57 protein-coding genes (1 of these 57 only partly in view) are annotated in these 82,310 nt (G+C 46.4%); 43 read left to right on the plus strand and 14 right to left on the minus strand.

Annotation, left to right across the window (positions count from 1 at the left end; genetic code table 11):
* The 5 genes from AC0YNT_RS27580 to AC0YNT_RS27600 all read right to left on the minus strand — a co-directional run.
* On the minus strand, positions 1-149 hold the 5' portion of the coding sequence (locus AC0YNT_RS27580) for an aldo/keto reductase (protein ID WP_475807499.1). 760 nt of this gene lie to the left of the window's left edge; 149 of the gene's 909 nt are visible here — the first part of the coding sequence; it begins with the start codon at positions 147-149; its stop codon lies beyond the left edge, outside the window.
* A gap of 155 nt (positions 150-304) precedes the next feature.
* Positions 305-1,210, minus strand: coding sequence for an RraA family protein (locus AC0YNT_RS27585; protein WP_475807500.1), 906 nt, complete (start codon positions 1,208-1,210; stop codon positions 305-307).
* A 33-nt stretch (positions 1,211-1,243) separates the two neighbouring features.
* The gene (locus AC0YNT_RS27590) at positions 1,244-2,629 is read right to left on the minus strand and encodes a mandelate racemase/muconate lactonizing enzyme family protein (RefSeq protein WP_475807501.1); all 1,386 of its coding nucleotides are present in this window, start codon (positions 2,627-2,629) and stop codon (positions 1,244-1,246) included.
* Positions 2,630-2,676: 47 nt separating this feature from the next.
* Positions 2,677-3,420, minus strand: a complete 744-nt coding sequence (locus AC0YNT_RS27595; RefSeq protein WP_475807502.1) for an SDR family NAD(P)-dependent oxidoreductase — start codon at positions 3,418-3,420, stop codon at positions 2,677-2,679.
* Complete coding sequence (locus AC0YNT_RS27600) at positions 3,417-4,214, minus strand: SDR family NAD(P)-dependent oxidoreductase (RefSeq protein ID WP_475807503.1); 798 nt, start codon at positions 4,212-4,214, stop codon at positions 3,417-3,419. Before AC0YNT_RS27600 ends, AC0YNT_RS27595 begins: the two co-directional genes overlap by 4 nt.
* A 249-nt stretch (positions 4,215-4,463) precedes the next feature.
* Here AC0YNT_RS27600 and AC0YNT_RS27605 point away from each other — a divergent pair, with 249 nt between their 5' ends.
* The 8 genes from AC0YNT_RS27605 (at position 4,464) to AC0YNT_RS27640 (ending at position 12,421) form a co-directional block, all read left to right on the plus strand.
* Complete coding sequence (locus AC0YNT_RS27605; protein WP_475807504.1) at positions 4,464-5,117, plus strand: GntR family transcriptional regulator; 654 nt, start codon at positions 4,464-4,466, stop codon at positions 5,115-5,117.
* Positions 5,118-5,169: 52 nt separating this feature from the next.
* The gene (locus AC0YNT_RS27610; protein ID WP_475807505.1) at positions 5,170-6,309 is read left to right on the plus strand and encodes a helix-turn-helix domain-containing protein; all 1,140 of its coding nucleotides are present in this window, start codon (positions 5,170-5,172) and stop codon (positions 6,307-6,309) included.
* A 57-nt stretch (positions 6,310-6,366) separates the two neighbouring features.
* Positions 6,367-7,359 carry a mannonate dehydratase gene (locus AC0YNT_RS27615; RefSeq protein WP_475807506.1) on the plus strand — a complete coding sequence of 331 codons (993 nt, stop codon included), beginning with the start codon at positions 6,367-6,369 and terminating at the stop codon, positions 7,357-7,359.
* A 187-nt stretch (positions 7,360-7,546) separates the two neighbouring features.
* Positions 7,547-8,500, plus strand: a complete 954-nt coding sequence (locus AC0YNT_RS27620) for a carbohydrate ABC transporter permease (RefSeq protein ID WP_475807507.1) — start codon at positions 7,547-7,549, stop codon at positions 8,498-8,500.
* A 62-nt stretch (positions 8,501-8,562) separates the two neighbouring features.
* Complete coding sequence (locus AC0YNT_RS27625; protein ID WP_475807554.1) at positions 8,563-9,333, plus strand: carbohydrate ABC transporter permease; 771 nt, start codon at positions 8,563-8,565, stop codon at positions 9,331-9,333.
* Between the two features lie 49 nt (positions 9,334-9,382).
* Complete coding sequence (locus AC0YNT_RS27630; RefSeq protein ID WP_475807508.1) at positions 9,383-10,714, plus strand: ABC transporter substrate-binding protein; 1,332 nt, start codon at positions 9,383-9,385, stop codon at positions 10,712-10,714.
* 111 nt (positions 10,715-10,825) lie between these two features.
* Complete coding sequence (locus AC0YNT_RS27635) at positions 10,826-11,434, plus strand: hypothetical protein (protein WP_475807509.1); 609 nt, start codon at positions 10,826-10,828, stop codon at positions 11,432-11,434.
* Positions 11,435-11,542: 108 nt separating this feature from the next.
* Positions 11,543-12,421, plus strand: a complete 879-nt coding sequence (locus AC0YNT_RS27640; protein ID WP_475807510.1) for a nicotianamine synthase family protein — start codon at positions 11,543-11,545, stop codon at positions 12,419-12,421.
* 413 nt (positions 12,422-12,834) lie between these two features.
* On the opposite strand, the gene AC0YNT_RS27645 is transcribed toward AC0YNT_RS27640, so the two are convergent.
* From AC0YNT_RS27645 to AC0YNT_RS27655, 3 genes are all read right to left on the minus strand, one after another.
* Positions 12,835-13,683, minus strand: coding sequence for a carbohydrate ABC transporter permease (locus AC0YNT_RS27645; RefSeq protein ID WP_475807511.1), 849 nt, complete (start codon positions 13,681-13,683; stop codon positions 12,835-12,837).
* Positions 13,684-13,703: 20 nt separating this feature from the next.
* The gene (locus AC0YNT_RS27650) at positions 13,704-14,591 is read right to left on the minus strand and encodes a carbohydrate ABC transporter permease (protein ID WP_475807512.1); all 888 of its coding nucleotides are present in this window, start codon (positions 14,589-14,591) and stop codon (positions 13,704-13,706) included.
* An 87-nt stretch (positions 14,592-14,678) separates the two neighbouring features.
* The gene (locus AC0YNT_RS27655) at positions 14,679-15,926 is read right to left on the minus strand and encodes a sugar ABC transporter substrate-binding protein (protein WP_475807513.1); all 1,248 of its coding nucleotides are present in this window, start codon (positions 15,924-15,926) and stop codon (positions 14,679-14,681) included.
* A 506-nt stretch (positions 15,927-16,432) separates the two neighbouring features.
* On the opposite strand from AC0YNT_RS27655, the gene AC0YNT_RS27660 reads away from it, so the two are divergent.
* The 3 genes from AC0YNT_RS27660 to AC0YNT_RS27670 all read left to right on the plus strand — a co-directional run bounded on the left by AC0YNT_RS27660 (position 16,433) and on the right by AC0YNT_RS27670 (position 23,061).
* Positions 16,433-18,589 carry a glycoside hydrolase family 3 N-terminal domain-containing protein gene (locus tag AC0YNT_RS27660; protein WP_475807514.1) on the plus strand — a complete coding sequence of 719 codons (2,157 nt, stop codon included), beginning with the start codon at positions 16,433-16,435 and terminating at the stop codon, positions 18,587-18,589.
* Positions 18,590-18,633: 44 nt separating this feature from the next.
* Positions 18,634-21,999 carry a GH36-type glycosyl hydrolase domain-containing protein gene (locus tag AC0YNT_RS27665; protein WP_475807555.1) on the plus strand — a complete coding sequence of 1,122 codons (3,366 nt, stop codon included), beginning with the start codon at positions 18,634-18,636 and terminating at the stop codon, positions 21,997-21,999.
* A 78-nt stretch (positions 22,000-22,077) separates the two neighbouring features.
* Positions 22,078-23,061, plus strand: coding sequence for a LacI family DNA-binding transcriptional regulator (locus AC0YNT_RS27670; protein WP_475807515.1), 984 nt, complete (start codon positions 22,078-22,080; stop codon positions 23,059-23,061).
* A 68-nt stretch (positions 23,062-23,129) separates the two neighbouring features.
* Here the strand turns inward: AC0YNT_RS27670 and AC0YNT_RS27675 are convergent, their stop codons facing one another.
* The gene (locus tag AC0YNT_RS27675; protein ID WP_475807516.1) at positions 23,130-24,206 is read right to left on the minus strand and encodes a LacI family DNA-binding transcriptional regulator; all 1,077 of its coding nucleotides are present in this window, start codon (positions 24,204-24,206) and stop codon (positions 23,130-23,132) included.
* A 449-nt stretch (positions 24,207-24,655) separates the two neighbouring features.
* Here AC0YNT_RS27675 and AC0YNT_RS27680 point away from each other — a divergent pair, with 449 nt between their 5' ends.
* The 3 genes from AC0YNT_RS27680 to AC0YNT_RS27690 are packed head-to-tail and all read left to right on the plus strand — an operon-like array spanning position 24,656 to position 30,965.
* Entirely contained in the window at positions 24,656-27,202 is a 2,547-nt protein-coding gene (locus tag AC0YNT_RS27680) for a glycoside hydrolase family 38 C-terminal domain-containing protein (RefSeq protein ID WP_475807517.1), read from the plus strand.
* A gap of 37 nt (positions 27,203-27,239) precedes the next feature.
* Entirely contained in the window at positions 27,240-30,290 is a 3,051-nt protein-coding gene (locus AC0YNT_RS27685) for an alpha-mannosidase (protein WP_475807518.1), read from the plus strand.
* 3 nt (positions 30,291-30,293) lie between these two features.
* Complete coding sequence (locus tag AC0YNT_RS27690; RefSeq protein WP_475807556.1) at positions 30,294-30,965, plus strand: SGNH/GDSL hydrolase family protein; 672 nt, start codon at positions 30,294-30,296, stop codon at positions 30,963-30,965.
* Positions 30,966-31,032: 67 nt separating this feature from the next.
* Here AC0YNT_RS27690 and AC0YNT_RS27695 read toward each other — a convergent pair whose 3' ends face one another.
* Both AC0YNT_RS27695 and AC0YNT_RS27700 read right to left on the minus strand, forming a co-directional pair.
* Positions 31,033-32,115: a Gfo/Idh/MocA family protein gene (locus tag AC0YNT_RS27695; RefSeq protein ID WP_475807519.1), complete on the minus strand. Its 1,083-nt coding sequence runs from the start codon at positions 32,113-32,115 to the stop codon at positions 31,033-31,035.
* A 36-nt stretch (positions 32,116-32,151) separates the two neighbouring features.
* Complete coding sequence (locus AC0YNT_RS27700; protein WP_475807520.1) at positions 32,152-33,102, minus strand: MTP-1 family protein; 951 nt, start codon at positions 33,100-33,102, stop codon at positions 32,152-32,154.
* Between the two features lie 144 nt (positions 33,103-33,246).
* Here AC0YNT_RS27700 and AC0YNT_RS27705 point away from each other — a divergent pair, with 144 nt between their 5' ends.
* The 28 genes from AC0YNT_RS27705 to AC0YNT_RS27840 all read left to right on the plus strand — a co-directional run bounded on the left by AC0YNT_RS27705 (position 33,247) and on the right by AC0YNT_RS27840 (position 73,735).
* Positions 33,247-34,104 (plus strand): helix-turn-helix domain-containing protein, encoded by an 858-nt coding sequence (locus AC0YNT_RS27705; RefSeq protein ID WP_475807521.1) that lies wholly within the window; start codon positions 33,247-33,249, stop codon positions 34,102-34,104.
* Between the two features lie 443 nt (positions 34,105-34,547).
* Positions 34,548-35,462, plus strand: a complete 915-nt coding sequence (locus tag AC0YNT_RS27710) for an ABC transporter permease (protein WP_475807522.1) — start codon at positions 34,548-34,550, stop codon at positions 35,460-35,462.
* A gap of 13 nt (positions 35,463-35,475) precedes the next feature.
* Positions 35,476-36,372, plus strand: a complete 897-nt coding sequence (locus AC0YNT_RS27715; protein WP_167276867.1) for a carbohydrate ABC transporter permease — start codon at positions 35,476-35,478, stop codon at positions 36,370-36,372.
* Positions 36,373-36,487: 115 nt separating this feature from the next.
* Positions 36,488-38,131: an extracellular solute-binding protein gene (locus AC0YNT_RS27720; RefSeq protein WP_475807523.1), complete on the plus strand. Its 1,644-nt coding sequence runs from the start codon at positions 36,488-36,490 to the stop codon at positions 38,129-38,131.
* A 35-nt stretch (positions 38,132-38,166) separates the two neighbouring features.
* On the plus strand, positions 38,167-38,931 hold the full coding sequence (locus AC0YNT_RS27725) for a sugar phosphate isomerase/epimerase family protein (RefSeq protein WP_475807524.1): 765 nt from the start codon (positions 38,167-38,169) through the stop codon (positions 38,929-38,931).
* Positions 38,932-39,177: 246 nt separating this feature from the next.
* Entirely contained in the window at positions 39,178-41,169 is a 1,992-nt protein-coding gene (locus AC0YNT_RS27730; protein WP_475807525.1) for a discoidin domain-containing protein, read from the plus strand.
* 26 nt (positions 41,170-41,195) lie between these two features.
* Positions 41,196-43,238 carry a discoidin domain-containing protein gene (locus AC0YNT_RS27735; protein WP_475807526.1) on the plus strand — a complete coding sequence of 681 codons (2,043 nt, stop codon included), beginning with the start codon at positions 41,196-41,198 and terminating at the stop codon, positions 43,236-43,238.
* Between the two features lie 485 nt (positions 43,239-43,723).
* Positions 43,724-44,176, plus strand: a complete 453-nt coding sequence (lspA, locus tag AC0YNT_RS27740) for a signal peptidase II (RefSeq protein WP_475807527.1) — start codon at positions 43,724-43,726, stop codon at positions 44,174-44,176.
* 192 nt (positions 44,177-44,368) lie between these two features.
* Entirely contained in the window at positions 44,369-46,390 is a 2,022-nt protein-coding gene (locus tag AC0YNT_RS27745) for a beta-galactosidase (protein WP_475807528.1), read from the plus strand.
* 148 nt (positions 46,391-46,538) lie between these two features.
* On the plus strand, positions 46,539-47,114 hold the full coding sequence (locus AC0YNT_RS27750) for a LysE family translocator (RefSeq protein ID WP_475807529.1): 576 nt from the start codon (positions 46,539-46,541) through the stop codon (positions 47,112-47,114).
* Between the two features lie 25 nt (positions 47,115-47,139).
* Positions 47,140-47,919 (plus strand): AraC family ligand binding domain-containing protein, encoded by a 780-nt coding sequence (locus tag AC0YNT_RS27755; RefSeq protein WP_475807530.1) that lies wholly within the window; start codon positions 47,140-47,142, stop codon positions 47,917-47,919.
* 417 nt (positions 47,920-48,336) lie between these two features.
* Positions 48,337-49,977 (plus strand): type 2 periplasmic-binding domain-containing protein, encoded by a 1,641-nt coding sequence (locus tag AC0YNT_RS27760; RefSeq protein ID WP_475807531.1) that lies wholly within the window; start codon positions 48,337-48,339, stop codon positions 49,975-49,977.
* A 27-nt stretch (positions 49,978-50,004) separates the two neighbouring features.
* Positions 50,005-50,967, plus strand: coding sequence for an ABC transporter permease (locus AC0YNT_RS27765; RefSeq protein ID WP_475807532.1), 963 nt, complete (start codon positions 50,005-50,007; stop codon positions 50,965-50,967).
* A 13-nt stretch (positions 50,968-50,980) separates the two neighbouring features.
* A complete protein-coding gene (locus AC0YNT_RS27770) occupies positions 50,981-51,856 on the plus strand; it encodes a carbohydrate ABC transporter permease (RefSeq protein WP_475807533.1) in 876 nt (291 codons plus the stop codon).
* A 6-nt stretch (positions 51,857-51,862) separates the two neighbouring features.
* Entirely contained in the window at positions 51,863-53,251 is a 1,389-nt protein-coding gene (locus AC0YNT_RS27775) for a hypothetical protein (protein WP_475807534.1), read from the plus strand.
* Between the two features lie 12 nt (positions 53,252-53,263).
* The gene (locus tag AC0YNT_RS27780) at positions 53,264-54,115 is read left to right on the plus strand and encodes an NAD-dependent epimerase/dehydratase family protein (protein ID WP_475807535.1); all 852 of its coding nucleotides are present in this window, start codon (positions 53,264-53,266) and stop codon (positions 54,113-54,115) included.
* Positions 54,112-54,840, plus strand: coding sequence for an SDR family NAD(P)-dependent oxidoreductase (locus AC0YNT_RS27785; protein WP_475807536.1), 729 nt, complete (start codon positions 54,112-54,114; stop codon positions 54,838-54,840). The genes AC0YNT_RS27780 and AC0YNT_RS27785 overlap by 4 nt, the downstream gene beginning before the upstream one ends.
* Before the next feature lie 20 nt (positions 54,841-54,860).
* Positions 54,861-55,643, plus strand: a complete 783-nt coding sequence (locus AC0YNT_RS27790) for an alpha/beta hydrolase (RefSeq protein ID WP_475807537.1) — start codon at positions 54,861-54,863, stop codon at positions 55,641-55,643.
* A gap of 21 nt (positions 55,644-55,664) precedes the next feature.
* Positions 55,665-56,294: a ThuA domain-containing protein gene (locus tag AC0YNT_RS27795; protein WP_475807538.1), complete on the plus strand. Its 630-nt coding sequence runs from the start codon at positions 55,665-55,667 to the stop codon at positions 56,292-56,294.
* 172 nt (positions 56,295-56,466) lie between these two features.
* Positions 56,467-57,858 (plus strand): glycosyl hydrolase, encoded by a 1,392-nt coding sequence (locus tag AC0YNT_RS27800; protein WP_475807539.1) that lies wholly within the window; start codon positions 56,467-56,469, stop codon positions 57,856-57,858.
* A 394-nt stretch (positions 57,859-58,252) separates the two neighbouring features.
* Positions 58,253-63,895: an S-layer homology domain-containing protein gene (locus tag AC0YNT_RS27805; protein WP_475807540.1), complete on the plus strand. Its 5,643-nt coding sequence runs from the start codon at positions 58,253-58,255 to the stop codon at positions 63,893-63,895.
* Between the two features lie 144 nt (positions 63,896-64,039).
* Positions 64,040-65,119: a LacI family DNA-binding transcriptional regulator gene (locus tag AC0YNT_RS27810; RefSeq protein WP_475807541.1), complete on the plus strand. Its 1,080-nt coding sequence runs from the start codon at positions 64,040-64,042 to the stop codon at positions 65,117-65,119.
* 235 nt (positions 65,120-65,354) lie between these two features.
* Positions 65,355-66,659 carry an ABC transporter substrate-binding protein gene (locus tag AC0YNT_RS27815; RefSeq protein ID WP_475807542.1) on the plus strand — a complete coding sequence of 435 codons (1,305 nt, stop codon included), beginning with the start codon at positions 65,355-65,357 and terminating at the stop codon, positions 66,657-66,659.
* Positions 66,660-66,748: 89 nt separating this feature from the next.
* Entirely contained in the window at positions 66,749-67,633 is an 885-nt protein-coding gene (locus AC0YNT_RS27820) for a carbohydrate ABC transporter permease (RefSeq protein ID WP_475807543.1), read from the plus strand.
* A gap of 2 nt (positions 67,634-67,635) precedes the next feature.
* The gene (locus tag AC0YNT_RS27825) at positions 67,636-68,460 is read left to right on the plus strand and encodes a carbohydrate ABC transporter permease (RefSeq protein WP_475807544.1); all 825 of its coding nucleotides are present in this window, start codon (positions 67,636-67,638) and stop codon (positions 68,458-68,460) included.
* A 42-nt stretch (positions 68,461-68,502) separates the two neighbouring features.
* Positions 68,503-69,792: a glycoside hydrolase 5 family protein gene (locus tag AC0YNT_RS27830; RefSeq protein ID WP_475807545.1), complete on the plus strand. Its 1,290-nt coding sequence runs from the start codon at positions 68,503-68,505 to the stop codon at positions 69,790-69,792.
* Positions 69,793-69,914: 122 nt separating this feature from the next.
* Positions 69,915-70,955, plus strand: coding sequence for a LacI family DNA-binding transcriptional regulator (locus tag AC0YNT_RS27835; RefSeq protein WP_475807546.1), 1,041 nt, complete (start codon positions 69,915-69,917; stop codon positions 70,953-70,955).
* Positions 70,956-71,101: 146 nt separating this feature from the next.
* Positions 71,102-73,735, plus strand: a complete 2,634-nt coding sequence (locus AC0YNT_RS27840; protein WP_475807547.1) for a glycoside hydrolase family 2 protein — start codon at positions 71,102-71,104, stop codon at positions 73,733-73,735.
* Here AC0YNT_RS27840 and AC0YNT_RS27845 read toward each other — a convergent pair.
* On the minus strand, positions 73,686-74,543 hold the full coding sequence (locus tag AC0YNT_RS27845) for a helix-turn-helix transcriptional regulator (protein WP_475807548.1): 858 nt from the start codon (positions 74,541-74,543) through the stop codon (positions 73,686-73,688). The two genes, AC0YNT_RS27840 and AC0YNT_RS27845, sit on opposite strands and share 50 nt — an antisense overlap.
* Positions 74,544-74,692: 149 nt before the next feature.
* Between AC0YNT_RS27845 and AC0YNT_RS27850 the strand changes: the two genes are divergently transcribed.
* Positions 74,693-75,730, plus strand: coding sequence for a glycoside hydrolase family 88/105 protein (locus AC0YNT_RS27850; protein WP_475807549.1), 1,038 nt, complete (start codon positions 74,693-74,695; stop codon positions 75,728-75,730).
* 70 nt (positions 75,731-75,800) lie between these two features.
* Here AC0YNT_RS27850 and AC0YNT_RS27855 read toward each other — a convergent pair whose 3' ends face one another.
* Both AC0YNT_RS27855 and AC0YNT_RS27860 read right to left on the minus strand, forming a co-directional pair.
* A complete protein-coding gene (locus AC0YNT_RS27855; RefSeq protein ID WP_475807550.1) occupies positions 75,801-80,930 on the minus strand; it encodes a DUF7948 domain-containing protein in 5,130 nt (1,709 codons plus the stop codon).
* A gap of 205 nt (positions 80,931-81,135) precedes the next feature.
* Entirely contained in the window at positions 81,136-82,188 is a 1,053-nt protein-coding gene (locus tag AC0YNT_RS27860; RefSeq protein ID WP_475807551.1) for a Gfo/Idh/MocA family protein, read from the minus strand.
* Positions 82,189-82,310 lie beyond the last annotated feature (122 nt).

An 82,310-nucleotide genomic window follows, 5' to 3' on the forward strand; every position in this document is an offset into this window, starting at 1 on the left:
CCTGCGTCGAGTACGGCATGCAGGATACGTCCCGCATCAGCATCCTCAACTGGTCTTCCGCTCCATACACGCGGGCCGCGAATTTCCATGGCGCCGTAGCTCAGCTTCGTCACTTGTAATCCGGTGCGGCCTAATATCGCTTTGTCCATCGTTGATGCTCCTTTTTACCTCTATTCTATCTTACCACTAAAGAATTTGTAAGTTTCTAATCCGAAGGTTGCGGAAATCTTAAAATTCTTTATGGCGATAAAACCAACCTTTAAACGCGGTCGCTCTTCTTCGAAAGGCCTCGATCAAGGTTTTCTCACAATCGGACATCGCTTGAGGGACCGTTGTTCTCGTTGCGGCGCGCTTCTTCCAGTTCTTTCTCCCATGTCAAATGCTGATAAGCTGCGGCGGCTTTGTCGGATTCGAACCATTGCATGAAGTCTTGCCACATAGCCGTCGTCCAGGCAGCATCGATTTGCGCCGTTGTATAAGTTCTGCTGTTCAAGCGGGCAAAGCCAAACACGTCGCGGACCTGCGACTTCTCCGCATGGGTTGCCGTTAATTCTGCCAAATGGGCCGGGATAAAGATGACTCCTGCCGGCGTGCCAAGAACGATGTCGCCCGGGAGGCAGACGGCTCGACCAATACGGGCGGGAACGTTCATGCCAACCATCGTGACGTCGGCGATCGCAGTTGGATCGCTGCCTCTATAGTAAACATTAATATTTTCGATTTGCTCAATTTGCTGATTATCTCGTATGCCGCCCCAAATGACGGCGCCTCCGGTCTTCGTGCGAGTAGATATAGCAGTGGAGAGGTTGCCTCCAACGTAGGTGCCTTGATAGATTTTATCAAACATATCGATGACGACAACATCCTCTTCATCCAACGAATCAATAACCCATTGGTTGAAAAAGCCTCTGCGATCCTCTTGCTCATGACCGTAATTCAGCAGTGTGTCATGCAAATCCGGGCGCTTAGGCACCATAACGGCTGTAACCGCGCGGCCGACCATGATTTTGTTCGGATGAATGATCTTGAAATCACCCTCGAACTGATAATGATACCCTCTCGACCAGAGTGGTCCCCATGCTTCCTCAAGCGTAATTCTGCTTAATCGACCGAGCACGCTGGACGGCACTTTGGGGCGGCCATCCGGGAAGCGCTCTCCTTGCCACAGCGGCGATAGCTGGATTGTATCCTCGGCATTATTAAATTTCATATCGAACACCTCGCTTTTATCTTTTGTATTGCTTTAGCTCCAAAGCCGGTCGTTAGACCAAAAGCCGTTCCATTCGTCGGTAGGAAGCCATAGTCCGGGAATTTCCGGGTGCAGATGCTGTGCGATAACCTCGTCGTTAAGCTCCTCGATGCCAAGGCCAGGCGCATCAGGCACATGGATGAATCCGCTTTGGACCAGCGGCTTTGGCAGCTTGCTGACAATCAGATCGTCCCACCATTCAACATCGACAGAATGGTATTCAAGCGCCAGGAAGTTTTCCGTGGCGGCTGCGGCATGTACGGCTGCGAGGCAGGCGATAGGGCTCTCCGCCATATGGATGGCCATCGCAACGCCGTATTCCTGGGCCATGTCACCGATTTTTTTCGTTTCTAGTATACCGCCGGTCGTCAGCACGTCAGGATGGATGACGGATACGCCTCCGGATTCTAAGAGGGGCCTAAAGTTCTCCTTGAGATAGATGTCCTCTCCGGTGCAGATTGGAGTTGTCACCATGCTAGCGAGCTGGGCATATTGATTCGTGTATTGCCACGGAATCATATCTTCCATCCAAGCCAGATTGTATTTTTCAATTCTGCGGCCTAGCTTAATGCAGTCCTGCAAGCCGATGTGTCCGAAATGGTCTACTGCGAGAGGTACCTCGTAGCCAATGACCATGCGAACGTCGGCTACGTATTGCTCCAACATGTCGAGACCTTTCTCGGTAACATGAATGCCGGTAAATGGATGCGCGATGTTATAAATATCGTAGTGACGATTACGTATTTCCCGCAGTTCATGCTCCGTGAAATTCGAATGCTTGCGGGAATACCAAGATTTGGACAGTGCTTTCTTTTCCTCGAGAAAGCCAAGCGGGGCGTTTAATGTTCCGGGCTCATTAATAATCTGATTGATGCCAAGATCCATCTTCAAGAAGGTGTACCCTTGTTCCATCCTTTTTTGCAGCGCTAAGCCCATTGCTTTCCCCGTATCCTTGCCGTCGACGTCGGTGTCACAGTACATGCGGATTCGGTCGCGGAATTTGCCGCCAAGCATTTGATAGATTGGCATGCCGTAGGCTTTGCCGGCAATATCCCATAAGGCGATCTCAATGCCGCTCACGCCGCCGCCTTGCCGGGAATGTCCGCCGAATTGCTTAATTCTGCGGAACAGCTTGTCGATATTGCACGGATTTTCGCCTAGAAGTCTGCTTTTGAGCTGAAGGGCAAACATTCTGTCGGCACCGTCTCGTACTTCACCGAAACCAACGATGCCTTGGTTCGTGAACACCTTGATCAAGCTGCAGTGCATGGGAGCACCTGCAATATCGGCAAAACGAATATCGGTGATACGAAGCTCCGAAGGTTTGGAGTAGGTGTTGACGTAAGCTAACGTGCTTTCATAGCTTTCCTGTTGAGTCACGGGCATGGCTCCTTTAAGAGATATAGGTATTGGACATTATTAATCAGTTACATTAACATGCCTGCACCATCCACACGGATGGTCGAGCCTGTCATAAACGAAGTTTCATCTGAGGCAATGTAGCAGGCTAGTGATGCGACATCCGCAGGCAGTCCGACACGGCCAATAGGGAATTTTTTAGGATTGGGATTACGATGTGATTGCCTGGACTTGCCGACGTCAATCGCGCCGGGCGCAATCGTATTGACCGTAATGCCATAACGCGCAAGCTCGATAGCGCTTTCCCTGCCTAGCATTTTGATGCCGCCTTTCGACATGCAGTAGACTGCATCGAAATCGGTAGGTCTTTTGCCATGGACGGAGGAGATATTAATGATGCGTCCGAAATTCTGTTTCTTCATATAAGGGATAACCGCCTGCATGCATTGCCAGTACCCTTTAAGATTGATGTTCATGACGCGGTCATATTGTTCTTCTGTATATTCGAACCAATGGATGTTAAGCTGCAGTGCAGCATTGTTGATTAGAATATCGATACCGCCAAGCTCAGCCGCACTAGTATCGACCATACGGAAGATATGTTCCCGATCAGCGACATCTGCTTGCACGGTCATACACAAGCCGCCGAACTCCTCGATTTGATGCTGCGTATCTTTGGCTCCTGCCTCGCTAGCATTGTAGTGAATGGCAACCTTCGCGCCTCGCTTTGCAAGCTCTATCGCAATACCTTTACCGATGCCCGTTCCCGCACCGGTGACGAGTGCCGATTTTCCTAATAAGCTTTGGTTCATTGCGATCGCGTCTCCCCCTCGGCGGGCTTGTTCATACGGTAATCCATATAATGCAGGAGGAAGCCGCCGTCCAGTCGAATATCTGCACCGTTCAAATAGCCAGCTTCCTCTCCGGTAAGGAAGAAGGCAAGCTCGGCCAAATCGGTGGCCGTTCCAAGCAACGCACCTGGCACCTTGTAACGGTAATCGTCGTAAAGTCCCGAAAGTTCACTTTGAAAAGTAACGTCCGAACCTTCGATAGGGCCCATCTCAATAACATTGACACGGATGCCGAATCGACCGAGAAACAATGCCGCTTCATGGGCAAGCATCTTCACCGCGCCTTGTGAGGTGCTGTAAGTGAAGGACGCTCCGGTTGGCTTCTCGTTGTGAATGGAGCTGACGAAGATGATGCTGCCACCGCCTCTAGCTGCCATCCGTCTGCCTAACGCTTGGGTACAGAAGAAGGCGGATTTGGCATTTCTTTGCATGATCTCGACAAATTCTGACTCCTCACAGCTTTCGACATGGGCAGGTCTTATGGCACAGCAATTGTGAATCATAACATCAACAGGGCCAAGCAGCTTCTCAGCCTGATCGAGCATAGTCGATAAGTCACGGCTGCTGCATAGATCTGCATGGGTAACGAGTACCTTAGAGCCTGCAGCTGTGCAGGAAACGAGCACGTCTTCCCATTCCTTGTCGTCTTGAAGACTGTTCAGAATCAGATCCGTACCACCCTGGATAAATCGTGCGATAAGGCCCTTGCCAGACCAGCTGTCGGCATCCGCGATGAAGACCACGTTCCTGGGCAAACCGTGTACACCTCCTCATAAATCTGGATTCCCTTCGGTTCCCGTTTCTCGTTACATGATCATCTTACCGAGCGATTGAAGCGAAAAGCGATGCCGTAAAATTATGATTTTGTTTGTTTTTTTACGGTTGATGCGACTGAAAAAAAGCTGATCATTTTCATCTTGACATTCCCGCTTGAAGCGACTAGCATCAGGTTATCGATTATCGATAATCCTAAAAAATCCCAAATCCAAGGGTGGTGATAACAAGTGTCCATTGAAACAGCCAGTTCAGAGCAAAATCCAATCTCTCTTAGTGAGCATGTCTATATCACCTTAAAGAGGCAGATTATGAAGGGTGAACTGCTGCCCGGACACCGTATGATCGTTCTTGATATAGCCAAAAAATTCAGCGTCAGCCAAGCGCCCGTCAGAGAAGCATTGGAGAGGCTGAAGCAGGAAGGTCTTATTGTCGGCAAAATGAATAAAGGCTCAGCCGTTTCTGAGATAACGGCCCAGGAAATACGAGACATATACTCGCTGCGCCAAATGGTCGAAGGCCACGCGCTTCGTGCAACGATGAAGGTGCTGGATGAGAAGGATATTACTTACCTTGAAGGCGTCATTGCCGGTATGCGGGAAGCAATCGATCAAGAGGATCCGTACCGTCTGGTTGAGCTGGATATGCTCTTCCACGGTTACTTTTACTTGCGGAGCGGGAATGAACTGCTGTACAACATATGGAACAGCATTAAAACAAAGATTATGCGCTTTATCACCGTAACGAATCAAGATCACCCAGGCTATTCTCTTTCTGATTCACACACCGCAATTTTGGATCTTATCAAATCGGGTGACGTCGATCTTACGGAAACGCTGCTGCTACAGGGATTGGATTTCTATAAAAATTACACCGGAGAATAGCACGGGAGCCATATTGACTTATCCATCCTTTCTCAAGAGAGGAGTGCCGATTATGAAGCAAGTGGAATTGGTTCGTGCTCGAACGCTGAACGATCTGTTTCCCGGCATCGCCGGAGATATGAAGAGGAGCCTGGAAGAGAACGGTCTTCATGCTTTTTACGCTTACCCGGCTATAGCTTTGTTTAGCATTAGTACCCCAAAGGTGGATTTATGGTCCCGAAGATACGTTGTCGATGAACTGTATACTGTCATCAAGCGTTATGCGCCTGGCAACACGGCTATTCTTCCTGATGACAAGGGACATATCGGAATCATTTTCTCGTGGGACGATCGTGAATCCCTATCAGAGTTGTACAGCAGCATTTGCAACCAAGAGCATAGCTTCTCCCCTCAATTGATCTCACTTGGCATTAGCAATCCTTATCCGCAGCTATCTGATCTGCATCACGGTTACGAACAAGCCCTCCTCGCAATGAAATACCAATTCTACCAAGACCAATCACAGCCGATTTACTTCAGCAGCATTACTGAGTATGCAAGCGACGCCGAATATCCTGAACATATGGAGGATGAGCTCCTGCATCTTCTGACTAGCGACTCGATCACTGAATCTAGTACAATTCGTCAAGCGGTGGATGGCTTCTACGAAACGTTAACTCGGAATGGTCCGCTGCCAGTCAATAAAGTCGTTGATGCTACACTTCAGCTTCTGGTCAGCCTGCAGCTTCGGGTCAAATCCGCACTTGGTCAACCACATCTATGCAGTACGCCAGATATTACGGCACTCATGCAGCTGCACACGCTGGAAGAAATGAAAGACGCGGTTTGCGAGGCGTTAAAAGGGATGGGGGGAGCGTCTTATACCTCCGACTGCCTCAATCGCAACTTAATTAAGAAAGCGGTTACATTGATGGAGGAAGAGTACGATAAGGTATCCCTGCATTACGTCGCTGATAAAGTGTTTATTACTCCTGCTTACTTAAGCTCCTTATTTAAATCGAAAATGGGCGTCACGTTTATCGAGCATCTGACTCGTATACGAATATCCAACGCTAAAAAGCTGCTTAAGCAAACGCATCTGAAAAACTATGAGGTCGCCGAACGAGTCGGCTATCAAGATTCTCGTTACTTTAGCCAAATTTTTAAAAAGAAGGTAGGTTTGTCGCCAAGCGAATTCCGGGACGCGAATTAAACGAAATAAACAACCGTAATGGAGGTTATTAACGAGAATGAAGGAGTGTGTTTGAATATGAAATTAGCTGAGTTTTTCACTTCCTCTCCGGACCAGTTATGGCATTTGGCGAAGCAGATGGGCGTTGATTATGCTGTTGGCCCGCTGCCGAAGGAAGATAATGGTATGAAGCCCTGGGATTATATGAATCTGCTTCACATGAAGCAGCGCTATGAGAATCATGGTATCCAGCTGCTTGTCATCGAATCAGCGCCGCCGACGAATAAGATCAAGCTTGGTCTGCCAGGCCGCGATGAAGAGATTGAATGGATGGGGCAGCTTATTTCGAATATGGGTGCTCTTGGCATTCCCGTCTTATGCTACAATTTCATGGCGCAATTTAATTGGTTCCGCACATCGACGACGACGCGTACCCGCGGTGGAGCGCTTGTATCCAGCTATGATCATTCCTTGATGCAAAATGCGCCACTCACGGAAGCTGGCATCGTGACGGAGGATCAATTGTGGGACAATCTGCGTTATTACTTGGAAAGAATTGTGCCAATTGCAGAGAAAGCCAAGGTTAAGCTGGCATTACATCCTGATGATCCGCCTATAAGCCCGATTCGCGGCGTATCACGTATTCTCCGAAATGCAGAGGCATTACAGCGTGCGATTGATCTTGTGCCAAGCGAATATAGCGGAATTACACTATGCCAAGGCACGCTTGCGACTGCAGGCGAGCATATCCCGGATGTCATCCGCCATTTTGCAAGACAAAATAAGTTGTTCTTTGTGCATTTCCGCGACGTTGTCGGAACGCCGGACAAGTTCCATGAGACGTTCCATGATGACGGCAAAACCGATATGTACGAAGCCATGAAAGTGTATTATGAAGTTGGATTCGATGGTCCATCCAGACCGGACCATGTTCCGACAATGGAAGGGGAAGCTAATACGAATCCCGGATACGAAACGCTTGGACGTCTATATGGCGTAGGTTATATTAAAGGCTTGATGGAGGCAGCGATGGCAGAATCAAAGTCGTCTGCCGGGGTCAAGACGGGATAGCGGTTCAATAGAGGAAGGAAGCTATGCATGCTGCGGCTGCATAGCTTTTTTCTGTTAGATAGGTCCTTTTTTTAGGCAAACAAGAGTGTAAAAAAACAAACAAATTCATAATTCTATCGCATGTACACTTGTAAGCGATTTCAATAAAATGAGCCTTATAGATGCTGTGAGGGGAGATGAACGTGAGATGAAGGCGGAAGCTATGTATAAGCCGGCGGCTGCAAAGCTGCGCATGACGAAGAAACTCAAAGGCTCGAACCATAATAATTTGGCAGGCTACATTTTCATTTCACCCTGGCTGATCGGTTTCTTGCTGCTTACGGTATGGCCGATCATCCAGTCTTTTTATTTGTCCTTTACGGAGTATTCGCTGCTTGAATCTCCGACTTGGACCGGAACGGATAACTACGCCAACATTTTCAAGAACGATACCGATTTCACGACTTCACTCAAGGTAACCTTTATTTTCGTGTTGTTTTCTGTCCCGCTTAAGCTTTTCTTCTCATTGATGGTCGCAATGATGCTGAACAAAAATTTGAAGGGCATGAATCTTTATCGGACAGCGATCTATTTTCCTTCTCTTATTGGTGGAAGCATTGCTGTATCGGCCTTGTGGAGAAATATGTTCAATCTGAACGGTTATTTCAATCATGTGCTTGCCTGGTTCGGCATTGAAGGCATCGGATGGATTACAAATCCGCATACCTCGCTCGCAACACTGATTTTGCTTAATACATGGCAATTTGGCTCTACAATGGTCATTTTCCTAGCCGGTCTGAAGCAGATTCCTAGCGAGCTTTATGAGTCAGCGTCGGTTGACGGCGCTTCGAAGCTGCGGAAGTTTTTCCACATTACAATTCCGATGATCTCGCCGGTTATGTTTTTCAACCTCGTGCTTGGCATTATTGGTTCGTTCCAAATGTTCACCTCCGCATTCATTATTACGAATGGTGGGCCGATCAACTCGACGTATATGTACGCGTTGTTCCTCTACGATAAGGCGTTTAAGCATTATCAAATGGGGTACGCCTCCGCGCTCGCTTGGATTCTCCTTGTTATCGTAGCGCTAATGACCGCTATTAACTTCCTGGTATCGCGATACTGGGTATTTTACGAGACGGATGGAGGGAAGCAAAAGTGAACACATTGCTTAGAAAGAATTCCTTTACCAGCCATTTGCTGCTCATAGTCTTCTCCCTCCTTATGCTATATCCGGTCATTTGGTGGGTAGGCGCTTCACTAAAAACGACGGCAGAGATGAGCTCGCCTTCCATCTGGCCCTCTACGCCGATTTGGGAGAATTACACCAAGGGCTGGCAATTTTCCCCTGAATTCACGTTCGGACGATTCTTCGGAAATACACTCCTAATGGAGCTTTGGAACATACTAGGCGGCGTTATCACAAGCGCGATTGTTGCATACGGCTTTGCCCGTCTAAACTTCAAGTTTCGTGGTGCGTTATTTTCTATACTCCTGCTTACAATGATGCTGCCGGGGCAAGTAACGATCGTTCCGCAGTACATTCTCTACAATAAGCTGCAGCTAATGGACAGCTATATTCCTCTAATTCTTCCGCATTTCTTCGGCGGCGGTGCCTTCTTTATCTTTTTGCTTGTGCAATTCATAAGAGGCATCCCGCGAGAGCTGGATGAAGCAGCTAAGATTGACGGTGCGTCCGTATACGGCATTTTCTACCGGATTGTTTTGCCACTGATTAAGCCTGCTTTGGTAACAGTCGCCATATTTACATTCATATGGAGCTGGGATGATTTTTTCGCACAAGTGCTGTATTTGAATTCGGTTGCTAAGTTTACAGTTGGTCTAGCTCTGCGCATGTATGTGGATCAGTTTGAGATCCAATGGGGCAGGCTGCTCGCGATGTCACTCCTATCGGTTTTGCCGTCTGTCGTTTTGTTTTTCTTCGCACAAAAGCATTTTGTCGAAGGAATCGCAACAACAGGCTTAAAGGGATAGCCGAAAAAGCAGGTCCAGCTTCAAACTATACGGTAAAGGGGAAAAGAGGATGAAGCAAAAAAACGTATTATTTAAAGGGTTGACGTTATTGAGTCTTGCGGCGATGCTGACATTAACGGCTTGCGGGAACGGTGGTTCGAACAACGGAGAGTCGAACGCAACAAGCAATAGCGGCAATAGCGATCCTAATGCTCCGGTGAAGCTCAAAATCATGTGGCAAGGAGCGGATATCAGACATCAGGCGATGCTGAAAACACAGGCGGTATATACAAGTGAGAATCCATCGGTAACCTTTTCGCCTGAATACATGGCATGGGATGATTATTGGAAGAAGCTGCCGACGCTGGCCGCTTCCCATTCGCTGCCGGATGTTCTTCACATGGACGGGGCATACATTCAAGAATATGCGACTAGAGGTACATTAGAGGATTTATCGGATATCGATCTCACTGGTGTCATTGACGATAAGACGCTCGAAAACTTGAAAATAGACGGCAAGCTTTACGGTATTCCAATCAGCCGCAACGCGCAAGGCATGGCGTTCAACAAGGAAGCGCTGGATGCTGCTGGTATCGAGCTGCCGAAGAAGGACTGGACATGGGACGAATATTTCGACTTTGCTAGAAATGCCCGCGCCAAGCTGCCGGATGGCGTCTATCCGATCAGCGACACGGACACATGGGACTTTTACGAGTACTATCAAATGGGATATGGAAAAGGCTCAATTATTCAAGAGGATGGCAAAAAGTTTAATCTAGACAAAGAGCTGTTCATGAAGTTCTATGGCATACATGCGGATTTCCGTGATAAGAAAATCGTTCCTCCTGCGGACATGGTCAGCGCTTTTAAGGAAAACGATCCGCAAGCTGACCCTATGGCAAGCGGCAAAGTTATGACACGAGGCGCAACAGTTGGTTCGGTAGGGGCGCTTGAGCAGTTAATGCCAGGAAAAATAGACGTCGTCAACCTTCCGGTTGGGCCTGATGGAGGCGGATGGGCACAGCCGACCATCTTCCTAAGCGTCAGCACAGATTCCAAGCATAAGGATGCGGCGAAGGCCTTCATCAAATGGTTCGTTACGTCGAAGGAAGCCGGCAAGACGTATGGCACGAACTTCGGCATTCCAATCTACGATGATATCTATACAGCACTTGAACCAACCTTGGCGCCAAAAGAGAAACTCGGCAAGAAATTGTACGATACGGCGAAGGATAAAGCGATGCCATTCTCCCCAGCTGCGGCAGGCTGGACAGAGTGGGTAGACAACTACAAGAAAACGATGGATGCCGTTATGTTCGGCCAGAAATCGATAGAAGATGCTTATAATGATATATCCAAATCAGGCAATGCACTTGCAGAGAAGTTAAGCAAAGCGAAGTAATCGTTTACGAGAACGGCCCGTTTATAACGGGTCGTTCTTTTTTTCTAATGCATAGAAGCAACATCATCGAAAGATCTATCGTCATAAAATTAGTCAGTCAAAGGAGGCAATATGATGAAGTCAAAATATATGGTGTTCATTATTATTTGTTTATTCCTACTAACTAGTTGTTCGGTCCATAAAGCCTCTTCTTTAATAGTAAGTAGTGCACCTGCAATCCCGCTATATATAGAGTGGAATCAACAACTTTACACAAATGTCAATGAAATAGAAAAGCCTAAAAAGGCTAAGTACTTAGGAAAGACAGACGATTCAAATGGTGAAGTTTACGAAATAAGTGGAGTTGATCCTAAGAATAAACTACTTTTTATTTATAAAGGGGTAAACTTAATCGAGGCACCTGTTCAATTCGATCAAAACAAGGCGATCAAATTTGCATTAATTGATGAAAATGTAGGATTCAGCTTGATCAAAGGAATCGAATTACCCGATAAACCCGGTAAATACAACATAATTGTTCCCTACAATGACAAGGAAATTACAGTGAATGTTGACATCAGTGCTGTAGAAGTGGGCTCAAATGATTATGATGTAACCATAAATGAGACATGGAATAAAACAAAAAAGCATACATGGACTATCAAATCTATCCCGAATGAAACAACGTTAGTAGATCAAGAAGGGGATTCACCTCCACAAATTAAGCTGCGTGGATTTTAACAATTTGCCCCTTACTCCATATAGAGGAGCCAATCCCAAACACCTTCTACATCCTTGACGACTTGAATATATTTCGAGTAGGTGTGGTATGAAGGAGGAAACGGGCAAATGGACGTTTATTCGAAGGGCTCTGTTGTACATAAAGGCAGCTTGTCAAGAATGCAATTGGTGGAGGATTTCATCGCTTTTATCCAAGAAGCAAATGAGCTTCTTCAGAAGGAAATAGATTTGTCTCCTGTGAATCAATTAGTTACAAGTACGATCGGCCGTCTTTTCCTTCAACTGCGGTCTCGTTATTCACCGGAAGAAATACATGCTGTTCTAAGCAATGAATACATTCAATTGAACAGACTTAGCTTGCAGGATAAGCTTTCGGAGGCCGAGTTTTTGGTAGAGCTAAGCGACTCTCGTCAAGTTTGCCAGTTATCTGATTCCGTTCTGGATAATGTGGAACAATTGCCTAATTGGAATACTTATGTAGCTCTGGTTGGTGAGGAACTATCTACTCTCCATCGGATTACTGGGCAGACTAGACTTACCAATTATTCGCCGTATGTTTTTGTTGGCAGCGGGCCACTGCCGTTAAGCCCGATTCTTCTGCATCTATTAAGTGATGCGAAGGTCATCTGTCTGGAGATGAATCCAGTGGCCTATGAGGCATCATGCTCTCTGCTCAAGCGGATGGGCTTAGAGGACAAATTGATGGTCGTAAATATAAATGGTTCGGATTTTGATTATAGCGCTTATGATCGGATCTTCGTTGCTAGTCTGGTAAGAAATAAACAGGAAGTCCTGGAGCAGATTAGCCGTACTTCTAAAGATCCTTTAGTAGCTGTTCGTACAGCTGAGGGGATGAGGCAAATCATGTATGAAGCTATCGATGAGTCGCAGTTGAATAAGCAAGGGTGGCGGATTCAAGGGCGGACTTGTCCTGACGAAAAGCTGGTCATTAATTCGACCTTATTCCTTAATCGGTCTTGGAATTAGCTCAACTATCAAGGAGAAGCAGTAAAACTGTTTCTCCTTTTTATGTTGATTTTCAACAAAAAACTAAAGCAGAAACCCGCATGCACGAAGATAAGTTTAACTTGCTTCTCCCCTCCCCAATTGCAGTAAACAAGCCTAGAATGATTGAGGGTACCACCATTTTAATAAGGATTGGCTTCTTGTTGTTTGAGAAATTCATGAACAGGTAATGGCAAACGGAGCATTTAAATGATTCTGGAGAAGCGTAAGCGGTCGCTTTTGCTCGGGGATTCCAACCTTACCTCGTTGATTCGAGGAATCCCTGAGCAATGGCGATCAGAAGAACATTAAAATGCGCAGGCTGCTGTTTAACCTAAATAAAACAGGGGTGTCCCATCGTCATTTTAATGACTTATGGGACACCCCTTGTTGTTTTACTTAATGCCCGAAATGGCATAGTTCTCGATAATATGCTTCTGGAACAAGATGAATATAATGATGATTGGCACGACCATAAATGTAGAGCCGGCCATTTGAAGCGCATAGTTGCCGCCGTATTGCCCTTTGAGCAAGGACAGGCCAACGGATAGTGTGTAGAGCTTCTCATCATTGGCGATAATGAGCGGCCATAGGAAGCTGTTCCACCCACCGATAAAGGCGAGAATGCCCTGTACTGCAAGGATTGGTTTCGAGATCGGAAGCACAATCTGCAGGAAAGTACGGAACTCGCCCGCACCGTCTAGACGTGTTGCTTCCAGAAGCTCATCTGGAATGGTAGACATGAATTGACGGAACAGGAAGATACCGAACGCTCCAACAAGGCCGGGCAGCACGATCCCCATCATCGTATTCGTCAGATGCATCTGATTCAAGATCAAGTAAACGGGAATCATCGTCACTTGACCAGGGATCATCATCGTAGCGAGCACGATATAGAACAGCTTATTGTCACCCTTGAACTTATATTTCGCAAAACCGAAGCCGGCCATTGCATTCATGAATAAGCCGATGAACGAGAAGAAGACGATCATAAGCGTATTTTTCAAATAGACGCCAAAGTTCATATTTTGGAACAAATTTTTAAAGTTTTCTGTTGTGAATTTCTCAGGCAGCAGGGTAGGCGGGATATTCTGAATCTCGCCCTCCGGCTTGAAGGCAGACAGGATCATCCATACGAAAGGAAGGATGACCAATATACCGCCAACTGTGAGGCAAATACCCAGTATCCACTTGAGCACTTTGTCGCTGCTTGAGGCGTTTGATGCTTTTACTTGCGAACTCATCCGTTACACCTCCGTGTGGACTATAGATCGGTTTCTTTATTTTGAAATTTGAACTGTACCATTGTAATAACAATGATGGCGATAAACAGGACAAATGATCCTGCTGCTGCATAACCGAAGTGACTAAGCTGGAAGCCATTGCGATAAATGAACAGAGCTACGGAAGTTGTACTGTCGAGCGGACCACCGTTTGTCATGATGAATGGTTCCTCGAAGAATTGCAGCCAACCGATCATCGTTGTAATCGAAACGAAGAAGATCGCGAAACGAAGCATTGGAACAGTGATATGTCTCAGTTGCTGCCAATTTGTTGCGCCATCGAGTTGAGCGGCTTCATAGTAAGATTTCGGAATACCTTGGAGCGCAGCGATGAAGATGATCATATTTAGACCGACCCCTCTCCATACCGCCATCAGAATAAGTGAAATCTTGGCCATAATTGGATCTTGCAGCCAAGGGACGGCAGGCAGATGGACCGAATCGAGTACATAGTTGAGTAGACCAAATGCAGGGTTGTAGAGGAAACCCCATACGACCGCAACGGCAACAACGTTCGTCACCGAAGGCATGTAATAAACAATTCGGAATGCTTTAAATACTCGGTTTGCACCGAAATTAATCATGATCGCAATAGCTAGAGAGCATAAAATGACAAGGGGAACACCTACAATTACGTAGAACAAAGTATTCAAAATGGATTTTGTGAAAATCGGATCAGCCAGTACGTCGATATAGTTCTTGAATCCGACGAATGAAATATTAGACCAGTCAGCAAGACCAGCCAGGTCCATATCCGTGAAGCTTATGACCAGAGCCACGACGATCGGTAATAACGAAAATAGGGTAAGTAAAATAAGCGTTGGAGCGATAAAGAAATATGGTGCCTTGCTCTGGGACATCCCTTTCATATTCGACCCTTCCTTTGCTATGAGCGCCAATCCAAAATGGAACCGACAGCGACTCCTTTGCAGGAGCGCTGTCGATATTAGCGATCATTATTTATTCAAGATTTCCTCGGATTTAGCGTTGAAGCTGTCCAGTTCTTTTTGTACGTCTGCATTTTTGTTGCGGTAAATTTTCTCGAACGTAGTCAGAACGTTTTGAGCAATTTCTTCCCATGGCTTGATAAGCGGCATTGGCTCAGAAGCGTTCATTTGCTCGCCGATTACTTTGAGGTTAGCATCAGATGTCAGAGCAGGATCTTCCCAAGCTTTCTTAGTGGAAGGAAGGGAGTTCGTCAGTTCCAGCCATTTCAATTGTGTCTCAGGCTTGCTCATGTAATCCAGGAATTTCATTGCTTCGTCTTTGTGATCTGTATATTGGAAGACGGACAAGTTGGAGCCGCCAAGAGCAGAGATATTGTTCTCTTTAGCAGGAAGAACAGCTGTAGCCCATTTGCCTGCAAGCTCAGGCGCTTGATCGTTAATCAGTTTGATCATCCAAGGTCCGCTGATGAACATTGGAAGAATACCATCGCCTTTGAATGCAGGGATGATGTCCATGCCAAGATCAATTGGTGCTTCGCCGTCTTTGAAGAAGCTGTTCAAGTAGTCGACTGCTTCTTTAAACTCAGGCTGATTGAACAACGGTTTATTGTTCTCGTCGATCAGCTTAGAGCCGTTTTGACGAGCAAACATGAACAGAAGGGACTGCTCATTTACATCAAGGCTTATGCCGTATTTATTACCGCCGCGAGCTTTCAGCTTCGTTGCTGCATCTTTCAGTTCATCCCAAGTTTTTGGCGCTTGATCGTAGCCAACTTCCTTAAGCAGGTCTGTGCGATAGTAAAGGACACGTGTATCGATATACCAAGGAACACCAACCGTTTTGTCCTCGAATTTAGTAGTAGAAATGGAGCCTGGGAAGAAATTCGATTCAGCCAGCTCAGGATATTGATCGATATAAGGAGAAAGATCCATAAGTGCACCAGCAGAGCTGAATTCAGGAATCCAAGTTGTACCCATTTGAAGAACATCAGGACCTTTTTTGGAAGCAACAGCTGTAAGCAGCTTGTCATGTGCTGTATCCCAAGGAAGGGCTTGTACATTTACTTTAATGTTAGGATTTTCTTTTTCAAAATCCTCAACAATCTTCGGCAAAGATTTAGCTTCTTCACCCATGCCCCATACGTTGATCGTTACCTTGCCGTTAGCGGCTTCACCGTTATTGCCTCCTCCACAAGCAGAGAGTGCTCCGATAAGCATCATGGAGCTGGCTAAGACAGTTACCGTTTTCTTAAACATAAATAATTCCTCCCGAGTTAATGATTATGTTTAGTACTATGCAGTGATTAAGTGCTTGTTATGCACTCAGGCGGCTTATATTTAACATAGTAGCCGCATTTTTCAGCTATTGTGCTGAACCTTGCATTTCTGAAGCAAGAACATTCGCCACATCTATATTACACGCTATTACATGTGGTGAAACGTTTCTATGATACAGAAATAACCCCGCTTACAACTTCCAAACAGATAAGAACAATTCAATCGAAACGTTTCGAAGTTATTATAATTCAAAGTGAAATCGTATTCAAGCGTTTTTTTATAAGGCTTGAATAGGGATTATATAGCAATAGAAACGTTTCAATTTTTATCATAACAGCAATTGACGTCTCTTTTTGAATTGTTTATAATCCAAAATAGAAAACAATCGAAACGTTTCGATATGTGTAACGACAGGCGTTAGACACTTCTATAAAGTAAAGGGATACTGACCTGCAAACAATAAAGACAACTGGAGGAATACGGATATGAAGAAGCAATCTGCCGAACTTTTGCAGCTTATGACATTTGAAGAGAAGATTGGCCAGCTGCTTCAGCTGGCGGCGCCATTCTTCCAAGGTGCGGATGGACAAATTACTGGGCCTATGGCTGAGATGGGCATAACGGAAGAGACGGTTCGCAATACCGGCTCGGTGCTTGGCTTAACTGGGGCTGAAGATGTTATTAACGTCCAGAAGCAGCATTTGACGACTAATCGTCTAGGAATACCACTGCTCGTTATGGCGGATATCGTTCATGGCTACAAAACAATCTTCCCAGTTCCGCTTGCGATCGGCTGCTCGTGGGATTTGGAGCTGGCTGAGCAGAGTGCTGAGATTGCTGCTAAGGAAGCGGCTGCGGCTGGTGTACATGTCACGTTCGCTCCAATGGTTGACCTCGTACGCGACCCAAGATGGGGCAGAGTAATGGAATCGACCGGCGAGGATCCTTATTTGAACAGCGAGTTTGCAAGAGCATTCGTAAGAGGGTTCCAAGGGAAGGATCTTGCGAATGATGTCAGCCGTGTCGCTGCCTGCGTGAAGCACTTTGCAGCCTATGGGGCTGCGGAAGGTGGACGTGATTATAATACGGTCGATCTATCTGAGCGTCAGCTTCGTGAATTTTATTTGCCTTCCTATAAAGCAGCTCTAGATGAAGGCTGCGAGATGGTGATGACGGCATTTAATACAGTAGATGGCATTCCGGCTACAGGCAACAAGTGGCTTATGCGTGATCTGCTTCGCGGCGAGTGGTCCTTTGACGGCGTAATGATCTCCGATTGGGGCGCGGTAAAAGAATTGATCCCACATGGTGTTGCAGCGAATGAGGCCGAAGCGGCGATGAAAGCGATCAGAGCTGGTGTAGATATCGAGATGATGACGACTTGCTATTCCGATCATCTGCAGAAGCTTGTTGAAGCGAAGGAAATTGACGAAGCGATGATCGATGAGGCTGTACTTCGTATTTTGGAGCTCAAACAAAAGCTTGGGTTGTTCGAACAGCCATACCGCGGCGCAAATGCGGTGCTTGAGCAGGAGCTTGTAAGCTCGGAAGCACACCGGAATGCTTCTCGGGAGCTGGCGCTTAAATCATGTGTCCTCTTGAAAAATGATTCTGTTCTCCCGCTTAATCGTGAACAGAAAATCGCAGTAATCGGCCCGTTTGCGGCGAATGGCGATATTCTTGGCCCTTGGTCTTGGCTTGGCTCCAAGGATGAGGCTGTCCAGCTGGCAGCAGGCATTGGAGGCAAGATTGATGCATCGCTCTTATCTGTAACAGAGGGCTGCGGCATTGAAACAGCAACAGAGGAACAATTAAAAGCGGCGATTGAAGCGGCAAGTGAGGCAGATGTTCTTGTGCTCGCACTAGGTGAGCATTCGGATATGAGCGGAGAAGCGGGAAGCAGATCCAATATCCAATTGCCTCAGGTGCAGCTGGAGCTGATTGCCAAGCTGAAGCAGCTCGGCAAGCCAATGGTTGCTGTCTTATTTAACGGGCGCCCACTTGATTTGCACGGCGTTATTGATTATGCGGATGCAGTGCTGGAAGCTTGGTTCCCTGGAACAGAGGGTGGAGCCGCTATTGCGGAGCTGCTGTTTGGTGAATCGGAACCAACGGGAAGACTGACGATGTCGTTCCCTTATTCTGTAGGACAAGTTCCGGTCTATTATAACCGGTTCAATACCGGCCGCCCGCAAGGCGCACCGGACGCTCAGGTAAGATACGTATCACAATATTTGGACATTCCGAATGAACCGCTTTTGCCATTTGGTTACGGACTAGGCTATACGACCTTTAATTACAGCGAAGCGGTGATGGCTTCAGATACAATGAGTGCTTCGGAACCATTGCAGGTCAACATAACGGTAACAAACACCGGAACTCGCGCTGGTGAGGATATCGTGCAGTTATATGTAAGGGATATGGCGGGCGATGTTGTTCGTCCATTGCAGGAGCTGAAAGCATTCAAGAAAGTCATGCTGCAGCCGGGCGAGAGTAAAGAAATCTCCTTCACGCTTGAGGAGCAGCAGCTGCGTTATTATCATGCTGATCTTACCTTTGCCAGCGACCCTGGTGAATTTGAACTTTATATCGGTCCTAATAGCCGGGATGTATCGGCGCTAAAATTCAAACTAAGTAAGTAGGAAGAAAGGCAGTGAGTGGAGTGGAAATCAATACGCTTAACGCGATGGATTTGGTACAGGTAAAAGCGGGAGATCTGACGTTTGATTTTCTAAACAGCGGGGATCTTTCAAAAGCCGTACATCAAGGAACGATGCTGAATCAAGTGGTGTCGAACTCGGTGGATGGATCGCTTAACAACATTTATTTGCGCATGTTTAGCGCTGAAGGCATTTCTTACGAGCCATTGCTTGGCATTCGTTCAACAAGCCGCATGTCGGCTGTGGGTGGACGTCTGCTATGGGAGGGAACAGCGTTTGGCGCTATTTCTTACCGCGTTGTATTCACTGCGACAAAGGACGGCATTTGGTTCTGGGATGTAACGCTTGATTCGCAAGGAAGCGAAGCGAAGATCGATATCATTTATGGTCAAGATATTGGGCTAGCTGATATTGGGGCGGTACGGACAAATGAGGCCTATATGTCTCAGTATGTCGACCATAAAGCGTTTAAAAACGAGGAACAAGGCTATGTGCTCTGCTTCCGTCAGAATCAGCCAATGCAAGGCGGCGCATTCCCTTATATGCAGCATGGTTCACTTACAGGTGCGGCTGGCTATTCAACAGATGGGTTCCAATTCTTTGGCCTCAGCTATAAAGAAACAGATGTGCCAGAAGCACTTGGTAAGTCTGAATTGGCGAATGAAGTATACCAATACGAATTTGGATATGCAGCACTACAATCGGAACTAACCCAGCTTAACGGAGAAGCTCGTTTTGTATTTTACGGGATGTTTAAGGCGAATCATCCTTCAGCTGTTGACTCATTAGAGTTCACAACAGATGTACGTAATGCTTGGGAAGAGGCTGAGTGTACAAAAGAGGCTGATCTTGCAGCTGCTACTGAACCTGTAGTAGGTAAGGTTGAATTCTCTACTGCGATCGGTTCACCGGTACAAACGGCATCGCTGACTACGGCTGAGATTGATGCTTATTTCCCAGTCCGTCATCAAGAGGAATGGCAGGATGGCAAGCTGCTTTCTTTCTTCACGGACACGCATGAGCATATCGTGCTGAAAGAGAAGGAGCTGCTTGTTGAGCGTCCGCATGGTCATATTCTAATGTCCGGCGGCAACGACAAAATGACAGAGAACGTCATGACGACTACTTCTTATATGTATGGTATTTTTAATTCCCAGCTGCTCGCAGGCAATACGAACTTCCATAAGATGCTTACCAATGCCCGCAGCGCTCTGAATACGTTCAAGACATCGGGTCAACGTATCTATATTGAGCTTGAAGGAACATACCGTCTGCTCACGATGCCTTCGATGTTCGAGATGGGCTTCAACTATGCCCGTTGGTATTACAAAATGGCAGAGGACACACTTATCATTACGAACTTTACAACCGTCGATACACCTGAGGTGAAGCTCCAAGTTCGCTCGATAAGCGGAAAAACGTATCGTTACCTCGTAACGAACCAAGTGTCGATGAACACGAATGAATTTGAGCTTCCATTCGATATGGAGCAAACGGATGGCGTGCTTACGTTCAAGGCAGATCGCGAATCGATCAGCACGTCCGTATTCCCTGATCTGCAATACCGTTTGAATGTTGCAGGAGCAGATGTGACAGTTGGTGATGAGAGCCTGCTTGTCAGCGGAGTTAAGCAAGGAGCGGGTTCGTTAGTCGTTCTTTCACTCGAGGCAAGTGCAGAGTGGACGATCACAATGCAAGGACTTCTGCATGGTGAGAATCTTCCATTTACAGAGCGGCAATCGAAGCTTGAAATCGAGCGCTACCGTGAATTTTTCCGTGATGTAATGAACGGCTTCCGTCTATCTGGCGAAGGTACTGCTGATGCTGCAGCTGAGCTGGACAAAGTGAATGCACTGGCATGGTGGTACACACATAATATGCTCGTCCATTATTCCGTTCCACATGGTCTGGAACAATACGGTGGTGCGGCATGGGGAACACGTGATGTCTGCCAAGGACCAACGGAATACTTTATGGCGATGCGCAAATACGAGCAGGTTGCAGAGATTCTGAAGACGGTTTATTCGCATCAATATGAAGATGACGGCAATTGGCCGCAATGGTTCATGTTCGACAAATACTTCCGCATTCAACAGGAAGAGAGCCATGGTGATATTATTGTATGGCCTCTGAAAGTGCTGGGCGATTATATTGCTGCGACGAAGGATTACAGCATTTTGCAAGAGCGTGTTCCTTATACGGTACGCCATAAAGGTGAATTCACAACGGAAACAGCAACGATTCTTGATCATGCTCTGAAGGAAATTGGTTATATGATCGATCACTTCCTGCATGATACGCATTTGTCTTCGTATGGCGACGGTGATTGGGATGATACCCTTCAGCCGGCTAATGCGCAGTTGAAGCAATATATGATCAGCAGTTGGACCGTTGCTTTGACGTACCAGACAATTGCCCAGTTTGGACGTGTGATGGAGTCCGTTAATGAGGTTCAGGCAGCTGAGCTTACGGAGCTGGCATCCGCGATTCAAGAGGATTTTAACCGCTATATGCTTCAGCAAGAAGTGATTCCAGGCTTTGTCTACATGGAGAAGCCAGGTGATGCGAAGCTGATGCTTCACCCAACAGATACAACTACAGGCATTCAATACCGTCTTCTCCCAATGACGCGCAGCATGATCAGCGAGCTGTTGACAGAGGAGCAAGCGGCGGAGCATTACCGCATTATTAAAGAACAGCTGTATTGCCCGGATGGTGTGCGGCTGATGAATCGTCCTGCGCAATATGCTGGCGGCGTAAGCACAAACTTTAAACGTGCAGAGCAAGCTGCGAACTTCGGCCGTGAGGTTGGTTTGCAATATGTGCATGCTCATATCCGCTATGTAGAAGCAATGGCGAAGCTGGGTAAAACGGATGAAGTGTGGCAAAGCCTGCTCATGATTAATCCAGTTGGTCTGCGAGATGTCGTTCCAAATGCAGAGCTGCGCCAAAGCAACTCGTATTTCAGCAGCTCCGATGGTAAGTTCAACAACCGATATGAGGCACAGGATCGCTTCGGCGAACTGCGCGAAGGTACAGTGCCGGTTAAAGGCGGTTGGCGGATTTATTCAAGCGGCCCAGGGATTTATATGAACCAATTGATTTCGAATGCACTTGGTATTCGTCAATCAGAGGGTGAGATGGTTATCGATCCGATTCTGCCTGCCAAGCTTGACGGCATGCAATTCGAATTTGTGTGGAACGGCTTGCCGGTTACCTTCATCTATCGAATCAGTGATGCGAAGCAGATTACGAAAGTAACGATTAACGGCAAGGAAATGCCGCTAATACCGTCAGCTAACCGCTATCGTACAGGTGGTATGCAAATTCCAGGTGAGCAGTTGCAAGCAAGCTTGCATGCATCTTCCAATCGGATAGAAATTTTCATATAAGAAGCAGACTGGCGGTATCCAAGAACCGCCAGTCTTTGTGATATAATGGTGGAACAATGCTAGATAGGAGCGAGAACTGTGGTTAGTATTAAGGATATCGCTAAACAAGCACGGGTCTCGATCTCGACGGTATCTTATGCGCTTAATGGCAACCCTAAGGTGACAGATGAGACGACAGCAAGAATACTTGCTATCGCCAAAGAATTGAATTATGTCCCGAATGCGGCTGCAAGATCGCTTAAGACGAGGGAGACGAAGATTATCGGTGTCTTTCTTACCGACTTCAGCGGGGCGTTCTACGGTGATCTCCTGCAAGGAACGAAGGAGATTCTGACACAAAAGGGCTATGACCTTATTGTATGCAGCGGCAAGCAGTCCCATAGGATGTTGCCCGAGCGAATGATCGACGGAGCCATAATATTGGACGAGACATTTGGCAATGAACAGCTGCTAAGCTATGCAGATCGTGGACATAAGCTTGTTGTGCTCGATAGAGAGCTTTCACATTCGAATATTAATCAGGTGCTGCTGGATAACAAGGCAGGAGCTATGCTGGCAGCAGAGTATTTGATCGAGCAAGGACACCGGAAGATTTACGTCGTCACGGGACCTAACGGCTCGTATGATTCGAAGCAGCGGCTGCAGGCGGTTACACAGGTAGTAGAGCGGACAGCTGATGCTCAGCTTATTGTTATTGAAGGTGACTTTAACAAAGCAGCGGGCGAGCGGGCAGCTGAGAGAATAATGGCAGATAGCAGCAATGGCTTAGTCTCCTCAGCAGTATTTTGCTTCAATGATGAAATGGCGATCGGTATGTTTAACTATTTGACACAGAACCATCCGGACGTTCAGATCGGGAAACAAATCCATATCATCGGATTCGATAATATGGAGCTGGCTTCTTATACGCAGCCGCGGCTATCCACGATTGATTATTCGAAGCGCAAGTGGGGCGCACTTGCAGCCGAACAACTGATAAAGCTTATTAGCGGTGATACAGTTGAGCATGAACGAATCTATGTTACTCTTATCAAAGGTTGTTCAGTCGGAGCGGAAATGTAAAACAAATGGCAGGAAATGAAAAAGAGATTCTCTATCCATTAGATAGGGAATCTCTTTATTTTTGCCTATTAGACCGGTCTAACCGTATCTCTGATAACTAGACTTGTAGGAAGCATTACTTTTTTGTTGCCATAGGAATTGCCTTCACTGATTTCAAACAGCAGCTTGGCGCTCTCAAAGCCGAGAACGTCGAAATATTGTTTAACCGTACTTAATGCGACTTTAGCAAATTTAGAGCTTTCAAAATCATCGAAGCCCATAATCGAAAGCTGCTCCGGAATTTGAATGCCCCGGCTGGTCAGCTGCTCAAGCACTTCAAGCGCACGTTTATCATTCGCACAGAATAGCGCGGTAATGTCTCCCTCCTGGATTTGGCGGGTGAGTGCATCGTAATCCAGTTCCTTCTCCAAAAATAGAAGCTTCTTGTTGGTAGGCAGGGAAGCATCAGCGATCGCGTTGCTATAACCGTTATAACGGTCTACCTCTGGACTGAGATGGAAATCGTAAGCGGCAAATCCGACCTTTGTATGCCCATTCCGGATCAGATACTCCACGGCTTCATAAGCTCCGTCGTGATTATTACAAGTTACTACATTGACGGGATACCCTGGAGGATACCGGTCAAGCATGACAAATGGAATCGATTTCTTACGAACATCATTAAGATAGCTTTTCGCTGCAACAGGATCTGAGGAATAAATAAGAAGCCCTCTTATACCCGACTGAATCAATTTTAAAATAAGCTCGCGTTCTTCCTCGAAGTTATTCTCCACAAATTCAATAATCAGTTTGCAATCGTGTTTGCCTAGAAAGGATTGAATGCCTTTCATAATTTGCATGTAGGAGCTGTCGTACATTTCAACGCCGGAGATGACAAAGGCGACCAAATTGGATGCTTTTTCCGATATGGTCGTTTGATTCGCCGCTACGAAACTTCCTTTTCCCCGTATGCGATAAATAACACCTTCATTTACAAGCTCGGAGAGTGCTTTTCTGACCGTAATAGAGCTCACATTCAACATTTTGGAAAATTCGGATTCGCTTGGTATACGATCATCCTTGGTGATTTCCTGATTCTCTATTTGAGCTAAGACATAGTCCTTAACGAGCTGGTACTTGGGCAGTGCCGTTTCTTTTTCACTCATTCTCGAGTCACCTCATAACAACATTTCCTTGATTATAACTTAACTAAAATGAAATTGGTATACTAACTTTTGTCCGAAAGTGAAATTAACCACACATTTCACTTTGAATTTTGAGAATAGAGTAGGAATATGCTCCTATTTGTACAAAAAAGGTTTGAAATATTTAGGAGTTCGTATTACTATAGGTTCCAAGATAGTGTGTGAACTTGTTTTGCTTAGCATAATAAGTTTGGCTGTCAAGTTCATAGTATAAGAAGAAGGGAAGGTCAGTAGAATTTATTAGGTTTTTGTAAGCGCTTAACCTTTGGAGTAAATTGGTGAGGAACTCACCTTCTATAAAAATGGTATAAAACGACGAATCTAATTTCTTCTTCTTCGTATACATACTTGCTTAGAACAGAATGGGAGGATTAATGAGGACAATTTAACGATTAGGGCAGGTGATCGGGATGGATCAGGTCAAGAAGGCTTATTTCGTAGATGGCTATCATGGCGGTATAAAAGGTCATATGCCGCTAGGCTCTTGGGCGGATGTCATTCGACGTCTTGAGGAGAATCCGGCATGGAAGCTGTGCCTTGATATTGAGCCGATCTCTTGGGAAGCGCTGCGCCGGACAGATCCCCGTTCGTATGATGCAATTAAGAGTCATCTGCTGGACAACGCCGGTCGTGTTGAAATGGTGGCGGGCAGTTATGCCCAGCCGTATGGCTGGGTGATCGGCGGAGAAAGCAATATCCGGCATTTAATACGCGGAAAAGAGATTATTCATAAGCATTTTCCTGGAATCATCATAGATACTTATGCGACACAAGAGCCTTGCTGGAGCAGCAGCTATCCTCAAATTCTTTGTTCACTCGGTTATAAGCGTGCTGTGCTTAAAAATCCGGGTACGGGATGGGGCGGTTATGCTTCAGGGACAAATCACGAAATGGTGTTATGGAATGGACCGGATGGCTCATCGATTCCATGTGTACCGAGATACGCGTGCGAAGAGCTTCTGAATTGCTGGGAGTCAGAAGCCGGATATATGAAGCCTGAATTTGTAGATAAGTGTATAACACAAGGGATAACCAAGCCCGTTGGCAGCTTCCTGCAGGATCTGGGTTGGCAGGCGAGGCCGTGGCTTGAAGCGGATTATATTCAAAATGTCACGTGGCGCGAGTATATAGATGAAATTGCGGTGAAGCCCTCCGAAGAATGGCATTTCACTCAGGAGGATATCCGCTGTACATTGCCTTGGGGTGAAGGGACTCTACAAAGGATGTCGCGAGAGGTGCGTTCGGCAGAGCAAGCGGTCCTTGTGGCAGAGAAGCTAGCTTCTATTGCTAGTGTGCTAGGCGGCTACTCTTATCCAACGGATAAGCTTCGAGAAGCTTGGGATCAATTGCTCTTGTCCCAGCATCATGATGCCTGGATTTGTGCAACAACGAGAGTTGGACGAGAACAATGGGCGTGGCAGGCAGGAGCACAAAGCTGGATGGCTGAGCTGATTGCTAATGAGATTCGAGACCAGGCGGTGGACAGTATTTGTCCGGAATCAAAAGATGATGGAAGCGGAGCTCAAGGATATGGCATTCGAGTATTTAATACAGCAGGCATCGTGCGGAAGGAATTAGTCGAAATTGAAATTCCGGCAGCCGGGTCAACGAATTTCATTCTTGTGAAAGACGCCGAAGGCAAGCAGATTCCTAGTCAGATCGTTCCGACGCGGGTATCCCCGGAGGATGGATCTCTTTATGCTTGTAAACTGCTCTTTGAAGCAGAGCCTCCTGCGATGGGCTACCGCGATTATGTTATTGAGCATGTGAAGCAGGCTGCCTCGGAGACAGATGCTTACCCCAAACAGGATGATAACGGCGCAAGTGTTGTTGTGCATGACGATTATGTCGTAATCACGACCGATTTATATAAAATTCATATCGACTCGACAAGAGGCGGTGTCATTACAGCGTTATTTGACCGGGAACAAAACCGATCAATCGCTTCTCCAGATCGTCCGTTTAATGAATTTACGGGCTACCTCATCTCCGAAGCGCGATGGGCAAGCAGCACGGAGTCTCCTGTTGTTGTAAAAGTAAAAGAAAACGGTCCACTCCGTGTTGTGATCGAGATGAAAGGGACATTCGCTGACACGGATTATGTAACGACTTTATCGGTTGCCAAAGGCAGGGGAACAATTGATTTCCATGTACGTTTCCATTATAAGAGCGATACTTGGATTGGTGACCCTTGGGAAATCGCACCAGAGAATCGAAGCACTGAACGCAGAAAATCACATCATAATACCCGCGCTAAGCTGCAGGCTCGATTCCCGATTGCTTTAAGCAATGGGAAGCTGTATAAAAACTCGGCCTTTGATGTAACGGAAAGCCGTCATTCGAATACTTACTATGAACGTTGGGATGAGATTAAGCATAATATCATCCTCAATTGGGTGGATGTATACGATGAGCAGAGCAATAGCGGTCTCGCAATTTTCTCCGATCATACGACGGATTATTCGCATGGGGAAGATGAACCGCTTGCTCTTACACTAGGCTGGGGCGGGGAAGGCGGCTTCTGGTGGGGCAAGCGTCCGCTTCAGGATGTTCAAGAGATGCGTTACGCGATCTTGCCGCATAGTGATCGCTGGGACCTCGCAGGCATTCCGCAGGAATCACAGCGTTGGACAGAACCACTCCTGCCAGTACATATTCGGTTATCTTCTAATAAAGCTCAAGACATATCGCTTCTGCAGGTTACGGATCCTTCGATTGAAATCTGTTCCATGCAGCGGGATGGTAAGGATATCCTCGTAAGATTATACAATTCGAGCTTAGAGTGTTCGAGCTTCTCGGTTATGATTGACGCCGATTCGTGCGATGTCACTGCAGCTGAGCTTGACGGAAAACATAAAGAAGCGCTTCAGCGCATGATCTTGCCGGACGGCAAATCTGAAGTTAGTCTGACGCTTCCTTGTCATGGACTTGCAACGCTGCGAATTTCTAATTTTTGATACAACAAAGACGAATCTATAGGATGTGAACCCGGATTTGAATACGAGAAAAGAGATTCAGTATCAACTTGATAACCTGCTTAGGGCCAAGCAAAGGTTGATTTATAGAAAATTATCGTCTGTCGAATTTACCGGTTTTATCACGAAAGAACGCCTTTCCTATTCAGAGATTAGTGATTACGGGTTCGAGCCAATACATCCTGGTGATCGTTGGGGCAGTAATTGGATGTATCTCTGGCTGCGTGAAACCATTGTTGCTCCGAAGGAAGCGGAGGGTAAGCGACTGGTGGTCCTTGCGGATTTTGGCTCGGAAGCGACCCTCTACATTAACGGAGTTGTTAGCGGTGCAATGGATATGCAGCATCACGATGTGACATTGACTCGTAATAGCCGGGAAGGTGAACAATTCGAGTTCGTTGCTGAAGCCTACGCAGGTCATTCCGGCCAACAGCCCGTGTTTGGTGAGTCGTATTTATGTCTTTTTGAAGAGGATGTCTATCAGTTTTTCATAGACCTCGAATGCTTGTGGCAGGTTCTTAAGTTCACGGATGCCAACTCGCTGCGGGCTGCGGAAATTAACCGTTGTTTGACGGAAGTGATAGCCGCCGTTGATTTCGGACTGGAAGAGGAGGAGCTTGCAAATAATATGAAGTTCTGCCGAGGCCTGATGCAGCCGCTCCTGGAATGTGTCAACGGTTCAACATCACCGCTCTTGTTCCTAATGGGGCAGTCTCATCTAGATATTGCCTGGCTGTGGCCGATCGAGGAGACGAGACGGAAAATTGCCCGCACGATGTCTAATCAGCTCGCACTTATGGATGAATATCCAGAGTATCAATACACTCAGAGTCAGCCTTATTTGTTCCAACTGGCCAAGGAGCTTTACCCGGAGATGTATGCACGCATCAAGCAGAGGGTAGCAGAAGGGCGGATCATTCCTGAAGGCGGAATGTGGGTGGAGTCCGATACGAATCTAGCAGGCGGGGAAAGCCTGATTCGCCAGTTCCTTCATGGCAAGCGGTTCTTCCAGGAGGAGTTCGGCAAGGACAACCAAATGCTTTGGCTGCCTGATGTATTTGGTTATTCCGGCAATATGCCGCAAATTATGAAAGGCTGCGGAATCAACTATTTTGCATCGGTGAAGATGTTCCAGACCTATGAAAATGTGGTAGATCCATTCCCATATAACACGTTCATGTGGGAGGGGATTGATGGGTCGGAAATTTTGACACATCTGCTGGATTATGGCGACTATCCGATTCGGGTTACTCCATCGTTCCTAATCGGACAGTGGAACGACCGTATGCAGAAGGACGGTATTTCATCCAGACTCGTGCAATTCGGACATGGAGACGGTGGCGGCGGGGCTAACCGGGATGATATGGAATTCCTGCGCCGGCTCGAAAATCTGGAAGGTGTACCTCGGACGAGACAAGGCTCGCCAATTGATTATTTTGAAGATCAAGTGGAGAGAGGTATTCCGGATGCGAAATACGTTGGAGAGCTGTACTATCCTGCCCACCGGGGGACGTATACGACTCAGGCGCAGTTGAAACGGTTGAATCGTAAGACGGAAATTGGCTTCCGTGAGGTTGAATTATGGGGTGCTGCGGCGGAGCTGCTTCAGACAAATGCTTATCCGTACGAGAAAATGAATGATCTGTGGAAGCGGCTGTTACTGCATCACTTCCACGACATTTTGCCCGGTACGTCTATTCATCGTGTTCATGAAGAGGCGCAGGCTGAACTGACCAAGCTGCATGGGACGTTTCATGAAATGGCTGACGAGGTTAGAGCTTCTCTGGCAGTGAAAGAGTCAGCAGATGTGACCGTATTTAATTCGCTTTCCTGGGACAGGAAGGAACTTGTTGCATTGCCAGATGGCATTCGTGCGATTGCAGATCATATGGGGAATGTGGTGCCGGTACAGTGGCATGAAGGTGCCTTATATGCCGAGCTGACGTCACCGTCTATGGGCTGGTCTACATATGGCGTCATTCAAGAAGATCAATTAGCGCCAACAATCGCATTCTCAGCTGTTACGGCTACCGAGTCACACCTGGAAAATGAGTATCTGGCTATTGAAATGAATGATCGAGGTGAATTCATCAGTATCGTTGATAAGCAGACGGGTACCGAGTGGGCAGCCGATTCATGCAACGTCATAGCGATGTACCGGGACCAGCCTTCCGCATTTGATGCCTGGGAGATTGATCGCCGTTATCAAGCGTCCAGAGTTGCGCTGGAGAACAAGGCTGAGATTTCGGTGACGGCTAACGGACCACTCTTTGCTAGTGTTCGTATAAAGCGGAAGCTTCATCTATCGACGATCGTGCAGGATATCCGGATTCGTTCCGGAAGCCGGAGAGTTGAGTTCCATACAACGGTGGAGTGGAATGAGAAGAATAAGATGCTGCGTGTTGATTTTCCGGTTAATGTTCATGCCAATGAATCCATGCAGGAGATTCAGTTCGGTTATGTACGCAGGCCTAATCACGCTTCCCGGCCGCATGATGCGGACCGGTTCGAGGTAAGCCAGCATAAGTGGACCGCGCTTGCGGAGACGAACCGTGGCTTTGCACTGTTAAACGACTGTAAGTATGGGGTTGCGGTAAAAGATCAAACGATCAGTATGACACTTCTTCGTTCACCGTCCTATCCGGACGAGACATCTGATCAAGGCACACAACAATTCACTTACGGCTTCCTATTCTGGGACGGGGCGTTCCACGACAGCCGGGTCATTCAGGAAGCTTATGAACTTAATTATCCAATGCATACTTTGCATGGAGCCAGCAGCCTGATCGAACAATCTTTCCTCCAAGTTGATCAGGCGAATATCATTGCAGAGACGGTTAAGCTTGCCGAAGATGGAACTGGGGATTGGATTATACGACTATATGAAAGCAAAGGGTCTTCGGTGTCTTGCGGCATTCGTGCCGGACTGCCTTATTCCACTCTGTTTGAGACCGATATGCTGGAAAATAACCAAACGGAGCTGCCTGTCACTAATGAACGAATTCATCTGCAATTCCGGCCATTTGAAGTGAAGACCATTCGTCTTGTTAAATCAAAGGAGGTATCTTAAATGATGAAGCTTGGGCAAGGACAAAGGCTTGTTATGATTGGTGATTCGATTACCGACTGCGAACGTAAATTTCCGCAAGGGGAAGGTTTGTTTCAAGGTGTAGGCAAAGGTTATGTGGCCTTGGTGGATGCTTTCCTTGCGACTGCTTATCCAGAACTGTCTATCCGAGTAACCAATATGGGGATTGGCGGTAATACTGTGCGCGATTTAAAAGCGAGATGGCAGACGGATGTGATAGATCTTAAGCCGGATTGGCTGACCGTTATGATCGGCATCAATGATGTATGGAGACAATTTGATCAGCCGTTTATACCGGAATCACATGTTCTGCTGGAGGAATATGAGCAAACCTTAGAGGAATTGGTAAAATCAGCACAGCAAGGGCTGCAAGGACTTCAGGGAGTTGTCCTTATGACGCCATTCTATTTGGAGCCTAATCCTGAAGATTGGATGCGCAAACGGATGGACGAATTCGGTCAGGCAGCAAAAAGAGTTGCGGAGCGCTCAGGTGCCCATTTCGTCGATATCCAAGCGGCATTCGCTTCGCAGTTCAAATATATTCATCCTACTGCAATCGCCTCTGATCGTGTGCATCCTGGTTTGGCTGGACATATGCTTATTGCACGGGCAGTACTTAAAGCTCTTGGCTTTGAATGGGAGCGAATGGAAGACTAGCAAATATGGCGCCATCGGGATTTCTCCCAATGGCGCCATTATCCGTCTTTGAATCTATTAGATTAGATCAGAAAGGCAGCTCGATAGCGACTTCTCTCTTTAGAGCAGAGGAACGGAGTACTCCGTCGATAATCGCTTGCTGAATGACGATCTGCTCTCCAGGAATAGGAGCGGGACGGCCTTCCCGTACAGCCTCGGAGAAGTCACGAACCTTCTCAAAGAACAGGTTGGTATCCGAATTGGTTACAGGGATTGGAGTCTCTGTTTGCTTACCCATGAAATCATGGAAAAGCTTCATATCGCCGACACGGCCATCCCATACGCCCGACCAGTTCCCTGTACCAAAAGGATTTACTTTAAGACCACCTTCTGTACCAAGGAACATCGTGGAGCCGAGGGAATCCATGTGCATAGCCCATGAAATTTTGAATTGCAGAACCAGATCATTCTCAAAGCGGACAAGCGCTACTCCAAAATCCTCAACATCGAATTTGGCTGCTTCCGGATGATAAGTAGGATTAGTGCCGAAATGATTGGAGGTATAGGCTGACACGGTAAGCGGTTTTGGATAGCCAAGTGCATTCAGCGCCATGTCAAGGGAATAACATCCGATGTCTGCCATCGCACCTGCGCCAGCCAGATCCTTGCGGATGAAGGTACCGCCCGGCATGCCGCGTCTGCGTCCGCCTCCAGTCTCTACGTAATAGACTTTGCCCAGCTTACCAGATTGGACGATGTCGTTAACGACCTTCATATTAGGGTCGTAACGAGGTTGGAAGCCAATTGTCAGCATGCTACCGGATTCTTGGGAGGCATGGACCATATCAATCGCTTCCTGCAAGGTAACGGACATCGGTTTTTCAAGCAGTACAGCTTTGCCGGCACGTAAAGCGTCTACCGTTGTAATATGGTGTGACGCGTTTGGTGTACAAATACTGACGCCGTCCAGATCAAGCTCCAGCAGCTTGCGGTGATCTTCAAAGGGACTTGCTCCATGCAGCTGCTCTTTATCAATGAAGCTCTCTGCTTTACCAGAGATTACATCGGCGACCGCCACGATCTCAACATCAGCCAGTTGCTTATAAGCTCTTACATGGGCAGCGGCAATTCCGCCGCTGCCGATAATTCCGATTCGTTGTGTTTTAGCCATTTTAAAATTCTCCTTTTCTTATATGAGGTTCATAGGTTATAGCGGGAAGGTTACGATTGGCCCTTCCTGTTCGAACGGGTAATCAATGACGATACGGCCGGATTCGGTATCACCGATCCCGCTGTAAAGATTGACCCTGCCGTCAGGCCGCATTTCGATGCCGGCTGTAAAGGCACAATCTGTCAGATTAGACTTTTTGGCAGGTCCTTCGGGATAACATCGGCGAGTGCCAATAATTTTAAGATCGGTGAACTGATTGGTTTGCGGATCCAATACGAATGACATATTCATATAGGCTAGCGTACCATCGTCTGATTTATAACAAATATGTCCAATGACACCGATTTTACTGCTCTCTAGAAGGTATGCTTGATTACAGCCGCCCCATTCATCCTTCTGGAATAGTCCAGGGATATGCGGTGCGTTCTCAATAACCTCCGAGGACAGCTCATCAAGACTGTTGATGACGGTAAAGCCGATGAGAGACTCACTGCCGTATTTTTGACGCACTTCTTCACTCCGCGGTCTGGAGAATACGCCAATCTTATGATCAGGAAGCTGGACAAGCCGGATATCCTTCATACGATCGGGACCCGTTGTGAAATAGAGGAGATCTTGAAGATCTGTTCCTTTGTAAAAATAACCGTAGAAGGTATCCAATTGTCCAAGGTTGTAACGGACATGCGTACCGCCTAGGACTAGCTGCTTATCAACCATGCTGATATAGGGATCTTCAAGCTGATAGATCATGCTGTCCGGAACTAGAGTCCACTCATCCGGACCGGTTTGTTCAAACAAACGTACCCAGGAGCGGGCCCATTCATCACGTTTTTCTACTCGGCCATATATAAAGCGCTTACCGTTCCATTCGAACGGAATCGATGGATTGTAGACGTCGAAGCCAGGGATGCCTAGGAAGCTAAGCTTAGCACTTTCATAAATGCGTTTGTTATCTTCGAATAACTGACGTTGTTCAATCAGATTCATTGCTTGAAATCTCCTTTCTATCGTTAGTCTAGTCAGGTTAATCGTAATAGAAGGAAGGACATAAAATCTTGTTTATATTTAATATATTTTATGGTATTTTGACATGGTATTTAACCGCATGCGAAAGAACAGGAGGTGGCAGCTATGTTAAAGCTTCTTGCAGCGGATGGGATAGACCCGGAAATTCAAGCTCACTATCGGTTAATCACTTCCATTAACGATACAGTTGGTATGCATACCCATGATTTTTTTGAGCTGTTTCTTATTTTAAAAGGCAGTGTTGTTCATGTGATAAACGGCACGCGGCAGCTCCTGCAGGAGAATACGCTTGTATTCATACGCGACCGGGATGTTCATTGCTATGAGCAATCGAATGAAGGAGACTGCCAGTTCATTAATCTTTCTTTTTATAAAGAGGTTATTGATGAGCTGTTCACTTTCTTAGGGGCTGGATTTCCAAGTGAAAAACTGTTTGAACCGGAATTACCCCCGACAATCCTGTTGTCCAAGACGGAAAAGGAATATGTGCGTTACCGGCTTGACCAGATGAATGTAACTCCTTCGGACGAGAAGCTGGTTGTCAAAGCAGAGGTAAGGGCCTTGCTGACGGATCTATTCTCCCGTTATATAAGGATTACAGTGGAAAAGGATAATCCCTATGGACAACCGGATTGGTTTCTGGCGCTTTGCTCGGAGATGAGGAAAAAAGAGCATTTTACAAGGGGAACATCAGCCTTACTCCAATTGTCAGGCAAATCACATGCTTATTTGTGCAGAATGTTTAAGCTGCATCTGAAGACCTCACCTACGCAATTCATTAATGAACTGCGAATGTCATATGCTGAGAATTTGCTGCTTAACTCGGATATGGACATCCTGGATATTAGCTTGGACACCGGTCTTGAGAATGTCAGCTATTTCTATGAGTTATTCAAAAGAAGACAACATATGACGCCTTATCGATTTCGGCAATTCGGTAGAATGATGCGTGACAAAATGTGAGGAGCCTGATTCGTCGTCGAATCGGGCTTTTAGCCTATGTTAAACGGTTGGCATACTAACTTATACTAACTTTAACTTAAATAATAGGAAAATGCAGGATAAAAACTGTATTGACGTCTCAAAAAGTATGTGTTAATTTTAACATAGTATAATAAGATCGAAAGGGGGAGATAAGCCGTTCCTATTGAATCGCATCCCTTAGTGGCCATGCTCCTTTCTATACTTAAATCATGTGGGTTTGCTTGTCATCACTTGAATATCGTGTAGGAGGCATCTTACACTGGCTCAAAATTGAATACGCTTCCAACCTGGTTAGTTTCCTAGCTTTTCCAAATGAAGTATCGCAGTAGGGTTGAATTTCATCTGTATGGCTTAAAATTGCAGTCGAAAAATGGTTAGTTGGTATACTAATTCGAAAAAAAGGATTTTGAAGGGGTGTTTTTTTGGAGACAACCAATAGAAGCTTATGGTCGCGGATCATGAGACATCGATATCTTTACTTGATGGTTTTACCGGGTTTTCTGACTGTCTTAATCTTCTGCTACTTTCCAATGTACGGCATTCTAATTGCGTTTAAAGATTATAGTGCGGCTAAAGGAATAATGGATAGCCCATGGGTTGGATTTAAATACTTTAACACTTTCTTTCATGATCCGATGGCGTTCAGGGTGCTCAAGAACACTTTATTGTTAGGGGTATTTATGTTGTTCTGGTCTTTCCCTGCTCCAATCATTCTAGCTTTACTATTTAACGAACTGCGAAACAAGAGGTTTAAAAAAGTTGTACAAACCGTTTCGTATTTTCCACATTTTATTTCGGTTGTTATCGTTGCCGGTATGATCAAGGAGTTTACGGCGAGAGACGGACTTTTTAATGATATCATTTCATTTTTCGGCGGTTCGCCAATCATGTTTCTGCTCGAACCAGATTATTTCAGAACCATCTTCATTTCATCGGGTATATGGCAAGGGATTGGTTTCGGTACGATCATCTACCTGGCTGCATTAAGCGGCATAGATCCTACCCTTTATGATGTAGCGGAAGTGGATGGCGCCAATCGGTGGAAGAAAATTGTACATATCACATGGCCGTCATTACGATCTACAACCGTTATCTTGCTTATCTTCGCTGTTGGCGGCGTGCTCGGGACAGACTTCCAAAAAATTATATTGCTCTATTCGCCTGAAACGTACAGCGTGGCGGATGTCATAGGCTCCTACGTTTACCGACAGGGGATATTGGGAGCGCAATATGAGTACACGACGGCTATTGGTTTGTTCATGTCCGTTATATCCTTCATTGTTCTGTATCTGACCAACTGGATTAGCCGTAAGGTTTCAGATACAAGTTTGTTCTAGGAGATGAGAAGCAATGAAAAAGATGAGCTTTGGTTCCAGAGCGTTTGACACAGTTAACATTCTAATTATGCTGATGATTCTGGTCGCTGTGCTGTATCCAATCCTGAACATTATAGCGACGTCTGTGAGTAGTTCCCGATTCATCTCTTCAGGCAGTGTGACCGTCTGGCCTAAAGGCTTCAATATTGAAGCCTATACAACGGTATTCAAAGACCCCTTTATATTTAAGGGCTATATCAACTCCATTCTGTATGCTGTAGGCTCAACGGGTCTCATGCTGCTGTTTACATCCTTGTTTGCTTATCCGCTTACGGTTCAAGGGTTTGTCGGGAAAAAGTTTCTGACGATCTTTCTCATGATTACGATGTTCTTTGGCGGAGGCTTGATTCCTACCTATTTACTTATGCGAAGCATGCATTTACTAGATACGGTGTGGGTCATGATTCTTCCAGGTGCCATTGGAGCTTATAACGTCTTTCTATTTCGAACCTTCTTCATGAACATTCCATCCGAGCTTAAAGAATCGGCCTTAATGGATGGAGCCAATGATCTTGTTGTCTTGTTCCGAATTATTCTGCCTTTATCCAAAGCACTGCTTGCTACGTTTGCCTTATTTGGACTTGTAGGAAGCTGGAACAGCTGGTTTGAGGCTTTAGTTTATCTTCAAGATCAGGATAAATATCCGCTGCAAATGGTATTAAGAAACTATTTGTTCACCATGGATACCAATGCCATTGCAGGAAGGGTTGGCGCTGGCAACGTTGCGATAAATCAGGCGGGGGATTCTCTTGATCCGCAGGCTGTACGAATGAGCGTCATCATTATTACGATGTTCCCCATTATGTGTATCTACCCGTTCTTCCAGAAGCATTTCACAAAAGGGGTGCTGGTTGGCTCGATTAAGGGTTAGGGGAATGGCAGGCGCTGTAGTAATTGGAATTCTACTTGGGAGGTGATGGCACCGCGCAGGATCTAGTAAGCCTCACTTCATGCTGTAAACCAATAATTATACAGGAGGGGTTTGTATGAAAAGAAAGACCACGTCTTTGCTTTTAGCTTCCATGTTGGCTCTCACAGTAGCAGGCTGTACCAATAATACGAATAATACTAACGCACCAGAGACGAGTTCGAATAATACAGGTGCGACAGATAGTAAGCCTTTGAGCTTTTCGGTAGCGCTGCCATCTAATGGTGTCGATAACGAGAACAGCATGATGGGTAAAGAATGGCAGAAGGAAATGGAAGCTTATATGGGCAGGAAGGTTAATATCGACTTCAACTATATTCCTTCCTCCGAATACGATGAAAAGCTGAAATTAATGATTGCTAGTAATGATCTGCCGGACTTCTTCGTTACTCCACTATTCTACGATACGACTGAAATGGCAGAGCAAGGCCAGATCCTGGAGCTAAGTCAGTACAAGGATCTTATGCCGAACTATATGAACTATTTGAGTAAGGTTAAGAATGGCCTGACGCGTGTAACGAACGCCGAAGGTAAAATGTATACTTTTAAAGAAACTTCAACGCCAAGGTACCCAGCTGATAAAGGTATGCTGATTCAAAATACATCCTCGTACCGTTATGATCTTTTCCAGCAAAATAATATTAAAATTCCTGAAACATGGGATGACGTTTACCAGGCTGCTAAGAAACTGAAAGAGCTGTACCCGGATAAATATCCGATTGCTACAAGATGGAACAGCTTACGCTCCTTATTTGCTGCGGATCATGTAAAGGATGATATTTATTGGAATGGCAGCAAATATGTTTATGGTGTTCTTGAGGACGGCTATAGAGATGCTCTGCAATTTGCGAATAAGCTTTATGCGGAGAAGCTTCTGGATCCGGAGTATACCATCGATACAGACGATACTCTTAAACGTAAGGCTTTGAACGGCGATAACTTTATTTGGCTGGCACAATGGTTTACGACTCCAGCGGAATATACAAGAACCGTAAATGACGGAAAAATATTCGCGGTAACTCTTTACCCGGATAATCCGGATTACGGCAAATCATGGCAGGAAGTTGCGAACGGCAATACGCCTGATCTAGGTTGGGCTCAGTTCTGTATCAATGCCAAAACAAAAGTTCGGGAAGATCTGATCAAGCTTGTTGACTATCAATACACAGACAAGATTATCAACATGGTTACTTGGGGGCTAGAAGGAACGACGTATACGGTTGGAGCAGATGGTGTCCAAACCTTTAACGATGAATTTAAAACCGCACCGGATCCATGGTTAGTTGGCGATAAGTACGGAATCCGCGCAAGTAAAAACTATAACCCTGGTCTGCAAATGGTTAACGATTCCAAAGCATTCGTAGACTTCGCAGCGAAGGATTACACGTACTTCGATGGCAAATTTGAAGAGGTTCCGATTGAGAAATCGCCTTATCTGACAAGCCTGCCAATGCCTAATAATGATTATGTTCCTTCGTCGTATAGCGAGCCTAGCATTCAATTCACGCAGGACGAAAGCCAGAAGATTTCCGAAATTATGAACCCGGTCAAAACCTTTGTAACGGAAGAGCAGGCTAAATTTGTGTCCGGCAAATCCAGCTTTGAAGACTGGTCCAAATTTACGGATAAGTTGAAAAAAATGGGCGATATCGATAAAGTGCTTCAAATCTACAACGATGCTGCAGCGCGTGCAACGAAGTAATTCATACAGCTTCTTACAAATGGGAGTGAAAGATTATGGCCAAACCAATTGTTGGACTTCAACTATATACCCTGCGTGATTTAACTGAGAAAGACTTTAAGGGTACTATTCGTAAAGCGGCACAACTGGGCTATAAAGCGGTTGAGTTTGCAGGATTTTATGGTACGCCTGCCAAGGAAGTCAAGGCGCTGCTTGATGAGCTTGGTTTGCTGGCGCCATCTGCGCATATCGGGATTAATTACGGAGAAGCAGATGCACGATCCGCAGAGCTTGACCGGCAGATCGAATATGCGCAGGAAATTGGCCTGCAGTATATCGTTGCGCCATCGGCGCCTCTGCCTGATCAGCCAACCATGGATGATGTGAAGAAGCTGGCTGCTATTTTCGAAGAAGTGGGAAGAAAAGTGTCAGAGGCAGGACTGCAATTTGGCTATCATAACCATGATTTTGAATTTAAATTGGTTAACAACAAACCTGTCATGGATCATTTCCTTGAGCTCGTTCCAGCGCAATATCTTGTTGCTGAATTTGATCTAGGCTGGATTCATACGGCAGGATATACGCCTGTGGATTATGTGAAGCAATACAGCAGGCGTGTACCACTCGTGCATTTTAAGGATTTTGTGGAAGGTCATAGAGACACCGAGGTAGGCAAAGGCGCTGTTGATCTTAAAAGTGTCTTGCCAATTGCTGAGGCATCGGGTATTAAATACATCTTTGTCGAGCAAGAAACATTCTCCTCGTCATCACTGGAGAGTGTAGCAATCAGCTTAGAGTTTTTTCATAAGAACGGCTTTTAATCTGCAGGAGCGGTAGAAGTAGTTCACGAAAATGAGGAGCAGTTTGCCGACAGCATGCTGCTCTTTTTCGTGAAAGAAGTTGGTTTACAACAGTAATGTAAGCGCTTTATTTGTTTGAAATGCTTAAGGAGGTGATGCGATGATCTAGTGTTGTGAGCGATTAGGAGAAACATGAGGAGGTTCATTCTGACATCATAGATGATGAGATGAGATAGGGACATTATATGAAGCGGAGGATTATAACGTATGCAATTGAAATTTCGGAGAACATCCGGGATCGTAGCCTCAATCCTGCTGAGCTTGGCTGTATTCCCGAGTACGATGGCGGCGGACACCGCCGCACCTGTATCTGTATCTAGCCAGGCCTATAACGAGCAGCCTTTCAGCATTCAAGTCGTTGATTCGGAGACCGGACGAGGCATTCCAGCAGTAGAGCTGAGAACAACGAACAATATGATTTACTATACAGACAGTGCAGGATATGTCGCGTTCAAAGAAGTTGGACTAATGAGTGATACCGTATTTTTCCATCTCTCTAGTGACGGTTATAAGGTGCCCCAGGATATGTTCGGATATTATGGGCAAGCCGTTGAGGTGACGCCAGGAGGAAGTATTAAGCTGACGATGGAGCGGGTAAATATCGCCGAGCGGCTGTATCGCTTGACCGGCGAAGGTATATATCGTGACAGTATATTACTTGGCAAGACACCGCCGATTGAAGAACCGCTTTTGAATGGGAAGGTCATGGGCCAGGATTCCGCTCAGACGATCAAATACAAGGGCAAGCTGTATTGGTTCTGGGGAGATACGGATCGTGTGGCTTATCCGCTGGGGAATTTCCGTGTTACAGGGGCTACCTCAAAGCTTCCGGGGCAAGGTGGTCTTGATCCGGATGTTGGTGTCGATCTGGATTACTTCACGCAAGAGGATGGCTTCGTCAAAAGTCTTGTTCCTTCACTGTCTGATGGGGCGAATATTGCGTGGGTATTTGGTTTAATGACGGCTAAGGACGCAAGCGGAAAGGAGCGGCTGCTTGCCGGCTACAGCACGCATAATCCGGATCTGTCCGCCTTTGGCATTCTCCAGTTCAACGATCAGACGGAGCAGTTCGAGCAGTTTGTCCAGTTCCCTGACAAGAACGACTGGCGCCATCCGGGTGGTCAAGCGAGCTACTATAAGGAAAATGGTAAAGGGTATTGGGTATTCACTGAGCATCGGATGCCAAATCTTCGAGTGCCTGCGACTTATGATGCGATTAAGGACTATACGAAATATGAGTCTTTCACGGCGCTCAAACCGGGAACGACATATAACGGAGCAAATACACAGCTTGAAAGGGATGCTGCGGGTAAACTTGTATGGGGCTGGAAAAAGAATACTCCACCGCTAAAGCAGGATCAGGAGAAGGAGCTCATCAGCCTGGGATTAATTAAGGCAAACGATACACGTTATTACCAGCTGAAAGATGTGGACACTGGCGCTGACGTAACGTTAGCAGGCAGCTCCGTTGAATGGAATGATTACCGCCAGAAATATGTCATGTTTGGGCAGCAATTGGGCGGAAGTACATCGGGACTTGGCGAAATGTGGTTTGCGGAGGCACCAGCGCCGCAGGGGCCTTGGACAACTGCTAAAAAAATCATTACACATGACAACTACACCTTCTATAACCCGGCTCACGATGAGTTTTTCGATAAAGCTGGCGGCAGATACATCTACCTGGAAGCCACTTACACGAATACATTCACGGATAGTGAACCAACGCCGCGCTATAACTACAATCAGATGATGTATAAGCTCGATCTTGCCAATCCCAAGCTTGGGCTTACGCCGGTAGTGAGTGATTTGGCCAAAGGTAAAGTCATTACCTCTTCTTTAAATGAGAAGGATCACCAGGCCAATCTCGCTATTGATGGTAATTCTGCGACACAGTGGACTACTGACTCCAAAAAAAATCCGCAATGGCTGAAGGTTGATCTTGGTGCTCCAAGTCTTATTCAACGAGTGGTGTTGAAATGGGGGACTGCGTACGGCAAAGCGTACCAGATTCAAGCTTCAAACGATGGAGTGAAATGGACCGATCTGTACAGCACGAAGAAAAGTGATGGTGGTGTTGACGAAATAAAGCTTAAGGATGCAAAGGCAAGATATATACGGCTATACGGAACAACAAGCGGCAGCTCTCATGGCTATTCTGTGCGGGATTTCGAAGTGTACGGAACGCCGCAGATTACTTAATAAATCTTGATTGGAGGAGATAACACATGGGATTTCATTTTCGCAGAGCATCTGGACTAATGGCGGGAGTTATGCTGGCAGTGGCCATAATTCCCGGTACTTTCGCATCGGCAAGCACAGTGGATGGTAATCTTGCAGGGAAGCCAACACAAAGTCAGGTTTATAATCAGCAGCTGTTCAAAATTCACGTCGTGGACGCCGAGACGGGCAGAGGGATTCCGGCCGTGGAGCTGAAGACAACCAATAACATCCGTTTTTACACGGATAGTGCCGGTAATGTTGCTTTTGACGAGCCTGGGCTTATGAATGAGACGGTCTTCTTCCATCTGTCCAGCAGCGGGTATGAAGTGCCTACGGACATGTTTGGCTATCGCGGTCAAGCGGTTAATGTGACGCCTGGCGGGAACGTGACCATTCAAATGAACCGAATTAATATAGCGGAACGGCTGTACCGGGTAACCGGACAAGGGATTTACAGGGACAGTGTTATGCTTGGTGAGACGACGCCGATCGAAGAGCCACTTCTTAACGGGAAGGTCATGGGTCAGGATTCGGTTCAGACGATCAAATATAAGGATAAGCTGTACTGGTTCTGGGGCGATACGGATCGGCCTTCTTATCCGCTCGGAAATTTCCGTGTGACAGGTGCCACCTCAAAACTCCCTAGCCAAGGTTTGGATCTCGATGTTGGTGTAGACCTCGACTATATTACACGTGAGGACGGCTTTGTGAAAAGTCTCGTTCCGCCTCTATCCGATGGAGCGAACATCGCTTGGGTTTTTGGACTAATGACGGTAAAGGACGATAGCGGTGAAGAACGGCTACTGGCTGCTTACAGCACACATGATCCTAACCCTCATTCGTTTGGCATTCTGATCTTTAATGATGAGAAGCAAGAGTTCGAGCAGCTGGTCCAATTCCCGGGTGTCAGCGACTGGCGTTACGCGGGTATGGGCGGGCAAGGAACGTATTATGAGGATGGCGGCAAAGGGTATTATATTTTCACACAGCACGAGTATCCGAATATTCGGGTAGAGGCGAAGATGGAATCAATTATAGATTACACCCAATACGAGTATTTTACCCCGCTTGCGCCAGGAACAACTTATGCCGGGGCAAACACGCAGCTTGAGCGTGATACTGATGGCAAGCTGGTATGGGGCTGGAAGAAAAACACGCAAATGCTTACACAGGAACAGGAGAAAGAGTTGATTGGACTTGGTGTCCTTCATGCAGATGATGATCGCTATTTCCAACTGAAAGACGTGGATTCAGGCGACGACGTTCAAATCGCTCAAAGCTCCGTCGAGTGGAATGAATACCGCCACAGCTATGTGATGATTGGTCAGGAGAAATTCGGCAAGACCTCGCTGCTGGGCGAACTCTGGTTTGCGGAAGCACCAGCGCCAAATGGACCATGGAAGGTCGCTAAAAAAATAATTACCCACAACGAGTATTCCTTCTATAATCCTTCCCAGCATGAGTACTTCATCAAGGATGATGGCCGTTACCTTTACTTCGAGGCAACCTTCACCAATACGTTTACGGATGCTCCCGCTATGCCGCGTTACAACTATAATCAGATGATGTATAAGCTTGATCTTGCTAACCCGGTGCTGAACTTGACACCGCCAACAGGACCGGAACTCATTGAACTAGCTAAAGGAAAAGCAATTACTGCTTCTTCCTCGGAGAGTGCACACCAAGCTGTTGATGGCAATGATGGAAACAGTCAAACACGATGGGCATCTGACTCCTCCGATCCGCAGTGGATTCAGGTTGATCTCGGCGCTCCGAGACTAATCAGCCGAGTTAGACTGGAATGGGAGGCGGCTTATGGCAAGGGCTATCAAATTCAAGTGTCGAATGACGGGCAGAACTGGACCGATGTCTATAGCACAACTTCAGGAGACGGAGGTACCGATATCGTCAACTTCGATGAAACTGAGGCTAGATATGTAAGGATGTACGGTACATCCAGAGGTACGATGTACGGCTATTCGTTATGGGAGTTCAAAGTGTTTGGTCAGGCAACGAATTCTGAAGCTCCTGAACAGGTAGAGGAGTAATCAGCAGACAATAATTAGACTTTAGAACAAGAGACATTCGATTCCTCTTATTTGGGAAGCGGATGTCTCTTTTTACTGGCTGCATCCTCCTATGCATCATACGCTTAAACGCTGTTACGTTGGATTTCGTCCAACGTAACAGCATTTAGGGACGTCACATAGCCTCCTATGTTGGATTTCATACAGTAAAAGGAGCTCCACTCGCCCAGTGGCAAAGATAGTAGCCCGATCCTGTTGGATGGAATCCAACAGAGGAGCGGGGGATTAGTGTCAGGAGCGATTATACTGGATGAAATCCAACATGCGGAGGTGAAGGTATCATGATAACTGCATCCTCCTATGCGTCACATAAGCTAAATGCTGTTGCGTTGGATTTGTAACCTCGGATTGCTGAACAGTCAATCGGGTTAAGAGATTATGATATCATTAAGAGGAGTAGAGGTATTAAATCGTAAGGTAAATGAATAAGGAAAGGCGAGTTGTCTATGCTTTTTTATATCATTGCAGCATTTGTTGTATTGATTGATCAACTGTCAAAAATATTAATCCGTATTCACGTAAAGATTGACGAAACCTACTCCCTATGGGGTATTCCAATGACTCATATTGAGAACAGTGGCATGGCTGGAAGCCATTTTCAAGGTTATGGTCGTCTCTTTGGGGTCTTAGCTGTCCTGTTTATAGTGGTTGTGATCTACAATCGAAGAAAAGGGATGTTTAATGGGAAAATGCTCGAGATTAGCTTGGCTTTTCTAGTAGGGGGAGCGGCTGGAAATGGCATTGATCGATTGTTGTTTGGGGAAGTCACTGATTTTTTAGTATCACGTTCCGGTAACGGTGTGCTTAATATGGCGGATCATGCGATTGAAATTGGAGTATTGCTATTAATCATTAGTTTGATCATTCGACCGTTAAAGAGAGTCTTTAGTCATAGTTAAGCTTATGATCCGAAATGATTCGCAAGATTTTATTCTTTATTGGTTATGAGTGTTTGAAATTTAGTTGTCTTTCAAAGGTTGGATGACAATATTTTGATACAGGTCGCATCTTTTTGTCGTTTAAACAAGTCAGCCCGTCCTCTAAAATGAAGGTAAGAGTTTACTTTATTTCAATAAGAGGAGAGCTCAAAGATGCAGCAATTATACTATGGTGTGGCTTACTATGACGAATATATGCCTTATGAGAGACTTGAAGAAGATATTCGAATGATGAAGGCTGCCGGCATTAATCTTGTTCGTATTGCAGAGTCGACATGGAGTACCCATGAGCCTCAAAATGGGATCTTCGATTTCACTAGTGTTGATCGTGTCCTAGATGCGATGTATGAAGCGGGAATTCATGTTATCGTCGGAACGCCAACGTATGCTGTGCCGACATGGATGGTTAAGGAGCATCCGGACGTACTGGCAGAGACATCAAGTGGGCCAGGGCGTTATGGGGCAAGGCAGATCATGGATATCTCTAATCCGACGTATCTCTTTTATTCAGAAAGAATCATCCGCAAGCTGATTGGGCGAGTATGCAAGCATCCCGCTGTCATTGGGTATCAGGTAGATAACGAAACGAAGCACTATGGGACCAGTGGGGCTAATGTTCAGCATCGGTTCATTAAATATATGAAAGACAAATTTGGTACAGTCGAGCAGCTAAATAAGGAATTTGGCCTCGACTATTGGAGTAACCGAATCAATAGCTGGGAGGACTTCCCTTCGGCTGTAGGTACTATTAACGGCAGTCTTGGTGCAGAATTTTCCCGATTCCAGCGTCAGCTGGTTACTGATTTCCTAGCTTGGCAAGTATCCATTGTGAATGAATATAAACAGCCTGATCAGTTCGTGACGCATAACTTCGACTTTGATTGGCGCGGATACTCGTTTGGTGTCCAGAAGGATGTAGACCACTTCGAAGCGGCAAAGGCACTCGATATTGCTGGTGTCGATATTTATCATCCCTCTCAGGACGAGCTGACAGGGAAGGAAATCTCGTTTGGAGGCGACTCCACTCGTTCTCTCAAGGGAAATAACTATTTCGTGATCGAGACACAAGCGCAAGCCTTTCCGAATTGGACTCCTTATCCTGGTCAGCTTCGGCTTCAAGCTTTCAGCCATCTTGCTTCAGGGGCTAATATGGTCGCTTATTGGCACTGGCATTCGATTCATAACTCTATTGAAACCTATTGGAAGGGTCTCCTCAGTCATGATCTGAGAAGCAATCCAACGTACGAAGAAGCGGTAACGATTGGCCGAGATTTCAAGAAGCTGTCTGCAAACTTGGTTAATTTGAAAAAAGAAAATCGGGCTGCAATGCTTGTCAGCAACGAGGCTTTAACCGCAATCGAATGGTTTAAGCTGCCTGGAGGCGAAGTGCGTTATAACGAAATTGTTCGTCTTCTCTATGATCGGTTATATGAAATGAACATAGGCTGTGATTTGCTGCACCCAAGCTCTTATGACAGGTTCAAGAACTATGATCTGATTGTTGTTCCAGCATTGTATGCAGCTTCAGATGATCTCCTGGAGAAGTTAAATCAATATGTGGAGTCGGGCGGTCATGTTGTTTATACGTTTAAGAGTGGGTTTGCTAACGAGCATATTCAGGTTCGGACGGGCATTCAGCCAGGTATAATCGAAAAGGCATGCGGCATTCAATATAGTCAGTTCGTAGAGCCCAACAAGGTTTCGCTTAAGGGAAATCCTTTTGAAGTTGAAGGGGAGTCTAATCAAGTTAAGGTCTGGATGGAGCTCCTTACACCAACAACAGCGGAAGTACTCGCCTGGTATGATCACCCCTACTATGGGACGTATGCTGCCGTAACGGAAAACAAATATGGTCGTGGTACAGCCACTTACATCGGTTATGTACCAAGTCCAGAAGTTGCGGGGAAAGTATTAGAGAGGGCCTGTAAGGCTGCAGGATTATATGACCTGGATCAAGAGCTTCGTTTCCCGTTAATCGTTAAGTCGGGAGTGAATGAAGCGGGTAAGACCATTCGGTATTACTTTAACTACTCAAGTCAATCGGAATCTTTCTCGTATCCCCATAGGAGCGGGATAGAGCTATTGTCTGGCCGGAATATCCTGCCGGGTGAGTTGATCGAGTTAGACCGCTGGGGTTTTGTCATTATTGAGGAGAGCGAAGCCTCTGTGAAATAAGTTAATAAGGAAATTCGTTTAGGAAGGCCCAAACAGTGTCACATGGTTGGGCCTATTTTCATGCTAGAGGAACATCTGCAATAATGTACTATAGGCAATTCCTTTTCGGATGTAGGATATGAGGAGAGCGTGAAAGGAGCGGCTTCTCATGGATATGACATCCTTTTTTCTTTACTGTATGATTGCTACTTTTACACCCGGGCCTACGAATATACTCATCTTGTCTACGGTGACCAATGCCGGGACGAAGAAAGCGATGAAATTCTCGTATGGATCGGCGATTGGTTTTGGTTTATTGCTTGTTCTATCTGCTGCCTTGAATACGATACTCATGACAGTGATACCGAAGATCTTGGTATTCATGCAATTAACTGGAAGCCTGTATATGGTTTATCTCGCGTATCGAATGATTAAGAGGAATTCTTCGCAAGCAGCGGTAAACCAAGCGGCAACATTCCGATCCGGCTTTGTGCTGCAGTTTCTGAATCCCAAGACCGTACTGTTCGCGTTGACCGTTATTCCAACTTTTATCATGCCTTATGCCAACGGAATCCCAATGGTTACCGTCTATATCGCAGGGATAACGTTAATCGGATTTTCTGCTTTTATTACCTGGGTTGTGTTTGGTGCCGTATTTAAGGAGTTTTTACATAAGCATCAAACGGCGGCGAATCTGATCATGGCTTTATTTTTAGCTTACGCAGCCATTATGATATGGGAGTAGGTAAGCTTATGCAGAGGTGTGCGAGATGGAGAAATTTATATATAAGAAATCGGCAGGTATTACGGCGTTATCAGCAAGTATGACGGAATTCAAGTATAAGAAGCATGCACATAAGGAGTACGCGATAGGGGTCACTTTACGTGGGATTCAACATTATCATTTGGACGGCAGTCTGCAATTATCCCATAAGAATGGCATTATGCTGTTTCACCCCGAACAGACTCATGACGGAATGGCACATGATAAATCAGGGCTTGATTATGTCATGCTTTATATTGATCCCGAGCTGCTGTTACAAGTAATGGAGAAGAAGAATATCATGCGTTTCTCAAGTCCTGTCGTGTATGACCGAATGCTTGAACAAAAAGTATTAAATCTGTCCAATGCCATATTAAGCGAAAAAGATGAGGCTTTATGCAGTGAATTATTCCTGTCACTCACCGATCGCCTTGATCACTCCAGTCTTTCAACAGACTACATGAGGAAAGATCATGTGTTAATCCGAAAAGCCAAGGATATGATTCATGCCGATTTGGAGCATGTTCTGAAGCTGGATGAGATATGCAAGGAGCTTCAGCTGTCCAAATATCAATTTATTCGTTTATTCAAGGCTCAGACAGGAATTTCACCCTATCAGTATTTTCTTAACTGCAAGGTTGAACATGCCAAGCGGGTCATTGAACAAAGCAAAGACATTTATTCTGCAGTAGCTGCCTGTGGTTTTGTTGATTTGACTCATCTGAATAAACATTTTAAAAGTGTATATGGAACAACAGCATACGAGTATATCGCGTATCTGAAATAAAAATGGCTGAACAGGATCAAACCTGTTCAGCCATTTTTATTTTTCTACTCCAGCACCCGGTAAGCACGAGGGGAGAGGCTGGGCTGGGCAGCTCGCATCGGCATGTGTCAGCAGTTAGTGCTGAAAAAATAGGCTATAAATTTCAACAAAATTAAACAAACTCAGGGATTTACTAAGGATTCTATTGGTATTTGGTGGTATTCCGGAAGTCCTAAACACGGATATTTAGGGATGTAATCAGGATGAATGTCCTACGGAAAAATATTTTAAAATTATTTTTAATTAAATTAAATTTAAATGTTTACAAATGTTGAATCGTTAGGATATACTCTTTTTGGGAATGTAAGCGTATTCTTGTTGAAAATATTGAAATGCGATGTCGCGCTTACCTTTACTAATCTTTTGGGGGTTATCGACTTGAATATAACGATGCAGAGAACAATGCTGGCCGTCTCTCTGGCCGCAATAATGGCTGTGGCAGCATGTTCAAACGGAAACGAAAATACCAAATCCGATGCTGAGAATAAGAAGGCGACGAATACGACAACCAATGCGACATCGAATACAGAAACAGTTTCATCGGAACCTCTCAACGTTACCATGACTCTGATGGCAGGTTCCAAAACGCCGGATTCGTGGGCGGAGCATACGCTTGAAGAAGAGTTGTCGAAGGCGATGAACCGGAAGGTGGACGTTCAGCCAATCTTCCTCCCTGACTGGTCAGAGCTGAATACGAAGATCAACCTGATGATGAGTGCGAAAGATACGCGGCCTAATATTTTATGGACTGGTGATACGAAGGAATTCTCGAAATGGGTGGAAGCGGGGATTGCACAGGATCTGACGCCATCGCTGCAAAAATACGGGAAAGATATTTTGGGTTATTACACACAGGATACGATGTTCTACCACTGGGATAAGAGCGGCAAAATATTCCGAGTTCCCGGAGACGTGCCGGAAGCGAGTTATATGACGACGATTTTGCGTAAAGACTGGCTTGATAATCTCGGTCTTCAAGAGCCAAAGACACTTGATGAATATGTGAACGTACTTCGTGCATTTACGAAGGATGATCCGGATAAGAACGGCAAGAACGATACATACGGCTTGTCCGGCGATAACTATTACCGGAGTCTTGCGCCGTTCTTCTATGCTTATGGCATCGATGTGGAGAACTTTATGAAGCAGGATGATGGTTCAATCAAGTTTGGTGCACTCATGCCGCAAGTGAAAACAGTGCTTGAATTGCTTCAAGGCTTGTACAAAGAAGGTGTACTTGATCCGCGAATGACAACGAGTGCGAACAATGATGATGGCAAGGTTAATGACATCTTTGCTTCTGGTAAGGTTGGTTCCTTCTATCGTTGGGTTGATTATTTCAATCCAGGCAATTCGACAACGATCTCGTTCAAGAAGCTGAATCCTACAGGTCAGTACATCTCGATTGATCCAATCCAAGGACCAAATGGCTTCAGCTCCGATATGCCGGATCCACAGATCGGCTGGTGCTACCTTATTGTAACCGACACGATCGATACCGACAGCGCTGTTCAAGTGCTGGATACAATGGCGAAGCCGGAAGTGTTCAAGCAGCTTGCATTTGGTAAAGAAGGCGAGCATTACACGATGAACAATGGTGAGTTCGTGCCAACTATTCAACCAGAAGAAGGCAGCAAGCTTGGACTTGGCAACTTTGGCTGGATCATGCAGCGTAAGGACGCAGCAAATATTAAGAATACACCGGAAGTAACGGAGATGTTCACGAAGAAGATCGAGACTTCTCAGCCAATGCGCGACAAGATTGTAGTGTTTAAGGCGATCGACCGTCCGGAATGGGATAAATATTCGGCAGATATTAAGAAAGTACGCGATGAATTGTTCTGGGGAATTATTACAGGCAAAACACCGGTATCTGCATTTGACGATTTCGAGAAGCAATATTTGAAGCTTGGCGGCAAGCAAATTGATGAGGAAGCAGTTAATTTGTTCAACACACAGCAGGAAGAACGTACGGCCTACGATGCGTGGTATGAAGCGAACATTGTTCCTTACAAGTAAACGCGGCATGAGAAAGGAGAGAAGCTCATGGAGCAACAAGCAGAGCTTGTAATGACGAAGCCAACCAGACATAGCTTGAAGCGGAAGGGCACGCTGCTAAAAGATATCATGCGGGATAAATACCTGTACCTGCTGCTGCTGCCCGGGATGCTGCTCATTCTCCTCTTTCGTTACGGTCCGATGTATGGTGTTGTGATTGCCTTCCAGGATTACAACATCTACAAAGGGATCGGTGGAAGTGAGTGGGTCGGATTTGATCAGTTCCAGCGGCTGTTTCGTTCGCCTGACTTTACCGAGGTGCTGACGAATACAATTGTCATCAGCCTCTATAAGCTGGCGGCATCGTTCTCGCTGCCGATTATCTTGTCGCTGCTGCTGAATGAACTTAAGAACGTTGTGTTCAAACGAATAGCGCAGTCCATTATTTATTTGCCGCATTTTATTTCTTGGGTTATTTTCTCCGGTATTATTATTACTTTCCTGAATCCAGTGGACGGTATGGTGAATGTCATCATTCGTAATTTTGGAGGAACACCAATTGATTTCCTTGGTGACGTACGTTATTTCCGTTCCGTGCTGGTGATAAGCGACATTTACAAAGAGGTGGGCTGGGGGACAATCATTTACCTAGCCGCCATAGCTGGTGTAAGTGCAGATTTATATGAAGCAGCGCGGATTGACGGGGCAAATAAATTAAAGCAGATGTGGCATGTTACGCTGCCGGCCATCCGCCCAGTTATTATTATTCTCGTCATTTTGAGCTTGGCCAATATTCTCGAAGCAGGCTTCCAGCAAATCTTTCTGCTCTATAATGCGCTTGTCTACGATGTTGCAGACATTTTGGATACATACGTTTATAGGGTCGGTATTCAGCAAGCGGATTACAGCTATGCGACCGCTGCCGGATTATTCAAATCTGCCGTTGCGATGATCCTTATTCTGACTGTGAATAAGATCGTGAAGGCGACAGGACAGGATGGGCTATGGTAAGGAGGGATTTTGTATGGGTATGACAAGAGGCGAGAAATGGTTTATGTCGGCAAACGTCTTGTTTTTTATCGTTTTAATGGTGATCATGGTCTATCCATTCTGGTATATGATTATGGGCTCGCTTAGTGATTCTTCCCTGACGGCGGACGGAGGATTATTCCTCCTCCCTGCAGGTTTCTCCTTCTCGGCTTATTTGGCCGTTTTCCAGAACGTATCGATCTTGTCCGGCTTTAAGGTGACGCTGATAACTACTGTTGCAGGCGCGTTTCTTGGGACGTTCTTGTCGGCGGCAATGGCGTATGCCTTATCCAAAAAACGGCTTCGTGGTCAGGGCTTTGTTCTATTCCTTGTCTTGTTCACGATGTTGTTCAGCGGAGGGATGATTCCTTCCTATCTGCTGGTAAAAGAGCTTCATATGGTTGACAGCTACGGGGCGCTGATCCTGCCTGGATTGATGAGCGCATGGAATATATTCGTCATGATTGGATTTATGCGCGGGCTTCCGGAAGAGGTTGAGGAAGCTGCAAAGATTGATGGAGCGAATGATCTAGGGATCTTTTTCCGAATTGTACTGCCACTTTCCAAGCCTGTGCTTTCAACCGTTGGTCTATTTATCGCCGTCGGCTATTGGAATGATTTCTTCTCTTCCGTGCTGTATGCGACAAATAAGGATATGTGGCAGCTTCAGATGGTACTGAAGGATTTGATCAGCAACACTTCTGCTGCAATCTCGCAGGCTGGTATCGCGATTAGCGTACAGCAAGAGGTGAATGCTTTTACCGTTAAGATGGCCTCCATTATCGTATCTTCATTACCGATTCTGATCGTTTATCCGTTCTTGCAGAAGCATTTTGTAAAAGGTGCACTAATCGGTTCGGTAAAGGGGTGATGAGGGGTGCAAACAGATACACAGCAAGTCGTTCGAGTCGATAGCGACAATGTACTTACTTCTTATTATTGTGGCGTCGGCTTCGAATGGGATCCGTCTGACGATCACGATTATACAGAAGAGCAGTGGCAGACGATTTTTCAGCGGGTTGCATACACGCGTGTTCCGATCATTAGGCTGATGCTGCGAGCGGCCTCCTATGTTACAGGCTGGGATGAAGCGGGTAATCCGATCTATGATTGGGAGTCCGCGCATATGCGCAGGGTGTATCGTATTCTTGACTTTTGTGAGGAGCACCGGATAGACGTCATTATTGGCGAATGGAGCCGTAGTCCCGAAATAGGGATCACGGTTTCCGACAATCCTGTCTGGGCAGAGTTAATTGGCGATTTCCTGGCGTACATGCTTGATGTGCGGCGTTACACGGTGCTGCGTTATTACAACTTCATTAATGAGCCGAATGGCTATTGGGCAACGGAAGACGGCGATCGGTTTGCCATTTGGTCAAGAGGTTTGCGCAACCTTGAGGGTATTATGAGAAAGCGTCAGTTATGGGGCAGAATTGAGCTGCTGGGCCCGGATTCCTCTAATGAGGATGAGTGGGTAGATTGGTCTGTTCATGAGCATGGCCCGATCTTGTCAGCATATGATGTGCATCGCTATGTGATGGATGAGGATATTCGAAGTGGGGAGATGGAGCGGCAGATTAGGGTGAAGCGCAGCTACATCGACGAGCATGATCCGGAAGGCGCTTCGAAGCCTTATCTGATGACTGAAGCGGGGATTGTGGAGGGGAAGGATGAGCTCCATGATCAGCAGCCGCGCGTAAAGACGTTTAAGTATGGCGTCCTTATGGCTGACTTTACGATTCAATCTATTCTCGGCGGGCAAGCAGGGATGATTGCTTGGATGCTGGATGATTCGATGCATCGGGCACCGGGTTACACAAGAGGCTCGGGCGAGCTGAAAACATGGGGCTTCTGGAATACGGTTGGACCAGTAGAGGAGCAGGCACTTCGACCGTGGTATTATCCAATGTCGCTATTGTCCAGGTACATGCCAAGAGGATGCAGAACCGTTCGTGTAGATCTTGGCAACAGACCACTGGTGAGAGGTGCTGCGGCATTTGCGGATAATGGTGTAACCGTAGCGATTGTGAATGAAGGTTCTGAGTCTATGCAGCTCACCTTTGTAGTGACTGGTGTGCATGAGGTTCGAACGTTAGCGGAATATGTATATGCCGAATCATTACGTCCTGCTGATCCAGATGGTTTTCCTGTTCCTGCAAGCCTGCGCAGTGATGTGAATCTGGATGCGGGCATCAAGGTCACGTTACCGGCATGCAGCTTCGTTCTTCTCACTTCCATGTCCATCGCAGAAGAGTGGATGCAGTGAGGGGGGGGGCTTTTGAAGGTTGCAGTTACAGGAGGTAATGGCAGAATCGGCAGGCAGGTCATTAAGGAATTACTCGCGTTTGGCTATGAAGCTGTGTGTATTGACCGGGAGCTGCCAGTCAAACGGATTTGCCAAACGAAGATCGTAGATCTGACTAAGCTAGGTCAAGTGTATGGAGCGCTGCGGGGAGTGGATGCGGTTATCCATCTTGCAGGTATCAATGCGCCGGGCACTTTTCCGGATGAATTGGTATTTATGAACAATACGTTATCCACTTATCATGTTCTGGAGGCGGCGGCAGGACTTGGTATAAAGAAAGCGGCTTGTGCTTCCAGCGAATCTATCTATGGTTTTTGTTATGCAGAAAAAAGGTTCGATCCGCGTTTCCTTCCGGTTGATGAATCACATCCGCTGCTTCCTCAAGACAGTTATGGACTGTCCAAAATCGCAGGCGAACAGGCTGCTAGCATGATTTTTCAACGTACTGGTATGCAAATTATGAATCTTCGATTCGGCCATGCTGCACTGCCTGATGAATACGACTGGTTGTCCACTTATTCGCGTGCTGAGCGGTTTTTGTGGAGCCATGTTGATGTGCGCGATGCGGCAGCGGCATGCCGATTAGCTGTTGAGGCAGAAGGGCTTGGTTGTGAAACGATGAATGTAGCTGCAGATGATACCTGCTCTTTGCTTCCTAATACGGAGCTGCTTCATCGGTACTATCCGCATGTGACCGATATTAGACAAGACTTATCCGGTCATCGGGCTTGGACGAGTAATGCAAAGGCGAAGAAGCTGCTTGGCTGGGCGCCGGTTCATAACTGGCGGAGTGGACAATTGAGCGGGAATGAGGAGTGTAAATGAAGGGGAAAGTCGCATGTGTAACTGGCGCAGACCGCGGACTTGGTTATGAGCTGGCGATTGCACTGGCTCGAAAAGGGTATGTGGTATTCGCTGGCCGTTATATGACGGAATGGACAGCGCTGGATCATCTACCGGCCGAGCTTAGTTCGTTGATCACGCCAATATTATTGGATATTTCAAATGAAGAGAGTGCTTTACGTGCCGCAAATACGATTGAGGATCAGTTCGGTAAGCTGGATTTGCTTGTGAATAATGCTGGGATTGCAGGCAACCACGACAGCTCTGTATTTGGCGGCATCGATTATGAGCTGATTCGTAGAATGTATGAAGTAAATACGCTTGGACCACTGCGGATGACGCAAGCTTTAAGCGGCTTACTTGTGCAGGGTGATGACAAACTTGTCGTTAATATTTCGTCAGAAGCAGGCCAAATCAACCAGACCTGGCGGGAGGGCTGGTATGGCTACTGTATGTCGAAGGCGGCGCTGAACGTGCAGACGAACATCGTACATAATGAGCTGCGTAGTCGAGGTGGGAAAGCGATGGCCATTCATCCGGGATGGATGAAAACGTATATGGGCGGCAAACGCAATGAGAATGCCGCGATAGAAGCGGAAGAGGCTGCCAGCGGAATCGTGGATATTATTATTCGTTACGCGTTGGAGGAGAATGAAACCGCCCATCCTCCATTTGTTGATTATGCTGGCAATGAAATGCAATGGTAGTTGCTTAGGAGGCGATAGTGATGGCTTTTTTACAGGTGCAGTTTCTCTCCGAAACGCTGCGGCAGGGATGCTCTATGAATGTAATCTTGCCCGAGCGTTATCATCGTCCGTCTGAGCCATTTGTGCAGCCCTATCCTGTGTTGTACTTGCTTCATGGCGCATCAGACGATCATTCCGCATGGCAGCGTAATACTTCGATTGAGCGGTATGCAGCTGAAAAGGGAATAGCGGTGATTATGCCTTCTGTGCAGTACAGCTTCTATTCCGATATGAAGCATGGCTATGATTATTTTACCTATATAGCCGAAGAGTTGCCGCAGATCGTAAAATCGTTTTTCCCTATTTCAGAAGGGCGGGAGGATACATTTGCGATTGGATTGTCGATGGGCGGGTACGGAGCATTTAAGTTAGGTGTTAGTTACCCGCAGAGGTATGCAGCGGTCGCTAGCTTATCCGGAAGTCTAGATCAGCGTACACGTCTTGAGGGAAAGACCTTGTTTAATAATACGGTTTTCTCAAAACAGGCTATGCTGACCTTCGGCTCGTATGAGGAATATGTGGGCAGCGACAACAATATCGGGCAGCTGTTGGAGCGGCGATTGGCAGAAGGTGTTACAATGCCTGCCTTTTATCAAGCCTGCGGAACCAATGATCATAACTATGATATTAATCAGTCCTTCCACGAAACCTTTCATAACCGTATCAATCTGTTATATGAAGTTGAGTCAGGTGCAGGTCATGATTGGGAGTTCTGGGACAAGTATGTGAGGCGGGCGCTCGATTGGCTGCCACTACGGAAATAAGGGATGGGGGGATTTAAGGTTATGCGTGTTGGGGTAATCTGCCATGATGAGTGGCATCCGGCGGAGGTCGTTCAGCAAGGCTTCGCTCAGCTTGCAAATGATCAATACGAGCTTGATTATATCGAGCATGCAAAAGATTGGTCGGAAGCATGGATGAATCAATGTGAGTTGATCGTATTGGCTAAGTCCAATCGTGTTTCGGCTTCAGATCGCACGTCTTGGTTGACGGAGGAGGTGCAAGGCTGCTTCCAAGCTTTTGTTGAACAAGGGAAAGGACTATTTGTTATCCATGCCGGTACGGTTGGCTATCTGGAGGAACCGTTGTTCCGCAGTCTAATCGGCGGCGGATTCCGTTCGCATCCTGCTCCCGGTGAGGTTGTGCTTCACCCTGTTCCTGTTCAAGATGTATTGGAGCCTGAACTCGAGCCGTTCGTTGTCCATGATGAACATTACCAAATGGAATTTGAATCAGGAGACGTATTTCTTACCTCGGAGTCTGCATATGGCAATTATCCGGCTGGATGGCGTCGCAAACAGGGGCTTGGGAGGGTTGCTGTGTTGACACCTGGTCACTATGTAGAAGTATGGCAGCATCCCTCTTATCTAAAGCTGCTGAAGCGTGAGTTGGATTGGTGCGCAGGTGAAGTCTGAATCGAAGTTGACTGCTTTTATTGCAAATAACAAATAGCCCCCTGAGATAAAGCTTTATAGCTAGGAGAGAGGGGGTTATTTGCTGTGCTATTCGAAAGGAGGTGGTCTATGAACAGCTCAATTCGGAGGCGTTTTCTGTTTACATGATTTTATCCTAAACGGAGGTGTAGCAATGATTAAAAAATTAGGTTTGACATGGGTTGTATTATGTTTGGCATTAACGGGTTTTATCGGCAGTTCATGGTTTAGCTCCGATCATGCATCAGCAGCGCCAAATATCGCATACAACAGGCCGGTGACGGTCTCATCGACGGAATCCTCCAGCTATCCGGGCTCTAATGCGGTGGATGCGAATGGCAATACACGATGGTCTTCCTCTTACGCTGATCAGCAGTGGATGATCGTTGATCTGGGTTCCAATCAGACCGTAGCAAGTGTTGCGGTAGCATGGGAAGCGGCTTATGCCTCACAATTTCAAATTCAGACTTCTACAAACAATTCCACTTGGACGACAGTCTACTCTAATTACAGCGGAACCGGCGGCAAGAACACGATTAACTTTGCGGCTACAACCGCGAGATATGTGAAAATCTATTGTATTCAACTAGCGACTGCATATGGGTTCTCGATCATCGAATTCGAAATCTATGGAAGCGCTTCAACAGATAAAGTTGGTGTGCTCGACTATTTGAAGAGTATTGATGGCAGCAAGACGGTCATTGGCATCCATAATCGTGAACCAAATTCCAACCCAGCTGTACAAACAAATCAGGCTAATAGTGTTGCTGGGCGTTATCCGGGACTTTGGAGCGGTGATTTTCTGTTCTCTTCCAGTGATGTAAGTAATCGTTGGACCATGATTGAGGAAGCGAAAAATCAATTCAAGAACGGTGCAATCGTCCAACTGATGATGCATGTCACTCCGCCAACACAGTCCGATGCCGGCAGCTGGGATGGTGGTGTGGTCAGCGAGCTTTCCAATACGCAATGGACGGACTTAATTACAAATGGCGGCACACTGAATAATGCGTGGAAAGCGCGGCTGGATACGTACGCGACTTATCTGCAGTACCTTGAGGATAACCAGGTAACGGTTCTGTTCCGTCCGTTCCATGAGATGAATCAGAGCCAGTTCTGGTGGGCAGGGCGTTCGGGAACAAATGGAACAGCGGCACTTTACCGCTTGACGCATGACTATCTTGTGAATACGAAAGGACTAACCAATTTAGTCTGGGTATGGGACATGCAGGATCTGGATCTGAGTTGGAGCGGGTACAACCCTGGAGCTGGTTATTGGGATATCTTCGCACTGGACGTTTATAACTCGGATGGCTTCACAACAACGAAGTACAATACGGCCTTAAGCGTTGCAGGTGGAAAGCCAATTGCGATTGGCGAGTGTGCAGTGCTTCCGACCGCCAGCCAGCTTGCAGCTCAACCGAAATGGGTATTTGCAATGAGCTGGGCGGAGCTTACGTTCAGCAGCAATACGAATGCTCAGATTCAAGCGTTGTATGGGGCTTCTAATGTGATCACGAGGGATGAATTGCCTGCTTTGAAATAGGATTTATTCAACAAATTTCAACTTTATATTAGGTTTTTATTGTTTTTCCAGAGGGGATTTGGGCTTGAATACCCAGATCCCCTCGTTGGCTGGTAGCAGTTTTATGGCGGTAATAACGGGATTTCGACAAATTGGATTAGGTTTGTTGTTCGGGTTATAAAATTCGGGGGCAAAAGGATATGGATATCAGTTGATAATTTTTAATTAAAAGTTAAATAAAATATTGACTAAAGTATAATTAAAAGTATAATAAAAATTGAAATAGATTAGATCCTGGAAATGCTGAATTTATTTCTCGTGAGTCAAAAGCAAGGCAGGCGCTTTACTATTCAATTGAATTGTAAGCGCTAACAAGTTGATGGACTTATTCATTATTTTATTAGGAGTGAATGATGTGAACGAACGTAAAAGCAAGTCGAAACGCAAATGGCCGCTTCTGCTCGTTACGGCGCTGTTAACTGGTATGCTGGCTCCGGTCGCTGGTGGTCAGTCGGCGAAGGCTTCGAGCGGTGAGGGCGAAGCATCCGTGTTTACGGATTTTATTACAACCGATGGCGACAAGCTGATGGATGGAACGAAGGAATTTCGTTTTGCCTCATTGAACTATCCGGGAGGAATGAGTGATCCGGCCTTCTCTCAAGAGGATGCGCTCCGTACGATTGCAGCGATTGGCGGCAATGTGACAAGGACTTATGTGCCGTCAGTTAAGCGATATGATAATTCGAACGCAGGAAGCGCGTTTGTACTTGGGCCGGATGAAGAAGGTGTCATGCAATTTAATGAAGCTGGATTCGTTAAGCTCGATAATCTGCTGGCGCTAGCCAATAAGTACGGCGTAAGGGTTGTAATTCCGTTTGTTGACCAATGGCAATGGGTAGGCGGGATTGAGAGCTACGTTAACTTCCGTTATCCGGGAACGATCAGCGGTGATGCTGCTAATGATCCGGATGCATGGAAATTTTATACCGATCCGCTTGTGATCTCTGATTTCAAACAAGTGATTCATTACATGATGAACCGTGTAAACACGATTACAGGTGTGAAATACAAGGATGACAAGGCAATTCTGGCATGGGAGACGGGGAATGAGCTGGGCGGTTACAACCAGGATAAGTTCCCGCAAGCATGGACAACGGAAATTGCCGACTACGTAAGAAATACGGAGAACCCTAGCCAACTGCTGCTGGATGGCCGGTTCGCAGTGAATAACGTTTCACTGGAAGATCCGAATGTCGACATCGTAGGGGATCACTTCTACACAGGTAATTTCATCGATCGTATTAATGCGGACAGCGCAGCTGCTGCAGGCAAGAAGCCTTATATTCTTGGTGAATTTGGACTTTATACGACTGGTGCTCCTGTCGAAGCGCTTTACAATGCTGCTTTGAAAAATGGCACGGACGGCATTATGATCTGGTCGCTTCGTCCGCATAAGGACAGCGGCGGCTTCTATTGGCATGATGAAGATCCGGGCAACTGGGCTTCCTATCACTGGCCGGGCTTCTCGTCGGGAGATTATTACGGGGAAACGGATATTATTCGTACGGTATACAAGTATGCGCACTATATGAATGAGAACGATGTGGCTATGACATCAGACGTTCCTGCCATCCCTGCGCCTGCTAATGCGCCAATGCTGTTCCCGATTACTTCGGTAGCGGATATCAAATGGCAAGGCTCGGTAGGTGCTTCGGGTTATGAAGTGCAGCGTACCGAGAACGGCGAAGACTGGACAACGGTAACGACTGACTTCTCAGATGGCGGACGCGCCGGAACACCTGCGTTCCATGATGAACAAGCATTGAGCGGTGTAACTTACACCTACCGTGTACGTGGTGTAAATGAATCAGGTGTGTCTCCTTGGTCTAATGAAGTAAGTACAACAGCGGAGCATGTCATTATTGATGAGATGAGCCTGCTGCAGAAGGATGCACAGAAACGCAAAACCTATGTGTATGATCAATCGTCAAATGTGCAGACTAGTTCGTCGGTTGGCAGTGAAGTAGGGATAGGCTTCAAAGCGTATGTGTCGACATCGAACCCCGGCTATCTGATCTACGCTTCTCCGGTTCCGATGAACAAAGCTTCGGTTACCTTCACAGGCACGGGTGTAATCCGCTGGTTTGCCTCTTCTTCGAATGGCAACTATACGGAAATCGAGCCTGTCGTGAATGGTTCGGTATCATCGGTCGATCAGCTTCCGGCGGATACACGCTTCATTAAGTTTGTTGTTCCAGGAAGCAACTCGGTGCAGATTGATAACATTCAAATGGAATATACGTACGATGGAACAGGTTTCCAAAGTGTTTCGCCAATTCAGCGAAACGGATTTGTAATTGATCATACTTTTGCAGGAACGACCTTTAGTCAGACCTCGAATCTCGTGTTGAAGGACGAACAGCCTTACACGGAAAACAAAAAGGCGCTTGGACGCACAGACGGAAGCACTGGTGAAGTTGTCTATCAGGTAGGCGGAGATATGACCTCATATCGATTTACCACCTATGCCAATTCCAGCAGTACACTGTCATTCTTGGCTTCTATTGACGGCGATAATTATGTACCTATTCATCCGGTTGTCAGTCAAACCGCAACTAGTGAAGGTTGGAATAAAGTGATCTATACCGACTTTGCACTGCCGGCGTCTACACGATATTTGAAGGCTGTCTATCCTGCAACTGCAGACGGTGATTCACCAGCCATTAGCCAAGTGGAAATTGGGTATGGTTCCAACCTAATTCCGCTTACGGACAAAGCCCCTGCTAACGTGTTTGAAGATGGAGAATATGACTACGGGGTAGATGATAAAATCAAAGCGCGTTATACCGCTAATGCGAACGGGGACAGCATCGGCATCGCCCTTGATACAACAAATAAGAATCATGGTAATTACGGGGTAAAAGTAGACTATGCCTTTGATTCCTCTTATTATGCGGGCTTGTCCCGTTCTCTTGGTGATGTGGATTTGTCTGGATTTGACTCGCTTCATGCATGGGTGAAGCCGGACGGATCCTCGAATAAACTGTCGTTCCAGCTGACAATGACGGACAATCGCGTATATGAAGCGCCATTGACGCTCGCAGGTAATGCGGGGCGGACAGTTGAGATCAAATTATCCGATTTTGTTCAGCCTGAATGGAATGTGACGGCTTATGGCAGCAAGGCGATTGAGTTGTCGCATGTAAAGGAATTTGCGATCTATGTCAGCAGTGGAACAAATGCGGCAGCTAATTCAGGTGTCATTTATTTGGATGATATCCGCATGGCGAATGCTTCCAAGCTGGATAACTTCGAAGGTTATGGCGGCTATAATGCGCTTATTAACAAGGCGTTCTCACGTAATGCGGGAGGCGGCGCATTTGATTTGTCTTTGGACAACGCACATAAATCAGAAGGCAATTATGGCCTGCGGATCGATTATAACTATGCAGGTCCAGGCTATGCCGGCGGCAGCTTTAATCCTGATTTCTTGAACCTTACTGGCTATGACGGCTTCACGTTCTGGTTCCAGCCGGATGGCTCAGGCAATGAGCTTGCCATTCAGTTCACGGACGCAAGCGGCAAGTTCTGGGAGACCAAGACAGTGTTCAAGGGCAGTGAGCCTCGTCTCATGTACGTGCCGTTTGATGATTTCCGTTTCCCATCCTGGTATAGCAGTGATACGACAGCAAGACCAGATGCGAGCGTGAACATTACGGCGGTATCCTTCTATATCGGCGGCGTGGATGACTCGATCTCGACATCGGGTGCCATTTACATCGACGATATCAACGGGGCGAAGTTTATGGATAAGCTTCAAGCTTCCACCGTTATGATTAGCGATGCCGAGTCCGAGATTACCTCGTTGCCTTACACAATCAGCGGTACAGCAACAAAGGCCACTGATGTAACGATTCGTGCTGGCAAGCAAGTGTTCTATGCTCCTGTTGGGCCAAATGGTGAATGGTCATATACCACTTCCAAGCTGGCTAATGGGGCTGTAGACATTAAAGCATCCGTTGAATTGTATAACGGTACAGTCATGAGTTCTGACACATCTGCAGTAAATGTGAATGTACCAAACAATCCTTACACAGAGGAAAATGGAAGCGGACCTGTTCTTACGAACTATGTGCTGAATGGCAGTTTTGACGAACCGGTAGATCCGGCTGCATGGCCAGTATTGCCGACTCATTGGGTGCATAAAGATGCTGAGGGCAATGATGTGACGAACGGAATTGTGAAGCTGGAAAGCGGCTCGCGTACCGGTGCTTACAAGCTTGTCCATTGGAATAATGCGCCTTATGAGGTGACATCGACTGAGCAAATAACGGATTTGGCGGATGGCATCTACGAAGCACGGGCTTGGACCAAATCCAAAGGCGGCCAGCAGGCAGCTGAAATGATCGTGAATGAGGGTCAACCTTCAGAACAAAAAGTTAATATTCCAACTGGCGAGAGCTCGTGGGCTTATTTGAAAATTTCGGGCATTGAAGTAAGAGACGGAAAGGTTTCGATTGGCTTCCATTCCAAGGATCTTGGTGATCACTGGATTGGGGTTGATGATGTCGAGCTTGTGAAAACAGGGGAACTGTCAAATGTTGCCGTTACTGGTGTCACGCTGAACAAAAATGAAATTAGCTTAAACGTTGGCGGAACGGAAAAGCTGACTGCGACGGTAAGTCCAGCAAATGCAACGAACAAACAGGTGACTTGGACATCCAATAACACAGCAGTTGCTACGGTCGACGCATCGGGCAAAGTGACCGCTATTGGCATTGGAACGGCAAATATTACTGCTGCAACTACAGATGGCAGTAAAGTGGCTTCTGCTGTTGTGATGGTAACGAAGACAACCACGACGAATCCGACACAGCCTACAACACCGGTTGATCCTGTTGATTCTGTGTCTATTCAGAACGGACAATTAACGGTACAGCCTGCTAATAAAAACTCAGACAAAGTGTCGATTAAGATCAACGAGAAGGATATTCAAGAAGCGTTGAAGCAAAACAACGATAAAACAGTTCATATTGTCGTGAAGCCAGGTGCTAAAGCAGGTTCCGTTACCGTAGACGTTCCTGTTAAACCGCTTATTACAGTAGCACAAGGCATTCGAATTGATACCGGTCTCGTGACATTTACAGTAAGCAGTAGTCTGCTTAAGGAGAGAGGGCAAGCCGCTTCCACACTGCAGGTAAAAGCTTCGAAAGTCGATGACAGTACATTGTCTGCTGAAGCAAGAAAGCTGCTGGGCGGTCATGCTGTCTATGATATCGAAGTAAGTCTGGATGGCGTTAAGCTGAAGGATATGGAGCTGGGCAGCATCCAGGTAGAGATGCCTTATGAGCTTGGAACAAATGAGGACCCAGAACAAGTGATTGTGTATTATTTGAATAACGATGGACAGCTCGAAGTAATCAAAAACGGGAAATACAATGCCGATACAGGCAAAGTACAATTCTCGGCCACACATTTCAGCGCGTATAGTGCAGGCTTTGCGAAGGTCTCCTTCGTTGATCTCGCGAATGCTGCTTGGGCAACGGACAGCATTCAGTTCCTTGCTGCCCGCGGCGTTATTCAAGGTGTAGGTGGAGGACATTTTGAGCCTAATAGTAATGTAACTCGTGCGGCATTCCTGAAAATGCTGATGGAGGCATTAGAGCTTAATGATCCGGCTGCAACAGGAACGTTCTCTGATGTAGCACGTGGTGCATGGTATGCAGAAGCGGTATTTAGCGCGCAAAAGCTGGGTATTGTAAATGGTAAATCAGACGGCAGCTTTGGCGTAAATGATCTGATCACCCGTGAGGAGATGGCGGTGATGTTCTACCGTGCGGCTCAATTGATGAAGCTGGATCTAGCAGGTGATTCTGAAGCGAAGCTGTTCCCGGATCAAAATAAAGTAAGCAGCTACGCATCTGAAGCGGTACAATCGATTCATCAAGCGGGTCTCATTCAAGGAATGGGCAACGGCAGCTTTATGCCTCAGGGTCATGCAACAAGAGCGCAAGCTGCGCAGTTGATTTACAATCTATTCAACAAGCTGAATTCGTAAAAAAGCAGAAAGAAGTACCGTTGTTGAACGGTTCGAAGCGGGGTGTGACGGCGATGTCATACCCCGTTTTGTTTTATTTTCAGCAATAAGTTGAAATAAGTTGAAAAAAAATATATAGTAGGGATAAGAGATTGATTAAGGGAGTTGGAAACCATTAAAAAGGTTACTTTGCAGATAATTGCAGATCAATTGAAAGTCTCTAAAGCGTTGATTTCAAAAGCTTTATCGAATGATCCAGCTGTGAACGAGGAGACTCGGGCATTGATCTGGAAGACATCCGAAGAGCTTGGTTATAAAATAAAATCATCAAAGAAAAAAATGATATCTGCCGGCACGGGCAACCTCGCGGTATTAATGCCAAGAGCTTATCTCGATGATCCCGAATACTGGGGGAAAATCATTAAGGGTATTGACCGTGAACTGGTTGAATACAACTACAGCATGCTGTTGTCCTCGATCGATGTGTCGCTGCGGGTCAATGACGGGATGCCAACGAGCATTACGGAAAACAAAGTGGACGGCGCAATCGTACTTGGACAATTGCCGAAGGAATATACAGATCAGCTTAAGAAACGGAGAATTCCGTTTGTCCTGGTTGACCCAAGCGAACAAGATCCTGAAGTAGATCTCGTGCTGGCGAATAACTATCAAGGTGCTTATCAGGCTGCGCAATTGCTGCTCCGGCTTGGTCATCGCAAGCTGGCATTCCTCGGCGACGTCGAGACGACTTGGAGCTTCTCTGAACGTTACAGAGGCTTTAAGGCAGCCATTCAAAGCTTTAATACAAACGGCAAAGAAGAGGCCAGCTTTGTAACCATCGAAGGGATGGGTGTAAGCGGTAACGGGATGTATACGAAGCCGGAGTACGTAGTTAAGCTGAAGCGCTCACTAATGTCGGATAGTCCGGTAACAGCGGTCTTTTGTGCGAATGATTTGATTGCAATCGATTCGATGGTCTTTTTCTCGGATTGGGAAGTGGAGTATCCGCATCAGCTGTCCGTAGTGGGATTTGATGACCTGACACTCGCCGAGATCAAGGGGCTTACCACCATAAGTGTACCTAAAGAGGAGATTGGGGTTAAAGCGACGCAGCTTATTCTCGAGCGTCTGAATACGCCGGATAAGCTTCCTGAGCTGGTTATGATCTCAACAACGCTTGTTCAGCGCGGTTCAACAGCGAATGTTCCAAGTGATCTGGAGATTTCGGGTAAAGTGGTAAATTAGTTTATTAAATATTTATTACACGGTCCTTCCTTGTGGAAGGGCTTTTTTTTGTGGCCAAAAAGCTGATTGGTCTTGATATGGCGATAGAATGAGCAGTAGTCCGCTAAAGCGAATGTTCAATTCAATTTAAATTAAAAGTTTAAATATTTTTAAAAAATAGTTGAAATAAATTGATATTGGTGATATTCTCTAGTTGTAAACGGTAACAAAACATATAACTCAGGGGGTAAGAAAGTTGAAGAAAAGTTTGAGCTTGTTACTAACTGCTGCTGTGTCGATCACGATGTTGTCTGCTTGTGGAAATAACAATGACGCGAAAAATACGGCAAATAACGCAAAAACGGGCAACAATGGAACGACAACTGAGGCAGCTGATCCAGCTTCCGAGATCAGCGGAACAATTACATTCCTTACAAATCGCACGGACATGATTGACAAGGAGTACGTCGATTACGCGAAACGCTTCAAAGAAAAGTACCCGAATGCAGAAGTGAAATTTGAAGCGGTAAAAGATGTTGATAAGGATACGAAAATCCGTCTTTCGACTGGCGACTTCCCTGACGTGGTTTTGGTACCAACGATCACTGCTTCTGATTTGCCGAAATATTTCGCCCCGCTTGATGATCTTGGTCTGAATGACAAAATTTACTTCAAAGATTATAAGAGCTTCGAAGGAAAAGTGTACGGCATCTCGGTAGGCGCTACAACAACAGGTATTGTATACAACAAGAAAGCCTTCGCTGACGCAGGCATTACAAGCGTTCCGAAAACGCTGGACGAATTCTATGCTGCAGCAGAGAAGCTGAAAGCCAAAGGTATCATTCCATTCGCATCCAACTTCAAAGATCAATGGCCTCTTTACCCGTGGGGCTCCGAGCTTCCTTCCTCCATTGCAGGTAATGCCAATCTGAACAATGAACGTGTCAATTCTGATGCGCCTTATACGATGGATAATGCTTATGGACAAGCATTGACAATCATCCGTACGATGAACGAGAAAGGCTACCTTGAGCCTGATATTAACTCAACAAACTGGGAGCAATCGAAGAAGGATGTAGCAAGCGGCAAATTTGCGATGTACTTCCTTGGTAACTGGGTCATTCCACAAGTCATCAGCAGCGGCACGACTTCGGAGAATGTTGGATTCTTCCCAATGCCTTATGACAACTCAGGTAAAGTGAATGTAGTTCTTGCACCAGACTGGGGTTATGGCGTTAACAAAAACAGTAAACATCTTGAAACGGCAAAAGCATTCGTGAAATGGATGCTGGAGGATTCCGGATTTGATAAGTTCGCAGGCTTTATTCCAGTGTTGAAGGATAGACAATCGGATATGCCGCAGCTGGCTGAATTCGAAAGCTTTAATCCTACTAAGATCGAAGCGGTAACGGATACCCCGGAATCGACGGAGATCGTAAACCAAGCACAGATTACAAAAGAAGCCTTTGTACAAGAATTTGTTCTGAGCAAGGATCCACAGTCCATTCTTGATAAATACAATGACAAATGGGCAAAAGCGAAAAAAGCTGTAAGTAAATAAGATTCAAACAGCAAAGTGGATTATCCCGAGACTTTACGATAATCCACTTTGCTTATATAGAAGCAGAAGATAGAAAAGAGTGGTGAACAATGAACGGTATGGCTTATAAAACGCAAAGAAAGCTTGTTATTATCGGATTCTTGGCAGTCCCTGTTCTCTTATTGCTTACATTCACTTATTATCCGGCAGTTCGATTAATCTACTATAGCTTCACCGATTGGGATGGGCTCAACAATCATGTGAGCTGGCTCGGCATTGATAATTACCGTGAGATTTTCTCAAACCCTGATCTATTTGGCGTATTCGTCCATCAGATCCCTTACGTTGTTGTAGGTGTTGTGCAAAACATCGTCGCGCTGCTCTTTGCCGTTATCTTAAACTCGAGGCTGCGCGGGCGTAACGTGTTTCGTGTTATTTTGTTCCTGCCATTTATCATGAATGCGGTAGCGGTTGCGTTCATGTTCCAATATGTTTTTGATACAACAACCGGCTCCTTGAACTCACTGCTTGGGCTGCTGGGACTGGATTCCTGGAAACAAAGCTGGCTTGGCAATACTAGCATCGTCAATTATTCGCTCGCATCCATCGGCTTCTGGCGGTTTATGGGCTATAACATGGTTATTTACTTAGGAGCTTTGCAGTCGATTCCGGCTGATATGTATGAAGCGGCTACGCTTGACGGGGCAGGGCGGATGCAAACCTTCTGGCATATGACTTTACCGAATATGACAAAGATCATTCAGCTCAATATGTTCCTTACCCTAAGCGGTGCAATTGCGGTATTTGATCTTCCATTTGTTCTGACGCATGGCGGGCCAGCAGGAGCGAGTGAAACCTTCGTTCTGAAGACGGTAGAGACCGCGTTCCAATTCAATAACTTTGGCTTGGCTTCTGCGATGAGTGTCGTGCTTCTAGTCCTTACGATTCTTATACTTGGGCTGCAAAATCTTGTCATCAAGAGAAAGGAGGGATAAGCATGAAGAAATTCGATCCCATTCAATCGATCAAATACGTGCTGCTGCTTGTGGGAACATTCGCCGTGTTTTTCCCTCCCTACGTCGTATTCATTAATGCCTTCAAGCAGGAGGATGAGGTCAGCGGCCCGTTTGCCTTACCGCGCAGCTTCCTTAACTTCGAGAACTTCCAGGTAGCAATGGAGAGAGCACATATCTGGCAAGCGTTTGGCAACACATTTATCATCATTATCGTTTCGCTGCTAGGTAACATTGTGCTGGGGACGATGGTGGCTTATGCGGTAGGGCGCTTTGAATTTAGAGGCAGAAAAATTCTGCTAGGCGCATTCCTCTTCGCTACATTAATCCCGGCCATTACGACGCAAGTTGTTGTCTTCTCCATCATCCATACCATGGGACTCTACAACACCCTTTATGGTCCAATCCTGCTCTTCGTTGGAGCGGATGTCGTACAGATTTATCTCTATCTGCAGTTCATTAAGAACATTCCTTATGAGCTGGATGAAAGCGCCATGATGGACGGTGCAAATTTATTCCGAATCTATCGGACGATTATTTTGCCGCTGCTCGGTCCGGCTACAGCTACGCTGGTCATTCTGAAGACGATTAACATCTATAACGAGCTTTATATTCCGTTCCTGTACATGCCGGATTCGAAGCTAGTTGTCGTAGCGACTTCTATCCAGCGGTTTGCCGGCAATAACCAAGCACAGTGGGGCTATATTTGCGCCATTATTCTTGTCATCATGATTCCGACGGTCGTCTTGTATTTGTTCCTGCAGCGATATATTTTCTCGAGCGTAACAAGTGGTGCGGTAAAAGGCTAAGGAACAGCTAAACGAATTAAATGAGAAGGCAGGAGTTCTTAAATGACGATAAAGAAGCCATTTATTACGAGAGCGGGAAGCTCTCTCTATGAGGGGCGTCTACCCTATCGTTTCGCTGGGCCGAATATTTATTGGCTGGGCCTTGACGAGAATGTTGGCGGAGTAGATTGGCCTACACCATTTCGTGTCTGCAATGCACTAGATACAGCGGTTGAGATGGGGGCGAATGTTGTTCGTTCCCATACGCTAGGTGCTTCAGTAGGTGATCCGAAATCCTTGTCTCCAAGGCTTGGTGAGTATAATGAAGAAGCGTTTCGACGTGTGGATTATGCAATTAAGGAAGCGGAAGATCGTGGGCTGCGATTAATCATTCCTTTCGTCTGCAACTGGGCTTATTATCATGGCGGCAGAGAAACGTTTACAGGGTGGCGTGACTTAACGGATAGAGATTTATTTTATACCAATCGTGATGTCATTGAAGACTTCAAGAGCTATATCGCCGTTATTCTGAATCGTGTAAATACGTACAGCGGTATTGCGTATAAAGAGGACCCAACGATCATGGCGTGGGAATTGGGCAATGAGCTTAATGCTGCGCCTGTTGAATGGGTGAAGGAGATTTGCGACTATATTAAATCTATCGATAACAACCACCTTGTTGCACATGGCAAGCAGTTTCAGCTCGATGCAGATAAATTAGCGGTTAATAGCTTGGATATTCTCGATGTCCATTATTATCCTGCCAATGCCGAAGCGCTGGTGAAGGATGCTAAGCAAGTAGTTGAAGCGGGAAAAGTATATATGGCAGGCGAATTTGGTTGGCCGGATTGTGATCTGGGGCAATTCCTTGCAGCTGCTGAAGAGAATGAAGTGGTATCCGGAACGTCGTTCTGGTCGTTGTTCCCACACGCCGATGAAGGTGGATACGTTCATCATTTTGATGGATTTTCCGTTCATTATCCCAGCAGCGGTATCAATCCGGATCTGGCAGCACGTATCCAGCAGCTGAGAAGCCACGGTTATCGGATGAGTGGAAGAGAAGTGCCGCAGCCGATTCAGCCGGATGTCCCGGTCTTGAAGATAGAAAAGGGTACGGTGTATTTCCAAGGCGTTGTTGGCGCGGCTTCCTATTCGCTGGAGAAATCGACGGCAAGCGGCGAAGGGCCGTGGGTGACAGTGTATGATAAACGTCCCGGTGATTATGGAGCGCCATGGATTGATCCAACAAGGGCGCATTCAGTTCGAACCTGGTATCGTTTACGAGCCTTTGGTGTGTCTAATCGGCCCAGCGGCTATTCTGAAGTTATCGTGTCAGAGCCATTTACTCCTTAATACCCATTAGCGGTGCAGAGATCTGTACCGCTGTTTGAATTTTGCCTGCGGCTGAATAAAAGTTGAAGAGAGTTTAAAAAACAATTATAATAAGTTCAAAAAAGTGGTAAGGAGTATGGCCATTGCGAAAGGTAACCTTGCAGATGATTGCCGATCAGGTCGGCGTCTCGAAAGCTCTTGTGTCTAAAGCGTTGTCCAATGATCCGGCTGTAAATAACGGAACGCGCGAGGAGATATGGAAAACAGCACATGAGATGGGCTATTCCTTTGACAAGCTGCGGAAATCATCCGTTTATGCGAAGACTGGCAATATCGCCGTTCTGATGCCGGAAGCTTATTTGAGTGATATCGAGTATTGGGGCAAAATTATTCGCGGCATCGATAAAGAGCTGCAGTCACATGATTTCAGTATGATCTTATCAGGTGTTGATATCTCAGTAGATCCTCTAGAAGGGCTTCCTTCAAGTATTAATGAGCAGAAGGTAGATGGAGCGCTCTTGCTTGGACATATGCCTGAATCTTATGTGAAAGCGTTAGATGCGAAAGGAATGTCTTGTGTCCTTGTGGACTCTAATATTCAGAATGGAAAACATGACCATATATTAGCGAATAACTATCAGGGAGCATGTGAAGCGACAAACCGGCTGCTGCAGGCTGGACACCGCAGTCTGGCGTTTGTAGGAGATATGGAAACGGCCTGGAGCTTTAGGGAACGGGATCGGGGCTATGAGGATACAGTAAGAGAGCATAATAAGGGATCGTTGGAGCAAGTAAACGTAACATGGGTAAGAGGATTAGGTGTAAGTGGACGAGGTAATTATACGAACGCTGAATTTGTGGAGAAGCTGCGCCTTGCAATAACCGAAGAGAAAGTAACCGGCTTTTTCTGTGCGAACGATATGCTTGCGATTGAAGTGCTGCGTCAATTATCCAACTGGGGTTATCGTTGTCCAGAACAGGCTTCAGTTATTGGATTTGATGATCTATCACTGGCCGAGTTTATGATTCCGAAGCTGACCACAATCAGGGTTCCTAAAGAGGATATCGGCTCAAGGGCGGTAAGGGCTGTTCTCGATCGGATAAAGCATCCGGATACGGTATCTGAACTTATCCAGCTGGAAACTGAATTGATCGAGCGGGATACTGTTATGAGTCTGCAATAGTCATGGTTAAGCACTTGTTCCTTTGGAGCGGGTGCTTTTTTTATTGTTGAATTAAACACTTTAATTTTGTTGAATTAAACGTTTCATTATGTTAAAATTTTCTCGTTATGATTGCTTACTATGAGAATGCTAAAGGACGGGTATTTATGAGGGAGATTAACCTAAACGATAAGCAATGGGAGCTGAAAGGCTTTTGGCCATGGGTTCCTTGCAAAGGCACGAGCATGGAAATTGGCAATAAATTAATGGGCGTTACCGAGTGGATACCGGCAACGGTGCCCGGCGGTGTACATCAGGATCTTTATAAAGCGGGTTTAATTAACAACCCCTATGTGGATTTGAACAGCCTGCATTGCGAGTGGGTGGAAAACCGCTGGTGGGTATATCGGACGCAGTTTCAGAAGCCGATTATTGAGCCGGGAGATAAGGTCGAGATTGTGTTCATGGGTCTTGATTATGAAGCAATGATCTCAATGAACGGCACATTGCTTGGCGAGCATGCTGGGATGTATGAGCCTGCTGTATATGATATCACGGAGCTGCTTCGGGAACGTGAGACGGTTGAACTTCAGGTTGTGCTAAAGCAGGCGCCGGATGAGATGGGACAGATTGGGAAGACGTCGGAAACGTTCACGCAGAAAAGCCGGTTTAACTACAAATGGGACTTTTCTACACGGCTCGTTAACGTAGGGATTTGGGATGATGTGCTGTTACGTGTCTCCAAGGGATACTCGTTTGAGGAGATTGCTCTTCATTCGGATGTACTGGCCGAAGGGCAAGGTGTCATTCGTGTTAATGCTAGCATTTATAACCATCAGGATAGAGCCGCTGCCGATGATGTACGGGCAGAGGTAGAGGTTTCGGGACCAGACGGCGCTGTTGTTGCATATGTTCAGACAACACTGGCAACAGAACGTTTTGAATTTGAGATTCCGGTGCACGCTCCACAGCTATGGTATCCGAACGGATATGGCGAGCAGCCGCTCTATCAAGTGACGCTACGTCTTCTTCAAAACAATAAACGACTAGATGAGCGAGTACTTCATACCGGCATACGCAAATTGGAATATCGGCAGAATGAGGGAAGTCCGGCGGATGCGCTGCCGTATACGTTTGTTGTGAATGGTGTGCCGATCTATATACAAGGCGCCAATCTGACGCCACTTGATCATCTCTATGGGAATGTGACGAAGGAGCGCTATGAATGGATGGTTCATCTTGCGAAGCAAGCGAATCTGAATATGCTTCGTATATGGGGCGGCGGTGTTATCGAGAAAACATATCTGTACGACCTGTGTGACCGCCATGGCATCATGATCTGGCAGGAGTTTATCCAATCAAGTTCCGGCATAGATAACAAGCCTTCACAGAAGCCGTTGTTCCTTGAGCTGCTGCATAAGAATGCCGTTGCTGCATTAAAGACTCGGCGCAACCATGTGTCACTTACAGTATGGAGTGGCGGCAATGAGCTGATGAGTGAGCCGAATCGGCCTTCGACCTACGAAGATAGCAACTTGTCGCATCTGAAGTCGCTTGTAGAGCAATATGATCCGCAGCGGCTGTTCCTGCCCACTTCTGCATCGGGGCCAGTTCAATATATTACGAGGGAAAAAGGCGTCAGCCATGATGTGCACGGACATTGGAAGTATGAAGGAAATCCGAATCACTACAGCTTATATGGGGAAGCGGATCATTTATTTCATAGTGAGTTTGGTGTTGACGGCGTCAGTAGCGTGAAGAGCCTGCGTAAATTTTTGTCCCCTCAACATCTAACGCCAGTATCCATGCGCGATAATCTAGTCTGGCGGCATCATGGTGAATGGTGGGATACATACGATCGTGATACGGAATTGTTCGGGTATTTCGAATCACTCTCGCAGTTCTCGGATGCAAGTCAATGGATGCAGGCAGAGGGGCTGCGATTTATCCTTGAGGCGAACCGGCGACGTCAGTTCCAGAACAGCGGCAGTATCATCTGGCAGCTTAATGAGCCTTGGCCTAATGCGAGCTGTACGAATCTAGTTGACTATTATATGGAGCCAAAGATGGCTTATTATTGGACGCGCAACGCGTTTGAGGGCTGTCATGCATCGCTTGATTACCGCAGTCTCAATACAGCTGCTGGAGAGTGGATGGAAGCAGGAGTCTACCTGCATCAAGCAAACGAAAGCTGTGAAGTGGCCGTTGAAGTATGGGATACACGAGGCAACCTCTTATTATCGCAATTATTTGATAACGTTCAACAGAAGGCCTCTGTAATAAAGCTGGGTAATGTACAATTTGTTGTTCCTCATACGTATAATGGGTTATTTATTGTAAGGCTAGGCTTAACGCAAATGAATCAGGTGACAGAGTATAATGATTATTTCTTCTCTACTAATGATCAAGAGATTTATCGGTCTGCCTTGCAGCTTGAAGGTGCTCAATTGAATGTACAGGCGGAGGAAGAGTGGAGCTGCGAACTGCTTCCCGATGGTGAGATCGGAAGTGTCTGGGTACGCAGTTTTAGGTTGACCAATGAAGGCCATGAAGCAGCTCTCCATGTCCGGCCGGAAGAATGGACGGATGACTATTGGACTTCAGCGGATGATGCTTTCTTCACCCTGCTGCCTGGTGAATCCAGACAGGTTAAGGTCACCTGCGCCAAACGGCATGGGGAGTTGTTTGTAGCAGAGAATAATGCTTCCGCTGCTCCTGATAGGCCTCATATTGTATTTACGTCTTTTGGTTCTAATCAAGCTTTCGATAAGCCCTTGGGGACAAGCCAGAAAGCTCTTTGAACACTTTGCCAAAATGGGAAAAGTTCTCGAAGCCGCACTGTTCAGATATTTGGGTAATACTCAAATCGGTTTCCCGCAGGAGATGTTCGGCCTCTTTGATCCGGGTGATATTGATATATTGACTAAAGCCAAAGCCAGTCACTTCCTTGAAGACGCGGCTTAAGTGGCCTTTGCTTATATAAAATTGCTTGGCAAGATCGTCCAGATGCAGCGGTTCCCGGAATTGCAGATTAATATGACGGATAATATCGGTTACTTTACGCTGGACCGGAGTAACTTCAACATTTGGAAGGGCTTTGCGCTTTTGCATGTGGCGAGCTGTGAGCAGAAGCAGTTCAATAGCCATGTTCCGGATATGCAGCTGATAACCAGGCGGACGATCGTTTAGCTCTCGCAGCAGGGATTCGAATAAGGCTTCCAAGTGTAATCGTTCCTGGAGGTTCAGTCTAACAATTGGATAGCCATCCAAGAAGGGGGACTGGAGCAGTTCCGTCTCCTCCTGTGACAATCCGTCAAAAAAAGGTAGGTCAAAATGAAGCACAACTCGTTCATGATTCGGTTGGCTCAGCTCGGAGGTTCGATGAACGAAGTTGGAATTCACAAGGATCAGATCACCTGACTGAATGGGATAGACGGAGTCTCTTATGAAAAATTTTCTTTCCCCGCTGTATAGATAAAAAAATTCAAAGGATCTGTGGTAGTGGGTCGTATCCATCGAATGATAGCCAATTCTTCGGTCAAATTCGATCCACAATGGTTCGCTTATCGAGCCATACCGAAGGATATCTGGCAGAGATTGAATGGTCATAGTTTACTCCTTTTACAGATGGAAGGTATTACGAGTATATCAATATTTGCGGGGTTTATGGAGTATTTGTTTATATTTGCGGAGATTTAATCGCTATATTCATGTTACTCTTGCCGTATGAGAGCGATTTCAATCGGAGGAGTCAAACAATGAAGAAATTTGTCGTCAACGAAGAAGAAGTAAAAGAACTGATCAACCTCGTCGTCCGCAGAACGATGAATATGGATTTTACATGGAACTGGTCCTGCGGAGTTGCTTTTTATGGAATCAGCAAAGCCTGGGAAGTAACGAAGAATCAGGAGTATATTGATTTTTTGGTTAAATGGGTGGATGAATATTTGGAGCTTGGGCTGCCAGCAATGATGGTCAATTCTTGTGCAATGGGGCATACGATGTTGACCCTGCATGAAGCGACAGGTGATCAAAAGTACCTTGATCTAGCTCTAATGAAGGCGGAGTATTTGCGAAAAGATGCTATCCGGTTTGGAGAAGGGGTATTCCAGCATACGGTATCTTCCAAAAATGATTTTCCGGAGCAGGCTTGGGCGGATACGTTGTTTATGGCGGCGTATTTCCTGCTGCGCCTTGGATTCAAGCTGGATAAGAAGGAATATATTGATGATGCCCTGAATCAGTTCTACTGGCATGAAGAATTTTTGCAAGACAATAAGACGAACCTGTTCTACCACGCTTGGGATAATGTAAGAGGGGATCATCTCTCTGGTATTTATTGGGGCAGAGCAAATGCGTGGGCCGCTTATACGATGGCACAAGCTCATAAAATGCTGAATCCGTTTATGCCGATGTGGATGCAGCTTGGAGGGGCACTTGGTGATCAATTAAGCTCTCTGGTCCGACTGCAATCTCCAAAAGGATTGTGGCGTACGGTGCTAAATGATGAAACTTCCTATGAAGAAACGTCAGCTTCTTCAGGTATTGCTGCTGCCTTGACCATCTACGCCCATCCGTTGCATCAGAACTATATGGCGAAAGCCTATGAAGGCATTCTGGCAAACATCGATGAAGACGGTTCGGTCCGCAATGTATCTGCGGGTACGGCAGTTATGTATTCGGTTGATGATTATAAGGTCATCTCCAAGAAGAGAGTGCAAGGATGGGGTCAAGGCTTGACCCTGGCTTATCTTGTAGCGCTGATTCAAAATCAGGAAGTTGTCAGCAGTATTTGAAACAATAGAAATCTTGAAAAAAAACGGCCGGGCCTAATAACATGGGACCGGCCGTTTTATTTGCCAAACTTTATTCCTCTTCTTCAGGGATAACGGTTACCGACGCACTTGCTGTACGGGTCGGTCCATTATCCGATAGTAGGGTAACAGGGCTTACAAGGACAGTCTCTTCCTCAACTTCAGGGAGAACGAATGGTACCCGAAGCGTCTCTCTTGCTCCAACGTCGAATTCCGTCAGCCGCAGCTGTATATTGAGAAGAGGAGCAGTCAATCGGACATTTAATAGCGGAACATTACCCGTATTACGGAATTGAATGGTGAATATAACCGTTTCACCCGGCCGTCCAACGGGGCGGTCAACCGTCTCGATGAGCGATGCATCCGGCCGGGACTGTATCTGTATTACAGCCTCCTCTTGCTGGAGCGGCGTCTCCTCGGAAATGATGGTTACCGTGTTTCGCAATACGGTTCCGCCTTGCGTCCCGGCAGATATCGGAAGCTGCAGCGTGAATATGCGGCTTTCTCCGGGTGCGAGTGATGGAATGGTCGTGCGGAAGCCAAGAAGCGGATCAAATACTCGGACGTTGGTCAGCGGGTTAGCTGTAACGTTTGTGACCGTAATGATTTTAAGTACCGTCCCGCCTGGTACTGGAGCCTCCGGCTGCACTTCGATGTTGATTTCCGGCAGCTCGGCTGGAACCGTAACGACTACCCTTGCTTCATCTTGTGCTGGAGGTGTAAGGGCAGGCTGTTCCAGCCACGTGACCGTAACCCGGTTTGCTATCAGGGTTCCTTGTGTTGAGCCTGCCGGCACAAGGAAGGCGAAGCTGACCCTTTCCGTCTGTCCTGGTGCTATGACCGGAATGATAATCTGTTCACCGGTGAGCGAATCATGTACAACGACGTTGGTTGCAGGATTAGTACCGGTGTTCGTTACTTCTACGGTATACTGGATCGTTTCACCCGGTTCTGCTGTGTTCCGGTCCGGCCTTTTCCGCACGCTTAGTGTTGTTTCTGCAATAGGTGCGGTTTGTACAAGGACTTCAGCAATTGTTTCGAGCAATGGTGTTTGATCCGATGCGACAGTAAATGTATTACGGATGAGGCTACCAATCACGGTATCCGCCGGTACGGTGAATGTTACCGTCCTTGTAATCGTCTCATTTGCCAGCAGGACAGCTATTGTTTCGTTTAGTCCTAAGAGAACATCGCTAAGTACCACATTTGTCTGAACCACAGCAGTCAAGTTTGTTACGGTTAGTGTGTAGTTTATTGATTCTCCAGGAGCGGCTGTATTGCGGTCAGGCAGCTTATGAATGACAAGGGACGGGGCAGGAGGCGCTTGAACGGCAATCTCGGCTGCGGTCTCAAGCAGCGGTGTTTGATCCGATACAGCTGTAAATGTATTACGAATGATACTGCCAATTACGGCATCAGCCGGAATCGTGAACGAAACCATCCGTGTAACGGACCCATTGGCAGGCAAGATATCGATCGTCTCACTGAATCCCAGCAGCGTGTCGGTCAGAACGACATTCGTCTGAGGGACATCAAGCAGGTTCGTTATGGTCAACGTATAAATGACTGTCTCTCCGGGAGCAGCCGCATTGCGGTCTGGTATTTTCTGAATAACAAGAGATGGGCCTGGAGTCTCCAGCACGACAACTTCTGCAATTGTCTCGAGAAGCGGCGTTTGATCCGAAGAAGTTGTGAACGTGTTTCGGATAATGCTGCCTGCTTCCGCTTCTGCCGGGATTGTGAAGGACAAGGTCCGGGTTACAGACCCGTTTGCAGGGAGGACGTCTATTGTCTCGCTGAGTCCAAGCGGCACATCATTCAGTATGACGTTGGTCTGAGGAACATCAAGCAGATTCGTGACGGTCATCGTGTATACGACTGTTTCCCCAGGGATAGCTGTCGCACGGTCAGTCTCTTTTAACAGCGATAGACCAGCCCCCGTCACCGTTACAACCGATTCCACTTCTTGAGGTCCGGTTTCGTTCGATACCACGCTTAGAATGTTGACGATATCCGAACCGATCGGAGTCTGCCGCGGGAAGGTGAATGTGAACACAAATTCGAGCTCTTCACCTACCGCCAGATCGGGAACAGGCTGGTCAATCCCGAGCAACTCATCAATGATACGAATACCAGTCAACGGTACATTGCCGAAATTCACCAGTGTGACCGTATATTCAATCGTCTGTCCAATCACCACGGTAAGCGCCGCAGGAGTCTTCTTAATCCCAAGAAGTGGATCAGCAAGTACCGTAACTTCCTCATTGGCGAGTACGGGCTCTGTCTGATCACTTACAGCAGCAGCCGTATTTGTATAGGTTTGAGGCGGAGTCTCCAGCGGAACAAACAAGGTTACAATGAAGGTCTCGCTTTGCCCAATGAAGAGAACGGAAATAACCGTTTCAAATCCGGTAAGATCATCCGTCACCAATACATTAAAAAGCTCTGTGTTACCGGTATTGCTGACCGTAATGGTGAAATTCACCGTTTCTCCCTGACGAACGACGTTTCGATCAGCAGATTTATTAATCTCAAGCCTCGGTACTGGCAGAACCTCCACCACGGTTCCGACTTCCTCCGGCTGAGGCAAATTATCGGCAGTAATCGTTGCGATATTGGAAATCGTAAATCCTGCCTGCGCATCCGGAGGGATAACGAAAGGCCACTGAATCTCGAGGGACATTCCAACATGGATGTCTCCGATAAATTCATCAAGTCCGATAAACGGGTCGGTAATGTGAACATTGATCAGGTCGGCATTTCCTATATTCTCGAGCACGATGATAAAGATGACCGTATCTCCGGGAGCTGCTGCAGGTGGGTCAACGGTTTTTCTGGCTATCAGTATAGGAGTTCCTGTCACGAGAATTTCAGTCTCTGCCTCGATCGGCTTGCTGGTTTGATCAGTAATAACCCTTACCGTATTTCTGAATATTCCTAATGGGAAATCCAAAGGGATATCGAAGGCGAATTCGAAGATTTGAAATGAAAACGGAGGAATATCAGGAATGAAATGAAAAATCCCAATCAATGGATCTTCAATAGTTACATTTGTCAGGATGACTCCGCTAGGGTTATGAATTTCAATAAAGTAGGTCACTCGCTCGCCGGGCTGCAATTCAAACCGATCGGTAAACTTTTTGACCAGTATCTCAAACCCTAAACTGAACTTCATGACAAAAGCATCGCTGCCTCCCCTCAAAAACGGCTGAATTACACCAGGCGTGACCGGGAAATTAGGGGAGAAGGTTTGGCCGGTCAAGTAAACGTTGCTTTCATGATCTACCGCGATAGCATTATCCGTATCACTCGAGCTGCCTCCAATAAAGGTAGAAAAGACAAGCGAAGCGCCGTCAATGTTCAATTGAGTAAGGAATCCATCTCCGCCCTCCGGGAATGGATGAATCGCGTCAGGCGTGATGGGGAAATTAAATGATCCGGTATTCCCTGTCACATAAGCGAAGCCTGAGCGAACAGCTATACCATTGCCTGAATCGGACCCTTCCCCGCCTAAAAAGGTGGAATAGACCTGATAATTGCCATCCGAACTAAGTTTTGTTACAAAGGCTTCGGAAGCTCCCCCATGAAAAAAAGGCTGGAAGGATCCCGGCGTTACCGGAAAATCGAACGACGTGGTTGTTCCTGTTACGTAAGCCTGACCAAACTCATCTATAGCTATGCCTCGGCCTTCATCATCGCCGCTGCCGCTAAGAAAAGTGGAATAAAGGAGTGCAGATCCATTCTCATTCAATTTCAAGACGAAAGCGGATATGACACCGTTAAATGAAATTTGGAACGCTCCTGGTGTAGTCGGAAAGTCGAAGGAGGTGGTCATTCCGGTTACATAGGCGTGGCCGAAATTGTCTATTGCAATGCCAAATGCCTCATCGTTGCCGAAGCCGCCAAGGAAAGTGGAGTATTCAAGCACCGTACCATCAACATTAATTTTCGCAACAAAAGCATCCTCCAGATTGCCTGCAAGTTCTGACTGCAGTGCACCAGGAGTGATTGGGAAATCGAAGGAATTTGTTGTACCTGTTACATAGGCATTTCCAATACTATCAACAGCGATGTCAAAACCGATATCCTCTCCCTGCCCGCCAAGAAAGGTGGAATATACGAGCGAACTGCCGTCAGGACTTAATTTGGTTACAAATACATCTTGATTGCCGCCAATGAAAGGTTGAACAGCTCCCGGCGTTGTTGGAAAATTGGGGGAAAGGGTCTGCCCGGTTACATAGGCGTGGCCAAAATCATCTACCGCGATGCCAGTTCCTTGATCAGCGCTGCTGCCGCCAAGAAAGGTGGAGTATTCAAGTACATTTCCAAATGCATTTAATTTTGAGACGAATACAGTTGATGATCCGTCGATAAAAGGCTGAAAGGCGCCGGGGGTTATGGGGAAATCAAAGGATACGGTTTGCCCTGTCACATAGGCATTGCCAAATTGGTCTGCCGCGATGCTGAAGCCGGCATCGGTATCACTCCCTCCAAGATAGGTGGAGTAAGTAAGCACAGGATCTATAACTAATTCATAATTCGGGTCATAGCCGACCACCTCGAAGCCGTAAACACATGCTTCCTGCCCTTCAGGCAGAATGAAGCGGCTTTCCACGGGAACCCTGCGGCCATTAATAACCTGATAACTGACAGGCTTCTTTTCTGACAATATGCCGTGCGGGGTATAGATTTGAAGATCTCCTTCATCGCTTAAGGCGAGCTTATCTGCTCCTTTATAGACAAATCGGATATCGCCAAGTCTCGCACTTGGTTGTACCCTGACATCGTATTTGAAATCTCCATCAACCTCATAGAAGATCAGGTCAACACCTGGCCATGGCTTACGATAGACAATCTCCCGATATGTCAGAAGGTTGGTATGCCAATTGTTCGGATTGTTGCCCATCATATAATGGACTTTCTCTGGTTGCTGGCAACGTCCTTCTATTGCTACAGTATTCGCACCTTGAAATTGCAGAAATAGAGCCATACCATCCTCTCTATCGAGCCTTCCGGTAAACACAAAAAGAACCTCTTCGGACGTAAAACCGATTTTATATCCTGGCTGATTCGTAATAAAATGAATATCTGTACGAGCCTGCCCGGCATTTTCAATGAAGGTCATCGGGAACTGCCAATCTTCCCTAAGTGGTACCTGACGTTTTGTTTCATTTGGTATCAAGTCTTCTCCTCCTTTAAAGATCAACCGAACAACCAGATTCGAGCAGTTACTTTCCCTTTTAAACCACAATGCGCATAAAAATGTGAACACTATTCTTACATAGATTTATGAGTTGGGATTACTCATATTGCTTATCCTGTAAAAATTTGTTTTAAAGTAAAGAAAAAAGTCCCGATGATTACAAGAATCATCGGGACTTCCAGTGTTATATTACTTTCACAGATTCTCCTGTCGCGATCGCTTCGTCGATAGCCATAGCTATTTTGACGTCGATTAAGGCCTCAGACAAGGAATAGAAGCTTACGCCTTCTCTTACATAAGTCGTCATACGGGACAAGGCTTCCGCAATCGCAATCTCCTCGTCGGAGAGTGGTGCAGGGTAATACGGGTTGCGGAACAAGCACTCCGAGCCTGCACGCAGCTCGCGCAGCGATAACGGAGCGAGGCTTCCTTCTAATCCGTCCTGCTGCCTGCTAATTGTGATGGTCTCATAATCCGCAGCTCCAAGACTTCTGGTAACCTCGTTATCTCTAATTTCCCCATGGGAGCCGCGGATCAAGACGCGGTTTTGCCGAAGTGGGGAGAAGTATTGCGATCTGGCAAAGTCAAGCACGGCACTCTTGCCGTCGCTGAAGGTAAGGATGGCAATATCCTGCTGATCGGTCTCCAGGTTGCCTTGTACAGCCCGTCCCCGATGCGGCACTTCTTGAATAGGAAACTCGAAGCGCCGGGCAACGATCTCACAGCTTGCCGAATGCGGCAGGGACAACCAATGCCGAATTAGGCTGACTCCATGATAGCCATGACCTGCAGAAACCTGTACGTGATGTACTTCGCCGATTGCTCCTGAGGAGATAAGGGCGGTACGAGCTGCATGGTACGGCTGCAGCGGATATTGTTCAGCAATCTGAATAGGCGCGCCTTCCGAGACGAGAGCTGATATGATCTTCATGCCTTCTTCATCGGCTGCAGGCGGAGTTTCGGCCATGATCGGCTTACCTATTAAAGCGAGTTGCTTCAATAAAGATGGCGTGGATGTCTTGGAGACGGCAGTGAGGAGAAAATCACAATGCTCAGCAAGTTCTTCGGGTGACTGATACAGCTTCAAGCCCCATTTTGCCGCGGCCTCCTCATATTTGGCTTGCTCACGGACTACGATGCCAACAGCCTTGAACAAGTGCGGCAGCTGGCTGGCAATCCGCAGGTAAGCCTCCGCTCTCCATCCAAATCCGATAATTCCAAAACGTATAGCGTTCATGATTGATCCTCCTTAAATGAATTGCCACACAAAAGGTAGGGCATCTACCGTTTGTGGTGATTCATGCTTCGAAAGCATGGGCTTAAATGAATTGCCACACAAAAGGTAGGGCATCTACCGTT

The sequence above is a fragment of the Paenibacillus sp. J22R56 genome (genome assembly GCF_056269375.1).

What these genes read in the sequence shown, in the direction of transcription:
- AC0YNT_RS27725 (WP_475807524.1), top strand. Translation starts at nt 38,167, where the DNA reads ATGGCCAAACCAATTGTTGGACTTCAACTATATACCCTGCGTGATTTA.
- AC0YNT_RS27845 (WP_475807548.1), bottom strand. Translation starts at nt 74,543, where the DNA reads ATGACCATTCAATCTCTGCCAGATATCCTTCGGTATGGCTCGATAAGC.
- AC0YNT_RS27820 (WP_475807543.1), top strand. Translation starts at nt 66,749, where the DNA reads ATGAACGGTATGGCTTATAAAACGCAAAGAAAGCTTGTTATTATCGGA.
- AC0YNT_RS27785 (WP_475807536.1), top strand. Translation starts at nt 54,112, where the DNA reads ATGAAGGGGAAAGTCGCATGTGTAACTGGCGCAGACCGCGGACTTGGT.
- AC0YNT_RS27850 (WP_475807549.1), top strand. Translation starts at nt 74,693, where the DNA reads ATGAAGAAATTTGTCGTCAACGAAGAAGAAGTAAAAGAACTGATCAAC.
- AC0YNT_RS27795 (WP_475807538.1), top strand. Translation starts at nt 55,665, where the DNA reads ATGCGTGTTGGGGTAATCTGCCATGATGAGTGGCATCCGGCGGAGGTC.
- AC0YNT_RS27715 (WP_167276867.1), top strand. Translation starts at nt 35,476, where the DNA reads ATGAAAAAGATGAGCTTTGGTTCCAGAGCGTTTGACACAGTTAACATT.
- AC0YNT_RS27755 (WP_475807530.1), top strand. Translation starts at nt 47,140, where the DNA reads ATGGAGAAATTTATATATAAGAAATCGGCAGGTATTACGGCGTTATCA.
- AC0YNT_RS27830 (WP_475807545.1), top strand. Translation starts at nt 68,503, where the DNA reads ATGACGATAAAGAAGCCATTTATTACGAGAGCGGGAAGCTCTCTCTAT.
- AC0YNT_RS27650 (WP_475807512.1), bottom strand. Translation starts at nt 14,591, where the DNA reads ATGAAAGGGATGTCCCAGAGCAAGGCACCATATTTCTTTATCGCTCCA.
- AC0YNT_RS27615 (WP_475807506.1), top strand. Translation starts at nt 6,367, where the DNA reads ATGAAATTAGCTGAGTTTTTCACTTCCTCTCCGGACCAGTTATGGCAT.
- AC0YNT_RS27675 (WP_475807516.1), bottom strand. Translation starts at nt 24,206, where the DNA reads ATGAGTGAAAAAGAAACGGCACTGCCCAAGTACCAGCTCGTTAAGGAC.
- AC0YNT_RS27840 (WP_475807547.1), top strand. Translation starts at nt 71,102, where the DNA reads ATGAGGGAGATTAACCTAAACGATAAGCAATGGGAGCTGAAAGGCTTT.
- AC0YNT_RS27585 (WP_475807500.1), bottom strand. Translation starts at nt 1,210, where the DNA reads ATGAAATTTAATAATGCCGAGGATACAATCCAGCTATCGCCGCTGTGG.
- AC0YNT_RS27595 (WP_475807502.1), bottom strand. Translation starts at nt 3,420, where the DNA reads ATGAACCAAAGCTTATTAGGAAAATCGGCACTCGTCACCGGTGCGGGA.
- AC0YNT_RS27630 (WP_475807508.1), top strand. Translation starts at nt 9,383, where the DNA reads ATGAAGCAAAAAAACGTATTATTTAAAGGGTTGACGTTATTGAGTCTT.
- AC0YNT_RS27790 (WP_475807537.1), top strand. Translation starts at nt 54,861, where the DNA reads ATGGCTTTTTTACAGGTGCAGTTTCTCTCCGAAACGCTGCGGCAGGGA.
- AC0YNT_RS27745 (WP_475807528.1), top strand. Translation starts at nt 44,369, where the DNA reads ATGCAGCAATTATACTATGGTGTGGCTTACTATGACGAATATATGCCT.
- lspA (WP_475807527.1), top strand. Translation starts at nt 43,724, where the DNA reads ATGCTTTTTTATATCATTGCAGCATTTGTTGTATTGATTGATCAACTG.
- AC0YNT_RS27720 (WP_475807523.1), top strand. Translation starts at nt 36,488, where the DNA reads ATGAAAAGAAAGACCACGTCTTTGCTTTTAGCTTCCATGTTGGCTCTC.
- AC0YNT_RS27735 (WP_475807526.1), top strand. Translation starts at nt 41,196, where the DNA reads ATGGGATTTCATTTTCGCAGAGCATCTGGACTAATGGCGGGAGTTATG.
- AC0YNT_RS27640 (WP_475807510.1), top strand. Translation starts at nt 11,543, where the DNA reads ATGGACGTTTATTCGAAGGGCTCTGTTGTACATAAAGGCAGCTTGTCA.
- AC0YNT_RS27610 (WP_475807505.1), top strand. Translation starts at nt 5,170, where the DNA reads ATGAAGCAAGTGGAATTGGTTCGTGCTCGAACGCTGAACGATCTGTTT.
- AC0YNT_RS27665 (WP_475807555.1), top strand. Translation starts at nt 18,634, where the DNA reads ATGGATTTGGTACAGGTAAAAGCGGGAGATCTGACGTTTGATTTTCTA.
- AC0YNT_RS27690 (WP_475807556.1), top strand. Translation starts at nt 30,294, where the DNA reads ATGAAGCTTGGGCAAGGACAAAGGCTTGTTATGATTGGTGATTCGATT.
- AC0YNT_RS27825 (WP_475807544.1), top strand. Translation starts at nt 67,636, where the DNA reads ATGAAGAAATTCGATCCCATTCAATCGATCAAATACGTGCTGCTGCTT.
- AC0YNT_RS27660 (WP_475807514.1), top strand. Translation starts at nt 16,433, where the DNA reads ATGAAGAAGCAATCTGCCGAACTTTTGCAGCTTATGACATTTGAAGAG.
- AC0YNT_RS27620 (WP_475807507.1), top strand. Translation starts at nt 7,547, where the DNA reads ATGAAGGCGGAAGCTATGTATAAGCCGGCGGCTGCAAAGCTGCGCATG.
- AC0YNT_RS27700 (WP_475807520.1), bottom strand. Translation starts at nt 33,102, where the DNA reads ATGAATCTGATTGAACAACGTCAGTTATTCGAAGATAACAAACGCATT.
- AC0YNT_RS27765 (WP_475807532.1), top strand. Translation starts at nt 50,005, where the DNA reads ATGGAGCAACAAGCAGAGCTTGTAATGACGAAGCCAACCAGACATAGC.
- AC0YNT_RS27635 (WP_475807509.1), top strand. Translation starts at nt 10,826, where the DNA reads ATGATGAAGTCAAAATATATGGTGTTCATTATTATTTGTTTATTCCTA.
- AC0YNT_RS27655 (WP_475807513.1), bottom strand. Translation starts at nt 15,926, where the DNA reads ATGTTTAAGAAAACGGTAACTGTCTTAGCCAGCTCCATGATGCTTATC.
- AC0YNT_RS27860 (WP_475807551.1), bottom strand. Translation starts at nt 82,188, where the DNA reads ATGAACGCTATACGTTTTGGAATTATCGGATTTGGATGGAGAGCGGAG.
- AC0YNT_RS27705 (WP_475807521.1), top strand. Translation starts at nt 33,247, where the DNA reads ATGTTAAAGCTTCTTGCAGCGGATGGGATAGACCCGGAAATTCAAGCT.
- AC0YNT_RS27680 (WP_475807517.1), top strand. Translation starts at nt 24,656, where the DNA reads ATGGATCAGGTCAAGAAGGCTTATTTCGTAGATGGCTATCATGGCGGT.
- AC0YNT_RS27770 (WP_475807533.1), top strand. Translation starts at nt 50,981, where the DNA reads ATGGGTATGACAAGAGGCGAGAAATGGTTTATGTCGGCAAACGTCTTG.
- AC0YNT_RS27645 (WP_475807511.1), bottom strand. Translation starts at nt 13,683, where the DNA reads ATGAGTTCGCAAGTAAAAGCATCAAACGCCTCAAGCAGCGACAAAGTG.
- AC0YNT_RS27750 (WP_475807529.1), top strand. Translation starts at nt 46,539, where the DNA reads ATGGATATGACATCCTTTTTTCTTTACTGTATGATTGCTACTTTTACA.
- AC0YNT_RS27800 (WP_475807539.1), top strand. Translation starts at nt 56,467, where the DNA reads ATGATTAAAAAATTAGGTTTGACATGGGTTGTATTATGTTTGGCATTA.
- AC0YNT_RS27625 (WP_475807554.1), top strand. Translation starts at nt 8,563, where the DNA reads ATGCTATATCCGGTCATTTGGTGGGTAGGCGCTTCACTAAAAACGACG.
- AC0YNT_RS27695 (WP_475807519.1), bottom strand. Translation starts at nt 32,115, where the DNA reads ATGGCTAAAACACAACGAATCGGAATTATCGGCAGCGGCGGAATTGCC.
- AC0YNT_RS27730 (WP_475807525.1), top strand. Translation starts at nt 39,178, where the DNA reads ATGCAATTGAAATTTCGGAGAACATCCGGGATCGTAGCCTCAATCCTG.